Raw genomic sequence first — 112,484 nt, forward strand, 5'->3', positions numbered from 1 at the left:
ACCCGTCCCCGGGGACGCGCTGTCACCCGTCCCGGGAGTCGTGCCGTCCGCCGCGGCCGGGGAGGCGCCGTCCCGGGTACTGAGGTCGGCGCCGCCTCCTGGACCGAGCGTCGTGCTCGCGCGGGCATCGACGGCGGTGGCGGGCGCCCGCACGGAACCGGCTCCGGCGGGCTCCTTCGCGCCGCCGGGGCGCGACGGCGAACCGCCGCCGGAGACCGCCGAGGCGACGAGCATGACGATGGTGGCCAGGCCGAGCAGGGCGACGACCACCAGGACGATCATCCCGACGGGGCTGCTGCCCCTCGGCGGCGCGGTGCCCTGGAAGGAGAACAGATCGGTGCCGAGGCCGCTGGGCGGGGTCGCGACGTCCCCGTCCCCGCTCCACGCCCCGCCCGGCCCCGCCGGCGGATGGGAGCCGCCCGGCACACCGGTCCCGCCCGGACCGCCCATGAGGCCCGGACCGCCCGGACCGCCCGGACCGCCCGAACCGCCGGGACCGCCGGGACCACCCGGACCGCCCATGAGGCCCGGACCGCCCGAACCGCCGGGACCGCCGGGACCACCCGGACCGCCTGACCAGGCGGGGCCACCGAGGCCGCCCGCGCCGTCCGGTGCGCCCATGCCGGCCGAGTACGGCGCCGCCGGTTCGCCGGGTGCGTACGCTCCCGGCCCGGGACGGGCGCCCGGCGCCCGCGAGGCGGGCGGCGTCCCGGCCGGGGCGCTACCCGGCCGTCCCGGCGCGGCGCCCGGCGGCCGGCCGGGTCCCCCGGACGCGGGGCCGGGCGGCGGAGAAGCGGGTCCGTGCGGCGGGGACGCGGGGGCGTGCGTCCGGGAGGGCGCGGCGGGCGCGGGGGGAAGCGGGCTGACCACGGTCGCCTGGTCGGCCGCGGCGGCTCCCGCGGGGCCGGCGGACGGCTCGTCCGTCCCGGGAGGCCGTCCAGGGCCGCCAGGGCCGCCAGGGCCGCCAGGGGCGCCGGGGCCGCCAGGGCCTCCAGGGCCTCCAGGGATGCGCAGGCCGCCCTTGGGACGGATGACCATCATGGTCTGGTCGGTGTCCGGCTCACCCTCGGCGGACGCGGCGGCGGCCTGGGCCTTGGGGACGGTGGTCTGCGGGTCGGGGGCGGGGGCCTGGACCTTCGGGACGGTGGTCCGCGCGTCCCGCCCCTCGGCGGCGGATGCCTGACCTGTGGCGGCGGAGTCGCGCGGACCGGCGTCCCGTCCCGCGGCGGCGGAGGCCCGCCGGTCGGACTCCGGAGTGGAGGAGGCGGCGGGGCGCGGGGCGGAGGAGGTCTTGGCCACGCGGCGGAGCATGGCGACGGCCAGGTCGAAGCTGAGGCGCTTGGTGTGGTCCTTCTCCAGCAGCCCTTCCAGCGCGGGGCGCAGCGGCCCGGCCTGCGTGGGCGGGTCGGCCTGCTCGGTCATCAAGGCCGCCAAGGTCTCGCTGACCGACTTGCGCTCGTACGCGGGACGTCCCTCGACCGCGAAGTACAGCGTCGCGCCCAGCGACCACAGGTCCGACTCGGGGCCGGTGTGGTCGCCCCTGGCCCGCTCGGGCGCGGTGTAGCCGGGGGAGCCGATGACCATGCCGGTCCTGGTGATGTTGCTGTCGCCCTCGGACTTGGCGATGCCGAAGTCGGTGAGGACGACCCGGCCGGTGTCGGTGAGCAGCACGTTGCTGGGCTTGACGTCGCGGTGCAGGACGCCCTGCTTGTGGGCCGCGCCGAGCGCCCCGAGCAGGTCGAGCCCGATCTCGGCGACGAGCCGTGGCGGCAGCGGGCCCTCCTCGTCGACCACCTGCTCCAGCGACCGGGCCTCGACGAGCTCCATGACGATCCACGGGCTGCCGTCCACCAGGATGGCGTCGTGGACGGTCGCCACCGAGGGATGCACGATCTTGGCGGCGTTGCGCCCCTCGCGGATCATGCGCTCGCGCAGCTCTTCGCGCTGTTCCTTGGTGAGACCCGAGTCGTGCCGGATCTCCTTGACGGCGACGTCACGGCCGAGGAGGCGGTCGTGCGCCCGCCAGACCGTGCCCATCGTCCCCCGCCCGAGGGCGGCGATCAACTCATACCGGTCGGCGAGCAGCCGCATCTGCTGTTCGGGCATGACTAAGAAGATAGCGATAGTGCCTTGAGCCTTGCTTTCCCCTTACTTACGCATATTTCTCGGCCAAAACCGACGGGGAAGCACCATCCGCACGATATCGGACAGCTGGCGGATCATCTGGCCCACTTCGGGGTTGGCCGGAGCGCGCCGGCGACCGGCCGCCGGGTCCACCGGTTTGCGGTGCACGCCCTCGGCGGGCCTGCGCGGCCCACGCGGCGCCGGCACGGGGGCCGGGCTCTCGGAGGGCCTGTCGGAAGGCGCGGCGAACGCCCGTTCGGGCCGGGCGTCCGCGCGGTGCTGGCCCCGGTGCGCCGTGCGGCGCGGCGAGGTCGACACCCGGCCGCCGCCGTCCCGAGACCCGTCGCCGTCGCCGGGACCGCCGTTCGGGGAGTCGTGCGGCCCGCCCCGGCGCCCGCCCCGCACGGTGTCGCGCGCGCCCATCGCGGCGTGCGGCGCCTGCGGGCCGCCGGACGACGTCACCGGCGTGCGGCCCGTGCGCTGGGCGGGACCGCCGAGCGGCTCCTCCGCCGAGCCTCCGGCGGCGACGCGCGCCAGCATGAGCGAGGCGCGCATGCCGTCGAGCCGCGCGTCCGGGTCGATCTGCAGCAGGCCGCTCAGGATGGGGGCGAGCGGCCCGGCGCGTTCCATGGGGATCGGCTCGCCGCTGGTGAGCGCGGCCAGCGCGGCGGCGGCCGTGCGGCGTCCGTGCAGGCCCCGGCCTTCCACGGCTGTGTAGAGGGTGGCGCCGAGCGACCACAGGTCGCCCGCGGGGCTGGCCCGGTCGCCGAGGACCCGCTCGGGCGCGATGTAGCCGGCCGAGCCGAGCACGATGCCGGCCTGGGTGATGGACGCGTCGCCTTCGAGGGCGGCCAGGCCGAAGTCCGTCAGTACGGCGCGGTCCTCGGTGACCAGGACGTTGCTGGGCTTGACGTCGCGGTGCAGGATGCCCTTGGCGTGCACGGCGCGCAGCGCCCCGAGCACCTGGCGGCCGATCTCGGCCACGCGGCGCGGCGGCAGCGGCCCCTGCTCCTTGACCATCTCCTCCAGAGACTGCGCTCGCAGCAGCTCCATGACGATCCAGGGCCGGTCGTCGTCGGTCACGACGTCGAAGACGGTGATCACCGACGGGTGGGCGACCATGGCGGTCGCCCTGCCCTCGCGTTCGGTGCGGGCGCACAGCTCGGCCCGCAGCTCCTCGTCCAGCACGAGCGGGAGGCGGACCTCCTTGACAGCCACGTCACGGTCCAGAAGGACATCGTGGGCGCGCCAGACCGTGCCCATGCCGCCACGTCCCACCGGCTCCACAAGCCGGTATCGCGAGGCTAGCTCGTATCCGACTGGCGCGCGCATGGGTGGCAGCTTACCGATTTGTTCATCGCCGCCTGTAGAGGCCATGCCGATTCGCTGTTGAGATCTTCGGTCAGATTTGGTCAGGTTCGGCGACCGATCGTGAGCACGGGACCACTGGTGTCCTGGAAGAAGTCGTCACCCTTGTCGTCCACCACGATGAAGGCGGGGAAGTCCTCCACCTCGATCTTCCAGACGGCCTCCATGCCGAGCTCCGGATACTCGATGACCTCGACCTTCTTGATGCAGTCCTGCGCGAGGCGGGCCGCCGGGCCGCCGATGGAGCCGAGGTAGAAGCCGCCGTGCGCCCGGCACGCCTCGGTGACCTGCTTGGAACGGTTCCCCTTGGCCAGCATGACCAGCGAGCCGCCCGCCGCCTGGAAGCGCTCCACGTAGGAGTCCATGCGGCCGGCCGTCGTCGGGCCGAAGGAGCCCGAGGCGTAGCCCTCGGGCGTCTTGGCCGGTCCGGCGTAGTAGACCGCGTGGTCCTTGAGGTACTGCGGCATCTCCTCACCCGCGTCCAGCCGTTCGGCGATCTTGGCGTGCGCGATGTCGCGAGCCACGACCAGCGGGCCGGTCAGGGACAGCCGGGTCTTGACCGGGTACCGCGACAGCTCGGCGAGGATCTCGGCCATCGGCCGGTTGAGGTCGACCGGCACCACGTCGTCCGACAGGTGCTCGTCGGTGGTGTCGGGCAGGAAGCGGGCGGGGTCGGTCTCCAGCTTCTCCAGGAAGACCCCCTCCGGCGTGATCTTGGCCAGGGCCTGCCGGTCGGCGCTGCACGAGACCGCGATGGCCACCGGGCAGGAGGCGCCGTGCCGGGGCAGGCGGATCACCCGCACGTCGTGGCAGAAGTACTTGCCGCCGAACTGGGCGCCGATGCCGAGCCTCTGCGTCAGCTCGAAGACCTTCTTCTCCATCTCAAGGTCGCGGAAGCCGTGGCCGGAGGTCGAGCCCTCGGTGGGGATCGCGTCCAGGTAGCGGGCCGAGGCGTACTTGGCGGTCTTCAGCGCGTACTCGGCGCTCGTGCCGCCCACGACCACGGCCAGGTGGTACGGCGGGCAGGCGGCGGTGCCGAGGGAGCGGATCTTCTCCTCCAGGAACTCCAGCATCCGCTTCTCGTTGAGGACGGCCTTGGTCTCCTGGTACAGGAACGACTTGTTGGCGCTGCCGCCGCCCTTGGCCATGAACAGCAGCTTGTACTCGTCGGGGTGGCCGTGCGGGTCCTCGGCGTACAGCTCGATCTGGGCCGGCAGGTTGCTGCCGGTGTTCTTCTCGTCCCACATGGTCAGCGGGGCCATCTGCGAGTAGCGCAGGTTCAGCTCGGTGTAGGCGTCGTACACGCCGTGCGCGATGTGCTCGGCGTCGGCGCCGTCGGTCAGCACGTGGCGGCCGCGCTTGCCCATCACGATGGCGGTGCCGGTGTCCTGGCACATGGGCAGCACGCCGCCGGCCGAGATGCTCGCGTTCTTCAGCAGGTCGAGGGCCACGAAGCGGTCGTTGCCGCTGGACTCCGGATCATCGATGATCTTGCGGAGCTGGGCGAGGTGGGACGAGCGCAGATAGTGGGAGATGTCGTGGATCGCGGTCGCGGTCAGCAGCCGGAGCGCCTCCGGGGCCACCTCCAGGAACGTGCGGCCCGCCGCCTCGACCTTGCGCACCCCCTCCGCCGTGATCAGACGGTACTCCGTCTCATCCGGACCCAGCGGGAGAAGGTCGGTGTAGTCGAACTCGGGCATCGCTCGTGCTCCTCCGTAGTGTGGCGTGCTCGCCGCCGTCCTGTTGCAGGGTAAGGCTCTCCGTGGCCGCCCGCCGACCCGGGGCCGCGCCGTGCCGGGGCCCCGGGCGGGGAATCTGTGGTGGCCGGGCCGTGTCACCTGGGGCATTCGTGGGAAGGAGATGACGTCCGCCGGTAGGGCACCCTCCGAAGGTCGATAAGTGCGCGTTCGATAATGGACGTAGGCACGTGTCCGAGATCGGGGGGAAATCATGGACCCGGGCTACATCGTGGTGGTCATCTTCGGCGTGTCGGTGGTCGCGGCCGTCCTGGGCGTCGCGCTCGTCACCATCGTGCTCCGCGGCATCAGGGGCGAGCCGGTCCAGTGGCCGGTGGCCCCCGACGGCCGGGCCCGGCGGCGCGAGATCGAGGCGCGGCGGCGCGAGGGCATCGAGAGCGGTCAGGGCGCGGGCCCCCGCGAGGGCGGCGAGCACCCGGAATGGACCGGCAGGGACCTGGCCGGCGACGACCTGCGCCCGGCCGGCGCCCGTGACGAGAAGCACGCCCTGCCGGGGCGGGCGCGGTGGTGGTGAGCCGCGCCACGCCTCCCCTGCGACGGGCCCGGAACTCCTCCATGGGGCTGCCGGGCCCGTCGGCCGTCCGCCCCGCTGGCCTCCCCTCCGGGTGGCCGGCCGCCATGAGGATAGATCGTCCGAATGTCAGGACAAAGTCTTGACTCGCGGCATTCTGATCCTTAGAACTGGGGACGAACCGTCATGAGGTGATCGGAGCGCCGGAGGCAGCATGCGTGTGGGTTTGTTGGGTCTTGGCCGTATCGGCGCGTTCCACGCGATGACGCTCGCCGCTCACCCGGAGGTGGACGAGCTGATCGTGTCCGACGCGGACGAAGTCAGGGCGAAGGAGGTGGCCGGCCGGGTCGGGGCGCTCGTGGGGGACGCCTTCCAGACCGACGCCGTGGTCGTCGCCACCCCGACCTCCACCCACGCCGAGCTGATCCTGCGGGCCTGCGAGGCCGGCGTCCCCGTCTTCTGCGAGAAGCCCGTCGCCCCCACCATCGAGGAGACCGCGCGCGTCCTGCGCGCCGCCGACCGCAGCGGCGTGCTCGTGCACATCGGCTTCCAGCGGCGCTTCGACGCCGGGTACGCCGAGGCCCGCCGTGCGCTGGCCGGCGGCGAGCTCGGCGACCTGCACCGCGTGCACATGCTCACCGCCGACCCGCGCCCCCCGGCCGCCGAGTACATCCCGCTGTCGGGCGGCATCTACCGCGACTGCCACATCCACGACTTCGACATCCTGCGCTGGGTGACCGGCCGCGAGGTCGAGTCGGTCTACGCGACGGGCGCCAACCGCGGCGCCGCGTTCTTCGCCGAGGCGGGCGACGTGGACACCAGCGCCGCCCTGCTCACCCTGGATGACGGCACGCTCGTCACGCTCCAGGGCTCCCGCTACAACGGCGCGGGGTACGACGTCCGCATGGAGCTGGCCGGCACCCGGCGCACCCTCTCGGTCGGCCTGGACGAGCGGCTGCCCCTCGCCTCGGCGGAGCCCGGGGTCGCCTTCCCCGGCGGCGAGCCGTGGCCCGACTTCGGGGCGCGCTTCGAGCCGGCGTACGTGGCCGAGATCGGCGCGTTCCTGGCGAGCGTGCGCGACGGCGGGCCCAGCCTGTGCGGCGTCCGCGACGCGCTCGCGGCGCTGCGCGTCGCCGAGGCGGCCGAGCTGTCGCGCCGCGAGGGGCGTCCCGTCCGCGTCGCCGAGATCGTCCAGGTGACGGCATGAACGACCCGACCGGAGAGGTGAACGTGAGCGGCACGACGGAGACCGGCCAGGGCGGGGCCCTGCGCATCGCGGGAGCGCCGATCAGCTGGGGCGTGTGCGAGGTGCCCGACTGGGGTCACCAGCTCGACCGCGAGCGCGTCCTCGGCGAGATGCGCGCGCTCGGCTTCACGGCCACCGAACTCGGGCCCGACGGCTTCCTGCCGCCGTCCCCCGGGCACCGCCGCTCGCTGCTGGACTCCTACGGCCTGCGGGCCATCGGCGGTTTCGTCCCGGTCGTGCTGCACGACCCGGCCTATGACCCGGTGCCCGAGGCGAAGGCGATGTTCCGCTCCTTCTCCGAGGGGGACGTGGACACCGTCGTCCTGGCCGCCGCCACCGGCGCCGACGGCTACGACGAACGCCCGGCGCTGGACGCCGAAGGCTGGGCGACGCTGCTCGGCAATCTCGGGCGGCTGCTGTCGGAGGCCGAGGCGTTCGGCCGTGCCGTCACGCTCCACCCGCACGTCGGCACCATGATCGAGACGCGGGACGAGGTCGACCGGGTGCTCGACGGCTCGGCGATGCCGCTCTGCCTGGACACCGGTCACCTTCTCATCGGGGGCACCGACCCGCTCGACCTGGTGTCCAGGGCAGCAGCAAGGGTCGCACACGTGCACCTCAAAGACGTGGACGCCACGCTCGCCGAGCAGGTCCGCACCGGAAAGCTGACCTACACCGACGCCGTCCGCGCCGGCGTCTACCGCCCCCTCGGGCGCGGCGACGTGGACGTGGCCGGCATCGTCGCAGGGCTCGGCGCGGCCGGCTACCAGGGCTGGTACGTCATGGAGCAGGACGTCGTGCTGTCCGGCGAACCCCCGCGGGGAGAAGGCCCCGAGATCGCGGTCCGCGAGAGCCTCGCCTACCTCGCGGCGCTCTCATGACCGAACCCCGTCCCGGGATCGGTCACAGGGTCATGAGCGACCCCCGTCCCGGGATCGGCCAGAGCGTCATGAGCGAACCCCGTCCCGGGACCGCCCACGGCGGGGACGCCTTCGATGTGCTCACGATGGGCAGGGTCGGCGTCGACATCTACCCGCTCCAGGTCGGCGTGTCGCTGCGCGAGGTGGAGACCTTCGGCAAGTACCTCGGCGGCAGCGCCACCAACGTCGCGGTCGCCGCCGCGCGGCTCGGCCGCAGGGCCGCGGTGATCACCCGCACCGGGGCCGACCCGTTCGGGGCCTTCATCCACGACGCGCTGCGCTCCTACGACGTGGACGACCGGTACGTCACCGAGGTGCCCGGGCTGCCGACGCCGGTGACCTTCTGCGAGATCCGCCCGCCGGAGGACTTCCCGCTGTACTTCTACCGCTTCCCCAAGGCCCCTGACCTGGAGATCCGCGCCGGCGAGCTCGACCTCGCCGCCGTCAGGGACGCCGGACTGTTCTGGGCGACGGTCACCGGGCTGTCCCAGGAGCCGTCCAGGAGCGCCCACTTCGCCGCCTGGGAGGCGCGCCGCCGGGCGCCGCTCACCGTCCTGGACCTGGACTACCGCCCCATGTTCTGGGAGTCGGCGCGGGCCGCGGGAGAATGGGTGCGCAAGGCGTTGCGGCACGTCACGGTGGCCGTGGGCAACCTGGAGGAGTGCGAGGTCGCCACCGGCGCCCGCGAGCCGCGCGAGGCCGCCAGGGCGCTGCTCGGCATGGGCGTCGAGGTCGCCGTCGTCAAGCAGGGCTCCGGCGGCGTGCTCGGCATGACGGCGGAGCGCACCGTGGAGGTCCCGCCCGTGCCCGTCGAGGTCGTCAACGGGCTCGGCGCCGGCGACGCGTTCGGCGGCGCGCTCTGCGACGGCCTGCTCGCCGGGCGTGACCTGGAACAGACCCTCCGGTACGCCAACGCGGCCGGGGCCATCGTGGCCGGACGCCTCGCCTGCGCCCCGGCCATGCCCACAGTCAAGGAGGTCGAGGCCGTGCTCTCGGGGGAAGCCCATGCGTGACGAGGACCGCAGGAGCCTGGCGGAGTACCGCGCCAGGCATCCGGAGAAGATCGCGCAGGCCGCGGCCGAACGCCGCCGCCGGCCGTTGCTGCGCGACCGCGGCCAGCTGCTCATCATCGCCGCCGACCACGCCGCCCGCGGCGCGCTCAGCGTTCGGGGCCGCCCGATGGCCATTGCCAGCCGCGTCGACCTGCTCGATCGGCTGTGCGCGGCCCTGGCCCGCCCCGGGGTGGACGGCCTGCTCGCCACCCCCGACATCGTCGAGGACCTGCTGCTGCTCGGCGCGCTCCACGACAAGGTCGTCATCGGCTCGATGAACCGCGGCGGCATCCACGGCAGCGCCTTCGAGTTCGACGACCGCTTCACCGCCTACGACACCGACTCGATCGTGCGGATGCGGCTCGACGGCGGCAAGATGCTGTGCCGCGTCGGGCTGCGCTCGCCCGAGACCGCCGCCACGCTCGAATCGTGCGCGCGCGCCGTCACGAGCCTGGCCGGACAGGGCCTGATGGCGATGATCGAGCCGTTCTGGTCCCACCGGGACGAGGGCGTGGTCCACCACGACCTGTCGCCGGAGGGCATGATCCACGCCATCCACGTCGGCCAGGCGCTCGGCGCCACCTCCGCGCACACCTGGCTGAAGATCCCGGTGATCGCCGACATGGAGCGGGTCATGGACGCCACCACCCTTCCCACCCTGCTGCTCGGCGGCGATCCCACCAAGGCGCCCGACGAGGTGTACTCCTCGTGGGGCAAGGCGCTGCGCCTTCCCGGCGTCCGGGGGCTCGTGGTCGGGCGCGCCCTGCTCTACCCTCCCGACGACGACGTGGCGGCGGCCGTCGACACCGCCGCCGGGCTGCTGGAGGTGTCCTGATGTCCTACATCCCCGCCGGCTCGACCGCCGCCGCTCCCTGGGCGCTGCGCGTGACGCCCGAGCTCGCGGGATGGACCTACGCCGGGTTGCGCACGCTCAACCTGTCCGGCGAGACCGTCGAGTTCGCCACCGGCCCGGAGGAGATGCTCGTCCTGCCCCTTTCCGGGTCGTGCACGGTCGAGTGCGACGGAGAGCGCCTTTCGCTCCACGGCCGCCCGTCGGTGTTCGAGGGCGTCTCCGACTTCGCCTACGTGCCCGTGGAGGCGACCGTCCGCGTCACCGGGGAGGGCCGGTTCGCCCTGCCGTCCGCCCGTGCCACCCGGCGGCTCCCGGTGCGGTACGGGCCCGCGGGCAAGGTCCCGGTGGAGGTCCGGGGGGCCGGGCAGGCCAGCCGGCAGGTCAACAACTTCTGCGCGCCGGACGCGTTCGAGTGCGACAAGCTCGTCGCCGTCGAGGTCCTCACCCCCGAGGGCAACTGGTCGTCCTACCCTCCGCACAAACACGACACCCCCGGCGAGGGCGAGGCGGTGCTGGAGGAGATCTACTACTTCGAGGGCGGCCCCGGCTACCAGCGGGTGTACGGCTCGCCGGGCAAGCCCATCGACGTGCTCGCCGAGGTCGGCTGCGGAGACGTCGTGCTCGTCCCGCACGGCTACCACGGCCCGTCGATGGCCGCCCCCGGCTACGACCTGTACTACCTGAACGTCCTGGCCGGCCCGGCCGGCGAGCGGTCCATGGCCTTCTGCGACGACCCCCGCCACGCCTGGATCCGCGCCGGCTGGCAGGGGCAGGCCGTGGACCCCCGCGTCCCCATGACCACGGCCACCGCGAACGGCCCCGGCGGCACGAGCGAGACGGAGACCCCGGCATGACGACGATACGGCTCACCGTCGCCCAGGCGCTGGTGCGGTTCCTCGCCGAGCAGTGGAGCGAGCGCGACGGCGTCGAACAGCGGCTCATCGAGGGCTGCTTCGGCATCTTCGGCCACGGCAACGTCGCCGGCGTCGGGCAGGCCCTCGCCGAACAGGGAGGCGGGCTGCGCGACCCGCTGCCCTACTACCTGGCCAGGAACGAGCAGGCCATGGTGCACACGGCCGTGGGCTTCGCCAAGGCGCGCAACCGCCTGTCGGCCTTCGCCTGCACCTCCTCGATCGGCCCGGGGGCGACCAACATGGTCACCGGCGCCGCGCTGGCCACGATCAACCGCATCCCCGTGCTCCTGCTGCCCGGCGACATCTTCGCCACCCGCGCCGCAGGCGCCGTCCTGCAGGAGCTGGAAGACCCCCGCTCCTACGACGTCAGCGTCAACGACTGCCTGCGGCCCGTGTCGCGCTTCTTCGACCGGATCAACCGGCCCGAGCAGCTCCCCGCCGCCCTCATGGCCGCCATGCGCGTGCTCACCGACCCCGCCGAGACCGGCGCCGTCACCATCGCCCTGCCACAGGACGTCCAGGCCGAGGCCCACGACTGGCCGGTCGAGCTGTTCCGCAGGCGCGTCTGGCACGTCGCCCGGCCCCTGCCCGACTCCGCCGCCGTCGAGCGCGCCGTGGAGGCGATCAAGGCGTCGCGGCGGCCGGTCATCGTCGCGGGCGGCGGCGTCGTCTACAGCGAGGCGTGGGACGAGCTGGCGCGGTTCGCCGAGGAGCACGGCATCCCGGTCGGGGAGACCCAGGCCGGCAAGGGCGTCCTGCCCTATGACCACCCGCGCGCGCTCGGCGCCATCGGGCACACCGGCACGGCCGCCGCCAACGCCATCGCCCGCGACGCCGACCTGGTCATCGGCGTCGGCACCCGGTACACCGACTTCACCACGGCCTCGCGCACGCTGTTCGGGGACGTGCCCTTCGTCAACCTCAACGTCACCGCCTTCGACGCCGCCAAGCACTCCGCCGTCATGCTCGTCGGCGACGCCCGCGAAGGGCTGGCCGTCCTGGACCTCGCCGGCTGGAAGGCCGACCCGTCATGGACGTCCCGGGCCGCCGAGCTGGGGCGCGAATGGCAGGACGAGGTCACGAAGCTGTACGCGGGCGACGAGCTCACCCAGCCGGTCATGCTCGGCGTCGTCAACCAGGTCGCCGGCGCCGACGGGGTGGTCGTCAACGCCGCCGGCTCCATGCCCGGCGACCTGCACAAACTGTGGCGGGCCCGCGACCCGAAGGCCTACCACGTCGAGTACGGCTACTCCTGCATGGGCTACGAGATCGCCGGCGGCCTCGGCGTCAAGCTCGCCGCGCCGGAGCGCGAGGTGTTCGTCCTGGTCGGCGACGGGTCGTACCTCATGATGGCCCAGGAGATCGCCACGGCCGTGCAGGAGGGCGTCAAGCTCGTCATCGTGATCGTGGACAACCACGGCTTCGCCTCCATCGGCGGCCTGTCGGAGTCGGTGGGCGCGCGGCGACTGGGCACGGCCTACCGGGCGCGGTCGGCGGACGGCCGGCTGGAGGGCGACTTCCTGCCCGTCGACCTGGCGGCCAACGCGGCCAGCCTCGGCGCGGACGTCCTTCGCGCCTCCGACCCCGAGTCGCTGCGCGTCGCCCTCACAAAGGCCCGCGAGGCGACCGGCACTACCGTCGTCCACGTCGAGACCGTCCCCGGCCCCTCCCCGCAGACCACCGCCTGGTGGGACGTCCCCATCGCCGAGATCTCCACCACCCCCGAACTCCACAAACGCTACGAACACCAAAAACGCACCCAACGCCCCTACCTGTAACCCTCCGTCACCCTCCGAGCCCGGCGACCAGGTGGGGGAAGGCGCCGAGAGTCGGGTGATCAGGCTTCGGTGGGTTGGGGTGCCGGATGGGGGGCTTTGGGGTGGAAGCCTCGGGCGAGGGCGATGATGGCGGTGGCGAGGACCAGGGGGGCGGCGAAGGCGATCTGGTAGTCGGCGGCCTCGGCGATGCCGCCGACGAGGGCGGCTCCCACGATGAAACCGACGTAGTTGAACATGTTGACCCGGGCGATGGCGACGCCCGTGCCCGCCGGGTCGAGCCGTCCGGCGGCCGAGAAGGACTGCGGGGCCACCACCGACAGGCCGACCCCGGCGAGGCCGAAAGCCACGATGGCCAGCGGCTGGTCGGGCGCGGCGACGATCCCGGCGAAGCCGAGCGCGGCGAGCGCGCCGCCGATGCGGACGATCGCCGCGGGCCCGTACCGTCGCACGGCGAAGTCGCCGCCGACGCGCACGACGAAGGTGGCCGCCTGGTAGGCCCCGAGCGCCAGCGGCACGACGGCCGCCGTCGCATGCATGATCTTCTCCATGTAGACGGAGCCGAAGTTCGAGATCGACGCGTCGCCCACGTACAGGAAGGCCATCGCCAGGCACAACGGCAGGATCGGCCCCCACGGCACCCGCACCCCGCCCGCGGCCCGCGCGCGCCCGTTCCCCGCCACGGCGGCGGGGACGACGTCCGTGACCGGTACGGCGGGGACGGCGTTCTTGACCGGTACGGCGGCGGGGAAGGCGTCAGCGCCCGCCACGGTGACCGGCGTGGCATCGACCGCCGGACCGGTGTCGCCTGCCGCTGTGGCGACGTGTTCCTCTTCGGCCGTGAACAGGGTGCGGCCGGCGATCAGGGCGATGGCGACGCCGACGACCATGGCGACGGTGAAGATGGCCGGCAGGGTCAGCCGCATGGCGCCTCCCACCGACGCCCACCCGGCCCCGACGACCGCCGCCGCGCTCCACAGGGCGTGGAAACCGGTGAGGATGGGACGGCCGTACCTGCGCTCGGCCGTGACGGCCTGCATGTTCATGCCGGCGTCGACGGCGCCGAGACACAGGCCGAACAGCACGTTGGCCGCGACGAGCTGCGGCACGTCGGCCGCCAGGCCGGCGCACACCACGGCGAGTCCCGCCGCCGGCTGGGCGGCGCGCAGCACCCGGCGGCTGCCGTACCGCTTGGCGATCTCGCCGGCGAGCACGCTGCCGACGCCCGCGATCACGGGGACCACCAGCAGGAGGATCGACAGTTCGCCGTCGCTCAGGTGGTGTTTCTGCTGTAGCTGGGCCACCTGGGTGAGCAGAGTGGCGAAGGTCAGACCCTGGACGAAGAAGACCGCGAAGGTGGAAAGGCGCGCACGCCGGTCACGGGGGGTGGGCACTGCGGCTCCGGAAGAACATGAGGAGGGTTCAAGATTGGCCAAGGCTACGGTCGCGTCCCCCGCCGGTCAATGGTCTGTTGACGCCACTCCAGAGGTCAGGGCCACACCCGGTCGGTCACGGGGGTGTCGGGGGACGGCGAGATGCGCACCGCTCGCGTCTCCTGCACCGAGAACTCGTCCACCACGTGCCGGTTGTGGACCAGGAAGCCGACGAGCCCGGCGACGGCCTGCACACCCTGGTCGGCGCGGGCGTGGCCGGTCAGCAGGTAGATGTAGGGAGCGGAGAGCTTGTCCAGCAGGAAACGGCTGCCGTGCCGGTGGACGTCCTTCAGGGCCTTGATGGGGATGGGGCGGCGGGAGGTGAACCACACGGCGACGTCCCACATGGGGACCTCAGGCTCCTGCGTGGCCGCGTCCTCGTAGCAGGCGACGCAGCCCCGGCGGGCGTCCTGCCCGTGGGGGCACGCCCAGAAGGCGGCATCGTCCCGGTTGTTCACGGTTTTCGGCTCCTTCGTGGACGGGTCGGCGGTCATCACGGGCGGCCGCCAATGGAGCAAGGCGGCCTGAACAGGGCCGAGGTACGATTCTGACTGATCTCACGGCTCAATGTGCTTTTCCCCGGCCGTGTTCCTCCAGGTGACCTGTGGTGAGGGGTAGGTCCGGGGTCGGCTCGGGAGTTAGTGTCGAGGCGTGGAAGCCGAGCGCGGAGCGCACTACGACCGTTGGAACGGCCGCTGGCAGCAGCAGGGGGCTCCCGTGCTGCGGCAACTGCTGGCGGGTTTCATCGCCGCCGGCCGGTCCAACGCCGGCGGGCCCGCGCCCCAGGAACTCAGGGCGTCCGACGACGACCGCGAACGCGTGGTCACCGTGCTGCGCGACGCCGTCGCCGACGGCAGGCTCACCCACGACGAGCACGAGGAGCGCGTCGAGGCGGTGTTCGCCGCCCGCACGCTCGGCGAGCTGGCCGTCCTCACCGCCGACCTGCTGCCCGAGCACCTGCAGCCGCTGCGCGCCGACGGGCGTCCGGTGATGGCGCTGTTCCGCTCGGAACAGCGCGAGGGGCGCTGGGTGGTCCCCTCGCACTACTCGGTCACGGCCGTCGGCAGCGGCGTCACGCTGGACCTGCGCGAGGCGCTGCTGCAGAGCAGCCACATCACCGTGCAGGCCACCGTCGTCGGCGCCACGCTCACGCTGATCGTCCCCGAGGGCGTGCGGGTGGTCATCCCGGCCTCGGCGGTCGTCGGCGGGAAGCGGAACCAGGTGCCCGAGACGACCGCGCTGGACGCACCCGTCATCGAGGTCACCGGCGTGATCATGATGGGCAACGTCGTGGCCAAGTCGCCCAGGCCGCCGAGACGCGGCTGGGCGCGCCGCCGCAGGCCGTAGCGGCGCCGCAGGCCGTAGCGCGGCGGACGGCGGGCGGCCGGTGATCAGGTGGCGGTGTCGAAGTTGATCGCGCTGTAGGCCCGGAGCTTCCAGAGCTGGTGCTCGCTCTCGACCTTGCGCACCGTGCCCGACCTGCCGCGCATGACCAGCGAGTGGGTGACGGCGACCCCGCCGCGATAGCGGACCCCGCCCATCAGCTCGCCGTCGGTGATGCCCGAGGCGGCGAAGAACACATCGTCGGAGGTCACCAGGTCGTCGGTGGTGAGCACGCGGTTCAGGTCGTGCCCGGCCTCCAGCGCCCGGCGGCGCTCGTCGTCGTCCCGCGGCCACAGCTTGCCCTGGATCACCCCGCCCAGGCACTTCAGGGCGCAGGCCGCGATGATGCCCTCGGGGGTGCCGCCGACGCCGAGCATCAGGTCGACGCCGGTGTCCCGGCGGGCCGCCATGATCGCGCCGGCCACGTCGCCGTCGGTGATGAACTTGATGCGCGCCCCGGTGTCGCGGACCTCCTTGGCCAGCCGCTCGTGCCGGGGCCGGTCGAGGAGGACCACCGTGACGTCCGACCGCGAGCAGCCCTTGGCCCGGGCGACGGCGGCGACGTTCGCGGCCACGGGCGCGTCGATGTCCACCGCGTCGGCGGCCTCCGGGCCGGTCACCAGCTTGTCCATGTAGAACACCGCCGACGGGTCGTACATCGACCCGCGCGGGCTCACCGCGATCACCGAGATCGCGTTCGGCATTCCTAGTGCGGTCAGCCGCGTGCCGTCGATCGGGTCGACCGCCACGTCGCACTCGGCGCCGCTGCCGTCGCCCACCCTCTCGCCGTTGTAGAGCATCGGCGCGTTGTCCTTCTCGCCTTCGCCGATGACCACGGTGCCGTCCATGGAGACGGTGTTGATGAGCTGACGCATCGCGTTGACCGCCGCGCCGTCGGCGCCGTTCTTGTCCCCTCGGCCGACCCAGCGGGCCCCGGCCATCGCGGCGGCCTCGGTCACGCGGACCAGCTCAAGGGCCAGGTTGCGATCGGGCGCGCGCTCCTCGGTGGCCAGCGCGGCGGGTACGGACGTCTCTTCCGACATGGTGCGAGCCCCTCTGAGTTGGATGATGGCGATCGGGACGCCCTGTAGTGGACCTACCAGGTTCCCCGCCGTCTAATCCAGGCGTCGTGATGCGGACGCCGTCACGATCGTAGTTGTCCCCCTTCGGCGGCCGACGGAGGGATACTGTCACCGCATGAGCAGCGACACGGAACGACCGGTGACTGTGCGCACCTCCGAACGCGGCGCCGCCACGCGAGGCGCGCTCCTGGACGCCGCCAGAGAGATCTTCGTCACACGGGGCTTCGCCGACGCGGGGGTCACCGATGTCGTCTCCCGCGCGGGGGCCAGTGTCGGCAGCCTCTATCACCACTTCTCCGGCAAGGCCGATCTCTACCTGACCCTGTTCGAGGAGTTCCAGGGCCGTCAGACGCAGCGCACCAAGCAGGCCGTCCAGGCCGCCCGCGGCGACGGCGAGACCGACCCGATGCGGCTGTTCATCTCCGGCGCCCGCGCCTATCTGGAGGGCTGCTTCGACGAGCGCGAGCTGGCCGCGCTGTTCCTGCGCGGGGACGGGCCGCCCGGCTTCGAGGTGATCATGCGCGACCGCATGCGCCAATGGGCGCGCCGCAACGCCGCCCTCTTCGAGGAGGACAAGGGCCCCCTGGTCATCGTGGTGACCGGCGCCCTGGCCGCCGCGGTGTCGGAGGTCGTGCTCTCGCAGGACGTCGCCGCGGCGCGGAAGTTCTCCGAGGAGGTCCTGGCGATCATCGGGCAGATCCCGCGCCCGTAGCCCGCGCCGCGCGGGCTGAGTCGGGGGGCGCCCGCCGCGGCCGGTATTCTCCCTGGCTGTGCGCCGATTCACCCAAGGGTTCTACGGGTACGCGTTCGCCGTGCTCTTCTGCCTGGCGATCGTGGGCATCTTCCTGCTCATAGCGCCCCAGAGCCGCGAAGAGCACATCCCGCGGGTGGACTACACGATCACCGTCGCCAACCTCCGCCGCGTCGCCCCGTACGAGGTGCGGGTGCCCGACCCGGTGCCGGCCGGCTGGGTGCCCAACAGCTCCGAGGTCGACCAGAAGGGGCACGTCACCTGGCGGCTGGGGTTCGCCACCGCCAAGCGCTCGCACGCCCTGCTCGCCCAGAGCGACGAGCCCGGCGAGGCGTTCGCGAGCCGGCTGGCCAACACCGACAAGAGCACGGGAAGCCGGCAGATCGGCGGCCAGACCTGGCAGGAGCGCTACCGCCCGGACAAGAAGCAGCGCTCGCTCGTGCTCGTCCAGCCGGGCGTGACCGTCGTGGTCACCGGTCTGGCCGACTGGGACGAGCTGACACAGCTCGCGGGCTCCCTCAAGGCGCAACCCAAGATCACCGCCACCCCCACGGCGAGCTGAGCCCTCCCTCGAAAGGGGGCCGAACCTCGCCTCGGAAGGCGAGCTGATTCCTGCGCCGGAAGGGAAGCCGGACCCTGCCTCGGAAGGCGAGCTGATCCCTGCGGCGGAAGGGAAGCCGGACCCCGCCTCGGGAGGCGAGCCGAGCCCTGCCTCAGAAGGGGAGCCGAGCCCTCGCCTCAGAAGGGGGTGTTCTCCGCCTCCGCCTCCGCCTGGGACTCGGGGGCCTCGCGACGGGCCATGGCCGCGGCCAGCCTGACCCGCGCGCCCTGCAGCCACTCCTCGCAGATGGCGGCGAGCTTCTCGCCCCGTTCCCACAGCTCGATCGACTGCTCCAGGGTGAGGCCGCCGGCCTCCAGGCGCCGCACGACCTCGGTCAGCTCCTCGCGGGCCTGCTCGTACGACGGCGTCCCGTCTTTCTCCTCAGCCACGGGTCCCACCCTATGGGCATCCGGACCCGCCGGCCGGTCAGGTGGCGGGCTTGTCCACGGTGACCTCGACCCGGCCGTCGGAGAAGCGCAGGCTCAGCCCGTCTCCGGACGTCAGGCCCGCCGCCTGCCGTACGACGTCGCCGGAGGGCAGTTGCACGATGGCGTAGCCCCGTTCGAGCGTCGCGGCGGGCGACAGCGCGACGAGGCGGGCCCGCAGGTGCTCCAGGGAGTCCTCGGCCCGGTCGAGGGAGGAGGTGAGGCAGCGGCGCGCCCGGTCGCGAAGGCCCTCCACCTGCTCCGCCCGGCGCTCGACCTCGCGGACCGGGTCGGCCAGCGAGGGACGGGACCGCAGTGCCGCCACCCAGGACAGCTCGCGGTCGAGCCGGCCGCCCACCACGCGCCGCCCCCGGTCGCGAAGCTGGCGCACCAGGGTGAGCTGCTCGCCGACGTCCGGGACGACCTTCTTGGCGGCGTCGGTCGGCGTCGAGGCGCGCACGTCGGCGACCAGGTCCACCAGGGGATTGTCCTGCTCGTGGCCGATGGCGCTCACCACCGGCGTGCGGCAGGCGGAGACGGCGCGCACCAGAGACTCGTCGGAGAACGGCAGCAGGTCCTCCAGGGAGCCGCCGCCCCGCGCGATGATGATCACGTCGATCTCGCGGTCGAGGTCGAACCTGCGCAGCGCCTCGGTGACCTCGCCCACGGCGTACGGCCCCTGGACGGCGACGGCCTCGACCTTGAACCGCACGGCGGGCCAGCGGCGGCGGGCGTTCTCCAGCACGTCGCGCTCGGCCGCCGAGTCGCGCCCGCAGATCAGGCCGATGGTGCCGGGCAGGAAGGGCAGGCGGCGCTTGCGTTCGGCGTTGGCCAGGCCCTCGGCGACGATGACCTGCCGCAGCCGCTCGAGCCGGGCCAGCAGCTCGCCGATGCCCACGGGACGGATCTCCAGGGCGGTGAACGCGAAGGAGCCCCGGTTGACCCAGAAGTCCGGTTTGACGAGCACAACGACCCGCGCGCCGTCCACCGGCCGGGGGACGGTCGCCTCGTAGACGTTGCGCGGGCAGGTCACGCGCGCCGACACGTTGGCCACCGGATCGCGCAAGGTCAGGAACACCGTGCCGCCACGCGACGACAGCTCGGTGATCTGCCCCTCGGCCCACACGGTGCCGAGCTTGCCGATCCACTGGGCCACCATCTGCAGCACCGACCGGATCGGCAGTGGCTGCTCGGGTGAGGTCTTGGCCGTCATGCGGGCAGCCTACAAACCGTCCTCGGCTATTCGGCCGCTTCGAGCTTCGCCAGGCGCTTGGCGTACATCTGCACGATGTCGTCCCGCGCGGCGGTCTGCCGCTCGTACTCGATCAGCGACCGGATCTGGTCGGCGGACTTGCCGCGGAGCCGGGCGCGCAGCGAGGCCATGGTCATCTCGGAGTAGCCGGGCATCGGCTCGGCGAGCGTCGGCGTGTCGCCGGCCGGGGAAGGCGCCGTAGAGGTGACGTCGGCGGCGGTGGTGGTCACCGCGTCGGCGAGCTTGCCTTCCGCGGTCTTGGTCCTGCGCGCCCGCGGCTTGGGCGCCCGCGGCTTGGGCGCCCGCGGCTTGGGCGCGGCGGCCTCGCCGGTGGCCGTGCTCTCGGTGCTCTCGGTGCTCTCGGCGCTCTGTGCGGCCTTGGCGGCCTTGGTAGTCCTGGTGGCCCTGGGCTTGGGCTCGGCGGGGGAGGTCCCGGCCTTCGCGGCGGACGCGGCCGTGCGGGGCTTGGCGGCGGCCCGGGACGCGCGCTTCGCGGGCGCGGCGGGCGCCTCGGCCGCGGGCTCGGCCGTGACACCGGCGGGCGCGGCGGGCGCCGCGGGCTCGGGCACGACGGCGGGCTCGGCGGTGGCGGCGGCGGGTTCCGGAGCAGCGGCCGGCTCAGGGGCGACGGCGGGCTCGGCGGTGGCGGCGGCGGGTTCCGCGGGCGTGGCAGCGGGCTCGGTGACAGCGGACTCCGCGGTGGCGGGCTCCGTGGCGGGCTCCGTGGCGGGCTCCGTGGCGGGCTCGGCGGCGGCCGGTTCCGCGGCGGCCGGGGCAGGAGTCCCGGCGGCGGGCTTCGCGACGGGAGCCGGGGGCGCGGCCTCGGCGGGAGCCACGGACGCGGCCGTGGCCGGGGCCGTGGTGGCGGCGCCGTCCGAGGGCTTGGCGGCCGCGCCGTTCTGGTGGTCGGCGGACACCCTGGGCCGGGGGGCGAAGATGACCGGCTCGCGCCTGGCGGGCTTCTCCTCCCGCTCCTCGCGCTCGTCCATGACGACCTGCGGGGAGGTCACGCCGGAGGCCCGCTCGTCGGCGGCGGCCTTGTCGTCGTCGCTGATGAGCCGCTTGATGCCGGTGCGGACGCGGTCGCCCAGCATCAGGGCCTGCCCGACTCCGCTGAGCGCGGTCTGCAGCACGTTGAGCGGCAGGTCCTTGGCCTTCTCCTTGAGTTCCCGGGGGTCTGTGACGGTTTGCCGGACGTTTTTGGCTATGGTGCGGACGATGTCGGTCAGTGACATGCCGGCTCCCTCAGAGGGTCTGATATTGGACGACCAGTCTGATCGGACTGGACCGCATGAGGTCAAGGGGCGGACGGACAGGGCCGTCGCACACGCACCCAAGCATAGGAAAGCAGATATACCGTGCGTGCCGCCGGAACCCGGGCCCACGGCCACCCAGGACGGCGAGAGCACATACCATGAGCACATGATTTCGGAGACCTCTGCGAGCCGACGTGTCCTGGTGGCCAAGCCACGCGGTTACTGCGCGGGGGTCGACCGCGCCGTGCAGGCCGTCGAGAAGGCTCTGGAACGCTACGGCGCCCCCATCTACGTCCGTAAGCAGATCGTGCACAACACCCACGTCGTCAAGACGCTCGAAGAGCGCGGCGCGGTCTTCGTGGAGGAGACCGAGGAGGTCCCCGAGGGCGCCATCGTCGTCTTCTCCGCCCACGGCGTGGCCCCGGCCGTCCACGAGGAGGCCGCCCGGCGGTCGCTGAAGACGATCGACGCCACCTGCCCGCTGGTCACCAAGGTCCACAACGAGGCCAAGCGCTTCGCCGCCAAGGACTACGACATCCTGCTCATCGGCCACGAGGGCCACGAGGAGGTCGAGGGCACCGCGGGTGAGGCCCCCGAGCACATCCAGCTCGTCGACGGCCTCGACGGGGTCGGCCGGGTCCAGGTGCGCGACCCCGAGCGGCTCGTCTGGCTGTCCCAGACCACGCTGTCGGTCGACGAGACCAACGAGACGGTGACCCGTCTGCGCGAGCGCTTCCCGAACCTCATCGACCCGCCGAGCGACGACATCTGTTACGCCACGCAGAACCGCCAGGTCGCTGTCAAGGAGATCGCGCGCGAGGCGCAGCTCGTCATCGTCGTCGGCTCCACCAACTCCTCCAACTCCAAGCGCCTGGTCGAGGTCGCCAAGGACGCCGGAGCCGACGCCTCCTACCTGGTGGACAACGCCTCCTTCATCCAGGACGCCTGGCTGGAGGGCGTCACCACGGTCGGCGTCACCAGCGGCGCCTCGGTGCCCGAAGAGCTGGTCGAGGGCGTGCTGGCCCGGCTGGCCGAGCGCGGCTTCGGCGACGTCGAGGAGGTCGAGTCGGTCCCCGAGAACGTCCGCTTCGCCCTGCCCCACGAGCTGCGCCGCGACCTGCGTCCCGCCGCCTCCCGCTGACGGCCCTTTCCACCTCCCGCAGGCGGGTCAGCGGGTGCCGAGGACGGCGCCCAGCGCGTCGGGCACCAGCGAGGTGTCGATGACCAGGTCGGCGCGGTCGCGCACGCGGTCGGCGGCGAAGTAGGCCCGTTCCTGGCGGGCCCAGCGCTCCCAGTGCGGGCGGTAGGCCTCGCCGTCGCGGCTCAGCGCCCGCGTGCGGCGCACCTCGGGCGGGGCCTCCACCCAGATCAGCCGCGAGAGGTACGGCGCGGCGGCCACGGACCCCGCGCCGGCGCCCTCGACCACCAGCGGCGACGGCGAGGGCACCTCGTGCCACTCGGCGTACGCGCCCCGCGTCCAGTCGTAGCGCCGCCAACGGGCGGGACGGCCCTCGGCGCGCGGGCGCAGGATCCACCGGACGAGCCGATCGGCGCCGCCGAGCAGCCCGTCCCAGCCCGGGTACAGGTCGTCCATGTGGACGAGGGTGGCGCCCAGCTCGCCGGCGAGCGCGCCGCCCAGCGTCGTCTTGCCCGACCCCGACGGCCCGTCCACGGCGATGACCCCGGCCGGGCGCCCGCGCACGGTCAGGCCTCGGGCTCTCGTGGCGTGCCGTACACGCGGGGCTCGAAATAGCCCTCGGGCTCGGGGACGTAGCCCTGCTCGGCGCCCGGCCTCGCCCGGCGGGGAGCTCCGGCCGCGGAGGTGGAGCGGCCGGCCCGCAGCTCGGCGCGCAGCTCGCTGACGTTGTCGGGCAGCCCACGGAACCAGGCGACGGCCAGCACGAGCGCGGAGCCGCCGAACAGCCACGGCGCGGCGGCCGACAGCCCGGTGAACAGGCCGAGACCGAGCGCCTGGAGCAGCGACGGCGCGCCGAACCCGCCGAACAGGGCGCTCACCAGGGTGGCGGCGAAGAACACCAGCGGCGGGGCGACCACCAGCGCGAGCAGGTCACGCGGCTGGACGAGCAGGACGGCGGCCAGGCACGCGGCGCAGAAGACCAGCCCGATGACCAGCATCGACCCGGTCGGCCGGGAGGCGAGCGTCGCGACGAAAATGAGCGCCACGGCACCGCGGGCGGTCAGCCTGACCCCTGGTCGCGCTCGCTCCTGTGCCACCACCGCCGCCCCCTCCGGGCCCGGGCCCCACGGCCGCTCCGGCCAGCCTCATGACAAGTCTCGCGTCAACTTACCGTTCAGGCGAGGGGCCGGGAACGTGCTTGCCGTCTCTTCACCAGCGGCTGGCGGCGTCTCTGCCTCCCGTCCCTGCCCGCCGTCCCTCCGCGTCATTCCCTCACCCGCCGGCCCGCCGTCGCCGGGCATTCCGGTCTCGTCTTCCGGTTCTCCGTCGGGGGACGCGTCCGCTTCGCCGGGGAAGGGCTCCTCGCCGATGAGCTCGGGCATGGAGGGGGTGCGGGGGAGGTCCTCCACCAGGTCGGGCTGGGGGAGGGGGGCGTCGACCACGCCCAGGTCGTTCAGCCTGCGCGCCGTGACGAGCACGCGGCCCTCCAGCGAGCCGACGGTCTTGTTGTAGGCCACGACGGCCCGGCCGAGCGCCTTGCCCACCGCGTCGACGTTGCGGCCGAGCGCCCCGAGCCGCTCGTACAGCTCCTTGCCCAGGTCGAACACCGCGCGGGCGTTCTCGCTCAGCGCCTGTTGCTGCCAGGCGTACTGGGCGGTGCGCAGCATGGTGATCAGCGTCGTCGGGGTGGCGATGTGCACGCGCCTGCGCATGGCGTACTCCAGCAGCCCCGGGTCGCGCTCGAGCGCAGGGGCCAGGAACGCCTCGCCGGGGATGAACAGCACCACGAACTCGGGGGCCGGGCTGAACGCCTGCCAGTACGTCTTGGCGGCCAGCCGGTCGACGTGGTCGCGCAGATGGCGGGCGTGCGCGTCCAGCCTGACCTCCTGCGCCCCCGCCTCGGCGGCCTCCGCGGCCTCCAGATAGGCGGCCAGGGACACCTTGGAGTCGACGACGATGTTCTTGCCGCCCGCCAGGCGGACCACCATGTCCGGCCGCACGACGCCGTCGGCGGTCACGGCGGACGCCTGCTCGTCGAAGTCGCAGAACCGCGCCATGCCCGCGATCTCGGCGACCCGCCGCAGTTGCAGTTCGCCCCAGCGCCCACGCGCCTCAGGGCGGCGCAGGGCGCGCACCAGGGCGCCGGTCTGCGCCTTGAGCTGCTCGGAGCTGTGCCGTACGAACTCCATCTGCTTGCCCAGCTCGGCCTGCGCCACCCGCTGCCCCGTCTCGCTCTCGCGGAGCTGCTCCTGCACCTTGGCCAGGGTCTCGCGCAGTGGGGCGACCAGATTCTCGACGGCCTGCCTGCGCTGCTCCAGGTCGCCCGCGGCGTCGGCCCTGGAGGCGGCGAACCGGCTCTCGGCCAGCTCCAGGAAGCGCAGGTTGTTGACGTCCAGCGCCCGGTTGGACAGCGACTGGAAGCGCTGGGTCATCTGCTCCTCGACGTAGGCGACCTTCTCGTCGGCGGCCTGCGCGCGGGCCTCGGCCAGCGCGAGCCGGCTCTCGGCGCCGGCCAGCCGGGCGGCCGCCCGCGACCGGGCGAGGGCGAAGCCGATGACCAGCCCGGCGGCCAGCCCCACCGCCAGCTGGAAGGCGAGTGCCATCACGTCCATCTTCCGCATGATTCCAGGCCCATCGCCCCCACGGGTGTCAGGAACGGCGCCGGGGCACCGTAAACTCGGCGAACGTGAGCTTGAGCATCGGCATCGTCGGCCTGCCCAACGTCGGCAAGTCCACGCTTTTCAACGCGCTGACCAAGAGCGGCAACGCCCTCGCGGCGAACTACCCGTTCGCCACGATCGAGCCCAACGTGGGCATCGTCGGCGTGCCGGACTCCCGGCTGGCCGCACTGGCCGAGATCTACTCATCCGTCAAGATCATCCCGGCGAAGGTCGAGTTCGTCGACATCGCGGGCCTGGTCAAGGGCGCCTCGGTCGGGCAGGGGCGGGGCAACCAGTTCCTGGCCAACATCCGCGAGACCGACGCGATCTGCCAGGTGATCCGGGTCTTCACCGACCCCGACGTCACGCACGTCGACGGCGACATCTCCCCGAGCCGCGACATCGAGACGATCAACACCGAGCTCATCCTGGCCGACCTGCAGACCATCGAGAAGGCCCTGCCGCGGCTCACCAAGGAGTCGCGGACCAACAAAGACCGCAAGGCCGTCCTGGAGGCCGCCGAGGCCGCCTCCAAGGTCCTGGACGGCGGCACGACGCTGTACGCCTCCGGCATGGACCTCACCGACCTGCGCGAGCTGCACCTGCTGACGGCCAAGCCGTTCCTGTACGTGTTCAACCTCGACTCCGACGAACTCGCCGACGAGGGGCTGCGCGCCCGCCTGTCGCAGGTGGTGGCCCCGGCCGAGGCGGTGTTCCTGGACGCCAAGATCGAGTCCGAGCTGGTCGAGCTGCCCGACGACGAGGCACTCGAACTGCTGCAGTCGGTGGGCCAGGAGGAGTCGGGCCTCACCCAGCTCGCCCGCGTGGGCTTCGAGACGCTCGGCCTGCAGACCTACCTGACGGCCGGGCCGAAGGAGACCCGGGCCTGGACGATCCGCAAGGGCGCCACGGCCCCCGAGGCCGCCGGGGTCATCCACACCGACTTCCAGCGCGGGTTCATCAAGGCCGAGGTCATCTCCTTCGACGACCTGGTCGAGGCCGGCTCGATGCCCGCCGCCCGCTCGGCGGGCAAGGCCCGCATCGAGGGCAAGGACTACGTCATGCGCGACGGCGACGTGGTGGAGTTCCGCTTTAACGTGTAGTCATCGATATGACTCCAGGTTGTCCGCCATCCACGTCGCGGCCAGGTCGGGACGGCGGTACCCGGGCGTGCGCAGCGTGAGGTACACGACGGCCGTCATGTTGTCCTTACGGAAGAGGACCTGCGTCCGGTAGATGTGGGTGCTGACGATGACCTCGCCTCGGGTGTAGCTGAAGGCCTCGTCGCCCACGGGCGGTCCCTGGCGGACCCGCGTCCCAGGGTTTCTTCTCGGCTCTTCCGCCATGCTGGTGCGCGTGGCGGCGAAGAACGAGTGGGCGAAGTCCGATGTCGCTGAGCGGATCAGCGTCAGATTGACGAAGACCCCGATGTCCTCCCTTATCCACATGCAGGAACCGTGGGTCTGGAACTGGCGTTTCACCGGAGTGCCGAGGAGCCGCCCGGCCTGCTGGGCGGTCAGCAGCGAGCAGGCCTCCGGGTCTCCCTTGTACAGGCCCTTCTCGGCCTGGACTGGGGACGAGCGCGCCGCGGAGCTCTTTGGCACGGCGGTGTTTCCTCTCGGCGTCGTCGTCGGCGTCTTCAGCCACACGCCGCGGGTCGCGACCCCGGCCGCGCTGACCATGACCACCGCGAGTATCGATCCCAGAAGCACCGACTTGCCGCGCGGCGTCGGCCGTCGGGGTGGCACGGAGCTCGAAGAGGGTTGGGTGGTCGGGACGCCGCTGCCCTGCCCGGAAGGCATCGCCGGGCCTGCCGGGATTCCGTGAGGCGGACCGCCGGGCCTGGGGAGGTGCATGGGCGGTGGCGCGGCGCCGGCCGCGACGGGCCGTAGCTGCCGGATCGCCTGGTCGCCGGAGGCCCGCCGAGCGGGATCCTTTTCGAGCAGGCCGGCCAGAACGGGCGTGAGGGGCCCGGCTCGCCTCATCGGATGGGGTTCCTGCATGAGCACGGCGGCGAGCACGGCCGTCGGATTCTCCCGCGAGTAGGGGGCATGGCCCTCGACCGCGGTGAACAGAGTGGCGCCGAGCGACCAGAGATCGGACGCCGGCCCGTCGACCTCGCCCCTGAGCCGCTCGGGGGCGATGAACCCCGGTGAGCCGGTCAGCATGCCGCTCTGGGTGAGAGACGGGTCTCCGGACAGGGTGGCGATGCCGAAGTCGGTGAGTACGACCCGGCCCTCGTCGGTGATCAGGATGTTGGCCGGCTTGAGGTCCCGATGGAGGACGCCGGAGCTGTGGGCGGCGCCGAGGGCGTCGAGCAGGCGCAGCCCGATTTCGGCGACCCACTGCGGGGGCAGCGGTCCGTGATCGCGGATCAACTGGTGAAGCGAGCGGCCCTGGACCAGTTCCATGACGATCCAGGGCCGCTCGTCGTCGATGACGATGTCGTGCACGGTGACGATCGAAGGGTGAGCGCGCAGCCGGGCCGCCGCCCGGGCCTCGCGCAAGGTGCGCTCGCGCAGTTCGGCGCGCGTGCCCTCGTCCAGGTCGGGCGGCAGCCGCACCTCTTTGATGGCGACGTGCTGGCGCAGCAGGTCGTCGGAGGCCAGCCAGACGGTTCCCATGCCTCCCTTGCCGAGGAGGGAGATGAGCCGATAGCGCCCGACGAGGAAGCGAGGGGATGGCGTATCCACAGAGGGCAACATAGTGCGAGGCAGCGGGATCGGCCGTGCGGCCGTCACCCATCACGAAACGCGCCTGACGGTGCGTGAGCCTGTGACCTGCGGATAGTAAGGCGTGGCCGTCAGGTGATCGGCAGGGCGGCGCGCCCCGCGTACTCTCCAGTGTTTGGGTCGGTCATGCGCTCCGCCGGGGCCGCCGGCCGTGTACGTGCCGCCGCGCGCCCGACCGCGCGGGCGGCCTGGCGGAAGGGAGGCAGTGCGTGCGGGCACTTCGCGACCTCCCCATGGATCGGCGAACGCGATCCCATCATCTGCCTGAGCAGCGGTTATGCCTCCACAGCATGTCCGGTTCACGGTGGTTTCTTGTCAGGTGCGAGCTTTGTCCTTAATGCGAATCTCGTCGGGGAGATGAGTCCAGGCTCGCGGACGAACAAGGGCACTCTGTCCTGCGTGAACTCGGTAGTGGCGTTCCTGATACCGGAGGAAGACCGACTTGGTCTGCTACGGCGATGCCTGCACCATGGGCGTGGCTTTCCTGGAACAATTGGTGAGGCCGCTAAAGTGAATACTTCACCATGGATAACAGGATCGATAGTAAGACGACACCGCGCCAGCCGGGGGGATCGGCGCGAGCGGAGGCGTGATGGCTCGCAGGTCAAACGTCCAGCACGGTCCGCGGACCGCTGGCGAACCCGAGCATTCGACGTACCCTCCCTCGCCCTACGACCCGGACCTTGACCCCGTGCCGGGTCGCGGACGCAGTGCGCCACGCCGTGGCGGGTGGTCCGGTGGGGGCGGGCGCTGGCTCGTGTGGACGGGCAGAGCGGTGCTGTGGGCGTTGATCATCGTGATCGTCGTCAACGGCGTCCGCGCGCCCATCGAGCGCATCACTCAGGGTGACCAGCCCACCGGCGCGTCGGCCGCGCCCACGGGCACGGGCTTCCCGGAGGCCGACGCCGCCGCGTTCGCCAGCCAGTTCGCGCTCGCGTATTTGAATTACGACGCCGCCAAGCCCGACGACCGGGCCGAGCGATTGAAGCCTTTTCTCCCGGTAGGGGCGGACACTCAATTCGGCTGGGACGGTGTGGGGCGAATGTCCGCCGGTAATTTCCAGCTTTCTGGCATTGAAGTGAGTGACGCGCAAAATGCGGTTGTGACGCTTTTCGCCCAGTCCGGCGCGCAGCGCTGGAAGCTCTCGGTCCCGGTCTACTACTCCGAGGGCAAGTTCGTCGTCTCCGGTCAACCGGGGCTGATGCCCGCGGGCGGCCCGGCGAACCTGCCCCAGCTTCCGCAGGCCGACCACGACGACACCGCGGAAAACGAGCTGCGACCGCAACTCGAGAACTTCTTCAAGGCCTATGCGGCCGGCGATCCGACCCAGTTGCAGCGTTATGTCGTCCAAGGCGAGACGCTCGACGGTTTCGACGGAAAGGTCACACTGGCCGAGCTGAAGAGCGTCAGCGCTCCTCCGGGCGGCGCCACCCGCGAGATCACCGCCGTGGTCAAGTGGACGTTCACCCAGGGCGCGGCACCGTCTCCGGCCGCCACCTCGGGCGACCAGGCCGGAGGCACCGGCGCGCTTGACCAGGCCTACCGGCTCACGGTGGTCAAGCAAGGCGGCAACTGGTACGTCAAGGACATTCGCGGCGGGACACGGACCGTTGAATGAGACCGCGGCGGCTATGAGAGGCGGCGAGGGAGCGGCCAAGGGAGCGCGACGATCCACAGCGGGTCGGCCGACCGGCGAGCGCGACCATGAGCAGGAGGACCAGAGTTGATAGTGAAAATGATCGTGGAGAACGCGCTGGAGGTCATGACGCCGTCGGCGCCACCGACCGGCGGCGTGAACACCGCGGGGCTCGCGGACTTCCTCCGGAGGTTCTTCGCCCCGCTGTTCCTCGTCGTGGTCTCCGTCGTCGCCATTTTCTTCCTCTTCACGCGGGAGATCACCAGATTCGTCCAGTTCATCATTCTGGCGGTCGCGATCGGTGTGATCTTCTACGTGCCCAACGTCATCGAGGTGACGGCCAGGGCGATCGCGGGAGCGCTCGGCATCAGATGAGCGCGACCAGGTTGCCGTGACAGGGAGAGGAGGATCGGGTGGACCTGCCTACCTATACCAATATCTGGCGCATTGAGAAGCGGCTCTACAAGCTGTACGACCTTCGGCTGCCGATGCCGCTTCCGATCGTCTGGATCGGTGTGTTCTTGGGCGTGCTGGTCCCCTGGTCGGTGCTCCTGCGCCTTCTCCAGGTCCCCATGGAGATGCCCTGGCACGTGCTGTACCTGGTGCCTCCGGGCATCGTGACGTGGCTGTCCACCCGGCCGGTGATCGAGAGCAAGCGGCTCAACGAACTGCTCCAGTCCCAGCTCCGCTACTTCGGCGAGCCGAAGACCTGGTGCCGCCTGGCTCCGGCCGACGAGCCCGACGAGATCACCTTCACCGCCAAGGTCTGGCGGTCGGCTCCGCAGGCCGCGCTCTTGGCTTCGGCCGAGACCGCGAAGTCCGCCTCCAGGTCCCGGCGCGGCGCCCGCGCCAAGCCCAAGCACACCGCCCCCCGCAAGCGGGCCGTCCCCTCCTGGGCCCCGGCACGGCAGGTCCCCTCCATCAAGGCACGCCCGGGCGAGGTGCGCCCGGCCGTGGCCGCCGCCGCGGCGGCCGTGACCTCGCTGCCGGCCGCCGAGCCCCCCGCCCGCCAGGCCGAACGCCCCCGCGTCACCCGGGGAACAGCCGCCGCCCAGCCCGCCGCAGCCCTCCCCGCCATCGCACCCCCCGTCCACGACCCCGCGACCCGGGCGACCGGCCCCGCGACACCCACTCCGGCCACGCCCGCCATCGGTCCCGCGACGTCCGCTCCGGGGTCCGGCATCAGCCGCGCGACACCGGCCATCGGCCCCGCGGCGTCCGTTCCGGGGTCCGGGATCAGCCGCGCGACACCGGTCATCGGCCCCGCGACGTCCGCTCCCGGGCCCGCCATCGGCCCTGCCACACCGGTCATCGGCTCGGCGACGCCGGTCTCCGGCCTCACCCCGGCCGGCTCCGAGGCTCCGGCCGGTCCTTCACGGCCTCGCGTCTCCACTCCTGATCGCGTCGTCGTCCGCCGCGATCCGGCCCCTGACCGGCTCGTCGTCCCGCGCCTGCCCTCGCCGGGCCGCCCCGCTCCCGAACAGGGCCTCTCACGCGACCGGGTCACCGAGGCACAGGGCCTCTCACGCGACCGCGCCCTCGAGGCGCAGGGCCCGTCAGGTGGTGACCGCGTCGCTGAGGAACGAGGCCTGTCGCGTGACCCTGCCTCCAAGCGGCAAGGGGTCTCGCGTGACCGTGCTCCCGAGCACCAGGGCCTGTCGCGTGACCCTGCCTCGGAGCGGCAAGGGGTCTCGCGTGACCGTGCCGCCGGGACGCCGGAGCGGTCCGGCGCGAAGGCCGAGGCGACTCCCGCCTCGGGCCAGGGCATCTCGGCCACGCCGCCGCCGATAGGCACCGAGGCGCTGCGCCGCCTGCGCCGGCTCGCTGCTTCCGCGGAAAGCCGCGGCACGACCAGCATCCCCGGCAGCACCCCTGCCTCGGGTATCGGTCGCCTCGGCATCCCCGCCGGAGGCATCCCCGTCCCAGGCGCCCCTGCCCCGGATCCGGCCGCCACGGCAAGCCCGGCAGGCACGACAAATACGTCCCCCACGGCTGGTGCGACGCCCACGGCGAGTACGCCGTCCTCGGCTGGCGCGGCGCCCACGGCCGGTACGCTCCCCGCGGCAGGCACGGCGGATACGGCGCCCGCAGCGGGTACGGCGGGTACGGCGCCCGCAGCAGGTCGGGAGGCCACTGCCGCCACGGCAGGTACGGCGGGTGTTCCGGACGCTTCTCGCGTCGCAGGGCCCGCCGGCGTCGCCGGGACCGCCGGGACCGGGCGTCCTGGGGCGGAGCCGAGCCAGGGCGAGCCGGTGGCCGGTACGCGGGCCGGTGCCGGAGAGACCGACGTCCGCGAGCAGCACCGCAAGGGGCAGCCGCCTCGTGCCGCCGCCCCGCAGTACCGGCTGCCCGAGTCTCGTACGGTCTGGCCGGTCTCCCGCACCCGCCCCTCCGAGACTTCCCCCTTCGAGACTCCCGCCTCCGAGCCGCGCCCCTCCCGGGCCCTCGCTTCGGAGCGTCCGTCCCAGAGCCCTGCCTCTGAACCGCGCTACTCCGAGGCCCCGGCTTCGGCGCCGGGCGTGTCTCAGAGTCCCGCTTCCAAGCCGCGTCCGTCCAAGGCCGCGTCTCAGAGTCCCGCTTCCGAGTCGCGTGCGTCCGAGGCCGCGTCCTTCGCCCCGCGTTCCTCCGAGGCGGCCGGTTCGCGGTCGGAGCCGGCGCCGCGCCCGTCCGAGGGGGCGAGTGGTCGCGGGGCCGAGGGCGTCGGGACCCAGGGTGTCGGGGCCGAGGCTCCGAGGACCGCCGTGCCGCGGGTTCCGGCGCGGCCGGCCGCGCGCGAGCAGGCGGCGCCGCCGCTGTCCATCCGCGCCGTGCCCACGGGTCCGGGCGCGCCCGCCGACCCGGCGGCGCCGTCGGTCCCCGTGCCCGTGCCCCGCCCGGGAGACGAGCCGCGCGTCCGCCGCGTCGAGTCCGTCGTCGGGCGCGACCAGTCGGGCGGCTGGCGACGGCTGGCCCAGGTGGTGGTCGGTGGCGGCGGCCCGAACCGCAACGACGGCATCGAGATGGACGAGGCCAGGGCCCGCACGACGCTCGCGGGCAGCCGCCGCGTCGTCGTCCTCGGCTGCACGGGCGGTGCGGGACAGACCACGACCACGCTGATGCTCGGCCACACCCTGGCCCGCTACCGCGAGGACCGCGTGGTCGCGGTGGACGCCAACACCGGCGACCACACGCTGACCGGCCGCATCGCCACCGACTCGCCCGAGACGCTGACCTCGCTTCTGGCCGGGCTCGACGGTGTGAGCGGTTACCTGAGCATGCGGGCGTACACGACGCGCTGCGAGTCGGGCCTGGAGGTCGTCGGCTCCGACTCCGACGCGGCCGCGGCCCGGCGGCTCGCCGACCGCGGGTTGTTCTCCGACGAGCGTCTCGCGCACGCCATGCGCGTGCTGGACCGCCACTACAGGCTGATCATCGTCGACCCGGCCGCCTCGATGGCGGCGCGCATGCTCGCCCACGCCGACCAGCTCGTGCTGGTGGCCCCCGCCAGCGAGGACGCGCCGGACGCGGTCGCGATGACCTTCGACTGGCTCGACGGGCACGGCTCCACCGAGTTGCGCCGGCGCGCGGTCATGGTGATCAACGGCGTGAGCCGCCGGAGCATGGCCGGGGTCGAGCAGGCGGAGGCGGTGGCCCGCGGCCGCTGCCGCGCCATCGTCCGCGTCCCGTGGGAGGACGAACTGGCCCCCGGGCACGCCGGCCCGGTCCAGCTCGCGCATCTGCGGGCCTCGGGACGCAGGGCGTACGTCGCCCTCGCGGGAGTTGTGGCAAGCGGCCTGGCGGTGGCGAACCGCCCGAGCGAGGAGGAAGTGGCCCAGTGAGCAGCATGCCGGCGCGGTGCGGGGAGGTAGTGGCTCAGTGACCAGCAAGCCAGCGCGGTGCGGGGAGCGGTCCGCCTGATGGGAAGATCGTCGCGGTCGAGGAGCAGGCTGGCCGTACGCTACTTCGACGATCGGATCCTCCTCACCGACACGTCGGCATGGGCGTATTTCCGGCTTCCGACGGTCAGCTACGAGTTCGTGACCGCCGAGGAGCGGGAGGCGCTGGCCACCAACATCACCATCGCCCTGGCGGCGATCCGCATGACCGACGCCGAGGTGCATCTGCGGGTGGCCCACCGGGCCTATCCCGCCGCCGAGTGGGCGATGGCGCTGAACGCGACCTCCGACGAGGGTGAGGGCTGGCGCGACTACCTGGAGGAGATGTACCGCCACGTCTGGGCCAAGGACTTCTGGACCAAGGAGGTCTACCTCGGCGTGCGGCTCGGACCGCGGGGCGCGCAGCTCGGCACGGGCGTGCTGGCGCAGTTGCTCGGCTACTACCAGCGCGGCGAGAAGAGTCTGGGCCTGGACGACGACCACGTCCCGGACGCCGAGATCGACAAGTGGACCGTCCAGGCCGAGCGCCTGGGCCGCGCCCTCGGCTCCAGCGCCCTGTACGCGCGCCACGCCAGCTCCGGCGAGATCGCCTGGCTGTTCCGGCACGCCGCCTCCGGGTCGCTGGGCGACCCGCCGTCCTCGGCCACCCCGTCCAGGCGGTGGGGGAAGGGCGAGATCGAGTCGCTGGTCGAGGGGCAGATCCACAACGGCCGGTCGTTCCTGCGCGTCGAGCAGCCCGAGGGCGACTCCTTCGTCGCCCATCTGTCGTTCGCCAGGTTCCCCGACCTGATGCCGTTCCCGGACGGCGAGCCGTGGCTGCACTTCATCGACCAGTTACCGTTTCCGGTCGAGGTCAGCTCGCGGATGCGCCTCATCCCGCCCACCAAGGCGAGCAAGGACGTCGCCCGCAAGCTGGCGCACGCCCGCGACATGGACATCCACATCCGTGAAGCGGGGGCCGAGGCGCCGATCGCCCTGGCCGAGCAGATCGACGCGGCCCGCATGCTGGAACACGGCATCACCAAGGAGCGCCTGCCGTTCGTCTACGGGTGGCACCGGCTGATCGTGGCCGCGCCGAGCCAGGAGATCTGCCTGCAGCGGGTCGAGGCGGTCGTGGAGCACTACCGCGACATGGGCATCGACATCGTCAACTCGACCGGCGACCAGTTCTCGCTGTTCTGCGAGGCGCTGCCGGGCGAGCGGGTGCGGGTCAACGCCTACGCCCAGCGGCAGCCGCTGCGCACCATCGCGGGCGGCATGGCGACGGCCACCGTCGACCTCGGCGACCGCATCGACGAGACCGGCGCCGGGTGGGCCGGCCCGTACATCGGCGAGACGCTCGGCCGGGCGCGGTCGATCGTCCACTTCGACCCGCTCGTGGCCGCGACGCGCAACCGGCCGACGGCCATCGCCATCACCGGCGAGCCGGGCGGCGGCAAAACGACCCTGGCGCTGCTGCTCATCTACCAGATGGCGGTGCGCGGGGTCACCGTCGCGGTCATCGACCCCAAGGGCGACGCCGAGTCGCTGGTCCAGCTCCTGCAGAAGCGCGGGCGCAAGGCCCGCATCATCCCGCTGGGCTCGGCGGCGCCGGGCCTGCTGGACCCCTTCTCGTTCGGGGACGACATCGCGGCCAAGAAGACCATGGCCACCGAGACGCTGCGGCTGCTGCTGCCGCGCATGTCGGAGGAACGCGAGTCGGCGATGATCCAGGCCGTCGCGACGGTGTCCAACGGCGCCGACCCGTCGCTGGGCAAGGTCGTCGACCACCTGGAGCAGGCCGAGGACGCCGCCTCGCGCAACCTCGGCGCGGTGCTGCGGTCCATGGCCGAGATGCACCTGGCCCGGCTCTGCTTCGACCCCTCCGGTGGCGACCAGATCGACTCCGAGGGGTGGACCACGGTGTTCACCCTCGGCGGGCTGACCCTTCCCGACGTCGCCACGGCCCGGGACGACTACTCCTACGAGCAGCGCCTGTCGGTCGCCCTGCTCTACCTGGTGTCGCAGTTCGCCCGGCGCCTGATGAACGGCCTGGACCGCCGCGCGCCCAAGGCGATCTTCCTGGACGAGGCGTGGGCGATCACCTCTACACCGGAGGGCGCCAAGCTGGTGCCCGAGGTGTCGCGCATGGGCCGTTCCAGGAACACCGCGCTGGTGCTGGTCTCGCAGAACGCGGGCGACCTGCTGAACGAGCAGGTCACCAACTGTCTGTCCTCGGTGTTCGCCTTCCGCTCGACCGAGCGCGTCGAGGTGGACCACGTGATGGCGCTGCTGGGTGTGGAGCCCTCCGAGGAGCACAAGGCCGCGTTGCGGGCGCTGGGCAACGGCGAGTGCGTCTTCCGCGATCTGGACGGCCGCGCGGGCCGCATCGGGGTGGATCTCATCTCCGAGGACCTGCTGCGCTGGCTGGACACCAATCCGACCCACGACAGGCCCGGCGAGGGCGCGCATGATCCTCGCGGGCGGACCAACAGGCCGGGAGCTGCGCAGGAGGTGCGGTCATGAGTCACCTTGGAAGCGGCGGCAGGACGTCCGTGTGGCGTGCGGGCATGGCGAGGGCGTCGGTGTTGCGTGCGGGCATGGCGAGAGCGGCCGTGTGGCGTGCGGGCATGGCGGGAGCGTCGGTGTTGCGTGCGGGCGCGGGGAGGGCGGCGGTGCGGCGTGCGGGCGCGGCGAGGGCGTCCGGGCGTCGCGGAGGCGCGGCGGGCGAGGGTGGACGCGGCAGGCGGCTGCGCCGCAGGGTCGTGCTGATCCTGGCCGTTCTCGTCGGCATCGTCGTGCTGCCCATCGCGTTCTCGCCGACCGTGGCGGGTGCGGCCGGCCCGTGTGACCTCTCGCCGGACCTGTCACCCGAGATCGTGGGCGGCGGCATGGACGGCCTGGTCAAGCCGCCCCCGCCCGACTCCGCCTCCGGCGGCGCCGGCGCGACCGGGACGTCCCCGGCCGCGCAGAACGCGGTCCCCGGCGTCTCCCCGGCGCCGCAGGGCGGCACGTCCGCGACGGTCGGCAAGGCGGCGGTCCCCGAGCCGCTCACCAACTACGACCGGTACGGCATGGCCGGCCAGTTCTGGCACACCTACGGTCTGGGGTGCAACGACGTCGCGGCGGTGCTCGGCAACGCCTGGGCCAACTCGGTGTTCTCCTGGGCCAAGGACATCGACCGCATGACGATCACCACCTACCAGGCGGCGGCCACCGAGGGACCGCTCCAGTCCATCAAGGACGTGGTGGACGACATCGTCACCAACCTGGCCGACGCCATGTACTGGCCGTACCTGCGGGTGATCGTCCTGCTCGGGGCGGTCTGGCTCGCCTGGTACGGGCTGATCCGCAAACGCGCCAGCACCACGGCCGAGGGCGTCATCTGGATGATCCTCGCCGTCACGGTCGCCGTGTGGTTCTTCAGCCGCCCCGGCGACTTCACCGGCCTGGGCAAGACCGTGACCGACAAGACGGCCGAGGTCGTCAACTCGGCGTTCAGCGGGCTGCCGGGCGCGGGCGGAGCGTCCTGCCTGCCGACCAAGGGCCAGGCCAACCCCAAGGCCGGACCCGGCGGCTACGGCCAGAACGGCACGCCGGGCGTGGACCAGAACGCCGACGCACTGTGGTCGACACTGGTCTGCAAGCCGTGGCTGATGGGCGAGTTCGGCACGGCCGACGCCAAGGCGCCGGTGGTGGCGGTGATGGGGCCGAAGCTGCTCGACATCCAGGCCACCGACCTGCAGGAACAGGTCTCCGGGCAGAAGCAGGCCTCCGGCGCGCACCAGACGAGGTACGAGGAGGAGGTCGCCAAGCCGCTCGAGAGCACCTCCATGTTCTTCCTCTTCCAGGGCAAGGACTGGACCACCCGGCTCAGCATCGCCATCGGGGCGCTCATGGCCGCCATGGTCGCGGGCGTGCTGATCTTCCTGGTCGCGGTGTCGCTCATTGCACTGAAAATCGGGTTCCTGCTGCTGCTCATCCTGGGCCCGGTGTTCCTGCTGCTCGGCGTGCACCCGGGCTCCGGGCGGATCATCGCGATGCGCTGGGTCGAGATGCTCGTCGGCACGCTGCTGAGACAGGCGGTGCTGGCCTTGGTGCTCGGCGTGCTCGTGTACGGGTACGCGCTGATCATCTCCACGAACCTGCCGTGGGGCATGCAGATCATGTTCATCGCGCTGCTCACGATCGCCGTGTTCTTCTACCGGCGTCCCTTTCAGCACCTGTTCGCGTCCATGGACGGGCACACGCTCGCCACCCGCATGCTCGGCGAGGCGGCCTCCGCGCCGACCCTGTCGCGCGCCGCGAACGCCCTGCCGCCGGTCGCGGCGGCCCGCATGGGCCGCTGGGGCCTGCGCAAGGCCGAGCCGGTCATCAACGCGGCGGCCATGGCGGGCGGGGGAGCCGCCGCGGCGGCGGCCGCGTCCGGGGTCGCCCAGGGCCGGGTCAGGGGCGAGGAGGCCGCCGCGGGCGGCCCGCAGCAGCAGGGCACCCGCGTGCCGGTGGGCGCCCAGCCCGCCCCGCTGGACGCCGACGGGCAGGCGGGCGCGCGGCGCAGGGCCGCCGGGCGCGGCACCGCCATCCCGCGTCCCGGAGCGGCGCCGCCGCTCAACCTGTCGGGACGCGCGGGCAGGGCGGGCGGCGGCCAGACGAGCCCCCGGCCGCCGACGCGCACCGGCGCGGGCGGCGGATCGCCCGCTTCGGCGGGCTCGAGCGGTGGCGGTGGCGGCGGCGGTTCGGTGGGCGGCTGGTTCGGCGGCCGGTCGGGCGGCTGGGCGTCCCGGTCCTCGGCGGCGGGCGGCTCCTCCGGCGGGTCGTCGGGCGGGTCCTCGGGTGGCGGGTCGTCCCGCCGGTCCGAGGCGCCGCGCGCGGCGCGTTCCACGGCCGGCGGCCCCCGCGGCCTGTCCGGCGGCGGCTCCTCCGGTGGTTCGGGTGGTTCGTCCGGTGGTTCGGGTGGCCTGTTCGGCGGAGGCGGCTCATCGGGCCGTTCCTCCGGCGGCCTGTTCGGCGGCGGCTCGTCCGGCCGCTCGTCGGGCGGCTCCTCCGGCAGGTCGTCCGGCGGCTCCTCGCGTTCGTCCGGAGGGTCGTCGCGTTCGTCCGGCGGGTCGTCGGGCGGGCTGTTCGGCGGCGGCTCGGGCGGCCGGTCCTCCAACGGGTCCTCGCGGGGCGGGCGCTCGGACGGCGGCCGCTCGGAGGCTCCGCCCCTGTGGCTGCCACCGCGCTCGGGCGGCGGGCGCGGTGAGGACGAGTCCGCGCCGTTCTGGCTGCGTCCGGGCGACGGAGACAAGGACTGACGATGGCGCAGGTGAACGACCGGCGGGGTCTCGTCTTCGCCGGGGTGGTCGTCGCCCTGGCGGCCGTGGGCATCTATCTGTCGATGCGCCCGGCCTCCGGGGGCGACGGCGAGCTGCCGCCCGGCGTGGTCACCACCACGACCGCGGCGCCGCCGCCGTCCTCAGCGGCCTCGCCGGCGCCGGCGATCACCCCCGGCACGTTCGACATCTACGGCTACCTGCCGCTCTCGCGCGAGCAGATCGCCCAGGCGGCCGACACCGCCCAGCGGTTCGCGGCCTCGTACGCCACCTACCGCTACGACGAGGACCCCGCCTCCTACGCCGAGCGGCTGAAGGCGTTCACCACCGGCGAGTTCGGCGCCGTCCTGGCCCGTGACGTGACCACGCCGGCCACCGTGGAGCAGAACCGCGCCGACGAGGTCGTCTCGCAGGGCACGGGCCGGCTGAAGTCCATCCGCGACATCTCGGCGGGGTCGATCGTCCTGGTGGTGACCGCGGCCCAGCGCATCACGGCCAAGAGCGGGCCGCAGAACCGCAGCGCCGACTACGCGGTCACCCTCACCCAGGTCGGCACCGACTGGCGGGTCTTCGACCTGCAGCCCGCCGACGCCGGCCAGGACGGAGACCCCGGAGGGGCCGACACGGGGGAGAACGGGGACACCGGCGAGGGGACCACGCAGTGACCTCACGGGTGCGCGTCGCGCTCCTCCTGGGGCTGGCCGGAGTCGTGCTGATCACGCTCGTCATCTCGCCCATGCTCATGAGCACCTTCCCCTCCTTCCTCGGCGGTGGAAGCGGCGTGACGACCGACTGCGCGAACGGCGACAGCGGGGTCGTCAACGTGACCAACGTGTCCGACACCGCCCGCTCCGACATCCCCGCCGACTACCTCCAGCTCTACAAGAAGCACGGCAAGAAGATCGGCGTCCAGTGGACGGTGCTCGCGGCCGTGGGCAAGCGTGAGACCGACCACGGCCGGTCCACCCTCGCGGGCGTGAAGAGCGGGACGAACTACGCGGGCGCCGCGGGTCCCATGCAGTTCCTGATCAGCACGTGGGGCGGCAAGGCGAAGATCAAGATCCCGTCGAAGTTCAGCGGGTACGCCTCCGACGGGGACGGCGACGGCTGGGGCGACGTCTACAACCCGGCCGACGCCATCCTTGGCGCCGCCAAGATGCTCAAGCGCAACGGCGCCCCCGGTGACCTCAAACGCGCGCTGTTCGTCTACAACCACGCCATGTGGTACGTCGAGCAGGTGCTGGAGATCGCCCGACGCTACGCGACCAGCGGCACGCTCGACCTGCCGCCCGAGGCCGACCCCGACTGCGACCCCCCGATCGTGGAGGCCGCTCCGGACCAGGTCGTCCGCGAGATCCTCGCCTACGCGCTGGCCCAGCGCGGCAAGCCCTACATCTGGGGCGGCACGGGACCGGCGGGGTTCGACTGCTCGGGGATCATCTACATGGCCTACCGGTCGGCCGGGCTGTCCATCCCGCGCACCACCTTCGGCCAGTGGCCGTTCGGCGTGAAGATCAAGAAGGGCGAGGAGCAGGCCGGCGACCTGGTCTTCTTCAACGCCGGCCCGGGGACGTCGTCCGACAATCCCGGGCACGTCGGCATGGTCGTCTCTCCGGGCAAGATGATCGAGGCCCGGTGCACCCTCTGCGGCCCGATCAAGGTCACCACCTACCGCGAGCGTCCCAACATCGTCGGCTACACCCGCCCCCTGCGCAACGAGGACGTCCTGGCCCAGCTCAAACGCCTCCGCACCTGACCCGCGTGCTCGGCGCCTCCCTCCTGGCCGAACCACGTCGACGAGGCGTGCGGCGCCTCCAGGAGGGCTCCGGCGACCACGACGGCCATGAGCGGCGCCAGAACGGCGAGGACGGCCCCCGCGGCGCCCCGCCGGCCGTCAAGGAGGACTGGTTCACCGCCCTGGCCGCGGCCCCGCTACTGATCGTCCACGGCGAGACCGGCGCCTACCGCTTCCCGGAAGTGGCTCCGGCCCGCAGGTCCGGGGAGGCGGCAGCGGACCATCAAGCCGCCGCCCGGATTCGGTCGGGCCATCACGGTCATCGCGTGGGCTCTCGCGATCGAAGCGACGATGGAAAGGCCCAGGCCAGAGCCGTCGGCGCTTCGCGTACGGTCGGGCGCCATACGGCGGAAGGGCTCGAACAGCTCGGGAATGCGATCCGCCGGGACCTCTGGACCGGTATTGGACACGACCAGCCCGTCATCCGGTGTCAGCCGTACTTCCACGCTTCCGTCGGGCACATTGTGCCGGACCCCGTTCTCCACCAGGTTGGTCACCAACTGGGTGAGCAGTACGGGGTCCCCCATCACGGTGGTGGGCCGGGACCGCAGCGTGACCCTGGGGAAGCCGGCCACAACTTCGGCGGCGACCCGGTCGAACCGCACGGCCTCGACCTCGTCGAGGCCGTGGTCGCTGCGTGCCAGCACGAGTAGTCCGTCGATCAGGCGCTCCGTCCGCCGATTGGCCTCCAGCAACTCCGCTCTGAAGCGCTCGATCCGTTCAGGTGTCGGGTCGGCCAGGCCGATCTGGATGGCCGCCCGCTGAATGGCGAGCGGCGTCCGCAGTTCATGCGAGGCGTTCGCGACGAACCTGCTCTGTGCGGTCACCGCGCGCTCGAGGCGGTCGAGCATGGCGTCGAAGGTGTCGGCCAGCTCTTTCAACTCATCCTTCGGCCCTTTGAGCGCGATCCGTTCGTCCAGATTCGTCAGCGACAACCGCCGGGCGGTCGCCGTGATCCGCCCCAACGGCCGCAGTGTGCGCCCGGACAGCCACCACCCGGCCCAGATCGAGACACCGATCAGCACGACCCCCACGACCAGCGTGATGATCGAGATGACGGGGCCGGTGGTGACGGCGTGCCGCTCGATGATGGGCGTGCCGTCGGGGCCGAAATCGACGACGGCCGACTTGGTCGTCGACTGGTACACGACGCCGTAGGCGAACAGGACGTTGACGGCCACCAGTACGGCCATGGACGTGGCGACGAACAGGACACTGTAGAGCGCGGCGAGCCGGAACCTGAGCGTCATGACAGGTGGTATCCGCTGCCGGCGACCGTCCCGATGACCGGAGGGTCGCCGAGCTTGGCGCGCAGCTTGCTCATGGTGACCCGGACGACCCCGCTGAAGGGGTCGGTGTGCTCGTCCCAGGCCCGCTCCAGCAGTTCCTCCGCGCTCACGATCGCGCCGTCCGCCCGCATGAGCACCTCCAGCAGGGCGAACTCCTTGCGCGACAGCGCCAGATAGCGGCCGTTCCGGAACGCCTGCATGCGTGGTGTGTCCAAAACGATGTCCCCGTGGGTCAGCAGTGGCGGGACGGGCGCCCGGCTGCGGCGTCCGAGGGCCTGGACACGTGCCACGAGTTCCTCGTAGTCGAACGGCTTGGGCAAGTAGTCGTCGGCGCCGAGGCCGAGCCCGGCGACCCGGTCGCGCACGGACGCCGCCGCCGTCAGCATCAGGATCCGCGTACGGGCACCCACTTGCGCGAGGTCCCGGCAGATGGCGTCGCCAGGCGTCCCCGGTAGGTCGCGGTCCAGAATGAGCACGTCGTAGTCGTGGACGCTCAGCCGTTCGGCCGCCGCCGTGCCGTCGTAGGCGACGTCGACCGCCATCGCGTACCTGCGCAGCCCCTCGGCGACCAGGTCCGCGAGAACCTTCTCGTCTTCGGCCACAAGCACACGCATGACCCAAGTCATACCCGCTCAGGGGTTACCTGGGCGTTAACGAGCGCGGAGACGACCGTGAAACGTCCCCTCCGCGATCGTCTGCCGCATGAGAAGACTCGTTATCGTCCTGGCGTTCCTGGTCGCGGGATGCGGCGCCATCCCGGGCCTCGGTACCGACGCCAAGAAACACGACCAGCTCGTCAAGTACGCCCAGTGCCTGCGAAAGCAGGGAGTCAACGCGTCCGACCCGCCGGCCGGTGAGGACGGCTTCAACCTCGACGCCCGTGGTGTGCCCAAGGACAAGCTCGAAGCCGCGCTGAAGACCTGCAAGAAGTACGCCCCGCAGGAGGAACCTCCGAGCGCGGATGACATCGACAGAATGCGCAAGACGGCCGCCTGCCTGCGCAAGAACGGCGTCGACGCGTCCGACCCGACGGCCGCCGAGCCGGGGATCAGAGTCGGCTCGCCGCCGCCCGGCAAGGACCTCGACGCCATCATGGCCGCCTGTCAGAAGGAGGTGGGGGAGTGAGACGGCTGGTCGCCCTGGCGCTCGTGCTGACCGCCTGCGCTCCGACGCAGGCGGCCACCCCGTCGTTCCCCACGACACCCGTCGTCCGTACGGACCTGGTGAGCAGGACCAACGTGGACGGCACGCTCTCCTACGCCGGCCGCACGACCGTGGCCGGCGGTGCCGGGATCGTGACGTGGCTGCCCGTTGACGGCCGGATCATCAGGCGCGGCCGGCCGGTCTACGCGGCCGACGGGCACGCCGTTCCGCTCATCTACGGGCGGACCCCACTGTGGCGAACGCTGTCGGTCGGGCTGCGGGGCCGGGATGTGCGGGTGGTCGAGCGGAATCTCGCCGCCTTGGGCTACTCGCTGGTCGTGGACGACCGGTTCACCTGGGCGACGGCGCAGGCCGTCAAGGCGTGGCAGCGCCACCTCGGCCGGCCCCAGACCGGCACGATCACCCCGTCGGACACCGTTGTGGAACCAGGCCCGATCAGGGTCGCCTCCCGTACCGCACGACTCGGCGGGCCCGCTTCGGGCCCGCTGCTCACCGTCACCGGCCTGAGACGTCAGGTCGTCGTCGACGTTCCCGTCGACCGGCAGCAACTCGCGGTCAAAGGCGGCAAGGTGGCCATCACGCTCCCCGGCGGAAAGACCACGACGGGGCACGTCACCACCATCGGCACCGTCGCCAAGGCGGCGACCACCGGCCAGACCGGGCAGGGCACCGAGACGGCCACCATCGCCGTCACGATCGGCCTGGACCACCCGAGGGCCGCGGGACGTCTCGTCGCGGCACCTGTCACCGCCGGGTTCGCCGGCGCCGTTCACAAGGGCGTGTTCGCCGTCCCCGTCGAGGCCCTGCTCGGGCAGGCGGACGGCACGTTCGCGGTCAACGTCGCGGGAAGGCTTGTCCCGGTCGAGATCGGGCTGTTCGCCGGGGGGCTCGTCGAGGTCACCGGAGTGGCCGAGGGCACGCAGGTCCAGGTGCCCAGACCATGAGCGTGATCGAGCTGGAGCACGCGTCCAAGACCTACCCCGGCGGGGTGTGCGCCTTGCGGGACGCGACGCTGACGATCGGTCCAGGGGAACTGGTGGCCGTCTGCGGGCCGTCCGGGTCGGGCAAGTCCACCATGCTGCACCTCATGGGGACGCTGGACCGGCCGAGCGAGGGCCGCGTCAGGCTGCTCGGCCACGACATGGCCACTCTGTCCGACCGGCGGCTGTCGGCGGTGAGAGCGAACTGGATCGGGTTCGTCTTCCAGCAGTTCTTCCTCACCGCCCACCTGACGGCCGCGGAGAACGTGGCCACCAGACTGCTCTACCTGGGCGTCCCCGCCCGCCGCCGCATCATGGCCGCGCACGAGGCGCTCGAACGCGTCGGGCTCGGCGATCGGCTCACCCATCGCCCCCACGAACTGTCGGGCGGCGAACGCCAGCGGGTGGCCATCGCCCGCGCCCTGGTCGCCCGGCCGGTGGTGCTGTTCGCCGACGAACCCACCGGCAACCTGGACACGGCCTCCGGCGCGGGCATCGTCGACATCCTGTGGAAACTGCACGAGGAAGGCACCACAGTCGTGGTCATCACCCACAACACCGACCTGGCCGAGGCGCTCCCACGTCGCGTGGACGTCTTGGACGGGAGGCTTCAGTGATTCCCGAACCGGCCCGGCTGAGCCCGTGGGACCTGGTCGCCGTCGGGCTGGCCGGGCTGCGGGCACGCCGGGGAAGGGCCGTGCTGTCGGCCCTCGGAGTGGCCATCGGGATCGCGTCGATGGTCGCCGTGATGGGCATCAGCGCGGTCAGCGGCGCCGGTCTCCAGGAGCAACTCGCCCGTGTCGGGACGAACGTGCTGACCGTGGCGCCGGGTCATTCGATCAGCGGGAAACAGGCGTCACTGCCGCTCGAATCGGTCGCCCGCGTCTCCCACATCCCCGGCGTGGTGGGGGCCACCGCCATCGCGTACGTGGAAGGGGCGACCGCGCGCCGTACCAGGCTGATCGACCCGGCGGTCACCAACGGAGTGGGAGTCGCCGCCGTGCGGCTGGACCTCCTTGCGACGCTGAAGGGGACGGTCAGGTCCGGCACGTTTCTCAACCCGGCCACCGCCCGCTACCCGGCCGTCGTCCTGGGCACGTACGCCGCAGACCGGTTCGGGATCGACCGGCCCGGACGGCAGATCTACATCGCGGGCCGGTGGATGACGGTCATCGGCATACTCGACTCGCTCCCCCTCGCCCCCGGCCTCGACAACGCCGCGCTCGTCGGCTGGCCGTACGCGGAGAAGGAACTCGGCTTCGACGGCCACCCCACCATCGTGTACGAACGGTCGGCCGACGACCGCGTCACCACGATCGCGAAGGCGCTCGCCGCGACCGCAGACCCCGAACATCCCGACCAAGTCCAGGTCAGCCGCCCGTCCGACGCTCTCACCGCGGAATTGGCCGCGCGTGCGGCGTTCAACGGCCTTTTCCTCGGACTCGGCGCGGTCGCCCTCCTCGTCGGAGGCATAGGCATAGCCAACGTCATGGTCATCTCGGTGCTGGAACGCCGTCAGGAGATCGGCCTGCGCCGCTCCCTCGGGGCCACGCGAGGGCAGATCCGTCTGCAATTCGTGGTCGAAGCGGTGGCCCTGTCCCTGTGCGGGGGCGTCACGGGGACCATCATCGGCCTGGCCGCGAGTCTGTTCTTCGCCTTCGCCCAAGGCTGGCCTTTGGTCCTCCCCACCCAGGTGATCACCCTCGGTGTCACCGCGGCCGTGCTGGTCGGAGTCGTCTCCGGCCTCTACCCGGCCCGCCGCGCCGCCGCCCTCACTCCGACCGAGGCCCTGGCGACGGGATGAACGCACCCTTCTCAGGCCGGGTAGCGGCCGGCATCGCCGGAGGCGAACGGCCTTGCTGTAGCGTGGCCGACCGGCACTTTGAAGGGACGACCGGGGAGGCCGCGTGGCGCAGTGGTCGGGGGATCCGAACGAGCCGGGGGACCGGCGTCCACACGGCCGACCGCCTCAGGGACATCCGCTTCCGGGACACCCACCGCAGGGTCCGCCGCCTCAGCCGGCCTGGTACCCGCCGCCCCAGCCGCCGTACGAGCCGGAGCAGGGCTATCCGCAGCCGGGAAGTCCCGCTCAGCCGGGTTCTTCCCAGCCTGGCCATGCACAGCCCACGGGCTTCCCCCAGCAAGGGTTTCCCCAGCCCGGGAGTCCGTACGGGGCTTCTCATCCGCCCCCGCCCCGGCCGAAGAAGAAGGGACGGGCGGTCCTGGCCGTGGTGGTGTCCTTGGTCGTGGTGTGCGGGGTGGCGACGGGCGGCTGGCTGGTCTGGCGCAACCTGGGCGGCGGCGGCGCCGGGCCGGACGCCGGCCGGTCCGGGCTCGAGGCGCTCAAAAAGGGCACGCTGACCGCGCAGGACGTCGCGAAGATCGACCCGGCCGCGCTCTTCTTCGCGAGCTTCAGGGCGACCGCCATGCAACCGGTCATGCGCATCACCGAGGAGTCGTACACCGATCACGGCAGGTTCCAGGCCGCCAAGCCCGACTACGTCTGGGAGAGCGGCTTCGACTACCGCACCAAGCAGTGGCGCCTGGCCTGGGGAGCGGCCGACCAGGGGGCTCCGATGTCGGTCTGCGTCGACGGCCACGCCTACCTGTACAGCTACCGCTTCAAGAACTGGACCGACCGCGGCACCGGCGACCCCATGTGCCAGACGAAGTCGGCCTACCGCTACATCACCGACAACCTCTCCTCCGGCGGCATGACCGCCGCCCAGGCGGACGCGTGGATCGCGCACCTGCGGGAGGAGTACAAGGGCCTGGTCAACCCGGCCGCGCCCCGGCTCGCCGAGGTCAAGGGCAGGCAGTACCTCCGGCAGGTCGTGGACATGACGCCGGTCAAGCGGGCCGACGGACTGTACTACGGCGGGCAGGCGCTGATGTGGTCGTTCAAGGCGTCGGGCCTCGACCCGCAGGCGCACCCCTACAGCTACCGCGGCGCGATGAACAGCGGCTACCACGCGGTCTACTACATCGACCCCCGTTCGCTGCTGCCCGCCTACTCCGAGATCGAGCAGACCCCGGGTCGCGGTTCGGACGGCGGCCCCGTGGCCGGGGGCGGCTGGTACAAGTGGCGGGTCCGGTACCACCTGCCCGGCGGCCTGCCCGAGATCACCCCCGGCGGCCCGCCGCCGCGGCCGAAGGTCGACTGGGGGATCGATGGGGGTCACCCTTGATCTGAGCGCCGGTTGGCGGCCTCCGGCGGCGCGATCCGGGCAGACTCCCTAGTCTTTACCCGCATGGAGAAGATTGTTGTGGCGGCGGCCATCGTCGAAGGGGGCAGACTGCTGGCCGCCCAGCGCGCGGGACCGCCGGCGATGGCCGGCGGGTGGGAGTTCCCCGGCGGCAAGGTCGATCCGGGAGAGAGCGACCAGGAGGCGCTGATCCGCGAGTGCCACGAGGAACTCGGCGTCGGCATCGCGGTGGGCGACCGTGTCGGCGGCGACTGGCCACTGAGTCCCGGGTACGTCATGCGCGTCTGGCTGGCCCGGCTCACCTCCGGCGTGCCGCACCCCCTTGAGCACTTGGCGCTCCGGTGGCTCACTCCTGACGAGCTCTACGACATCGCCTGGTTGCCCGCCGACCTACCGGTCGTCCGGGTCGTGGAAGATCTGATCCCCCAGGGTTGAACGCCGCCGAGGTGTGAGATAACAGTCACGTACAGTGATGTGTTTGTCGCGCATCGTATCGGGGGAACGGGGTTCTGCGGTGGCCGGTTGGTGGCAACGTGCTCGGGTGATGTCCGTCGTCGGAGTCGGCGCCGGCGCGCTGGTGCTGGGAAGCGGCACCTCGCCGCTCCTCGCGCGCGCGGCGGAACGCGGGTCGATGGACCCGCCAGAGTCCGTCGATGCCGCCAAGCTCACCGTCCGCCTGATGCTCGCCGGGCGGCCTGCGGAAAAGGCGGGGCCGGTCCGGGCGGGGGACGTCCTGCACTTCCGCGTCCGCCTCGACGCGCAGACCGGGCGGGCCAGGGTGGCGGTGTCCGCCAGCCCCGAGGGGGCGCTGTCCTCGGTCGGCTGTGAAGACCTCGCCCGCACGCCGGTGCGGCCCGACGCGCGCCTGCGCGTGTGCGACTTCAAGGAGGTCGCCGGCACCAAGGACGTCGACGTCGCGGTGCGGGTGCCGCACGAGGCGGAGCAGGTCGGCGTCACCGCCATCGCCCACCTGCGCGACCCCGCCGGCGTCCAGTGGATCCGGCGCACGGCCGAGGCCAAGCTGCTCATCGACGACAAGGGGTTCGGGGACCTCAAGGCCACCGACGGCCTGCTCCCCGGTCCGGCCGCCAGCCAGTCCCCGGGCGAGGTTCCGCCGGGCGGCGTCGCGGCGGGCGAAAGCGGACCGGCGGGCGGCGAGGCACGCGGTGACGGCACCGCCCTTCTGGCCGATCACGCGGCGTGGGGCGTGAAGCCCGGCGGCAGGCGCTCCACGGCCGGCGGCGACGATGACGACCCGGAGAGCATCGGCGCGACGACCGGCACGGGCGACACCACGGGCGACATCACGGGCGGCGACACCCGCGACCTCGGCGACACGGATGACGCCGATATCTCGGCCGACAAGCCGGGCACGTCCGGCAAGCAGGTTCCCGCGGCTCCGGCGTCACCGCCCCAGCGCCCCGACGCTCGCCCCCGCACCCCGTCAGTAGGCCCCACCGGCCCCGAACCGGCACAGGGCTTCGGGTCCGAGCGGGCCGGAGCCGACCACAAGGCCAAGCCCGAAAGCCCGGCCGCCAAGCCGGGCTCCGTGCCCGAACTCGCCGGAGGCCGTCCCGCCGAAAGCGTCGCACCTCCCTTGCTCGCGAGCCCTGAGGCCGTGGTCCCCTCGGTCGATGATCGTGCCGTCGTGGGCGCGGAGCCGGGTGGCCGTGAGGCCGAGGGGGCGGCGGTCGGCGGCCGTGAGGTCGAGGGATCGGCGGCCGGTGACGGTGAGGTCGCGGGGTCGGCCGCCGGCGGTCGTGAGGCCGGAGATTCGGCGGCCGGCGAGGGGAAGTCCCACGGCAAGACGGGCAAGACGGGCAAGACGGGCAAGCGGCATCGGGCGATCAGGCCCGAGGCGTCACGGGCCATGGCCGGGACGGACTCCGGCGACGCGCGTCCGGACGCGGTCGTCGCCGGACCGATGCCGTCTCTCCCGCACCCGGCCCCGGGTGTCCCGGCGCAACCCGATCAGCGGCTTCGTCCCCGTTCTGCGTATTTCGCCGGCCCGGCGCACCTTCCCGGCCCCATGCCCCTTGTGGCGCCGGCGTGGGCGCCCCAGGCGATGCCGCCGATGGGCGCCGGCGTACGGCTGCCCCTGGCGATGCCGCCCGCGCCGGTGCCGAGTCCCGCGCAGGTCCGGGGCCCGGTCATCGCTCCGGGCGCGGGCAGGGCCCCGAGCGCGAAGGCGGCGCCGCACGTCCAGCCCTACGGCGGGGTCCCCGGGCAGGCCGGGGCGCGGGGCCCGATTGCCGGGCAGGCCGGGACGGTCATCGCGGGCCGCGTTCCCGGCCGGGCGCCGGGCGCCGTCCCTGGGCAGGGCCGTGCTGAGGCGGGCGTCCCGGGCAAGGGCCATTCGGGGACGGGCGTGCCGGGGCGGACCAAGGTGCAGGGGCGGGGGGCCGCCGCCGGCCAGAGCGGTGCGGGACGGATGCTTCCCGGACAGGTGGGGACGGTTCCGCTGGCGGCGGGAGCGCGGCCGGGCGCCGTCCGGCCCCGGCCGGGGCAGGCCATGGGCGTCCCGGGTGGCGTAGCTCCGGGGGGTGTGCCGGGCGGCGTCGTTCCGGGCGGCGGCGCCCCGGGCGGTGTTCCGGGTGGTGTTCCGGGCCTCGTCGGTCCGGGGGGCGTGCCGGGAGCGGCTGTTCCCGGGGCGGTCGTTCCAGGGGGCGCTCCGGGCATCGTTCCCGGGGGCGTCCCCGGGGGTGTTCCGGGCGGTGCTTCTGGGGCCGGCGTTCCCGGCGCTCCCGGTGCTCCGGGGGCCGGTCCGCGGGGCGCGGCCGGGTCCGCCGTCCCGGGGGGCGGTACCGGGGCCGGCGCGGGGGTCGCTCCTGGGGCGGTCCTGCCGGGCGCCGTGCCCGGAGGAGGGCCACAGGGGTCCTCGGCGGGGGCTCCGCTGCCGCAGGATCCTCGCCCCGCCAGGCAGGGGTTGATGGCCGATGCGGGGGACGACGATCTCGAAATGGTCCGCGGCCTGCCCGCCGCCGGGGCGGCGGTGGTGATCCTGGTCGGCGCGCTGTGGTTGCAGCTGAGGCTTCGGCGCAGGTTCGCGGCGCGGAAAACCGGGGAGTCGAAGGAGCTCTGAGGCTCAAACACCCTTTACTGTTACTTTGGCCGGTCTAGACTTTCGTAGTGATCGGCAGGGTGGCACCTCGGAAGGCGGCATCGGTGAGCGGACGCGTGCATGTGACGGCCGTGTCCGCGGTGTTGGGGGCGCTCGGCCTGACCGGCGTCGTCCTGCTCGCCACGGCGCCGATGACCGCGCCCCGGGCGAACGCGGCCCAGGTCGTGATGGCCGACCCCACTGACCAGGTGGAGCCGACCGACCCGACCATCACCGACGACCCCGGGGCCGGCCCGCTGGACACTCCGGAGCCCGATCCCACCGTGACGGTGACGATCACGACGAGCCCTGACCCGACGGTCACCCGCACCAGGACCGTCACCCCGCGGCCGACCAAGACGGCGACGAAGCCTCCCAAGCCCAAGCCGACCGCGACGGCGACCAAGACGGCTCCGCTCGCGCCGCCGCCCACTCTTGAGAGCACGCCGTTCAACACCGCGCCGGCGATCCCGTCCAGCGCGCCGCTCATCACCCCCTCCACCCAGCCCGTGGAGACGCCGGCGCCCGACCCGATGGTGTCGCTGGCCCTGGCGAGCCCGACGCCGACGCCGAGCCCCTCGGAGTCCCTGGACGCGGCCGCGTCGTTCGACGACCCGACGCCCGACTCGGTGCCGATCGAGATCCGCAACGCCTCTCCCGAGTACGACCAGCTCACGCTGAGCAGGAAGCTCGCCATCCCCGGCGTGCTGCTGGCCGTCCTGGTGATGCTCGGCGTGCTGATCTTCGAGGGACGGGTGCGGCGGCTGGCGCACGCGGCGGCGGTACGCAAGGCGGGCCCGCGCTCGCCGGGCAGGCACCGCGGCGACGAGCTCCCCGCCGGCCTGCCGATGCCGGGCTACCCGATCTACCACGGCGGCACGGCGTACGCGCCGATCATCAGTTTCGTCCCGGTGCAGGGCTATCCGAACGTGCCCGGCGCGCCCCAGGGGTACGGCGCCCAGGACCCGCAGGGGTACGGCCTGCCGTACGACCCTCAGGGGTACGGCGACGCGTACGGCGTGGTGTACGAGCAGGGGCACCCCGGGTACGGGCACCCGGGCGACGGCGGCCCGATCGCGCTGCCGGCCGGGATGACCGGCGCCGCCGAGCCGTGGCCCCGTGCGGACGCACAGGGACCCGCCGGCCCCGGCGCGGGTTCCGGCCTCGCCATGCCCGGCACAGGGCCGCAGAACGGCGATCAGCTCGCTCCAGGGCCATGGACGCCGGACGCCGGCGCGCGCGACACGACCCTGCAGGCGCCGCTCCCCGGCGCCGTCCCGGCCGACAAGCCGAGCCCCGGCCTCCTCGGCCTCTTCGGTCGCCTCCGCCGCAAGGGCTGACCCACGGCGGCCCATCTCCGCGGCCGGAGCCGATCCGGCGCGGCGAAGATCCCTCCACTGCCGCAGGAAACCGACCGGCTTGATACAAGGCCGCCGGAAACCGGAACGGCCTGAGACGAGGCCGTCGGAAACGGACCAGCCCGAGACCGGCGGTCTCGGGCTGGGGGGTGGGCTGCGGTCAGCCGGTCTTGCCGGTGGTGGAACCGGACGCGCCGGAGCGCTTGAAGATCTTGTTGCCGAGCCAGACCAGCGGGTCGTACTTGCGGTCGACGACGCGCTCCTTCATCGGGATCAGCGCGTTGTCAGTGATCTTGATGTGCTCGGGGCAGACCTCGGTGCAGCACTTGGTGATGTTGCAGTAGCCGAGGCCGTGCTCCTCCTGCGCCGACTGCTTGCGGTCGGCCACGTCGTAGGGGTGCATGTCCAGCTCGGCGATGCGCATGAGGAACCGCGGGCCCGCGAAGGCCGCCTTGTTCTCCTCGTGGTCGCGGATCACGTGGCAGACGTTGTTGCACATGAAGCACTCGATGCACTTGCGGAACTCCTGGGACCGCTCGACATCGATCTGCTGCATGCGGTACTCGCCGGGCTCGACGCCCTGCGGCGGGGTGAACGACGGGATCTCCCGCGCCTTCTGGTAGTTGAACGACACGTCCGTGACCAGGTCCTTGATGACGGGGAAGGTCCGCATCGGGGTCACGGTGATCGTCTCGTCCTCCTCGAAGGTGGACATCCGCGTCATGCATCCCAGCCGGAGCCTGCCGTTGATCTCCATCGAGCAGGAGCCGCACTTGCCGGCCTTGCAGTTCCAGCGCACCGCCAGGTCGGGGGTCTGCGTGGCCTGGAGCCTGTGGATGACGTCGAGGACCACCTCGCCCTCGTTGACCTCGACGACGAAGTCCTCGAGCTTGCCCTCGCCGCCTTCGCCGCGCCAGATGCGGAACTTGGCCTTGTAACCCATCAGGACTCCTTAACGAGCGCGTCGTAGTCCGCCAGCTCCTCGGCGGTGACGTACTTACTGAGCTCCGCCCGGTCGAACAGTTGGATCAGGTCGTCGCGCATGGAGGGCTGATCGACCTCCTCGACGGTGACCTCGCCGTCGGGGGTGACCGCGCACCGCAGCAGCCGGCGGCGCCACTCGGCCGACATGGCGGGGAAGTCGTCGCGGGTGTGCCCGCCCCGGCTCTCCTCGCGGATCAGCGCCGCGCGCGCCACGCACTCCGACACCAGCAGCATGTTGCGCAGGTCGATGGCCAGGTGCCAGCCGGGGTTGTAGATGCGCCCGCCCGGCGCACCGGTGTTGGCCGCGCGCTCCTTGAGCTTCTCGACGACCTCCAGGGCCTCCTTGACCTCCTCGGCCTTGCGGATGATGCCGACGAGCTCGTTCATGGTGCGCTGAAGCTCGTGGTGCACCTCGTAGGGGTTCTCCCCGCCGGTCCGCGAGAGGGGGGCCACGGCCTCGATCTCGGCGCTCTTCATCGTCTCGGCCGGGGTGACCGGCCGGGCGGCGAGGCCGTCGATGTACTCGGCGGCGCCGGCGCCGGCGCGGCGTCCGAACACCAGCAGGTCCGACAGCGAGTTGCCGCCGAGCCGGTTGGAGCCGTGCATGCCGCCGGAGACCTCGCCGGCCGCGAACAGGCCGGGCACCGAGGAGGCGCCGGTGTCGGCGTCGACCTCCACGCCGCCCATGATGTAGTGGCAGGTCGGGCCCACTTCCATCGGCTCGGCGGTGATGTCGACGTCGGCGAGCTCCTTGAACTGGTGGTGCATCGAGGGCAGCCGCTTGATGATCTCGGCGGCGGGCAGGCGGCTCGACACGTCCAGGAACACCCCGCCGTGCGGGGAGTTGCGTCCCGCCTTGACCTCGGAGTTGATCGCGCGGGCGACCTCGTCACGGGGCAGCAGCTCCGGAGGGCGGCGGTTGTTCGCCTGGTCGTCGTACCAGCGGTCGGCCTCCTCCTCGGTGGTGGCGTACTTGTCCTTGAACACCTCGGGGATGTAGTCGAACATGAACCGCTTGCCCTCGGAGTTGCGCAGCACCCCGCCGTCGCCGCGCACGGACTCGGTGACGAGGATGCCGCGCACCGACGGCGGCCACACCATGCCGGTCGGGTGGAACTGGATGAACTCCATGTTGATCAGCTTGGCCCCGGCGAGCAGCGCGAGCGCGTGCCCGTCGCCGGTGTACTCCCAGGAGTTGGAGGTCACCACGTAGGACTTGCCGATGCCGCCGGTGGCCAGGACCACCGCGGGGGCGTCGAAGCAGATCAGCCGGCCGGTCTCGCGCCAGTAGCCGAAGGCGCCGCTGATGGCGGCCTCAGGACCGGGGCCGTCCTTCAGCAACTGGGTGATCGTGCACTCGGCGAAGACCTTGATGTAGGCCTCGGGGTCGCCGTGCAGCTTCTCGTCCTCCTGCTGGAGGGCGACGACGCGCTGCTGGAGGGTGCGGATCAGCTCCAGGCCGGTGCGGTCGCCGACGTGGGCCAGGCGCGGGTACTCGTGGCCGCCGAAGTTGCGCTGGCTGATCTTGCCGTCCTTGGTGCGGTCGAACAGCGCGCCCCAGGCCTCCAGCTCCCAGACCCGGTCGGGGGCCTCCTTGGCGTGCAGTTCGGCCATGCGCCAGTTGTTGAGGAACTTCCCGCCGCGCATGGTGTCACGGAAGTGCACCATCCAGTTGTCGGCCGGATTGACGTTTCCCATGGCCGCCGCGGCCCCGCCCTCGGCCATGACCGTGTGGGCCTTGCCGAACAGGGACTTGCAGACGATGGCCGTTCGCTTGCCCTGCTGCCGGGCCTCGATCGCCGCCCGCAGGCCCGCGCCGCCCGCTCCGATGACGACGACGTCGTATTCGTGACGCTCGATATCCACTGGTGTTCCTTACGCGAACGGGAAGTTGACGATGCCCTTGGCGACGAGCCGCACGTAGAGGTCGGCGATCATGACCGAGTACATGGAGAGCCAGGCCAGAAGCATGTGCCGCCGGTTCAGCTTGGAGACGAAGGTCCACATCTTGTAGCGCACCGGGTGCTTGGAGAAGTGGTTGAGTCGCCCGGCCGTGATGTGCCGGCAGGAGTGGCAGCTCAAGGTGTACGACCAGATCAGCACCACGTTGACCCACAGGATGACCGTGCCGAGGCCCACATGGCCCCAGTTGCCGTTCTCGTCCCGCAGGGCCAGCACCGCGTCCCAGGTGAGCACCAGGGCGATGAGGATCGCGCCGTAGAAGAAGTACCGGTGGATGTTCTGCAGGATCAGCGGAAGGCGGGTCTCACCGGTGTACTTCTTGTGCGGCTCGGCCACCGAGCAGGCGGGCGGCGAGAGCCAGAACGCGCGGTAGTAACCCTTGCGGTAGTAGTAACAGGTGAGACGGAAACCGGCCGGCAGGCCGAGGATCAGAATGCCGGGCGGCAGCGTCCACCAGTCGCCGAACGGCGCGAGCCCGAGGAACCGCGCGCCCTCAGGGCAGGAGGTCGCGAGGCAGGGCGACGAGAAAGGGGCGATGTAGGGCTCGATGAAGTAACTTTTATCGAAGATCGCCCAAAAGCCGTAGACGAGGAATGACGCGAGCGCCGCGAAGGTGATGGCCGGTGCGAGCCACCATCGGTCCGTGCGCAGGGTGCGGGCCGTGATCTGGGCCCGCTGCTTCCTCTGCCCCGGTTCGTTGATCGGCCGGCCGGCCGTTGTCTGGGTCATCGGAGAACTCTCCACCTCCCGCGGACCCCTCTGGTGTCAAAGGTGAGGGTCCGAGGCTTTCACGTAGGGCTGGATGCCGCGCGCGTCGTGGTTCGCGCCGGTCGCACAGCCGCGCGCGGGCCGGTGGGGCTCTACGTTACGACCCTGGGTACCCCGCGTGTGAGAAGGGTCACTCACTTTTTCGGCCGACCTCGTGTGATTCCTGTCACGTCCCTGTCACCCCCGTGTCAGGGCCTACAGACGTTGACCGTTCTTTGGCAGTTTCACGACCGACACGAAGAAATCGTCGATCTGACGGACCACTTTGATGAACTGGTCGAAGTCGACCGGCTTGGCCACGTAGGCGTTGGCGTGCAGGTGGTAACTGCGCAGGATGTCCTCCTCGGCCTCGGAGGTCGTGAGCACCACCACGGGGATGCTCCGCAGGGCGGCGTCGGCCTTGATGTCCTCCAGCACCTCTCTGCCGTCCTTGCGGGGCAGGTTGAGGTCGAGGAGGATCAGGTCGGGCCGCGGCGCGTCGAAGTAGGGGTCCTCCTGGCGCAGGAAGGCCATGGCCTGCTCGCCGTCGCTGACGACGTGCAGCTTGTTCTGCACCTTGTTGTGCTCGAACGCCTCCTTGGTCAGCAGGACGTCTCCAGGGTCGTCCTCGACGAGCAGGACGTCGATGAAGCGGTAGTCATCCATGCTGATCTCCAGTGATCGCGGGCAGGGTCCAGCGGAACGTGGTGCCGGGGTTGCCGGGGTCTGGCTCGTCCAGCCAGATCTTGCCGCCGTGGTACTCGACGATCTTCCTGCACAGTGCCAGGCCGATGCCGGTTCCGGGATACACGTCCCGTGGGTGCAAGCGCTGAAATATCAGGAAGATCCGATCAGCGTACTTGCTGTCGATGCCTATGCCGTTGTCCGCGCAGGCGAACTCCCACATGTCACCCTCCTGCCGGGCGGAGATGTGGATGTGCGGCGTCCGTTCCGAACGGAACTTCAAGGCATTGCCAATGAGGTTCTGCAGGAGCTGGGTGAGCAGCACGCGATCCCCGAACACCGTGGGCATCGGGTCGTGCGTGACGACGGCGTCGGTGTCCTCGATCTTCGCCGAGACGTTGCCCACGGCGGTGTCCAGCACCTTCTCCATGTCCGTCGGGGCCTTCTCGCCGCCCACCCGGCCCACACGGGAAAGGTTCAGCAGATCGTTGATGAGGAGTTGCATACGCTTGGCGCCGTCGACGGCGAAGGTGACGTACTGCTTGGCCCGCTCGTCGAGCTGGTGGCCGTACCGCTGCTCCAGCATCTGGGTGAAGCTCGCCACCTTGCGCAGCGGCTCCTGAAGGTCGTGGCTGGCCACGTAGGCGAACTGCTCCAGCTCGGCGTTGGAGCGGCGCAGCTCGGCCGCCTGGTCCGACAGCAGCCGCTGGGCCTCGGCGGCGCGGCGCCACTCGCGCAGCATGCGCCCGCGCATGGCGTCCACGCGGCCCGACAGCTCGGCCAGCTCGGCCGGCCGGCGCACCTGGAGCTGGTGCTCGAAGTCGCCCTGCGCCACCGCCCGCACCTGGTGGGTGAGCTGGGAGATCGGCCGCAGCACGATGTACCGGACGATGAGCGTGAAGGCCACCGCCGCGCCGACGAAGACCAGGCCTATCACGAGGAGCACGAGGTAGAAGGTCTTCCAGCCCGCCTCGATGCGCGCGCTGCCGACGTCGTGCAGGTCGCCGAGACGGTCCTGCTGCGCCGACAGGGCCGCGCGCACGGCGCCGAAGCGCAGGGTGTTGACGGCGGCGTAGGTGGTCGCGGTGCCGGTCTTCAGCGTGGGCACCTTGGCGATGACGACGTCGGCGTAGTCGCGCCGCCACGCGGCCGAGGCGACGGTGAGCCGGTCGAAGCCGGCGCGGACACCCGGGTCGGCCATGCGGGTCACCAGGGCGGCGAGCCGGGCGGTGGCGGCCGCCTCGGCCTGCAGACCCTGCCGGTAGTCGCGCAGGTACTGCTCTTCGTTGGTGCGCCCGAAGGCGCGGATGGAGCTCTCCTGCGTCGACAGGGCCGTGGAGATCTCCAGGGTGTGCAGGACGGCCGGGTCGATCACGTCGACGACCGACACGCGGGCGACCCGCAGGCGCTCGACGGTCATGACCGTGACGGCGGACCCGAGGGCGAAGGCCAGCGCCACGAGCATCCCGGTTATGGCGAACCACCGCCCGAGGGGCAGGCGCCCGACCCCGCTCGGCGGTGCGGGGGCGGGGAGGGGCGCCAGGTCGGTCATGGCGGGGGCCTGCGGCCGACCAGCACGGCCGCCAGATCGTCGCTGAGCGCGTCCCTGTGCATCTCCTGGACCGAGGTGATGATGCGGTCGAGGTCGATCTCGCCCTGCTCGCGGATGAGGCGGATGAGCCCCTCGGTGCCGAGCAGGTCGGGCCCGCCGCCCACCGTCGCCTCGATCAGGCCGTCGGTGTAGAGCAGCATCGACCAGTCGTCGCCGAGGTCGAGGTCGATCGTGGCCCAGTCGACGTCGGTGAAGATGCCGAGCGGAGGACCGGAGGGTGTGTCGGGCACGACGTCGAGGACGCCGCCGTCGACCCCGCCGCGCACCCACACGGGGGGCGGGTGTCCGACGACGTGGAGCTTGGCGGTGCGCAGGCCGGGGTCGATGGTGACCGTGCACATGGTGGTGAAGATCTCAGGGGACTTGCGTTCGTTGCGCAGGACGGCTTCCAGGGTCGTCAGCAACTCGGTGCCCGTGTGGCCGGCCAGCACGAGCGTGCGCCAGGCGATGCGCAGCGCGACGCCGAGCGCCGCCTCGTCCGGACCGTGGCCGCACACGTCTCCGATGACCACGTGCACCGCCCCGTCGGGGGTCTGGACGGTGTCCCAGAAGTCGCCCGCCAGCAGGGCCTGGCGGCGTCCGGGCAGGTAGCGGGCCTGGTGTTGCAGCCCGTCACGCGCCAGCTCGGGCTTGAGCATGGGGACGGGCAGCAGGCCGTGCTCCAGGCGGGCGTTCTCGCGGCTGAGGTGCTGGGCGTCGGCGAGCTTGCGCTGTGCGAGGTCGGCGCGCTTGCGCTCGATGGCGTAGCTGATGGCGCGGGCCAGCAGGCGCTCGTCGACGTCCTGCTTGACCAGGTAGTCCTGCGCGCCCACGGCGACGGCCTCGACGCCGACGTGGGCGTCGTTGAGCCCGGTGAGCACCAGCACGGCGGTGTCCGGTGCCATCGTGATCACCTGGCGGAGGGCCTCGAGGCCGGTGGCGTCGGGCAGCGACAGGTCGACCACCACGCACTGGACCTCGTCGGTGAGCCGGTCGCGGCTCTCGGCGAGGCTGCGCGCCCAAATGATCTTAGGAGGCGTCGCCGCACCGGCGAGCAGCTCCTCGACGAGGAACGCGTCTCCCGCGTCGTCCTCGATGAGGAGGATCGTCTGCATCTCGTGGGGCGCCGCCGGCGTGCCGGGCGAGAGCGCGGTCACTGCTTCCTCTTGTGACGTGATGACTGACCTTGCCTGTTGCCCTGCACCATATAGCGAAAGACGTTCTGACGCATGGAAGTGAAAAACCCTGACTTGGGGGTCCGAATAGGAAATGAAACGCCGTGCACGTACCGATCTGTAACCCCCACGCGTTACACGGCCGGCAGCTCGGCGAGCACCACGCCCTGCGGCAGCGACCCCTCCTCCGCGGCTTGCGACAGATAAGAGAGCAGCGTAGCGCGGAAGGCCTGAGCCGCCCGGGTCGGTTCGACGTCTTTGCGGTGAGCGAGCGCTATCGTGCGGCCGAGCCCCGGCGGCGCGAGCGGGGTGCCGGTCAGGCCCGGACGCCCGTCCAGCACCATCGAAGGCACCACGGCGACGCCCAGCCCGGCCTCCACGAAGCGCAGCACGGCGTCCATCTCGCCGCCCTCGACGGCGAACCGCGGCTCGAACCCCGCCTGGCGGCAGGCGTTCAGGGTCGCCTCTCGAAGGTCGTAGCCGCGCCGGAACATCACCAGCGGACGGCCGCGCAGCTCCTCGATGCGGACGTAGGCCCTGCGGCCCGTGGAGCCGGACGGAGAGGCGACGACGAGGTTCTCCTTGAGGATCTCCTGCGTCACCAGGGACGGGTCGCTGCTCTGCAGCGGCAGGATGATCAGCGCGAGGTCGAGCTGGCCCCGGGCGAGGTCGCGGACCAGGTCGCGCGAGCCGCCCTCCTCCACCAGCAGGTCGATGCCGGGATAGTCGCCGTGGAAGCGGGCCAGCGCGTCGGCCAGCAGCCCGGCGCACAGGGACGGGGTCGCCCCCAGGCGCACCCGGCCGCGGCGCAGCCCGGCCAGTTCGGCGACCTCGCGGCGGGCGGTGTCGGCGTCGGCCAGCATGCGGCGGGCCAGGGGCAGCAGCGCCTCGCCGGCCGGGGTCAGCGTCACGTTGCCCCGGGCGCGGCTGAACAGGGCGGCCCCGAGGTCGGCCTCCAGGGACTTGATCTGCTTGCTGAGGGAGGGCTGGGCGAGGCGCATGCGCTCCGCCGCGTGCGTGAAGTGCGAGGTCTCGGCCACAGCCACGAAGGACGCGAGTTGCTGTAGCTGCACGTCTCACAGCGTACGGGGACGGCTCCGACATCTCCCAGGTCGGCCCGCCCGCTGTGAGATTGCTCGCATCGGCGCCGCGCGCCCGGACCCACCGTGCCCGGCGAGCCATGGGGGATAGCGCCTGGCTATGGAGACCAGGCGTTTCATGACTTGGACGCCTGGAGGCCCCATCTCTACCGTCGGAAGACGTGACATCGACGATAGACCGAGGCGCCGCCACCGCTGTGGTGACGCCGCGCACCTCGCCCCCCAGGTCCTCCAAGCGCCCCGGCGCGCGCCATGGGCGGCGGCAGGGCTTCCTGCGCTCGTCCAACGGCAAGAAGGCCGTCATGGCCGTCAGCGGCGCCGTGCTGGTGCTCTTCCTCATCGGTCACATGATCGGCAACGCCAAGCTGTTCCTCGGCAGGGACACCTTCAACTCCTACGCCGAGTGGCTGCGCACCGTCGGCGAGCCGGCCCTGCCGGCCCGCACCGTGCTGACCCTCACCGAGATCGTGCTCGCCGCCGCCGTCGTGCTGCACATGTGGGCGGCGGTCTCGCTGGCCCGCCGCGCGGCCAAGGCGCGGCCGGTCAAGTACGCGGCGAAGCGGAAGTCGCAGGCCGGCGGCTACGTCGTGCGCACCATGCGCTACGGCGGCGTCATCATCGTGCTGTTCGTCGTCTGGCACCTGCTCGACCTGACCTTCGGCGTGGTCAACCCCAAGGGCTTCGCCGCCACCCCGTACGACCGCGTGATCGCGGGCTTCGACCCCTCGCGCTGGTGGGTGACCGCCTTCTACGTCGTCGCCCTGATCATGATCGGACTGCACCTGCGCCACGGCCTGTGGAGCGCCTTCCAGACCCTGGGCCTGGCCGGCGGACGCAGCCGGCACCCGCTCAACGCCGGCGCGGCCGTGCTCGCCGCCGTGCTGGTCCTCGGCTTCCTCGCCGTCCCCATCGCCGTGACGATCGGAGCAGTCAAGTGAACTACACGATCGGCGACCCGATCCGTGACACCAAGGCCCCAGAAGGCCCCATCGAGGACCGCTGGGACAAGCGGCGCTTCTCCGCCAAACTGGTCAACCCGGCCAACAAGCGCAAGCTCACGGTAATCGTCGTCGGCACCGGCCTTGCGGGCGGATCCGCCGCCGCGACGCTCGGCGAGCTGGGGTACAAGGTCAAGTCGTTCTGCTACCAGGACTCGCCCCGCCGCGCCCACTCGATCGCCGCCCAGGGCGGGATCAACGCGGCCAAGAACTACCGCGGCGACGGCGACTCGATCTACCGGCTGTTCTACGACACCGTCAAGGGCGGCGACTTCCGCGCCCGCGAGTCCAACGTCTACCGGCTCGCCCAGGTCAGCGTGAACATCATCGACCAGGCGGTCGCCCAGGGCGTGCCGTTCGCCCGCGAGTACGGCGGCCTGCTCGACACCCGCTCCTTCGGCGGCGCGCAGGTGTCGCGCACCTTCTACGCGCGGGGCCAGACGGGCCAGCAGCTCCTGCTCGGCGCCTACCAGGCGCTGGAGCGGCAGATCGCCGCCGGGACCGTCGAGATGCACACCCGCCACGAGATGCTCGACCTGGTCGTCAGCGACGGCCGGGCCCGCGGCGTCATCGTCCGCGACCTGGTCACCGGCGAGATCGAGACCCACCTCGCCGACGCCGTCGTGCTGGCCACCGGCGGGTACGGCAACGTGTTCTTCCTGTCCACCAACGCCAAGGGCTGCAACACCACGGCGATCTGGCGGGCCCACCGGCGCGGCGCCTACTTCGGCAACCCGTGCTACACCCAGATCCACCCCACCTGCATCCCGGTCAGCGGCGACTACCAGTCCAAGCTGACGCTCATGTCGGAGTCGCTGCGCAACGACGGCCGGGTGTGGGTGCCGGTGCGCAAGGGCGACGACCGGGCGCCGGGGGACATCCCGGAAGACGAGCGCGACTACTACCTGGAGCGGATCTATCCCGCTTTCGGCAACCTGGTGCCGCGCGACATCGCCTCCCGCGCCGCCAAGAACGTCTGTGACGAGGGCCGCGGCGTCGGACCGGGCGGGCTCGGCGTGTACCTCGACTTCGCCGACGCGATCGGCCGGCTGGGCCGCGAGGCCGTCGAGAAGAAGTACGGCAACCTCTTCGAGATGTACGAGCGCATCACCGGCGAGGACCCCTACACCCGGCCCATGCGCATCTACCCGGCCGTCCACTACACCATGGGCGGCCTGTGGGTGGACTACGACCTGCAGTCCACCGTCCCCGGCCTGTTCGTGATCGGCGAGGCCAACTTCTCCGACCACGGCGCCAACCGGCTCGGCGCCTCCGCGCTGATGCAGGGGCTCGCCGACGGCTACTTCGTCCTGCCGACCACGCTCGGCGACTACCTGGCAGGCGGCCCCTTCGGCGAGGTGGCCAAGGCCGACGTCGACGAGGCGATCGGCCAGGTCACCGGCAAGATCGGCCGTCTGCTGTCGGTCGACGGCACCCGCACCGCCGACTCCTACCACCGCGAGCTGGGCAAGCTCATGTGGGACTACTGCGGCATGGAGCGCACCGAGGAGAGCCTGCGCAAGGCCCTTGAGCGCATTCCTGAGCTGCGCGAGGAGTTCTGGAACAACGTCAAGGTCCCCGGCGAGGGGGAGGGCCTCAACCAGGCGCTGGAACGGGCCGGGCGGGTCGCCGACTTCTTCGACCTGGCCGAGCTGATGTGCCTGGACGCCCTGCACCGCACCGAGTCCTGCGGCGGCCACTTCCGCGCCGAGTCGCAGACCGAGGACGGCGAGGCGCTGCGCGACGACGAGGGCTTCGCGTACGTGGCGGCGTGGGAGTACGGCGCCGGCGGCACGCCGGTGCTGCACAAGGAAGAGCTCGACTACGAGTACGTCAAGATGACCCAGCGGAGCTACAAGTGAGCGCGGTCACGCGTCCTGAGCCCCGCCCTGCGACCGAGGAACGGTAAGCGGAACCATGAACCTCACCCTGAAGGTCTGGCGGCAGAACGGCCCCGCCGACAGCGGACGGATGGTGACTTATCAGGTCACAGACGTGTCGCCGGACATGTCCTTCCTGGAGATGCTGGACGTCCTCAACGAGCGGCTCATCCTCGAAGGCGACGACCCCGTCGCGTTCGACCACGACTGCCGCGAAGGCATCTGCGGCATGTGCGGCATGGTCATCAACGGCGTCGCCCACGGCGAGCAGCGCGCCACGACCACCTGCCAGCTCCACATGCGCCACTTCGAGGACGGCGCCACCGTCACAATCGAGCCGTGGCGCGCCGCGCCGTTCCCCGTGGTCAAGGACCTGGTCGTCGACCGGAGCTCCTTCGACCGCATCATCCAGGCCGGCGGCTTCATCTCCGTGCCCGCGGGCTCGGCGCCGGACGCGCACAGCGTCCCGGTGAAGAAGGACGACGCCGACTCGGCCTTCGACGCCGCCACCTGCATCGGCTGCGGCGCCTGCGTGGCCGCCTGCCCCAACGGCTCGGCCTCGCTGTTCACCGCGGCCAAGATCACCCACCTCGGCCTGCTCCCGCAGGGGCAGCCAGAACGCGACTCCCGCGTCGTGGCGATGGTCGACCAGATGGACCTCGAAGGCTTCGGCGGCTGCACCAACACCGGCGAATGCACCGCGGTCTGCCCCAAGGGCATCAGCCTCGACGCCATCGCCCAAATGAACCGCGACTACCTCAAAGCCGCCAAGTAACCACCCTCCACCCCCCGGGCAAAGGCCCTCACCTCCGCGCCCGGGGGGCGCTCCGGCTCGGGCCGTGTCTCCCAGGCGGCTCCGCCGCCATCGAGAGGCTCCGCCCCTCGAGCTCCCTACCGAAGGCGCCGTGGTACGCCTCTACCGCTCGCGCTGGGGATGGCCGCGCCGGAAATCGTGTGCGGACACCGTGCGGTCGATGGCGGGGGCGAGGTAGTCGAGGGTCAGGGTGGCACGGCGGGTGCGCCATTCCGGGGAGGCCGGGGCGGGCGCGGGCGTCTCGTAGCGACGTCGCCTGATGTCGTCGACGACCTCGGCCGGGGCGCCGAGCCGGGTGAGCACGTCCAAGGCCTCCCACTTGGTGATCAGGCGCCCCTCGCGCAGGGTCACCGTCGCTCTGGCCAGGGTCAGCAGGCTGAGATCGACCCAGATGTCCTCCTGGTACTCCTCGGGGAACTCCAGGGACGGACGCCAGTAGCCCGCCAGGTCGCCGGCGATGAAGCCCTTCAGCTCCTCGTCGGTCACCGGCGGCAGGACCGACGCCGGGGTGGGACCGTGGATGACCAGCCCGAACTCGTGCAGCTCGCGCCTGGTCACCGGCGTGACGGGGCGGTGAAACAGCTCCTGGTGAGCCCAGGTGAGATGGTCCTGCCCCGGATCGGCCGCCTCAGGGACGGCGACATAGCTGCAGTGCAGCTTCGCGGCGAGGGGCAGGTCTCTCTCCAGGCGCTCATGCGCCTCCTTGACAGCCCTTTCCTCCTCCGCCGTGCACGGCCGGGCGACGACGGCGATCAAGTCCAGGTCGCTGCGTCCGGGCTGGTAGTCACCGCCCCCCAGCGACCCGTGCGCCCATAACGCGACCAACGGCAGAGACGGCCGTACGGCGCTGAGGAACCGATCGAGAAGGACACGGGTGGCGTCATCTGTCATAAGGCACAGTCTGCGTCCGTCCGATGCGCCGTGACCTTCCTGCCGTGGGGCGGGTCGTCAGAGAAAGGCGGCGGGGCCGTAGAGGTCGGCGAGGGTGACGTTCGCGGTCGGGCGGTCTCAGGGCTGGGATCTCAGCACGTCTACCTCGCAGCCTGGGGAGAATGGGTCGAAGCCGTGTTCGGTCAGCCAGCGGATCGCCAGCAGGCTTCGCAGCGACCACCACGCGCGGATCACGTCGAGGTCGACGTCGGTGCCGTAGCCGGCAAGGACGTCGCCAAGGTGCTCGTGGTGTCCGAGCGTCAGGATGGCGAGGTCGAACAGGGCGTCACCCCGGCTCGCCTCGGACCAGTCGATCACGCCGGTGATCTCGTCGCCGTCGGCGAACACATGGCTGACCTGCAGGTCGCCGTGTGTGAACACCGGTGCCCACGGCCGGAGCGCGGCCTCGGCGATCCGGCGGTTGCGCGTCACCAGGCCGGTGGGAAGGACGTCGTTCGCGACCAGCCACTCGCATTCGCCGTCGAGGCGTGACGCGATCTCGGCAAGGCTCCGGCCGGGCCATGGCGGCAGTGGCGCGTCGTGCAGCTTCCGCGCGGCGGCACCCGCCGCGGCCCACGCCGCCGGCGACGCGGTCGACGGCTCGCCGAGGTGGCCGAGCGCCTTCCCGGGGAGGGCGGCGAGCGCGAGCACGGGCGGCTTGCGCCACAGGACCTCCGGAGTCGGGATCGGCGCCATGGCCATCGCCTCGACCTCGACGTCGGTGCGCGTCTGATCGGCGTCGATCTTCAGGAACACGCCGCCGACGCGCAGGGTCGCGCGCTCGTCATGGGCGACGACGACCTCGACCTCATCCACGTCGGCCATTATCGCGGAACGCCGCAGCACAATCCTGGTAATGATGTACCCGACCGGGTGGTGGTGCATTGCCCCAGGTCGCGACGGGGGTGAGGCCGGGCGGGGCGGTGTCTTCGCGTGGTCTGGCCGTCGGGCATGGGGAAGCACGAGCGGAGGGTGGCAGGAAGCGGTCAGGGGCGTGCAGCTTGCTGCCGTCGAATTGTCTGTTCTGAGGGCTTGCCGTGCCGGAGAGTTGTTTGTGCAAGGACACGAACAAAAGCCCTCCAGAAAAGAGACACGAAATGACCGCCACCGCTTTCTCCGCCGCCACCGTCACCCGTTCCGCCGGCACCACCTGGGACTCGTACTCGCGCACCGCGGGCACCACCTGGGACGGTTACTCCCGCGCCGCCGGCACCACCTGGGACTAGGCTGAGAAAATCCTCACGGCGGATTCCATCCCATTGTTTCGCGACCGGAAGCCGATACTTCCTGGAGATCCGTCTCCGGAACCGGCGCAAGTGAAAAGAGATAACAGACCGACCCGCCCGTGAGGGCCCCGTCCCCGATCACCGATTCCATTGGATCGGCGGGACGACGAAGACGATTCGCGCCGCACATTCCCCGATCTCCGGGACGAGCTCCGATGACAGGCCGACGCCTCGCGCGTCCACCGGCCCGCCGGACGGACCGCCGCACCGCGGCCCGGCGACACACCCGGCTCCTCCCGCCTCTCCTCGTCTCTCTCCGTTCTTCCGCGTCTTTCCACGTCTTCCGTCAGGCATCTTCTTCTCCTGTGCCCGAGGCACACCTGCCTGGACGCCGTGTGGTCACGGCCGCGCAGGCCGAGGGTGGCGAGCGTGCCATGGAGGTCTTCGGCGGCGTGCCGCCGGTGTCCTGGGCGGTGAGCACGCGAGGTCGGCACGACGTGCTCGCGGTGGCAGGAAGCGGTCAGGGGCGTGCAGCTTGCTGCCGTCGGATTGTCTGTTCCGGGGGCTTGCGATGGCGGAGAGTTGTTCGTGTAAGGACGAACACGAAAGCCCTCCAGAAAAGAGAAACGAAATGACCTCCACCGCTTTCTCCGCCGCCACCGCCGCCCGTTCCGCCGGCACCACCTGGGACTCGTACTCGCGCACCGCGGGCACCACCTGGGACGGTTACTCCCGCGCCGCCGGCACCACCTGGGACTGAGAAACCTTGTTCGAGATAAGAATCACAGACCACCGAGTAACGTCCGATCAAGACGGCGGAACGCCCCGCTGAGAGATGAACAGCACGACCGGCCGACCAGAATCGTCACCCTCCGCCTAGCGGGCCTGACGGAGTCGCCGGAGGAAATGTCGAAAGCGCAGCACATTTCCCGCGATCTCCGGCCTTTCATCCTGATATTTCCCAGGTTCTTTTCCGGGATCCGCTCCAGGACGGCTGACCCGCTCGCCGGGCCACACGCCACCCTCCGCTCTCCGGGGCCTCCAGGGCTTCCCGCGCCTCACCGAGTGCGGTGACCGCGGACGTGTACCGGGCCGCCCGCCGTACAACGGCGCCGGATTCACCGTCCCCCTCTCGCCGATCCGGCGCCGGAAAAGACCGCCGAGAGCGGGCGAAGAATCCCCTCCGGCGAAGGCAGGGGTCAGCGCCCCGGCATCCGGTGAAGGGCGCCTTGGTGTGCTGTGCCTGTCCGGGGTGATTCGGTAGCATTGCACCGCTTCATCCCCCCTGGTGGCCTCGATTCATCCGCCGATGGCACCAACCGCGTCCGCGACCTGCGCGGTCGTCCGGGGCTGTCCGCGCCGAGTGCTGTCATCTGGGGGATTCGTGGCCATGCCTCGCGGCACGCGCCGAGCGTCGGTCGTGCTGGCGTACGTCGCCTTCGTGTACGTCGGCGTCAGCGCCGGCGTCGGGGGCGTACTGCTGCCATCGCAGATCGCCGACTACCGCGTGGACAACGCCACGATCGGGATCACGTTCTTCACCTTCTCCGCCGGCTTCATGCTCGCCGGGACCACGGCCGGCGCGCTGATCCAGCGTCTCGGCATCCGCATGACCCTCGCCGTGGGCTGCGGCGCGTCCGTGCTGGCCGCGCTGTACACGGCGACCCTCCCGCCGTTCGTGGCGCTCGTGGCGGTGCAGGTGGTCGCCGGATACGGCATCGGCATCCTGGAGGCGGCGCTCAACACCTACCTCACCAGGCTGCCCAGGGCCACGACGCTGCTGAACCGCCTGCACGCCTTCTTCGGCGTCGGAGCGCTGCTCGGGCCGCTGCTGGCCGCGTGGATCCTCACCCTTGCGCCGTGGACGGCCGTGTGGCTGGCGCTGGCCCTGCTCGCCCTGCCGCTGCTGGCCGGCTTCCTCGCGATCTACCCCAGGGACGACGTCCCGGCCCGCGGCGGCCGGAGTGCTCGTGACGAGACTCCACGTGATGAGACACACGGTGATCTGAGCCCCCACGTCGCGGATGCCGGCTCGGCGGTCGCCCACGGCTTCCAGGCCGTGGATTCCGGCTCGGCCGCCGGCGGCGGCGTCCAGGCCCCGGGTACCGGCTCGGCCGCTTCCCAAGGGGCGGAGCCGGGCGGGCGCGGGCTGCTGGTCAGTGCCCTGCGATCGCCCGCGGTGCTGCTGGCGTCCGCGCTCCTGGCCGTCTACGTCGGCCTGGAGCTCGGTGTCGGCAACTGGGGGTTCACCTACCTCGTCGAGGAGCAGGCGCAGCCGAGCCTGATGGCCGGGTACACCATCAGCGGGTACTGGCTGGGCCTCACGCTGGGCCGGTTCCTCATCAGCCCCGCCGCCGCCCGCGTCGGGCTCGGGCCCGCCGGCATGCTCTACGCGTGCCTGACCGGCGTCACGGCGTCCGCCGTGCTGACCTGGCTGGCGCCGGTGCCCGCCGTGGCCGCCGCCGGGTTCGTCCTGCTCGGCTTCTTCCTCGGGCCGATCTTCCCCACGATCATGGCGATGGTGCCGAGGCTGACCGCCGCGCGCCTGGTGCCCACGGTCATCGGGGTCACGAACGGCGTGTCGCTCATGGGCGGAGCCGTGTTCCCCTGGCTGGCGGGCACGGTCGCCCAGCAGGTCGGAATGTGGACCCTGATGCTCTTCGCCGTGGTCCTCGGCGTGCTGCAACTCGTCATGTGGCGCTCGGTCGTCAGGCGAATGTCCGCGGAGCCCGTTCCCGACGTGGCACACATTTAAGGCGCCAATGAGATTTGGTGTTCGGTCCCGTTTCCCTGCTATGGCGTGGCATTCGTATTCGTGCTTCGAGGAAAGCCGCGGGGGCGGTCACGCCCGCGCGGCCGGCGTCTTCCGGGGGCTGAGAACGCCCCGCTGATCCGCGGCCGGCCGCCGGGCCGGCTCCGTGGTGGACGGACGGGTCCGCCCTATCGAGCGGACCGCCGCCGCCTCCGCGGCACGCCCGTCGGAAAGCCACCCGCACGGCCGCCGCCCGGCACTCCTCACACCATCGCTGACCTGGGAATATGTCGCGCATAGCCGTCGCGTGCGAACCGTGGCAGGAAGTGGTCAGGGGCGTGCAGCTTGCTGTCGCCGTTTCGTCTGTTCCGAGGGCGCGGAATGCCGGAGAGTTGTTCTCACAAGGACAGAACAGAACAACTCAGAGAAAAGAGATTCGAAATGACCGCCACCGTTTTCTCCGCCACCGCCACCCGTTCCGCCGGCACCACCTGGGACTCGTACTCGCGCACCGCGGGCACCACCTGGGACGGTTACTCCCGCGCCGCCGGCACCACCTGGGACTGAAAATCAGAAAGCCCGATCCGACGACATCGAATTGAACCCGACCGCACGAACCATCGACGAAAGACCGATCTGAAGAGCACCATCCGGCCGACAGAGAACGTCGGGCGCGCGATCGCCGCCCTCGACGCCATCGGCCGAGCAGGACACCAACGAAGCCTGCGGGTGTCAGCGCCACCGCCGCGGCAATCCCACCGGTCCGGCCGGCGTACCCCATGAGATCCCCCTCGCCTCCCTCGGCGTTCGAGCACGCCCAAAAGGCATCAGCCGACGCACGAGGTGAACCGTGGCGCCATGTGCGGCATGGGACCGGTCACCGCCGGGTCAGGGCCGTGGGGGAGAGAGCAGCAAGCCGTCGGCCAGGGCGCGCAGGGACTCGGCCAGGCGCGCGGCCTCGCCCCTCTCCAGCAGTTGCAGCACCGGATCGCTGTGCAGGCCGGCGAGTAGCAGGTGCGCCAGGAGCTCGGCGTCCAGATCGGGCCGCTCCGCGGCGATCAGCGCGCTGACGTGTCCGTGCCAGAACCGGTAGACCGGGTGGTCCTCTCGCCGCTGCGCCTCCTCCGGCTTCGGCGTCGCGCTGACCGCGTGCCCGAGCGCGGCCAGCAGCCCCTTGTTGCGTCCGGCGACTTCGACGACGGCGTCCATGAAGGCGAGCAGCCGCTCGCGCGGCGGCGCCCCCGGCCCCAGGGGCGGCGGGTCGTTCTGCACCGCCTCACGCAAGGCCAGGGCGCGTTCCTGCATCAGCGCCACCATCAAGCCCATGCGGTTGCCGAACCGGTGGAACACCGTCCCCTTGCCGACGCCGGCCGCGGCGGCCACCTGCTCGATGGTGATCTGCTCGGGCCGGCGGCGCGTCAGCAGTTCCTCGGTCGCCCGCAGAATCGCGCGCCGGTTGCGCGCGGCGTCGGCGCGCTCATGACGGCCGTCGGTCATCGGCTCCTCTTCCGTTCAGGCTCCAGCCCCTCGTCCGGACGTGCCGGCGGCTTCGCCCGGATCCCGATCGTCGCATCCCGGCTTCTTCCGCCGGACATCCTGGCGGCTCGCGCCCGCGAGGGTCCCGCTCGGCGCCCTTCCTTCGCTGAACGGACAACTGGACCAGCGGTCCACTTCGGTGTTAACTTGACCGGCAGTCCAGTTCATCGCGACTCCCAGGAGTGCTTCATGCGCCGAATCCGCTACTACGAGCACGGCGGCCCCGAGGTCCTGACCATGGAGGAGGTGGAGGTCCCGGTTCCCGGCGGCGAGCAGGTGCTCATCCGGGCCGAGGCCGTCGGGGCGAACTTCGTGGACACCGTGTTCCGCCGCGGCCCGGCCGCCGGGTCCCCTTTCCAGCGTCCCCTGCCCGGCCTGCTCACCGGGGATGTCGTGGGCACCGTCGAGGCCGTCGGCCCCGGCGTCGACCCCGGACTCGTGGGACGCCGCGTCGCCGCACTGGTGGCCGAGGACGCGTTCGCCGACCACGTCGTGACGGACGCCCGGTGGCTCGCCGAGGTGCCTCCGGGGCTCGATGACGGCGCGGCGAGCGTGCTGCCCATGGCCGCCCCGGTGGCGCTGCGCGTCCTGCGTGCCGGCCGGCTCGCGCCCGGCGAGACCGTGCTGGTGCACGCCGCCGCGGGCGGCATCGGGCATCTGGCCGTCCAACTCGCCAGGCTGCTCGGCGCGGGACGGGTCATCGGCACCGCGGGCTCGCCGGACAAGCTGGAGTTCGTCCGCGAGCAGGGCGCCGACGTCGCCATCGACTACACCGACGACACCTGGCCCGACCAGGTGCGGAAGGCGGCGCCCGACGGCGTGGACGTCGTGCTCGACTCCGTCGGCGGCGGTGTCCTGCGCAGCGGCCTGGACCTGCTGGCGCCCTTCGGCCGGCTCGTCGTCTACGGGGCCGCGAGCCGTGAGCTGTCGGAGATCCCGGTCGCCGGTCTGTTCGCGCTGCGATCCGTCACGGGATTCTCCCTGCTGGCCTGGCGGGCGGCCGACCCGGTGCGGGCGCGCGAGGAGATGGAGGAACTCGCCGGTCACTTCACGGCCGGGCGGTTGCGCGCCGTCGTCCACGCCCGGCTGCCGCTGACCGAGGCGTCCGCGGCGCACCGGCTGCTGGAGGAACGGGCGCACCGCGGCCGCGTCCTGCTGCTGCCCTGAGCCCGCCCGCGTTTCGCCGTCCCACGCCCGGGTAGTCGGAGGGGCCATCTCGCCGTCGTGCGGGCGCTCGCCGCGCCTGTACGGCCGGTGGGCCGGCGTCTCTACTCGCGCGGCATGGGTGTGGAGAGGTGATATGGCGCGGAGCGTGGCAGGAAGTGGTCGCGGGCGCGCAGCTTGCTGCCGCCGGATCGTCTGTATCGAGGGCTTGGAATGCCGGAGAGTTGTTCGTGCAAGGACGAACGACAAGCCCTCCAGAAAAGAGACAGAGAAATGACCGGCACCGCTTTCTCGGCCCGTTCCGCCGGCACCACCTGGGACGCGTTCTCGCGCACCGCGGGCACCACCTGGGACGGTCACTCCCGCGCCGCCGGCACCACCTGGGACTGACCGGCGGAGCCAAGGATAATCCACAGAGGAACCGAAAGCCAGAACAAGCCCGGAACGACGACGCGGGCGCACGGAAAGACAATGGAACCGCCCTCCGCCCGGCGGAACGAAAGCGGAGAACCCCGATAAGCATCGCACGCGCGGTCAGCGCCGCCGCGCCGGCGGCATCCGATTTCCCGGCCCGCGGGAAAATACCGGGCCTCGGATATTCGAGCGCAGCACATTCGACGCCACCTCGAGGGCGACGCCACTTCCAGGGCGGCGCCGCGCCTGCCTCCGCTCCACAGATCTCTCACCCCGCCCACCGGCGCAGCGCACGCGCATGGCCTCTACGGCGCCGGGTGCGCGCCCTGTTCGCCCTCCGGGACATCTCGCCGTACGCGCGGGCGGAAGCCGTCGAACAGGACCGCGAGGGCCCGGGGGGCCACGTGGGCCTGCCACTGGCCGCGTTCCACGGCCGTGCACGCGGCGGCCAGGAGGGCGAGGAGCTCGGGCATGCGCAGGTCGTCGCGGACGGCGCCCTCCCGCTGGGCGCGGGTCAGCATGGTCTCGATGAGGGCGCGCATGTCGCGGGCGATGTCGGACGTGCCGTCCTTGACGTCGACGCCCGCGCCGGTGAGCGCGTCCGACAGCGTCCGCTTCTCCGCCGACACCTCGACGATGCGGGTCAGGAACCCGAAGAACGCCCGCGCGATGTCGCCGGCGGCGAGCAGGGTCTCCCCTTCGGTGACGAGCTTGCGCAGCCGGTCGGCGATGATCGCCTGGTAGAGGGCTTCCTGGGTCGGGAAGTGCCGGTAGATGGTGCCGAGCCCCACTCCGGCCTCCTCGGCGACGGCTCGCATGGAGGCGGACAGCCCGTCGCGGGCCAGCACCGTCTCGGCGGCCTCCAGCACGCGCGCGCGGTTGCGCCGCGCGTCCGTGCGCAGGGGCCTGCCGGCCGCGTCCTCGGTCATCTCCGCTCCACCGCCATCTCGTTGACATCCGGAACAGGCGTTCCGTATGGTGTCCGACCATAAGCGGAACAACTGTTCCGATCCTAGCCTCGCGGGGAAGTCGGAGAGCACGGATGACGACGTACACGACGATGGGCCGTTCGGGCCTGAAGGTCTCCCGGGCCTGCCTGGGGACCATGAACTTCGGCGACACAGGGGTGGCGAGCTGCGACGAGAGGGAGGCGGCCCGCATCGTCGACGCCTTCGTGGACGCCGGCGGCACCTTCATCGACACGGCAGGCAACTACTCGGGCGGACAGTCCGAGGAGATCGTCGGCCGGGCCGTCAAGGGCAGGCGCGACTCGGTCGTCATCGCCACCAAGGCGTTCTTCCCGCAGGGACCCGGCCCCAACGACCGGGGGCTGTCACGCGTCCACCTCACCAGGGCGCTGGAGGCCAGCTTGCGCCGGCTCGGCACCGACTACGTCGACCTCTACCAGTGCCACGCCTGGGACGCCGACACGCCGATCGAGGAGACCATGGCGACGCTGGACGGCTTCGTCCGCTCGGGCAAGGTCAGGTACATCGGGTGCTCCAACTTCACGGCCGGCCAGATCGTGGAGGCGCAGTGGGCGGCCCAGCGGGTCGGGGGCACGCCGCTGGTCAGTCTCCAGCCCCAGTACTCGCTGATCAGGCGGGTCATCGAGGCCGAGATCCTGCCCGCCTGCGAACGGCACGGACTGGGCGCCCTGGTGTGGTCGCCGCTCGGCGGCGGCGTCCTGACCGGCCGGTACGCCGGCGGGACCGCGCCCGACCGCGACAGCCGGATCGGCCGGTTGCTCGCCTTCCCCGGCGCCGCGGGGCGTGCCTGGGCCGACGACCTGCTGAACCCGCGGACGCTCGCCGTCGCCGCCGAGGTGGGGAAGGTGGCGGACGAGCTCGGCGCCACGTCGGCCGCCGTCGCGCTCGCCTGGGTGCGGGCGCGCGCCGGGGTGACATCGGTGATCATCGGTCCGCGTACCGTCGCCCACCTGGAGGGCAGCATGGCCGGGTTCGCCCTCGACCTGCCGGAGGAGGCGGCGGCCCGGCTGGACGAGGTCTCGTGGACCGGCGACCTCACCCCTGTCACGGGCATGCTCGCCGCCGGCTGATCCCGGGCAGGTCATCCGCCCGCGGCGTCCTCGGCCTCCCAGCGCAGCAGGTCGCCCGGCTGGCACTCGAGCACCTCGCAGAGGGCGGCGAGCGTGGTGAAGCGCACCGCCTTGGCGCGGCCGTTCTTCAGTACCGCCAGGTTGGCGGGGGTGATCCCGACGCGGTCGGCGAGTTCGCCCACCGACATCTTCCGCTTGGCCAGCATCACGTCGATGTCGACGGCGATCGGCATCAGATCACCTCGTCCAGCTCGGCCTGCATCCGCGCCGCTTCGACGTCGCGCGCGACGGCCTGGGCGAGCAGCATCCGCAGCACGAGCACGATGAGCGCGACCCCCAAAATGGCCAGGCCGACCCCGCCCATGATGACGGTGACGCCCGGGTCGTCCCGCTGGCCCGGCGCGTTGAGGGCCGTGACCGCGAACCACAGGAGGGCGGCCGCCACGATCGCGCCGATCACGGCGTCCACGTACCGGAAGGCGGCGTGGGAGAACACGGTTCCGCGTCGCACCATCGCCAGCAGCCGCCATACGCAGACCAGGGCGACCTGGACCGACACCATGCCCAGGATCGCGATCAGGCGCAGCGGGGTCAGCGGGAGGGACCCCTCCTCCGGATCCGTGGCCAAGGCCCACACCATCCCTGCCTGTACCAACACGGTGCCTGCGAGCAACACCGCGAGCACGGCGCGAAGCGCGCGCACCGCCAGCTTTCCCATGACCCGTCCTCCCATCGAGTTACGATGGGAATCTATCGAATATCGATAGATGAGGCAAGGGTGGGGCTGGAGGCCGGCGGCGGCCTCCGCGTCGTGGCGGGACGCCGCCGCCCTCAAAGCCCTGGGCCGCCCCGCGGGGTGGCAGGAAGTGGTCAACGCGGTGCAGTTTGCTGCCGCTGAATCGTCTGTTCCGGGGGCTCACGATGCCGGAGAGTTGTTCTCACAAGGACAGAACAGAACAACTCAGAGAAAAGAGATTCGAAATGACCGCCACCGTTTTCTCCGCCGCCACCGCCGCCCGTTCCGCCGGCACCACCTGGGACTCTTTCTCGCGCACCGCGGGCACCACCTGGGACGGTTACTCCCGCGCCGCCGGAACCACCTGGGACTGAGAGACCGTCTGAACCGCAGATGACCTAGAGCGACCCTTCGATAAAAACGAAAATCGATTCACCGCGGCGATGGCGACCGCGAACCGGACCTCTTTCCTCAAGCCTCCGACGAACCAGCGCATCGCGCGATTCCCGGGACATCTGACATCCGGACGAAGTTTCCGGCTCCCGGACGACGGCGACGGCAGGCGTCGAAGCCACGAATGACGAGAACGCCGAATCACGTGACGGCGAGAATCGTGGCCATCACCTTCTTGTCCCGCCCCCTCGCTTCCCTCAGGCCGCCCGCCGGCCGAACCCCCCAGGCCCTCGAGGCCGTCCGGCCGCCGTCGCGTCGAGCCGGCGAGGTGCGACGAGGGGCAGGCGGCGGTGGCGTTCACAGGCGGCGGTGTGTTCAGTTCAGTTCGGCGCGGATCTCCTGGCGCAGGGCGGTGAAGTCGATGCCGGCGTCGGCTATGACGCGGGTGACCAGGCCGTCGCCCTCGCGGAGCAGGCCGAGCAGGATGTGGCCGTCGCCGATGTAGTTGTGGCCCAGGTGGATGGCCTCGCGCAGCGACAGTTCGAGCACCTTCTTGGCGCGCGGGCCGAAGGGGATGTGCCCGCCCAGGCTCCGTGAGGAGCGCCGAGGGTCGCGGTCCAGGGCTCCGGGACCGAAGGCGGCCTCGACCTTCTGGCGTATCGCGTCGAGGTCGATGCCGATCGACTCCAGTGCGTCGGCGTCGATGTCGTCCGTGCTGTCGCCTGTGTTCGCCCCCAGGACGCGGGCCACCGCGTCGCCCGCCGTGTCGTGGTCGAGGCCGTGGCGGGCCAGGACCCGCGCGGTGACCGAGTCGGTCTGGGCGAGCAGTCCGAGCAGGACGTGCTCGGGGCGGATCGTGTCGTGGCGCAGGACGGTGGCCTCATGCTGGGCGTGGGCCACGGCCTTCCGGGCGTCGGCGTGGAACCGTTCGAACATCTCATTTCTCCCGTCTTAGCAGTCCGCGGCCGCCCGCGTACTTCTTGTGGACCGCCTGCCTGGTGACGCCGAGCAAGACCGCGATCTCCTGCCAGGTCCAGCCCTGTTCGCGGGCGTTGTCGACCTGGAGTGCCTCGAGCCGCTCGACCAGAATCCGCAGCGCCCGCACGGCACGCAGGCCGACGGACGGATCGCGGCTGCCGGCGTCGGAGGCCAGCTGTGCCGTATCGCTCATAGCCGTCAATATAGGTTGACACGGCGTGGCGTGTCAACAGTGGTTGACGACCTGCCGAAAAGTGGAAGATCTATTGCGCACATCGGGGACGGTGCAGGGTTTTGGCAGGTGGCCCCGCAAGACGGCCGGAAAATCGATTGCCGGGCGGGGTCCCCGGCTGGAAGCCTGGAAAGGCCATGCGCTCCCTTCCCGTCGCCGATCCCGGCGTTCCCGATGCCCGCAGTCCGATCCGGTACCTGTGGTGGGTGGCGCGTGGGCAGGCGGGCCCCGTGTGCGTCGGCGTGGGCTACGCGATTCTGTGGTGGCTCAGCCAGGCCCTGGTCCCGCTGACGCTGGGCAAGGCCATCGACAGCCTCACCGCCGACGACACCGGCGGCCTGGTCCGCTGGTCGGCCACACTGCTCGGCCTCGGCGTCCTCACCGCCTTCGGCGGAGTGATGCGCCACCGCATGGCCGTCTACAACTGGCTGGCCGCCGCCTACCGCACGGTGCAGGTCACCGTCCGCCAGGCCACCCGGCTCGGCCCCACCCTGCCGAAGCTGCTGTCCACCGGCGAGGTGATCAGCGTCGGCAACTCCGACATCGCCCACATCGGCAACACCGTGGACATCCTGCTGCGCGGCGTCGGCGCCGTCGTCGCGATCGGCGCGGTGACGATCATCCTCCTGGTCACCTCCCCCCAGCTCGGCCTCATCGTCCTGGTCGGCGTGCCGCTGATGGCCGTGGCGCTCGCCCCACTGCTCCGGCCGCTGCACCGCAGGCAGCACCGCCAGCGCGACCTGCAGGGCGACCTGGCGACCCGGGCCTCCGACATCGTCGCCGGCCTGCGCGTGCTGCGCGGCATCGGCGGCGAGGCCGTGTTCGCCGGCCGCTACCGCGAGGAGTCCCAAGGGGTGCGCGAGGCCGGGGTGCGCGTGGCCTCGGTCGACTCCGCCATGGACGGCGCCCAGGTTCTGCTGCCCGGCATGCTCATCGCCTTCGTCACCTGGCGCGGCGCCCACTACGCCCTCGACGGCACGATCACGGTGGGCCAGCTCGTCGCCTTCTACGGCTACGCGCTGTTCCTGGTAGGCCCGCTGCGCACGCTCACCGAGGCCGCCGACAAGATGACCAAGGGGCACGTCGCCGCCCGTAGGGTCGTCCGCATCCTGTCACTTGAGCCCGAGGTCGCGGGCGCCGGCACGGCCACCGCCGAGGGGGGCGACCTGGTGGACGCCGCCTCGGGCGTGGTGCTGCGCGCCGGCCGGTTCACCGCCCTGGCCGGCGCGGTCCCCGAGGAGGTCATCGCCGTGGCGGAGCGGCTCGGGCACTACGTCGCGGCCGACGTCACCTTCGGTGGCGTGCCCCTGGGCGACCTGGCCACCGAGGAGGTCCGCCGCCGCATCCTGGTGGCCGACAACGCGGCGCGGCTGTTCAGCGGGCGCCTGCGCGACCAGCTCGACGTCGCCGGCCGCGGCTCGCGGGACGAGATGCGCGAAGCCCTGCACGTCGCCTGCGCCGAGGACATCGTCGACGCCCTGCCCGACGGTCTGGACTCGCACGTCGCCGAGGCCGGGCGCGAGTTCTCCGGCGGCCAGCAGCAGCGGCTGCGCCTGGCCCGCGCCCTGCTCGCCGACCCCGAGGTGCTCATCCTGGTCGACCCGACCAGCGCCGTGGACGCCCACACCGAGGCCCGCGTCGCCGAGCGTCTCGGCAAGGCCCGCCTGGGCCGCACGACGCTGGTCTGCACCACCAGCCCGCTCGTGCTCGACCGGGCGGACACCGTGATCTTCCTGGAGGACGGCCGCGTGCGCGCCGAGGGTTCCCACCGCTCCCTGCTGGCCTCCGACCCCGAGTACACCGCGACCGTGACCCGCGGGGAGAGCTGACGTGAGCGCCCAGAGACAGATCCTGCCCGTCGCCGACCAGGCCCAGGTGCGGGCCTACGCGCGGCGGCTGACGCTGAAGTATCCCGGCCGGCTGGCGCTGGCCCTGGGCCTGCACGGCCTGGCCGCCGTCGCCGGGCTCGCCGGGCCGCGGTTCCTCGGTGAGCTGGTCGAGGACGTGCGTGCGGGCACGGGCGCCGACATCGACGCCATCGCGCTGGCCATCGCCGGTTTCGTCGTCCTGCAGGCCGTGCTCATCCGTTACGCCGTCTACGCCTCGGCCAAGCTGGGTGAGAAGGTCCTGGCCGAGCTGCGTGAGGAGTTCGTCGACCGCGTCCTGGCCCTGCCGCTGTCCACGGTCGAGCGCGCCGGCTCCGGCGACCTGATCACCCGCACGTCGCGCGACGTCGACGCGCTGTCGCGCACCGTGCGCCACGCCGTCCCCGAGACGCTGATCGCCGTGGTCGCCGGGGCGTTCGTGATCGGCGCGCTCGCGCTGGTCGGGCCGCTGCTGGTGCTGCCGTCGCTGGTCGCCGTCCCCCTGCTGTGGTACTCCACCCGGTGGTACCTCAAGCGGGCCAGGGACGGCTACCTGCGCGAGAACGCCGCGTACGCCGAGATCACCGAGGGCCTGACCGAGACCGTCGAGGGCGCGAGGACCGTCGAGGCGTTCGGCCTGCAGGGCCGCCGCCACGAGCGCACCGACCGCGACATCGCGCGGTCGTGGGCCGCCGAACGGTACACACTGGGCCTGCGCACGGTGTGGTTCCCCACCGTCGAGTTCGGCTACGTGCTGCCCATCGTGGCGACGCTGCTGGCCGGCGGCCTGTTCTACCTGCGCGGATGGGTCGACCTGGCCCAGGTGACCGCGGCCACCCTGTACGTCCAGCAGCTCATCGACCCGCTCGACCGGCTGCTGTCCTGGGTGGACGAGCTCCAGGTCGGCGGGGCGTCCATGGCGAGGCTGCTCGGCGTGGCCAACGTCCCCGACGACCGCAGCGCCGGCGCCGCGCGTCCCGAGGGTGAGCGGCTGGCCGCCGAGGACGTCCGGTACGCCTACCGCGAGGGCCACGACGTGCTGCACGGCGTCTCTCTGCAGGTGGCCCCCGGGGAGCGGCTGGCGATGGTGGGCCCCTCCGGCGCGGGCAAGTCCACGCTGGGCCGCCTGCTGGCCGGCATCCACGGCCCGCGCACCGGCTCGGTGCGGGTCGGCGGCGTCCCACTGGTCGAGCTTCCGCTGGACGAGCTGCGCGGGCACGTCGCCCTGGTCACCCAGGAGCACCACGTGTTCCGCGGCACGCTGCGCGACAACGTGCTCATCGGGCGTCCGGACGCCGGCGACGAGGCGGTCGAAGAGGCGCTTTCAGCGGTGGACGCCCTCGAATGGGTGCGGGCGCTGCCGGACGGCCTGGACACCGCCGTGGGCTCCGGCGGCGTCACGGTGTCGCCGGCGCAGGCACAGCAGGTCGCGCTCGCCCGGCTGGTGCTCGCCGACCCGCACACGCTGGTGCTGGACGAGGCCACCTCGCTGATCGACCCGCGCGCCGCCCGCCACCTGGAACGGTCGCTCGCCGCCGTCCTCGCGGGCCGCACCGTGATCGCCATCGCCCACCGGCTGTACACGGCGCACGACGCCGACCGCGTCGCCGTCGTCGAGGACGGCCGCGTCAGCGAGCTGGGCTCCCACGATGAGCTCGTCGCCGCGCAGGGCGCCTACGCCGCCCTCTGGGAGAGCTGGCACGGCGCCTCCCGCCAGCCCGCCGAGCCGGGCGGGGCCCGGTGACCGGGGGCGGTCCGGTCACCGGGTGATCTCCTGCCCGGCGCGGCGATGCCCGCCGCCCCGCCGGGAGCCGTCCGCGGGTTCTCCGGTCAGCCGACGGGGTTCCAGCCGTCGGATCCGGCGAGATACCGCTGCGGGGTGTAGTTGGCCGCCTGGGAGTCGGCGAGCTGGGGACGGTTGGAGTTCGTCCCGGCCCCCGCGCCGGTGTTCCGGTATTCGAGGAACCGCGCGTTCTTCCATGAGTTGCCGGACATGTCGGTCCAGGGCTGCGAGGTCTTGATGGTCGCGCTGAGCGAGGACTCCCGGTAGAGCACCTGGGCGTCGGGACCCCAGGGCCGTCCCAGGTTGGTGGTGTTGCCGGTGGCGCCGGTGATCCGGGACTTGTAGATCAGCAGGCCGTAGGTCTTGGAGGCCGCGGTGCGGGCCGCGGTGAGCGGACCGCCGGTGCTGCGCTTCTCGTAGATGTCGCAGTTGTCGAACACGGCGGTGCCGCCGCCGAAGATGAAGTCGACCGTGCCCTCGACGTAGGAGCCTCTGACGTACGCGCGGGCGGAGTCGTTGACCAGCAGGGTGTCCTGGTCGCCGAGCAGCCGGACGTTCGTCAGGGTCGTGCGGTCGGAGTCCAGGCGCAACGCGACGGCCTGCTGGTCGACCGTGGTGCCGTTCTCGGTGTAGTCGTTGGACACGGTCAGGTTGGTCGCGGTGAAGTCGCGGGCGGACACGATGGCGGTGTAGCTGCTGAACGTGCCGCCGCTGCTGGCCGCCGACCGGTTGTTCACGATCACGGTGTTCGCGGGCGAGGAGCCCAGGCCCTGCAGGGTGACGTACGGCTTGTTCACCGTGACGATCTCACGGTAGGTGCCGGGCTTGATGGTGATGGTGACCCTGCTGGTGTTGTTCGACGGGACGGCGTTGATGGCCGCCTGCACGGTCCGGTACTTCCCGGTGCCGTCCGACGCCACGGTCGGCTGACCGGCCGGCGTGGGTGTGGGCGTCGGGGTGGGTGTCGGTGTCGGCGTCGGCGTCGGCGTCGGTGTGGGGCTGGGCGTGGGTGTCGGCGTGGGGGTGGGCGTCGGGGTCGGGGTCGGGGTGGTGGGCGAGCCGGTGCAGGCGGTGCCGTTGAGGGTGAAGGCCGCGGGGATGGGGTTGGAACCGGTCGAGGTTCCGTTGAAGCCGAAGGCGGTGGAGGCCCCGGTGGCCAGTGACCCGTTGTAGGAGACGTTGGAGGCGGTCACGTCGCTGCCGCTCTGGGTGATGGAGGCGTTCCATCCCTGGGTGACGGTCTGGCCGGCGTCGAAGGACCACTTCAGCTGCCAGCCGGAGATGGGATCGCCCAGGTTGGTGATCGTGACGTCCGCGCTGAACCCGTAGCCCCACTGCGCGGTGATGGCGTAGGACACCCGGCATCCCGCCGCGGCCGACGCGTGCGGCGGCAGCAGGACCGAGGCCGAACATACGGCGGCCAGCGCTCCGCCGGCCGACAGCAACCGCTTCAGCATCATGTGGCCTGTACCCCTTTCCCTGCGAAGTCGGAGGCGCGGGGGGAGCTAAGCCGATTAAATTGGGTTAGTCAACAAAGTAAGGGCACGTCACTCCGCGGGAGGGATCCATCTCCCGGCGTGCTAGCTGCGGTTTTGAGTACGGACGCGCGCCCGGTCACCGTCCACGGCGGGCGAAACGTTCATCGCCGGAGTCGTCGTGACGCCGGTGCGTCAATCCCTCCGGAGACCGGAGGGATTCCGCCGGGCAGGCCCCCTTTCCGGGGGAGGGCCTGCCCGGCGGCCACGGGGTCAGGCGCCCAGGGACTTCTTGAGGAAGTCGACCTGGAGGTGCAGGAGGTTCTCCGCGACGACCTCCTGCGGGGTCATGTGCGTGACGCCCGACAGCGGCAGCACGACGTGCGGACGCCCCGCGGCCAGCAGCGCCGACGACAGGCGCAGCGTGTGGGCCGCCACCACGTTGTCGTCGGCCAGGCCGTGGATGAGCAGCAGCGGCCGGGACAGCTTCTCGGCGTCGGGCATCAGCGAGGTCTGCTCGTACACCTCCGGCCGCTCGGCGGGGTGGCCGAGGTACCGCTCGGTGTAGGCGGTGTCGTACAGGCTCCAGTCGGTGACCGGGGCGCCGGCGATGGCCGCGTGGAACACATCAGGGCGGCGCAGCACGGCCAGCGCCGCCAGGTAGCCGCCGAAGGACCAGCCCTTGATGGCGACCCGGTTCAGGTCCAGGTCGTCGGGGTAGAGCCGGGCGGCGCCGTGCAGCGCGTCCACCTGGTCTTCGAGCACCGGGCCCGGCACGTTGTGCAGGATCTCGCGCTCGAACGCCGGCCCGCGGCCCGGCGTGCCGCGGCCGTCGGCCACGATCACCGCGAAGCCCTGGTCGGCGAACCACTGCGGCTCCAGGAAGATGCGGCCGTTGGCCATGACGCGCTGCGCGTGCGGCCCGCCGTAGGGGTCCATGAGGACGGGCAGCCGCCGCGAGCCGGGCACGTGCCCGCTGGGCAACAGGACGGCGGTGGCCAGGTCGCGCTCACCCGTGCGCACCAGCGAGACGCGCGGCTCCAGCCGGGGACGCTCGGCCAGCGAGGCGATGTGCAGGCGCTGCTCGCCGCGCCGGACCTGGACCGTGGTGCCCGGACCGTCCAGGGTCTGGGAAGCGATGAGCAGGGTGCCCGCGGTGAGCCGGCCGTTGTGCACGCCGGGCTCGGCGGTGAGCGGGGTGATCGCGCCGGCCGACCACGTCCACAGGTGGATCTCGGTCGGGTCGCCGCTCGCGCGGAACAGCACGGTGTCGCCGTCGACGCCGAGCACGTCCCGCACCTGCAGGGTCGGCGGGGTCACCGGGGCGTCGCCGACGATCAGGCGCCGTCCGCCGTCGGCGTCGGCCACCCACACCAGCGTGCCGTCCCCCAGCCGCGCGGGAACCCCGCCGACGACGTCCACCCACGCCTCGTCGGTGTCCTCGCGCACGAGCGTGGCCGCTCCGGTGGCCGGGTCGACCGACCAGAGCCTGATCGCCTTCTGGTCGCGGGGCATGGTGACGATCGACGGCCCGTAGCGGTCCCAGGAGGCGTTCACCAGGTACTCGTCCTCGAACGGGACGGGCACGCGCGAGCCGTCCAGCCCGAGGATCACCAGCTCCACCGTCGCGTTGGCCGTGCCGGCGGCGGGATAGGCGACGGCGGTGGGAGTGCGGCCGGGATTGGCCGGATCGGCGATGTGCCACACCTGGACGGGCGACTCGTCGGCGCGTTCGGCCAGCAGCGCCGTGCCGTCAGGCGACCACCAGTGGCCGCGCATGCGGTCGAGCTCCTCGGCGGCGATGAACTCGGCCAGGCCGTAGGTGACGTTCTCGGCCTCGGGCGCGGCCAGCGCGCGGTCGGCGCCGGTGGCGACCTCCTGCACGCGCAGCGCGCCGCCGGTCACGTACGCGACCGTGGAGCCGTCGGGGGACAGGCGCGGGTCGATCACCGGCCCGGGCGTTTCGAGCCGGCGCACCGTGCCCGACGACAGGTCGGCGAGGTAGAGCCCGCCGGACAGCGCGAACGCCGCCGACGTCACGGCGGCGTCGGTGGCGTAGGCGACGACGCCGCCCGCCTGCTCCCTGGCCCGCTCGCGCCGGGCCCGCTCCTCGGCCGGCAGGTCCTCGTCGGCGGCGCCGAGGTCGGCGGGGTCCACCACCAGGCGCTCGGCGCGGGAGGTGAGGTCGAGCTCCCACAGGCACGTCACGGGGTCGGTGCCCGACCGGCTGCGCAGGAAGGCGACACGGCCGCCGTCAGGGGAGATCGTGAACCCACGGGGCGCTCCCAGCGTGAAACGGCGGGTCCTTGCGTAAAGACGGGGAAAGCTCTCACTCATGCCCTCATCCTGCCAGGTGGGCTCATGGCATCGCCGTTCTGTCGGTCGGGTTGGCTAGCCTTCGGGCATGACAGATCGTCGATTGCTGCTCGTGCACGCCCACCCCGATGACGAGACCAGCGGCACGGGCGCCACGATGGCGAAGTACGCCGCCGAGGGCGCCCATGTCACCTTGGTCACCTGCACCCTCGGCGAAGAGGGCGAGATCGTCGTGCCCGATCTGGCCCATCTCGCCGCCGGCAAGGAAGACCGGCTCGGCGAGCACCGCATCGGCGAGCTCGAGGCCGCCTGCAAGGCGCTGGGCGTCGAAGACCACCGTTTCCTCGGCGGCGCCGGCCGCTGGCGCGACTCCGGCATGATGGGCGAGCCCACCAACGACAACCCCTCCTGTTTCTGGCGTGCCGATCTCGACGAGGCGGCCGGCGAGCTGGTGAAGACCATCCGCGAGGTCCGGCCGCAGGTGCTGGTGACCTACGACGAGAACGGCTTCTACGGCCATCCTGACCACATCCAGGCTCACCGCGTCGCCTGGCGGGCCTTCGAGCTGGCCGCCGACGCCTCCTTCGGCGAGGGCGAGCCCTGGCAGGTCGCGAAGTTCTACATCACGGCCATGTCCAAGTCGTCCCTGCGCAAGGTCGGCGAGGCGATGCGCGAGGCCGGCGTCGAGTTCTTCGCCGACGATGTGGAGGACATCCCCTTCGGGTCCGCGGACTCCGAGATCACCACGGTGATCGACGCCCGCGCGTACGGCTCGGCCAAGCTGGAGGCCATGCGGGCCCATCGCTCCCAGATCGACCTCACCGCGCCGTGGTTCGTGGTGTCCCAGAAGGCCGGCGAGGGAGCGCTCGGCGTCGAGCACTACATCCTCAAGGCCGGCGTCAGCGGCCCGGCGGGGCGGGCGCTGCCGGAGGAGGAGGGCGGGCTCGGCGAGCCGGGCGACCGCGAAGACGATCTCTTCGCGGGCATCGGCTAGCCTTCGGAACATGGACGAAGAGCAGGACAAGGCCGACCCATCGCGCCAGGCCAGGGCCGATGCCCGCCGCCCCGGCGACCGGGCCGAGGCCGACGTCCTGCGTCCCGGCGACCGGGCCGAGGCCGACGTCCTGCGTCCCGGCGACCGGGCCGAGCCCGACGTGCCGCGCCTCGGCGACCGGGCCGAGGCCGACGTCCTGCGGTCCGGTGATCAGGCTGAGGCCGACGTGGCGTGTGCGGGCGACCACCCAGGGGGCGACACTCCCCACCCTGTCCCCGACGGCCCCGACGGCCCCGACGGCCCCAGCGCCCCCGGCGCCCCCGGCGTTCCGGGCGGCGGTCCGGGAGATGCCCACGTCCCCACGGGTGGGCCCGAGGGAGCGTGGGTTCCTCCTGGCGGGCAAGGGCCCGTCGGTGGGGTCGCGGCGCAGGGGGAGTGGCCGCAGGCGGCTGAGTCCTGGACCGAGAGGTGGCGGGAGGGGTACCCGCCGGAGGCCGAGCCCAGTGCCGTGGTCACCGGTGCCGCCTACGGCATGCTGTTCGTGCTCGGTGCCGTCTACGGCGTGGTGTCCGGCCTGCAGCACTCGTGGGGCATCGGCGATCTCGTGCCGCCTGTCCCGATCGTCCTGTCGCTGATCCTGTTCGGTCTGCTGTACGGGGCGGGCCGGCTGATGGGCACCAAGCTGAGCGCTTTCGTCACCGGCATGGGGTGGATGCTCATCGCGCTGGTCTTCGCGATCAAGCAGCCCGAGGGCGATCTCATCGTGGCGGCCACGCCGGCCGGCTACTGGTATCTCGGCGGCGGGGCCATCGCCCTGGTGGTCGCGGTCCTGATGATCCCCTCGCCGGGCTCCTGGCTGCTGCGCCCGGGGCCGTTCGGCGGTGGCAACGCGCGCCCCATGAACATCTCGGATGGTATGTCCGCATAAGCTGGCCAGCGTGCATCAGGGACCCGCGGAGAACCGTCTCGATCAAGAGGTCTTCCGCAAGGTCACCGGCCGCTTCGCCACCGGCGTCGCCATCGCCACCACGCTGTCCGGCGGCGTCGACCACGCCATGACGGTCAACTCCTTCTCTTCGGTCTCCCTGGAACCCCTGCTGGTGCTGATCTGCGTCGAGAAGATCGCCAGATTCCACGCCGCCGTGCTGGATGCGGGGGTTTTCGGCATCTCGATTCTCGGCCAGGACGGGGAGGACGCCTCGCGGGCCTTCGCCACCCGCGGCCTCACGCTCGAACGGCAGCTCCACCGCTGGTCCCACCGGCGCGGCTCGCTCGGACTGGCCCTGTTCGACAGCGCCATCGCGACGCTGGAGTGCCGGACGACGGCCGTGCACGAGGCGGGCGACCATTCCATCGTGGTCGGCGGCGTCGTCTCTGCGGACCTGCCCCGGGACGTCGCGCCGCTGCTGTTCCACGAGGGCCGCTACCACCGTCCGGGCGGCTGAGCGACAATCGAGGCATGCGCGGTCGGCACCGGGCAAGGCAGGTCGTCAACTACGTCAACCTGTCGACGCCGCTCGGGTTGCTCATCGCCGTGGCCGGGCGGGCCCGGGTGCGGCGTGGCGAGCACGGCCTGTTGTACGCGCACGGGTACCGCATCCGCTTCCCGGTCGCGGGGGCCTTCACCGTGGGCAATGTCGTGGTGACGGCCCAGGAGGAGGGCTATCTGACCGGCGCCCTGCTCCGGCACGAGGCGCGGCACGCCACCCAGTACGCCTTCTGCGTCGGCCTGCCCATGCTGCTGCTGTACGTGCTGGCGGCCGGGTTCTCCCTGGTCGTCTGCGGCCACTACGCCTCGTGGAATCCGTTCGAGCGGCTCGCCGATCTGGACGAGGGCGGATACCCGAGGCACCCGGCCCGATGGCGAAGGCGCACCCTGGAGTGAGAGGAATCCCGCTTCGGCGGGAATGTCAGTAGATGACATATCGGGGAGGAAGCCCGCGCAGGCGGGAACGTTACTGGACGACACACCTGCGGTGAGCAGCAGATTTTCGACCACCATGTCGGCATCAGGGAGGACATGACGGATACCTCCGTCGGCTGAGGCATGTTTTCCGCCCACGGGGGATCATGACAGCAGAGTGGTGATCCCCAACTGGAAACAACCCGCCTCCACTCGGTGACGAACAGGAGGGTCGAATGTCGCAAACCGTCAGTCCTGAGGTCTCCCCGGTCGTTCAGCCGAGTGAGCCCGGCACGCCGCTCCCGCTCGCCACGCCGTCGCCCGGACGTGCCCCTTCGTCCCCGGAGCCGGCCGCCTCCGCGACGCTCTCCGGGCGCGCGCCCTCGTCCCCGGGCCCGGGGACGCGCCCGCCCGTCACCCCGTCCTACGAGCCCGCGACGCGCCCGGGCCCGGCCCCGTCCTACGAGCCCGCGACGCCGCCCGGCGGGCCGGCCGCGCCGCGGCGGTTCCCGGCCGACTTCAAGGACCGGCTGACCTGTCCGCTGCCCGACTTCCGGGAGATCGTCAGCGTCACCTGGCACGGCGGGCTGCGGCCGGACATCGGCGACGTCGACCAGATCCCGGTCCTGCGGGCCGGCCTGCCGCCTGTCGCCGCGCAGGACGCGGCCGTCACCTGGGTCGGCCACGCGACCTACGTGCTGCGCATCGGCGGGCTGACCGTGCTGACCGACCCCGTGTGGTCGCGCAAGATCCCCGGCGTGCGCCAGCGGCTCACCCCGCCCGGGCTCGCCTGGAGCGACCTGCCGCCGGTGGACGCCGTCGTGATCAGCCACAACCACTACGACCACCTCGACGCTCCGACGATGCGCCGCCTGCCCCGCCACACACCGGTGTTCGTCCCCGCCAACCTCGCGAGCTGGTTCACCAAGCGAGGGTTCACCAACGTCACCGAGCTGGACTGGTGGGAGAGCGCCCAGATCGGCGAGGTGAGCTTCGACTTCGTGCCGGCGCACCACTGGAGCCGCAGGACGCTGTTCGACACCTGCAAGTCGCTGTGGGGCGGCTGGGTGCTGACCTCGCCGCGGCAGCGGATCTACTTCGCCGGCGACACCGCCTACGGGGACCGCTTCAAGCAGATCGGCGAGCGCTACCCCGGCATCGACCTGGCCCTCATGCCGGTCGGCGCGTACGAGCCGCGCTGGTTCATGCACGTCACCCACGTCGACCCGGCCGAGGCCGTCCAGGCGTGCCAGGACGTCGGCGCGCGGCGGATGGCGACCATGCACTGGGGGACCTTCGTCCTGTCCGGCGAGCCGCTGATGGCCCCGGTCCAGGAGACCCGCGCCGCGTGGATCGCCGCCGGACGCGACCGCGCCGACCTGTGGGACCTGGCCGTCGGCGAGACCCGGACCCTGACCGCCGGCTGACGCGGCTCGGGACGGGGGCGGGCGGCGGTGACGAAGGCGAGTCAGAGGACCGTCTCGCGGCGGCGTTCCCCGTCCACCGGCGGCATCTCGGCGAAGGTGAGCAGTGGGCGTCAGCGTGGGCGTCGGAGCGCCGGCGAGGCCTCGCCGGGCGAGGCCCCGGCGGGCCGCCGCCGATAATAAGGCGTCCCCGGCCGGTGATCAACGTCTTTTCGCCCTGTCCAGAAGCGGACAGCGAATGGTATGCGCCTTTTGCTGGAATTGCGGAAGCGTGTAGGTGTATGTCCGCAGGTGGGGCTTCGCTGCTCCGCTATCGCCTCCAATAAGTGCGAAGCCGGAATACCGGCATGCGGCTGTCCGACGCGCCGCTTTTACCAGCCTTGGAAACCGGGGTCAAGGCATTGATTAGCCCCTTAATGCATGGAATACCGGATGCATCCGCGTAAGCAAGCCACGGAGGAGCATTCAGGTGGAAAACCCCCCGAGCACCACAAGAACCCCACGATCCCCCCGTCGTCTGGCAGTGGCGCTTGGCACCGCCCTTCTTCTTGTCGGGATGGCGGCCGGGCAGGCCGCCGCGGCCCCCGCCCCCGCTCCCGTCAAGGACACCACCAGCCGCCCGATCGAGCCGGCCGGCGCGGTCCCGGGCGGTTTCGCCTCCTGGAAGGACCTGCTGGCCACCCAGGAGAAGCTCGTCAAGGCCGCCGACCGCATCACCGCCGCGGTCAAGGCGCAGGGCGGCGCCGGGTTCGCCGGCATCGTGGCCGCGCCGGAGAACCACGAACTGCGGGTCTACTGGAAGGGAGACACGCCCAGGCGCATCGGCGACCTGGTCGGCCAGGTGCGCCGGGAGGTGCCCGTCAGCGTCCTGCCCGCGGTCTACTCGGCCCGCGAGCTGGAGCGGGAGATGAACCGCCTGGTCCGCAGGTCTCCCGACGCGATCACCGCGATCGCGCCGAACGTCGACGGCTCGGGCCTCACCGTCTCGGGCGTCGACTCCGGCCTGACCCGCTCGAAGGTCGCAGACTCGGCCGTGCCGGTCACCGTGGAGGCGGGCGTCAAGCCGACGCTTGCCACCCGCTGGGACGACTCCCCGCCGTGGTGGGGCGGCGGCGCCTGGCGCAACGCCAACACCGGTGGCGGCTGCTCGACGGGCTTCGCGGTCACCTACGGCGGCACGAGCAGGATGCTGTCGGCGGGCCACTGCGGCGACGCCGGTCAGACGGCCACCGACCCGACCGGTCAGGTGATCGGCTCGATCTCGCCCGACAACAACGGCCTCGACGTGCTGCTGATCAACGGCACCTCCGCGGGCCGGGTGTTCAACAACAACGTCGGCTCCACCTCGCCGGAGTTCAGCAACCCGGTCATCGGCACCACCAGCTCCTACGTCGGGCTGTGGGTCTGCACCTCCGGCGCGTACTCGGGCACCAACTGCAGCATCCAGGTGCAGCAGGTCGGCGTCACGATCAACGTGGGCTACCTGATCACCGGCACGGTGCGGGCCGAGCAGTCGGCGCACACCAACGCGGTCGGCCAGGGCGACAGCGGCGGCTCGGTGGAGGTCGTCAACCCGTCCAACACCCTCCAGGTGTACGCGGCGGGCGTCAACACCGCGATCGACGGCAGCACCGCCGTGGCCTGCACCGGCTACGTCACCAGCGGCCGCACCTGCGCCTGGCGGATGTACTACTCCCCGTGGAGCAACGCGACCGCCGCCTTCCCCGGCATCGCCATCGTCCTCGGATGATCCACAAGATCTAGCCCGAGCGACCGGGGGCCGGCGCACACCCGCCGGCCCCTTCTCGCCGCCCGCACGCGGCCGGGCAGGCCCCCCGCCGACGTGGACGAAACACACACCGTCGGCCGTCGCTCGCGCGAGACGCCGAGGTCGTCGCCCAGGAGGATCGCACAGGTGAACATCCGCCCGAGTTCCCGCAGGTCACCCCGATTACGCCGCCTCGCCCTGGCGGTCGGACTCATGCTCGCCGCCGCGGGGATGGGCACCGCCCAGGCCGCGAGCGCCCCCGATCCCGTCAAGCCCCGGACCACCGGATCCGTCGAGCACACCGGACCGGTGCCGGGCGGCTACGCCTCGTGGAAGGACCTGCTGCTCGACCAGCAGAAGATGGTCAGGGCCGCCGACCGGATCACCGCCGCGCTGCCCGGCGACGGCGGCGGCTACGCCGGCCTCGTCGCGGCGCCGGAGAGCCGCGAGCTGCGCGTGTACTGGAAGGGCAGGCCGCCCAAGGCGATCGACGACCTCGTGGGCCGGCTGCGGCGCGAGGTGGCGATCAGCGTTCTGCCCGCGCGGTACTCGGCGCGTGAGCTGGAGGGGGAGGCGAACCGCCTCATCCGGGCGAACCGCGATCTGATCACCTCCATCGAGCCCCTTCAGGACGGTTCCGGCCTGAACGCCACCACGGCCTCGGCCGGCGCGACCCGCACGGCGATCTCCGGCGCGGCGGTGCCGGTCAGCGTGGAGCCCGGCGTGCGGCCCAAGGTGGCCAGCCGCTGGGACGACAGCCCGCCGTGGTGGGGCGGTTCGGTATGGGGGACGCCCTCGCCCGCCTGCACGACCGGGTTCGCGGTGACCTACCAGGGCGTCAGCAAGATGCTGAGCTCGGCGCACTGCGCGTCGGTCGGCCAGACCGCCGCCGACCCCACCGGCCAGGTCATCGGCACCGTCACGCACGGCAACGCCTCCCGTGACGTGCTCCTCATCGGCACCAGCGCCGGGAGTCAGGTCTTCAACAACCCGGTCAACAGCGTCGCCACGGAGTTCAACAACGCCGTGATCGGCACCACGAGTTCGGTCGTCGGGCAGTACGTCTGCACCTCCGGCGGCTTCTCCGGCACCAACTGCACCATCAGGATCACCGCGGTCAACGTCACGATCAACGTGGGCTGGCTGATCCAGGGCACCGTCCGCGCCGAGCAGCAGTCGTTCCTCAACGCGGCCGGCGGCGGGGACAGCGGCGGCCCGGTCGAGGTCACCAACCCGAGCAACACCAACCAGGTCTACGCGGCCGGCATCATCACCGCCACCGACTTCGCAACCCAGGTCCCCTGCACCGGTTACCGGCCCACGGGCCGCGTCTGCACCTGGCGCATCTTCTACTCCCCATGGAGCAACGCGACCACGGCGTTCCCGGGAATCACGCTTCCCTGACCAGGCGATCGACGGAAAGGGGCCGGCGCTCGATCGCCGGCCCCTTTCCTTGGCATTCACGCGATTCACCGGTGATCGTGGTGAACAATCGATTGAACCGCACGCGCCGAATAAAAAAACCATCGGAAACGGGCGGATGGCCGCGATGGCCGGCGCGCCGGGAAATACGGTGAACCGCCACGCGGTGGAATTTCGTCTTATGTTCGTCAGGTGCGTGACAACCGGGTAGGCCAGGAGGCGTCACCATGAACCAGACCCGTCGCATGGGCACGGCCATCGTGCTCCTCGGCTGCACCGTCACCGCCGTCCTCGCCTGCACCGCCCCCACCCCCTCCGACGGAGACACCCCGCCCCCCTCCACGTCCCCGCCCACCCCAGGGCAGGGCGCCTCACCGTCGACGAACGACCCGCCCGCGGGTCAGGACACCACGGACCGGGCGAACGGTCCCGTCCTGAACCAGGGCACCTCACGCCCCCCGGGCGGTCCGGCGCCGGGGCCGGGTGGTCAGGAGCGCCTGGCCGCCCTCGCCGCCCAGGTCGAGGACTTCCTGCGGCGCCGCTTTCCGGGCGAGTTCGCGGGCGTGGTCCTCGACGTGCCCGGTCACGCGGTCATCGTGTACCGGCGGCCGTCCGCGAAGCTGGACGCGGCCCTGCGCGACCGCTTCCCCGGGCAGCCGATCAGGCCGCGCGACGCGGCCCACTCGGCCCACGAGCTCGGCGCGGTCGCCCGGCGCGTCACGCAGGACGTCCACTACTGGAAGGCGCGCGGCGTCACCATCACCACGATCGCCGTCACCCCGGACGGCTCGGCCGTGGAGATCGGCACGAGCGACGTCGCCAGAGCCGCCCGCGAACTGCCGAAACGCTACGGCGATGCTCCTCTGAGGTTCATCACGTCCACCCCGACGCTGATCACGCCTCCCACCGCGCCGGGATGACCCGGCCCCGGACCGCCACCGCGGCGAGTCCCTCTCACGCCCGTCGAGCCCGACCGAGCCCGGATCCGGCCGGGCCAGGTCCTCTCACGCCCGCCGAGCCGGACCGGGCCCGGCGGTTCGGCCGGGGCCATGCCCGTCAGGCCGGGCCCGGCTCCTTGCGGGCCAGCAGGAACCCCTGTGGATTGGTCTCGGAGTCGCGGGGCTCGCGCACCAGGCGGGCCGTCATCTCGAACCCCGCCTTGCGCAGCAGGTCGGCGGTACCGTCCACGGGCAGCCGGTGGAACACCAGCGAGACCGGGTGGCCGAACGCCTCGGTGTAGACGCGCGGCTCGTCGCCGACCTGGAAGGCGAGCAGCAGGTGCCCGCCCGGCGCCAGCACCCGATGGAACTCGGCCAGCACGTCCGGCCGGTGCTCCGGTGGGATGTGGATGAGCGAGTACCACGAGACGAGCCCGGCGAGGCCGCCGTCCGGCAGGTCGAGCGCCGTCATCGAGCCTTCATCGAACCGCAGGCCGGGGTACGCCTCGCGGGCCAGCGCGAGCATCTCGGGCGACAGGTCGATGCCGAAGATGTCCACCCCCAGTTCGCGCAGGTGAGCGGTGATGCGCCCCGTCCCGCACCCCACCTCGGCGACCGGCCCGCCACCCCCGGCGACCTCCGCGAACGCGCCGAGCATCGCCCGCTCGAGCGGGCTGCGAGCCAGATCTCCCCGCACCATCTCGACATAGTCGGCCGCGATGGCGTCATACCCGGCCCGCGTGTCATCCAGAAAAGACATGTCCGTCATGCCGGAGCACTGTAGCCGTACCGGCGGCCGGTCATCGGTCGTTCCTGAGCCCAGCGAGGTCAGGACCAGGTCTGGCCTTCGGGGGTGTCGGTCACTTTGACGCCGAGGCCGGCGAGCTCGTCGCGGAGGCGGTCGGAGGTGGACCAGTCTCTGGCCTCGCGGGCCTTGGCGCGGGCGTCGAGGAGCTCGGCGGCGCCCGGAGGCAGGACCGGGACGGCGGGAGGCTTGCCGATGTCGGCCGGCAGGTCCAGGCCGAGGACGTGGTCCAGGTGCAGGAACGTCTCGAACTTCGACCCGGGGTCCACCGACTCGTCGCGTTCGAGCTCGCGGAGGGCGCGCAGCGCGGTGGAGGTGTCCAGGTCGTCGTCGAAGGCGTCCTGGGCGCGGCGGGCGTACTCGGCGGCGATCGGGCGGCTCGGGGACTCGGCCCATTCGGCGACGCGCTGTCGCCAGCGGCGGAGCGTGCGGTCGGCGGCGTGCAGCGTGTCCCAGGTGAGGTTCATCTGCTGGCGGTAACGATGCTCGAGGAAGGCCAGCCGCACCGCGAGGGGATCGAGGCCGGCGTTCTCGACGTCCGCGAGCAGGACGACGTTGCCGGTGGACTTGGCCATCTTGCGGCCGTCGAACAGCAGGTGCTCGCCGTGCACCCAGTGTTTGACGACGTCGTGCCCCACGGAGGCGTTGGACTGGGCGCGCTCGTCCTCGTGGTGGGGGAAGCGCAGGTCTTTTCCACCGGTGTGGATGTCGATGTGCTCGCCGAGGAAGCGCAGGGACATGGCCGAGCACTCGATGTGCCAGCCGGGGAAGCCGGTGCCCCACGGGGTCTGCCAGGTCATCTCGCGGTCGGCGCCCTTCCACAGCGCCCAGTCGGCGTGGAAGCGCTTGCGCGGGTCGACCCCCTCGACCCGGTGGCCGGGCTTGAGCGCGTCCAGCCGGTTGCCCGATATCTCGCCGTAGGAGGGGAAGCTCTTGGCGTCGAAGAACACCGAGCCGTCGTCCACGGCGTACGCGTGGCCCATGTCGATGAGCTTGGCGATGAGCTCGATCATCAGGTCGATGCTCTCGGAGGCGCGCGGGGTGTGCTCGGGGGAGCGCATGTTGAGCGCGGCGGTGTCGCGGCGGAAGGCGTCCTCGTAGAAGCGGGCGATCTCCAGCGCCGAACGGCCCTCGCGGCGGGCCTGGGCGAGGACCTTGTCCTCGCCGGTGGGGTCGATCGCGTCGTCGTCGACGAGGTGGCCGACGTCGGTGATGTTCTGGCACACCACCGACCGGATGTGGTGCCGTTCGAGCACCCGGCGGATCAGGTCGGGCAGCAGGTACGACCGGAGGTTGCCCACGTGGGCGAACCGGTAGACGGTCGGCCCGCAGGTGTAGACCCGCACGACCCGCCCGTTGTCGGGGACGATCGGCTCAAGCCGCCTGGACCGGGTGTCATACAGCCGCAACATGCCTCGAGCTTAGGCGATGGATCACCCTGTGTCCGGGGTCCGACCACTCCCGGCCACCCACGTCGCCTGCGTCGTCACGGCGCCTCGGGGTCGAGGAAGGCGAGGATGTCGCGGTCGCCGCGCTCGCGGAGCCGGGTGAGGACCTCCTCGCGGGAGGCGCCCTCGGGCAGGCCGATGCGGGCTCCGATGAGGCGCAGCGCCTCGGCCTCGGAGGCGACCGGCGCGGTGTACCCGATGAGGTGCAGCGCCATGTTGATCGGCGGCAGCCCCTGGGCGGCCTGCGGCAGGTAGCGGGTGAGCAGCTCGCCGCCGTCGGACACGGTCAGGAAGATCGAGTCGCCCTCGCCGGCGTTGTAGTCGGCCAGCACCGCCCTGATGGACCCCATCGTCGGCTGGTTGTGCCAGCTGATGACGACGTCGCCCGACGGGGTGGAGGTGGTGAGCTGACCGCCGGGGGCCATGCCGAGGTGGGCGGCGAAACCGGTGGGCAGCGGCGACCCGGAGCCGCGCAGGTGCTCGGCGTTGACGTCGACGCGGTGCCACCACCGCCCGTCGCGGCTGCGGAAGGAGCGGCGGGTCATCGACACGTCGCGGCGCGGCTGGTACGGCTCGGCCTGCTCGGGCGCGGCGACGCGGATCCAGCCGCGCTGGGTGCGCTCGAAGCCCGGCCCGCCCGCGTACGCGCGCACCGAGCTCTCGCTGACCTCGTAGCGGGTGGTCAGGTTGGCGACGATGCTGTTCACCGACGCCTCGCCGCCGGCCCGCTCGATCTCGCGGACGATCATCTCGCGGATGCCGATGTACTCCTCGCCGCCCCAGCGGGTCAGCCCGTACCTGTTGCGGTCGACGCGCAGGAACCGGTCGTCGGCCGTGAGCTGGTTGCGGATGCCGACCAGGCTGTAGTCCTCGCCGATGCGGCTCTGGATCTCCTCGGGGCTGAGCGGGCTCTCGGCGACGGCCAGCACGGCCTCGGCCTTCTCGTTGACGCTGCGCGGCCAGGGGACGACGTGGCCCTCCAGGATGCGCAGGTGCGGCACCGAGGACAGCCAGCGCTCGGCGACGTCCTCGCGGATGCCGAGCTGGGCGACCATCGTGACGGCCTCCGGCAACTTCACCGGGCCGTCGGTGAAGAGCTGACGCGTCTTCTCCTTCAGCTCGTCGGCGCCGCCGGCGACCAGCCAGCCCTCGACCTGGTCGTACCCGGTCAGCAGGGTGCGGATGAACCGCCAGGCGGGCACGCCGAGCGTGGTCAGCTCGGTGCGGTGCCAGGGCACCGCCGCCGCCAGGTCCTCGGCGGGCACAGCGGAGCCCAGGCGTCCCCGCAGCCAGGCCAGGTGGGCGGCGAGCGGGGTGGCCTCGGGGGTGGCGAGCCGGTTCTGCACGTGGTCGCGCAGGTCGCGCTCGATCTGCCGGATGCGCTCGCGGGTGACCGAGAACCGCTGCGCCAGCTCGTCCAGCGTCACCCGCCGCTCGGCGTAGACGCGGTCGGCGGCGATGGCCCGCTGCCGGTCGTCCAGCTCGGCGAAGATCTCGTCGATCAGCTGAGGGATCGGCCGGTCGGGCTTGGCGGGCGGGACCGGCGAGACGGCGGCGTCCCGCCCGCCGGCGAGCGGAGCGGCGCCCTCCGGCACGGCCCCGGTGTCGGAGGCCAGCAGCCGCGACAGCACGCCGCCGAACAGGGCGAGCACCTCGTCCCTGGACTGCGGGGTGCGCAGGCACTTGTCCGGGTCGGTCATGCGGAGCAGGGGGAGGATGTCGCCGAGCGGCAGATGTCCCCAGCAGGTCATGGCGAGATCGGTCAGCCGTCCCGCCACCTGTGCGGTTCCGGCGATCAGGCAGGCCCGGTCCAGGGGAAGCGCCTGCCACCACGCGTCCGGGAGACGGGTGTCGCTCGCGATCGGCTCGACCTGGCTGGGCGATGTCCAACGCAGGGGAGGCACGATGTCGCTAAGGCTCAGATTCATGGGGGTCCAACCGGCATGGGGCTTGAGTCGGGATGAGACTCGCTCTTATCCGCAGTTCAGGTTATTGGGTCATGGTGGCAGGAAGGGACTTGCACGGCCGGAATAGGACACGTACAGCCGTTCCGCCGCCCGTGTACACGCCATGTACAGCAGGCCGCGTTCTCGTTGCAGGTCATGGGCCCGCGCGGTCGGGTCGTCGTCGGCGGGCGTCAGCGTGTCCTGCGCGGGCACGACGCCGTCCGCGACGCCGACCAGGGCGACGTAGCGGAACTCCAGGCCCTTCAACCCGTGCAGGGTGCTGACCCGGACGCCGGCGGCCGAAGGGCCGAGGGCCGCCTTCACCTCGCGGACCAGCTCGGCGGTGCGTGCGGCCACGGCGATCTCGTCGGCGGGGACGCCGTCCTCCAGCCAGGCGGCGACGTGCGCGGCCAGCCCGGCCAGCTCGGCCGCCGGCGAGGTGTACTCGCGCACCTCCGGCCGCCGTCCGGGACGGGTGGCACGGAAGCCCACCAGGTCGGTGACGCCGTCCACCAGGCCGTCGACCGGCCCGCCTCCGCGCACCCGCACCGCCCAGGTGAGGATCTCCTGCGGCAGGCGGTGGGAGACCGACAGGCGGTGGCTCTCGGCCTTGATGCCGAGCGTGCTGAGCGCCACCCGGGTGTCGAAGACGCGCTGGTGGGGGTCGCCGACCACGAACAGGTCGTCCGGCCCGGGCGGCACGGCGGCCCGCAGCAGGCGCCACTGCGCCGGGTGCAGGTCCTGGGCCTCGTCCACCACGATGTGCCGGTACGGCTCGCGCCGCGGCGCGTCGTCGCCGAGCAGGTCGCCGGTGTCCTGGCCGAGCAGGGTGGAGGCCTGGGTGGCGAGCTGGAGCAGCGTGCGCCTGCCGGCGGCGCGCAGCCGCCCGGTCACGTGCTCGATGGCCTTCCAGACGGCGGTGCGCTCCTGGTCGTCCAGCTCCACGCTGCGGCCCGGGCGCCGCGCGGCCAGGTACTCCTGGACGGTGCACAGGTTCTGCGCCAGGATGACCTGCTCCCACTCGCGCAGCAGGAAGGCCGGGCTGTGCAGGTCCCCGGAGATCTCCGACGCCTCCTGCCACAGGGTGGCCAGGTCGGGGCCGCCGACCAGCAGCGGGGGACGGCCCTCGGCCTCGGCGACGATGCGGTGGGCCAGGCGCTCGACGTTGCCCACCTCGATGCGCGACCGGGCGGCGGCCTCCTGGACCAGCAGGTCCAGCTTGGCCGCGACGTCGGCCGCCACGCCCTGGGAGAAGGTGATCAGCAGGATGCGGCCGTCGGAGGCGCGGGCCAGGTGCGCGGCGCGGTGCAGGGCGACCAGCGTCTTGCCGGTGCCCGCCCCGCCGGTGACCAGCACCGAGCCCTCGAACTCGTCCTGGTGGGAGAGCCGGTACTGGGTGGGGTAGAGGAAGGTGCACCAGTGCGGGACGGCGAGGACGCGATCGAGCGCTTCGGGGTCGGCCACGAACGCCGCGCGGTCGGGGGTGCGTTCGAGCGCGACCGGCAGGTCGGTGACGTCCACGGCGGCGCCGTTCAGCGGTACGGCCGTCCGCGCCTCCAGCGCCCGCCACGCGTCGGCCACCGACCCACCCTGGCCGAGCACCCAGAGCGGGGCGAACTGGCTCTCGGGCAGCAAAGGCTCCAGCGCGTCCAGGTTGGCGTCGGTGGTGATCAGGCGCACCAGGGGGATGAGCAGGGTGTCCACGCCGAGTCCGATCAGGTCGGTGTCGCAGACGTGCGCGAACAGCCGTTCCTCGGTGGTCTCGGCCGACCGGCGCAGCGCGGGCTCGACCCGTTCGAGCGCCTCGGCGTTCCACACCTCGGCCACCCCGATCGCGGCGTTGACGGCGAAGCGGTGCCGCTGCGCGTAGGACCAGGCTTCGGCGTCCGGCAGGACGGTCAGCATCCAGTACACCTCCCGCTGGCGGACCACCACCCCGCGGTGGTGCTCGGCGAGCCGCAGCGTGGCCACCCGCGCGTCGCGGGTGTTGCGCACCCGCTCGGGGTGGGGGGCCGAGGTGGTGTTCCGCAGGAACCGGCGCATGGCGATCACCGCGTCCCGGCGCACGGGCTGGGCCAGCGCGTCCAGGTCCCGGAGGACCTCAGGGGCGATCGCGAGCCGGGGCATGCGGCTCCCGTCAGACCATCAGGGACAGCAGGTCGCGGTCCCCGCGTTCGCGCAGCCGGTTCATCAGGTCGGGCAGCCCCACCGGGCCCGTCATGCCGACGCGGGTGGCCAGCACCCGGATCGTCTCCTCCAGCGACTCGGCCTTGTCCTTGGTGGTGTATCCGGCCAGCCTCAGTGCCATGGTGTTCTTGTCCAGGTCGCCGGCCGCGGCGGGCACCAGCCGCGCCCGCAGCACCTTGTCCTCCTCGGCGACGGTCAGGAACAGGTGGGACCCGGGCTGGGCGCCCATCTCCTGCAGTAACGGCCCGAGCGACTCGATGACCGGGCGGGACTGCCAGCTCAGCGTGACGTCTCCGGCCGCGCCGGTCACCGTGTGGCCGTCCCCCGGGCTCAATCCGAGGTAGGCGGCGAACCCGCTCGGCAGCGGGCACTCGCCGCCGGCGAGCTGCTCGGGGGCGACGTCCACCCGCAGCCACCACAGCCCGTCGGGGTGCTTGAAGCACTTGCGGGTCATGGACACGTCCTTGAGCTGACCGGCCGGCGCGGCCTCCGGTGAAGGCGCGGCCTCGGCGGGCCGCTCGCCGGTCGTCGTGGCCTCGGCGACCCCAGGAGATCCGGAGTTCTCGCCGGTCTTCTTGGTGCTCTGGATGCGCAACTGCGGGACGTTCTCCAGCCACTCCTTGGCGACCTCGGGGTGGATGCCCAGCGTCGAGACCAGCTCCAGCGCGCGTGCCACCGTCGGCGGACGGTCGGCGTTGAGTATCAGCGCGCAGGTCTGCTCGCGCAGGTCGGCGATGTCGCCGGCGACCAGCCAGTCGTCCTGGACGGTGTAGCCGGGCAGAGTGGTGAGGACGAACTGCCAGGCGGGGACGTCCAGCGAACGCAGCTCCCTGGTGTGCCACTCGGCCGCGCCCATCAGGCGCGACTTGGGCGCGGCGACGCCGAGGGTGCCGGGGAGCTTCTCCAGATGCTGGGTGTACGGGGCGGCCTCGGCGCTGTCCAGCCAGGCGGCCAGCCGGGCGCGCAGCTCCTGCTCCAGGGCGACGATGTCCTCCGGCGGGACGGCGAACAGCTTGGCCAGCTCCTCGGGAGCGGCCGGGGCGTCGGTGAACACGTGGTTCTGCGCCACCGCCCACGTCTTGTCGTCCAGGTCGGCGAAGGCCGCGTCGATGAGCTCCGCGACGTCGTTGTCGGCCTGGCCGGCGTGGAACTCGTCGGTGCCGGTCGGGTTCGCGCCCGGGACGGCGCCGCCGTCGGCGGGCGTCTCGGACCCTTCTCCGGTCTCGGTGGCCGCGGCCTCCTGGTCCCGGCCGGGTTCGCCGGGCCGGCCGGCCAGGGACGGGGCGTCGGGGGCGCTCGGGGCCGTGCCGGGGCCGGCGGCGAGCGGGTCGGCCTCGGCCGGGCGTGGGCCGACGCCGAACGGGCCGGTGTCGCGGCCGGAGGCACCCGCCTCGGGGCCGGACGGGACGGCTTTGAACGGTTCAGAGCCGAGGAGGTCGGCTCTGAACGCCTCAGAGCCGAGCGGGTCGGCTTTGAACGCTTCATGCCCGAGCGGATCGGCCTTCAACGCCTCAGGGCCGGGCGGGGCCGCTCTGAACGGTTCAGGACCGAGGGGGTCGGCTTTGAACGGTTCAGGGCCGAACGGGTCGGCGTTGAACGGTTCGGCGCCGTTGGCGTTGAACGGCTCGGGCTCGGGGACGAACGGCCGCGGGCCCGGCGCGAGCCCCACGTCCGGCATGGCGGGCATGGCGGGCATGGGCCGCTCGGTGCGCGGCGGCGGGGTGAACATCGACGGGCGGGGGCCGCCCCTGCCGCCGGCCTGCTGCTGCAGGGCCGCCTCGGCCAGCCGGGCCGCGGCCAGGCCGAGCGGGTCGCCGGCGTCGATGCGGTTGCTGCGCCGTTTGGGCAGCGGAGGCGCGGGGCGGCGTACCGGGAGCGGGTCCGCCGGCGCGGGCGCGGAGGCGGCGAACGACGCGGCGGAAGCCGGTGCGGCGGCGCCGGAAGAAGCGGCGGACGCGGGCATGGAAGCGGCGAGGGGCGCGGAGGCCGCGGGGGACGGCGTCGCCGCGACGCCGTTGGCGGACCGCCCGGCGCGGGACGACGAGGCGCGGCCACCGGCGGCGTCATCGGCGCGGGAAGGGGATGCCTCGGCGGAGTGGGCGCCCTGGTCGCCCGCCGGCGCGAGCCGGGTGAACACCGCCGTGAACAGCGCGTTCAGCAACGGCTTCGCGCGGATGAAAGGCTGGTCGGCGAGCTCGCGGCCGGTCAGCGCGAGCAGGCCGGTGTAGGAGCCGACACGGTCGAGCGCGATCGACACCTGCGGCTCGTCGGCCTCCTCGGGGTCCATCACGTGCAGCGCGGGCAGGATGTCCCCGACGGCGGCGGCCGGCCAGTGCTCGGTCGCCAGCTCGGTGATCAGCTCGCCGAGCGCCTCGGGGCCGAGCACGGCGAACACCCGGCTGAGCGGCACCGATCGCCACCAGGCGTCGGGCAGGCCGGGCGCTTCCCGCAGCCGCGCGAACCCGGTCGCGTCACTCCAGCGAAGCGGAGGCACGAGATCACTCAGGCAGAAGTTCATCCCGTTCCCTCTCCGGTGATTCCAATGACCAGACCATAGTCTGGCAAACCGCGCGATCGTAGACGGCCGTTAGGCTCGCACAGCCGCGAATCGCAGCCTCACGTAGTCGGCCATCCACCCCGATTCGCGGCGTAACGCGGGGGCGGCCAGCTCGTTGACGCGGCGCAGAAGCGGCTCCACGGTGGCGGGCGGCACGGCGTCGAGCACCGAGCCGGCGAACATGCGGACCCAGTCGGCGGCGCCGCCGGGGCACTCGTCGAGCGGCGTGGGCCGATCGAAGTACTCCAGCAGGCGGACGGTGAACCCGCCCTTCTCCAGGCGCGTGGCGTACTCGGCCGGGGTGGGGAAGTACCACGGCAGCTCGGGCTCGGGCAGCCCGTACTCGCGCCAGGCGGTGAGCATGGCCGAGGTGAGCGCGGCGCAGTTGCCGGCGCCGCCCATCTCGGCGACGAACCGCCCGCCCGGGGTCAGGGCCATGCGCACGCAGCGGATCACCGCGTCGGGGTCGCGTCCCATCCAGTGGAGCGCGGCGTTGGAGAACACCGCGTCGCAGGGCGCCGGGACGCCGAAGTCGGCGGCGTCGCCGATCATGAAGTCCAGCCCGGGATGGTGGGCCCGCGCCACCTCGATCATCGTGGGGGAGCCGTCGATGCCGAGCGCGGTGGTGCCCCGGGCCGCGATGTCGGCGGTCAGCACCCCTGTGCCGCAGCCGAGGTCGAGGATGCGCTCGCCCGGCCGCGGGTCGAGCAGCTCGATCAGGGGCGCGCCCTGCGCCGAGACATAGCCGAAGGAGCTGTCATAGGCGCGCGCGTTCCACCGCATCAAGCTCGGCGTTTCGTGTCGCAAGGCGATCAGCTCGCATTCTCAGACATCGCTTCCCCGTGTCCGTAAGTACGAATACTTTAGAGCCTTGATGTCCTTGCGACACATCTGTCCGAAAGCTTGCCCCCGGGGACTCAGCCGATCGACCGGGGCCAGTTGGCCTTCAGGTAGGTCTTGCCCTCGTCGGTCTGCGGGATGGTGAGCAGGACGGGCGAGCGCGGGACGGGCGGGAGCTTGGCCGCCGCCTGCTTGTCGAGCCTGCCGGACATCTCCAGCGCCTCCATGCGCGCCGGGCGGGCGAAGCCCTTGAGGAAGAGGTTCTGGACCTCGTCGCTGTAGAGGAACTCCTCCCACAGGCGCGCGGCGGCCGGGTGGGGGGCCTTGTCGCTGATCGCCTGCACGTAGTAGGACGCGAGCGCCGCGTCGGCGGGCACCACGACCTTCCAGGCGGGCTTGTCGTCCCCGGCGGTCTGCGCGGCCTTGGCGGCGTTGACGTAGTCCCAGTCGACCAGCGCGTTGGCCTGGGAGGGCAGGCTGAGGCGGCCGGCTTTCTTCAGCTCGGCGAACAGGGCGAGGCCGCGCTCGGCCTTCGGCCGGCCGCCCTGGAGCGAGGCCGCCATGACGCCGTAGAAGGCCGCCGCCGTCTGGAGCGGGTCGCCGGCCAGGGCCACGGCGTACCCGGGCCTGGCCGCCAGGTCGGCGAACCTGGCCGGGGCGGCGACCTTGCGCGGGTCGTAGCCGATGGACATGTAGCCGCCGTAGCCCGCGTACCACTGGCCCTTGAGGTCCTTGACGGCGTCGGGGATGTCCTGCCAGGCGGTCACCTTGTACGGGGAGAAGCGCTGGGCGTTGGCGACCGCGACGTCGACCCCGAGGTCGAAGACGTCGGGCACCTTGTCGGGGACGCGCGCGGCCTTGGCCAGGTCGATTTCGCGCTGGCTGCTCGCGCCCGGCTCCAGCACGTTGATCCGCACTCCGTACTCGCCGGTGAAGCGGTCCATGATGGCGCCGTAGTTGACCCAGTCGCGGGGGATGCCGACCAGGTTCAGGGAGCCTTCCTTGCGCGCCGCCTCCACGAGGCGGTCCATCGTGCCGAACCCCTGGGCCAGGCTGGCCGCCCTGGGGTTGACCGGAGGCTGCTTGGTGTCTTTGGACGTCGTGGATGAGCACCCGGCCACGGCGGTGGCGAGGAGCGCTGCTGCGGCGACTGCGGCACGTGATGTCACGAAACGAATACTCAGCGTCATATCCTCCCGCGTCGAGGAGGCACGCGGAAGTTTGGGCCAGCATTGGCGGACCGGACGCACGCCGATGCAGCCGGGCTGAGGCGTGAAGCGCGGTGCGCGGCCGGGCGTGGCATGAAGCGCGGCGCGGCGCGGCGCGAGGGGAGGGGCGGGCGCGGGGCGGCGAGGCGACGGGAAGGGGCGGCGGGGCGGGCTGGGCGCGGGTCAGCGCTCGGGGACGACCCTTGCGGCGACGAGGGCCTCCTCGCGGACGCTCACCAGCGTGCCGTCGTGCTTGCGCACCTGGAGCAGGCCGTCCTGCCAGGACTCCAGGACGCCGACCGTGTCGCGGAAGCCGTCGGGATCGGCGCGGCGCACGGTGACGCGCCGGCCCACGTCGGCGGGTGAGACGGCGATCACGAGCCTTCCGCCAAAGTGCGGTGTCACACGCTTCGCCCCCCTCCCGTTTCGGACTCGTGGCCAGCACGGCAATACTAGGTCTAGCAACCCGCGGTCGAGTCGTGCGAAGGCGCGGAGAAGAAGGAGCCCGAGGTGACCTACGTCATCGCGCAGCCTTGCGTTGATGTGCTGGACAAGGCGTGCATCGAAGAGTGCCCCGTCGATTGCATTTACGAGGGCAACCGCATGCTGTACATCCACCCAGACGAGTGCGTGGACTGCGGCGCGTGCGAGCCTGTCTGCCCGGTCGAGGCGATCTTCTACGAGGACGACACGCCCGACCAGTGGAAGGACTTCTACAAGGCGAACGTCGAGTTCTTCGACGAGTTGGGCTCGCCCGGCGGAGCGTCCAAGGTCGGCAAGATCAACCGCGACCACCCGATCGTGGCCGTTCTCCCGCCCCAGGCGGAGGAGCACTGACCTACCGCACGTCTGGCGCCGCCGGGGTACCGTGACCTCCTGGTCGCGGTACCCGCCAGCACCGCGCGCCGACGTCTGAGATCCACCTTGGGGGTGTTTCGGTGATCGGGTTGCCCGACTTCCCGTGGGACCGGCTGGTGCCGTACAAGCAACGGGCGCTCGCCCACCCGGAGGGCATCGTCGACCTGTCGGTCGGCACTCCCGTCGACCCGGTGCCCGCCGTGGCGCGCGAGGCGCTCGCGGGCGCGGCCGACAGCCCCGGATACCCCCTCACCCACGGCACGCAGCGGCTGCGCGCCTCCGCCGCCGGCTGGCTGGCCCGCCGGCACGGCGTGAGCGTCGACCCGGCCGACGTGCTGCCGACGATCGGCTCCAAGGAGCTGGTCGCCTGGCTGCCCACCCTGCTGGGCGTGGGGGCGGGCGACCGCGTGGTCATCCCGTCCCTGGCCTACCCCACCTACGACGTCGGCGCGCGCATCGCCGGCGCCGAGCCGTACGCCGCCGACGGCCTGCTGGGGCTCGGCCCCGAGCGGGTGCCGCTGGTGTGGGTGAACTCCCCGTCGAACCCGACGGGCCGGGTGCTGCCCGCCGAGCACCTGCGCAAGGTCGTCGACTGGGCGCGTGAGCGCGGCGCGGTCGTCGCCTCGGACGAGTGCTACATCGAGCTGGGCTGGGAGGAACGGCCGGTCTCGATCCTGCATCCCGATGTCTGCGGCGGCTCCCACGAGGGCCTGCTGGCCGTGCACTCGCTGTCCAAGCGGTCCAACCTGGCCGGCTACCGTGCGGCGTTCGTCACCGGCGACCCCGCGCTGGTGAAGCGGCTGCTCGAGGTGCGCAAGCACGCCGGCATGATCATGCCGGCGCCCGTCCAGGCCGCCATGGCCGCCGCGCTGGACGACGACCGGCACGCCGACGAGCAGCGTGAGCTGTACGGCGCCCGGCGCGCCGTTCTGCGGCCGGTGCTGGAGAAGGCCGGCTGGCGCGTGGAGCACTCGACGGCGGGCCTTTATCTGTGGGCGACCGACGACCGTAATTGCTGGGATCAGGTCGCCGCACTGGCCGAAATAGGAATTCTGGTCGCGCCGGGCGACTTTTACGGGCAAGCGGGCACGTCGCATATCCGTATCGCCATGACGGCGACTGACGAACGGATCAATGCGGCGGTGCTCCGCCTCCAGTAGGATCCCGCGGCATGACCGTTGCGGTCGTGCTCGCAGTGAGCGCAGCCATTTTCGTCGTCGTGCTGGGCGCTTTCCTCGGCACGCGGCGGCCGAACAAGACGGCTCGACCGGCTCCCCGACCCCCTGAGCCGGCACCCGAGCCGACTTCGCCGCACCCGGCCCTGGCCCGCCCGGTCGTGTTGAACCCGGAGTACCTCGATCCCCGCACGATCAAGGTCGGGGACGTCATCGACCGCCAGGGCATCAGGTCGCGCGTCCTGGGCGCCCTGCACCTTTCCTGGCAGGGCGACCAGTGGACCGAATACCTGCTCGAAGAGGGCCTCGGCCACTACATGTGGCTGTCGGTCGAAGAACGGCAGGGCCCCGACGACCCGCCGCACCTCGAGGTCTACCTCTGGACGCCCGTGCCCACCCAGGGCATGGTGCCGGCCAAGAGCATGCTGATCATGGAGGGCGTCGAGTTCCACCCGATGGAACGCGGCACCGCCACCTTCCGCTCCGAGGGCACCACCGGCTACCCCGAGCGCGGCCTGGCGGACTTCGTCGACTACCTCGCGGCGGACGGGCGGCTGCTGAGCTTCAACCGGGTGCAGGGCCAGCCGTGGACCGCCGCCTACGCCCAGCCGCTGGCCCCCGGCTCGATCAACGTGGAGCGCATGCTCTAGCCGCGCGAGGCGCGGAGCGCACGCCGTGCCCGTGCGGGACGCGGAGCGCATCTGTGGCCGTGCGGGACGTGAACGCATCCTGTGGCCGTGCGGGACGCGGAGCGCGTCTGCGGCTGTTATGGGACGTGCGTGGAGGCGCTCCGGCGTACCCGTGCCGGTGGCGTCAGGCGATCTCGACGGTCTTGGCCGCCGCCTTGGCGTCGGCCACCCAGCCGTCCTGGCCGGCCGCCGAGCTCCACGCGACGCCCGCGTAGCGCACCTTGCGCAGCCCGTACTTCTGCGCGTGGGCGACCGTCCAGGAGGCGATCAGCCAGCCCCTGCGGTCGGTGGGGGCGGTAATGCGGTTGTCCGGGCTCGTCTGCTGGCCGAGGGCCCTGGCCAGCTCCTTGCGGGCCTTGGCGGCCTGCACGGGCGCCGGCTTGTCGGGGGCCGGGTACCAGCAGTGCACGGCCTTGGCCGCCCGGCCGGTGAACGCCGCGGCGAGGATCTTGGCGTCCTCCTCGTGCTGGGCGTACGCCGAGCCGTCGGCGGAACGCTGCACCGCCTGCGCCGCCTCGTGCAGGGGCAGCCGCTGGTAGCGCTTGACCTTGGTCAGCGCGGAGAAGAACTTGCGGGTCGCGTAGACCGGGTCCTGCAGCTGCTCGACGGTGCCCCAGCCCTGCGAGGGCCGCTGCTGGAACACCCCGACCGAGTCGCGGTCGCCGAAGGGGAGGTTCAGCAGCTTGGACTCCTGGATCGCGGTCACGTACGCGACCTCCACGGCGCGCTCGGGCAACCGGCGGTCGGTGGCGACCGCGGCGATCGTCGCGGCCACCTGGGCCTGCTCGATCTCCAGGTCGAGGGTGCCCAGCGCGGTCTTCACCTGGCAGTGCTCGCCGATCGCGAGGGGCTTGGCCCGGTTGAGCAGGTAGTAGACGCCGAAGAAGATGGCAGCGCCCAGCACGACGACGATGCCTGTGATCGTCAGAACCGCCCGAGAGAATCGCCGCGCCACGGACAAGAACCTACCGGCCCCGCCGGGTCGCCCGTGCGGCACTAAGCTCCCCTTGCATGAGCGAGACCTTCGAAAGCCCCTTGCCGGCCACCGTGGACGAGTTGTGGGAACGCCGCGCCGAGCTGTCGCCCGACGACGGCGAGGCCCGCGGTGTGATCGTCGGTGCCGTGGACATGCTCGACACCGGCAAGGCGCGTGTCGCCTTCGTCGACGGCGCCTCCGGCGAGGTGGTCGTGGACGAGCGCGCCAAGCGCGCCATCCTGCTCAGTTTCCGGGTGCTCGGCATGGTCAGGAGCCAGGTGGGCGACTTCCACCACAACGACCGCATCCCGCTGAAGACGTCCCTGGAAGGCGTCCGCGTGGTGCCGGGAGCCATCGCGCGCTGGGGCTCCTACCTCGCCTCGGGCGTCGTGCTGATGCCCTCCTACACCAACATCGGCGCCTACGTCGACAGCGGCACCATGGTGGACACCTGGGCGACCGTCGGCTCGTGCGCGCAGATCGGCCGCGACGTCCACCTGTCGGGCGGCGTCGGCATCGGCGGGGTGCTGGAGCCCCCGAACGCCGTCCCGGTCGTCATCGAGGACGAGGCGCTGATCGGCAGCCGCTCGATGATCGTCGAGGGCGCGCGGGTGGGCAAGGGCGCCGTCGTCGGCGCGGGCACCATCCTGTCGGCCTCCATGCCCGTCATCGACGTGCAGACCGGCGAAGAGCTCTCCCGCGGCCGCATCCCCGACTGGTGCGTCGCCGTCGGCGGCACGCGTCCCAAGGAGTTCCCCGGCGGCACCTTCGGGCTGCCGTGCGTCCTGGTGCTCAAGCGCCTGGAAGAGGGGCAGCGCCACGACAAGGCCGCGCTGAACGACGTGCTGCGCCAGCATGGCGTCAATGCCTGAGGTCCCGCCGCTCGACCTGGCCGGGGACGTGCGGGCGCTGACCGCGGCGCTCGTCGACGTCGAATCGGTCAGCGGAGGCGAGAAGGCCCTCGCGGACGCCATCGAGGCCGCGCTCGCGCCGCTGCCGCACCTCACCGTCGTCCGCGACGGCGAGGCCGTGGTGGCCCGCACCGAGCTCGGCCGCGCCGAGCGGGTGGTGATCGCCGGGCACATCGACACCGTGCCGCTCGCGGGCAACCTGCCCTCCCGGGTCGAGGGTGACCTGCTGTACGGGTGCGGCACCTCGGACATGAAGAGCGGCGTCGCCGTGGCGCTCAAGCTCGCCGCCGGGGTGCCCGCCCCGGCCAGGGACGTGACCTACGTCTTCTACGACTGCGAGGAGGTCGAGGCCGCGCGCAACGGCCTGACGCGCCTGGCCCGCACCCGTCCCGAGCTGCTGGCCGGCGACTTCGCCGTGCTCATGGAGCCCACCAGCGGCGAGATCGAGGGCGGCTGCCAGGGCACCCTGCGAGCCCAGGTGATCGTCCAGGGCCGGCGCTCCCACAGCGCCCGCTCCTGGTACGGGGTGAACGCCGTGCACGGCGCCGAGCCCATCCTGGCCCGGCTGAACGCCTACCAGGCCCGTGAGCCGGTCGTGGACGGCCTGGCCTACCACGAGGGCCTGAACGCCGTCGGCATCGCCGGGGGCGTCGCGGGCAACGTCATCCCCGACGAGTGCGTGGTGACGGTGAACTACCGCTTCGCCCCCGACCGCTCGATGGAGCAGGCCGAGGAGCACGTGCGCGAGGTCTTCGAGGGGTATGAGGTGCGCTTCACCGACGGGTCGCCCGGCGCGCGTCCCGGGCTGACCCACCCGGTGGCCGCGGCGTTCGCCGGCGCCATCGGCGGCACTCCCCGGGCCAAACTCGGCTGGACCGACGTCGCGCGCTTCTCCGAGCTCGGCGTCCCGGCGGTCAACTACGGCCCCGGCGACCCGAACCTCGCCCACCAGCAGGGGGAGTACGTCTCGCTGGAGATGATCGCCGACTGCGAGCGCAGGATGACCGCCTGGCTGGGCGACGCGGCGTCCTGAGCGTCCTGTGCGTCCTGGACGGGCGGCGCGGGCCCGGCCTGGAAGGGCGAGCGCGTGAAATGCTCGCCGGGGCGTCGCGCCGATCAACGCCGGCTGTGGGCACAAAAGAAAGTGGCTTTCCTCGCCGGCCATTTGGCGGGGAAAGCCACTTTCAGTCCCGAGCAGCACCCTCGGCTCTTAGACGTGGCCTCGCGAAGAATCGGTTCCGCTGCTCGGGACAGATTTTCCAAGATTCTTTACGGCCCCGGCGGGACGTCCCGTTCCGGTACGGCTTGCGCACTCCAGCGGGCGGTTAGCGTGATCGGCATGAGCAAAGCATCACGCGAGGAGCGCCGTCAGGGCCCCTCCCTCGTCCGGGGGAAGTTCCTGCCCGACTCCACCTACGACGAGAGGCTGCTGGACCGGCGCGGCTCGACCGAGTGGCTGCACATGGACCCCTGGCGGGTGCTGCGCATCCAGGCCGAGTTCGTCGAGGGCTTCGGGCAGCTCGGCGAGCTGCCGCCCGCCGTCACCGTGTTCGGCTCGGCGCGCACCCATGCCGACGACGCCGACTACGCCATGGGCGAGAGACTCGGCCAGGCGCTGGCGGAGGCCGGTTACGCCGTCATCACCGGCGGCGGGCCCGGCATCATGGAGGCCGCCAACAAGGGGGCGCGCCAGGCGGGCGGCATCTCGGTGGGCCTGGGCATCGAGCTGCCCTTCGAGCAGAAGCTGAACGACTACGTGGACCTCGGCATCGAGTTCCGCTACTTCTTCGTGCGCAAGACGATGTTCGTCAAGTACGCCTGCGGGTTCGTGGCGCTGCCCGGCGGGTTCGGCACGCTGGACGAGCTGTTCGAGGCGCTGACGCTGGTGCAGACCCGCAAGGTCACCTCGTTCCCGGTCATCCTGATGGGCGGCGAGTTCTGGGGCGGGCTGCTCGACTGGATCCGCGGCACCCTGGTGAAGACCGGCAAGATCTCCCCCGAGGACGTCAACCTGATCCAGGTCACCGACGACGTGGACGAGGCCGTGCGGATCATCGTCGAGTCCGACCGCGAGCGCAACGGCGCCCGCCAGGAACCCTGAGCGCATGGCGGGCTGTGATGCGAATCCCACGCCACCGAGCCCCTGACGAGGGAGGCTCGGTGGCGTGGGGGTTCGTGGGCCGGACGGCCGGTCCTCACGGTGCCCGCGGTCGATCGGCGGGCGGTGGGCCGGCGGGCCGGCCGTCTGCGGTGCGGCGGGTCGGCCGCACCGCAGACGTCCCTCATCTAGATCGGACAGAGGCCTGCGAACCGGTCGTCAGCGCCCTGTCGTCGCGGCGGGGGTCAGCTGTTCCAGGTCCACTTCTGGTTGTTGCCGCCGTGGCAGGTGTAGAGCTGGATGGTGGTGCCGTTGGCGGTGCCCTGTCCGGTGGCGTCCAGGCACAGTCCGGACTGCACGCCGGTGATGGAGCCGTCGGAGTTGACGCGCCACTGCTGGTTGGCGCCGCCGTGGCAGGAGTAGATCTGGATCTTGGCGCCGTTGCCGCTGCCGCCGGCGTCCAGGCACTTGTTGCCGTAGACCTTGATCTCGCCGGCCGAGGTGGAGGTCCAGGTCTGGTTGGTCTGGCCGTTGCAGTCCCACAGCTGGACGCCGGTGCCGTCGGTGGTGGAGGCGTTGGGCACGTCCACGCATCGCCCGGACGCGACACCCCTGATCGCGCCGTTGCCGCCGCCGCCAGGTCCGGTGGGAGTAGGCGTCGCGGTCGGCGTCACCGTGGGCGTCACCGTGGGCGTCGGGGTGGGGTTGGGAGTGGCCGAGTTGAGGGCGTTGAGGACCGAGGTGTAGGCGGCCTTCTTGTTGCCGTTGCCGTCGAACAGCAGCGCGGTGGCGCCGGAGCCGAGCCAGGAGTCGGTGTCACGGACACCCCACACGGTGATGCCGACGCAGCGGGACACCGCAAGGCAGTCGTTGGTCACCGACTGGTAGGTGCTGGCCGAGCCGCCCTGGATGTCCAGCTCGGTGATCGCCACGTCCACGCCGAGGGCGGCGAAGCTGGAGATCGTGGTGCGGTAGTTGCTGTTGTAAGGGCTGTTGCCGTTGAAGTGCGACTGCAGACCCACGCAGTCGATCGGCACGCCGCGCGACTTGAAGTCGCGGACCATGTTGTAGACGCCCTGCGTCTTGGCCCAGGACCAGTTGTCGATGTTGTAGTCGTTGTAGCAGAGCTTGGCTGCCGGGTCGGCGGCGCGCGCGGTGCGGAAGGCCACCTCGATCCAGTCGTTGCCGGTGCGCTGCAGGTTGGAGTCGCGCCGCCCGCCGGAGTTGCCGTCGGCGAAGGCCTCGTTCACCACGTCCCAGTAGGCGATCTTGCCCTTGTAGTGGCCCATCACGCCGTTGATGTGGTTGATCATCGCGTTGCGCAGGTTGCTGCCCGACATGCCCTGCATCCAGCCCGGCTGCTGGTTGTGCCAGGCCAGCGTGTGGCCGCGCACCCGCTTGCCGTTCTGCACCGCCCAGTTGTAGACCCGGTCACCGGCGCTGAAGTTGAACTGGTTCTGGTTGGGCTCGGTCGCGTCGATCTTCATCTCGTTCTCGGCCGTCACCATGTTGAACTCACGGTTCGCGATGGTCGTGTACGCCGAGTCACCGAGCTTGCCCGAGGCGATGGCCGTACCGAAGTACCGCCCGCTCTGCGCCGCCGCCGCACCCAGCGTGCTCGCCGCGGCGTCGGCCGGGCCCGGCAACGTCAGCGCCGCGACCGTGCCGAGCACGCCGAGAGCGCCGGCGAGCGCGACCCGAAGCCCTTTGAGCGGTCGCTTGGTTCCGGTGGGGGGTAGGGCGTTTGTGCCCATGCCTGAACCTCCATGAGTTACTGAATCAGGAAGAAGCGGGGAAGCCGCGCGAGCGGCATGGCCGGCGGGATCGACGCCGCGTCCCGTCGCCGGAACGCACCACCGAGGCGTCGCGGACGGCGTCCCTCGTCGCAGCACCACCGAGCTGGCAGGAGGAGGCCGCCTCGGGGAGTCAGTCTGGAAACCTGGCCGAAACAAGTCAAGGCCATCGCGAAACTTTCGGATTCCCTGAAGTTCGCATATGCGCTCTGACCTCGGTTATAGCGGTCTGAAAATTGCGGTCGCATCGGGCCGAGGAACGACATCGGGGTGTAACTTTCATCACCGCCCTCGCGAAGCCGGGTGCGGTGGCGGCCATAACGGCAGATGAGTCCCTCCGCCGCGTTCGCCGGCCGTCGCGCGCCTCGCCCTGGGGCCTTGACTGCGCGTTCCGGCTCGTATTTGCTCCGCCCAACCACCACCTCGACCGATCCGACCGAGAAGGGGGCGCGATGTAAGGTGACGCCGTGGCAATGGCGATTTGTGTGTTCTGCGCGTCCAGCCAGAAGATCGATCAGAAGTACCTCGACCTCGCGGAGGAGGTCGGCACCGAGCTGGCCCACAGGGGGCACACCCTTGTCAGCGGCGGAGCCACGGTCTCGTGCATGGGCGCGATCGCCGGCGCCGCCCGCCGGGCCGGCGGGCGCACGGTGGGCGTGATGCCCCAGGCGCTGGTGGACCTGGAGATCGCCGACACCGACTCCGACGAGCTGATCATCACGGGCGACATGCGGGAACGCAAGGGGACCATGGACGCGCGCTCGGATGCGTTCCTGGTGCTGCCCGGCGGCATCGGCACGCTGGAGGAGCTTTTCGAGATCTGGACCGCGCGCGTGCTCGGCCTGCACGACAAGCCGCTGGTCATCCTGGACCCGTGGGGCCTGTACGAGCCGCTGCGCCGCCTGGTCGACGGCATGTACGAGCAGGGCTTCACCCGCCCGAACGTCTTCGACGCCATCTCCTGGACCACGACGGTCACCGAGGCCCTGGAACACCTGGAGAAGCCCGCGCTGCCCCTCACCCCCCACCCCGACGAGATCGGCGAGTCGGCCACCGGCTGACCGGCCCCCCGTTCAGGCGAGGCCGCGGCGGGCCAGGGCCGGGGGACGCCTGCCGGCGAGCGACTCGGTCATGTCGACCGCGCGCCGCACCTGCTCCTCGTGGTCGGTGCGGAAGACGCGGGCCCCCAGCCAGGCGAACACCGCCGCCGCGGCGAGCTGGGCGGTCTCGTCGCCCGACAGGGTCACCACGACGGTGCGCCCGGCGCCGGCGAGTCGCTCGACCTCGGCGGCCGACCGGGCCACCGCCCAGGAGGGGTCGAGCGGGCGGTCGGGGCCGGTCACGAGCACGGGCGTCATGCGACCGATGCTGCCATACAGGTGCCGCCATACCGGTGCCCCATGCCGGTCGCCTCACCCGGCGGGCCACTCCGAGCAGCCCCTCCGCTGATGCGTGGCGGCGTACGGGATCAACAAGGCGCGCTCAAAGGCACCCATGTGGCACGATTCGTATGTGCTGGTCCTTCTCGCTGTCGCCGCGATCGCCGTGCTGTACTGCGTGGTCATCGTCTCGCAAGGGCGCGGCGGCGAGCTGACGGAGTTCGCCCCCGACGTCCCGCCCCTGGAACTGCCCACTCCGCGGCAGCTCACGGCCGTCGACTTCATGGCGCTTCGGCTGCCGATGAGCCTGGTCGGCTACCACACACAGACGGTGGACGAGACGCTTCAGCGGGCCGCGGTGGCCATCGGCGAGCGTGACACCCACATCGCCGTGCTGGAGCAGCGCGTCGCCGAACTGCTGGCGGGGCGCGTCCAGGCCCGTCA

At 71.9% G+C, this 112,484-nt stretch carries 99 protein-coding genes (2 of these 99 cut by a window edge); 55 read left to right on the forward strand and 44 right to left on the reverse strand.

What is annotated here, in order from left to right; all coding sequences use genetic code 11:
* The 3 genes in view from ABZT47_RS13250 to ABZT47_RS13260 are tightly spaced (at most 42 nt apart) and all read right to left on the reverse strand, a layout consistent with a single transcriptional unit that may run on beyond the window.
* On the reverse strand, positions 1-2,106 hold the 5' portion of the coding sequence (locus ABZT47_RS13250) for a protein kinase (protein ID WP_354840131.1). 558 nt of this gene lie to the left of the window's left edge; 2,106 of the gene's 2,664 nt are visible here — the first part of the coding sequence; the start codon lies at positions 2,104-2,106; the stop codon falls past the left edge of the window.
* A gap of 42 nt (positions 2,107-2,148) precedes the next feature.
* The gene (locus ABZT47_RS13255; protein WP_354840134.1) at positions 2,149-3,501 is read right to left on the reverse strand and encodes a protein kinase; all 1,353 of its coding nucleotides are present in this window, start codon (positions 3,499-3,501) and stop codon (positions 2,149-2,151) included.
* A gap of 35 nt (positions 3,502-3,536) precedes the next feature.
* Positions 3,537-5,192, reverse strand: a complete 1,656-nt coding sequence (locus tag ABZT47_RS13260; protein ID WP_354840137.1) for a fumarate hydratase — start codon at positions 5,190-5,192, stop codon at positions 3,537-3,539.
* A gap of 250 nt (positions 5,193-5,442) precedes the next feature.
* On the opposite strand from ABZT47_RS13260, the gene ABZT47_RS13265 reads away from it, so the two are divergent.
* The 7 genes from ABZT47_RS13265 (at position 5,443) to iolD (ending at position 12,523) form a co-directional block, all read left to right on the forward strand.
* Complete coding sequence (locus ABZT47_RS13265; protein ID WP_354840140.1) at positions 5,443-5,763, forward strand: hypothetical protein; 321 nt, start codon at positions 5,443-5,445, stop codon at positions 5,761-5,763.
* Positions 5,764-5,974: 211 nt separating this feature from the next.
* Positions 5,975-6,967 (forward strand): Gfo/Idh/MocA family oxidoreductase, encoded by a 993-nt coding sequence (locus tag ABZT47_RS13270; protein ID WP_354840143.1) that lies wholly within the window; start codon positions 5,975-5,977, stop codon positions 6,965-6,967.
* Positions 6,964-7,887: a TIM barrel protein gene (locus ABZT47_RS13275; RefSeq protein ID WP_354840145.1), complete on the forward strand. Its 924-nt coding sequence runs from the start codon at positions 6,964-6,966 to the stop codon at positions 7,885-7,887. Before ABZT47_RS13270 ends, ABZT47_RS13275 begins: the two co-directional genes overlap by 4 nt.
* Before the next feature lie 68 nt (positions 7,888-7,955).
* Positions 7,956-8,939 (forward strand): 5-dehydro-2-deoxygluconokinase, encoded by a 984-nt coding sequence (gene iolC, locus ABZT47_RS13280; protein WP_354840632.1) that lies wholly within the window; start codon positions 7,956-7,958, stop codon positions 8,937-8,939.
* A complete protein-coding gene (locus tag ABZT47_RS13285; RefSeq protein ID WP_354840148.1) occupies positions 8,932-9,813 on the forward strand; it encodes a deoxyribose-phosphate aldolase in 882 nt (293 codons plus the stop codon). The genes iolC and ABZT47_RS13285 overlap by 8 nt, the downstream gene beginning before the upstream one ends.
* A complete protein-coding gene (gene iolB, locus ABZT47_RS13290) occupies positions 9,813-10,685 on the forward strand; it encodes a 5-deoxy-glucuronate isomerase (RefSeq protein ID WP_354840150.1) in 873 nt (290 codons plus the stop codon). Before ABZT47_RS13285 ends, iolB begins: the two co-directional genes overlap by 1 nt.
* Positions 10,682-12,523, forward strand: coding sequence for a 3D-(3,5/4)-trihydroxycyclohexane-1,2-dione acylhydrolase (decyclizing) (gene iolD, locus ABZT47_RS13295; protein ID WP_354840153.1), 1,842 nt, complete (start codon positions 10,682-10,684; stop codon positions 12,521-12,523). The genes iolB and iolD overlap by 4 nt, the downstream gene beginning before the upstream one ends.
* A 59-nt stretch (positions 12,524-12,582) precedes the next feature.
* On the opposite strand, the gene ABZT47_RS13300 is transcribed toward iolD, so the two are convergent.
* Positions 12,583-13,914, reverse strand: a complete 1,332-nt coding sequence (locus tag ABZT47_RS13300; RefSeq protein ID WP_354840156.1) for an MFS transporter — start codon at positions 13,912-13,914, stop codon at positions 12,583-12,585.
* 95 nt (positions 13,915-14,009) lie between these two features.
* A complete protein-coding gene (locus ABZT47_RS13305; protein WP_354840159.1) occupies positions 14,010-14,411 on the reverse strand; it encodes a hypothetical protein in 402 nt (133 codons plus the stop codon).
* A 193-nt stretch (positions 14,412-14,604) separates the two neighbouring features.
* Between ABZT47_RS13305 and ABZT47_RS13310 the strand changes: the two genes are divergently transcribed.
* Positions 14,605-15,300, forward strand: a complete 696-nt coding sequence (locus ABZT47_RS13310) for a DUF1707 domain-containing protein (protein ID WP_354840162.1) — start codon at positions 14,605-14,607, stop codon at positions 15,298-15,300.
* Positions 15,301-15,344: 44 nt separating this feature from the next.
* On the opposite strand, the gene glpX is transcribed toward ABZT47_RS13310, so the two are convergent.
* Positions 15,345-16,379, reverse strand: coding sequence for a class II fructose-bisphosphatase (glpX, locus tag ABZT47_RS13315; protein WP_354840165.1), 1,035 nt, complete (start codon positions 16,377-16,379; stop codon positions 15,345-15,347).
* A gap of 154 nt (positions 16,380-16,533) precedes the next feature.
* On the opposite strand from glpX, the gene ABZT47_RS13320 reads away from it, so the two are divergent.
* Both ABZT47_RS13320 and ABZT47_RS13325 read left to right on the forward strand, forming a co-directional pair.
* Positions 16,534-17,130, forward strand: coding sequence for a TetR/AcrR family transcriptional regulator (locus ABZT47_RS13320; protein WP_354840167.1), 597 nt, complete (start codon positions 16,534-16,536; stop codon positions 17,128-17,130).
* Between the two features lie 58 nt (positions 17,131-17,188).
* On the forward strand, positions 17,189-17,731 hold the full coding sequence (locus ABZT47_RS13325; protein WP_354840170.1) for a DUF4245 domain-containing protein: 543 nt from the start codon (positions 17,189-17,191) through the stop codon (positions 17,729-17,731).
* 176 nt (positions 17,732-17,907) lie between these two features.
* Here the strand turns inward: ABZT47_RS13325 and ABZT47_RS13330 are convergent, their stop codons facing one another.
* From ABZT47_RS13330 to ABZT47_RS13340, 3 genes are read right to left on the reverse strand one after another with little or no spacing between them, the layout of a single operon-like run.
* A complete protein-coding gene (locus ABZT47_RS13330) occupies positions 17,908-18,159 on the reverse strand; it encodes an exodeoxyribonuclease VII small subunit (RefSeq protein ID WP_354840173.1) in 252 nt (83 codons plus the stop codon).
* A gap of 37 nt (positions 18,160-18,196) precedes the next feature.
* Positions 18,197-19,408: an exodeoxyribonuclease VII large subunit gene (gene xseA / locus ABZT47_RS13335; protein ID WP_354840176.1), complete on the reverse strand. Its 1,212-nt coding sequence runs from the start codon at positions 19,406-19,408 to the stop codon at positions 18,197-18,199.
* Between the two features lie 26 nt (positions 19,409-19,434).
* Positions 19,435-20,682 carry a hypothetical protein gene (locus ABZT47_RS13340; protein ID WP_354840178.1) on the reverse strand — a complete coding sequence of 416 codons (1,248 nt, stop codon included), beginning with the start codon at positions 20,680-20,682 and terminating at the stop codon, positions 19,435-19,437.
* Positions 20,683-20,869: 187 nt separating this feature from the next.
* Between ABZT47_RS13340 and ABZT47_RS13345 the strand changes: the two genes are divergently transcribed.
* The gene (locus ABZT47_RS13345; protein WP_354840181.1) at positions 20,870-21,844 is read left to right on the forward strand and encodes a 4-hydroxy-3-methylbut-2-enyl diphosphate reductase; all 975 of its coding nucleotides are present in this window, start codon (positions 20,870-20,872) and stop codon (positions 21,842-21,844) included.
* A gap of 27 nt (positions 21,845-21,871) precedes the next feature.
* Here the strand turns inward: ABZT47_RS13345 and ABZT47_RS13350 are convergent, their stop codons facing one another.
* Genes ABZT47_RS13350 through rmuC form a run of 3 tightly spaced genes read right to left on the reverse strand, consistent with a single transcriptional unit; the run spans position 21,872 to position 24,453 of the window.
* Entirely contained in the window at positions 21,872-22,405 is a 534-nt protein-coding gene (locus ABZT47_RS13350) for a hypothetical protein (RefSeq protein ID WP_354840183.1), read from the reverse strand.
* Positions 22,406-22,407: 2 nt separating this feature from the next.
* Positions 22,408-22,941: a DUF6542 domain-containing protein gene (locus ABZT47_RS13355; protein ID WP_354840186.1), complete on the reverse strand. Its 534-nt coding sequence runs from the start codon at positions 22,939-22,941 to the stop codon at positions 22,408-22,410.
* Between the two features lie 45 nt (positions 22,942-22,986).
* The gene (rmuC, locus tag ABZT47_RS13360) at positions 22,987-24,453 is read right to left on the reverse strand and encodes a DNA recombination protein RmuC (RefSeq protein WP_354840189.1); all 1,467 of its coding nucleotides are present in this window, start codon (positions 24,451-24,453) and stop codon (positions 22,987-22,989) included.
* Between the two features lie 74 nt (positions 24,454-24,527).
* Here rmuC and ychF point away from each other — a divergent pair, with 74 nt between their 5' ends.
* On the forward strand, positions 24,528-25,604 hold the full coding sequence (gene ychF, locus ABZT47_RS13365; protein WP_354840192.1) for a redox-regulated ATPase YchF: 1,077 nt from the start codon (positions 24,528-24,530) through the stop codon (positions 25,602-25,604).
* On the opposite strand, the gene ABZT47_RS13370 is transcribed toward ychF, so the two are convergent.
* A complete protein-coding gene (locus ABZT47_RS13370; protein WP_354840195.1) occupies positions 25,605-27,194 on the reverse strand; it encodes a serine/threonine-protein kinase in 1,590 nt (529 codons plus the stop codon).
* Between the two features lie 835 nt (positions 27,195-28,029).
* Between ABZT47_RS13370 and ABZT47_RS13375 the strand changes: the two genes are divergently transcribed.
* The 7 genes from ABZT47_RS13375 (at position 28,030) to ABZT47_RS13405 (ending at position 39,791) form a co-directional block, all read left to right on the forward strand.
* On the forward strand, positions 28,030-28,851 hold the full coding sequence (locus ABZT47_RS13375) for a conjugal transfer protein (protein ID WP_354840634.1): 822 nt from the start codon (positions 28,030-28,032) through the stop codon (positions 28,849-28,851).
* A gap of 144 nt (positions 28,852-28,995) precedes the next feature.
* Positions 28,996-29,244 (forward strand): hypothetical protein, encoded by a 249-nt coding sequence (locus ABZT47_RS13380; RefSeq protein ID WP_354840636.1) that lies wholly within the window; start codon positions 28,996-28,998, stop codon positions 29,242-29,244.
* Positions 29,245-29,282: 38 nt separating this feature from the next.
* The gene (locus tag ABZT47_RS13385) at positions 29,283-32,687 is read left to right on the forward strand and encodes a TcpE family conjugal transfer membrane protein (RefSeq protein WP_354840198.1); all 3,405 of its coding nucleotides are present in this window, start codon (positions 29,283-29,285) and stop codon (positions 32,685-32,687) included.
* Positions 32,688-32,765: 78 nt separating this feature from the next.
* Positions 32,766-35,249: an ATP-binding protein gene (locus ABZT47_RS13390; protein WP_354840200.1), complete on the forward strand. Its 2,484-nt coding sequence runs from the start codon at positions 32,766-32,768 to the stop codon at positions 35,247-35,249.
* On the forward strand, positions 35,246-38,017 hold the full coding sequence (locus ABZT47_RS13395; RefSeq protein WP_354840203.1) for a hypothetical protein: 2,772 nt from the start codon (positions 35,246-35,248) through the stop codon (positions 38,015-38,017). Before ABZT47_RS13390 ends, ABZT47_RS13395 begins: the two co-directional genes overlap by 4 nt.
* 2 nt (positions 38,018-38,019) lie before the next feature.
* Positions 38,020-38,700, forward strand: a complete 681-nt coding sequence (locus ABZT47_RS13400; protein ID WP_354840205.1) for a hypothetical protein — start codon at positions 38,020-38,022, stop codon at positions 38,698-38,700.
* Entirely contained in the window at positions 38,697-39,791 is a 1,095-nt protein-coding gene (locus ABZT47_RS13405; protein WP_354840208.1) for a bifunctional lytic transglycosylase/C40 family peptidase, read from the forward strand. The genes ABZT47_RS13400 and ABZT47_RS13405 overlap by 4 nt, the downstream gene beginning before the upstream one ends.
* Positions 39,792-39,967: 176 nt before the next feature.
* On the opposite strand, the gene ABZT47_RS13410 is transcribed toward ABZT47_RS13405, so the two are convergent.
* A complete protein-coding gene (locus tag ABZT47_RS13410) occupies positions 39,968-41,080 on the reverse strand; it encodes an ATP-binding protein (RefSeq protein ID WP_354840211.1) in 1,113 nt (370 codons plus the stop codon).
* Positions 41,077-41,733 carry a response regulator transcription factor gene (locus ABZT47_RS13415; protein WP_354840213.1) on the reverse strand — a complete coding sequence of 219 codons (657 nt, stop codon included), beginning with the start codon at positions 41,731-41,733 and terminating at the stop codon, positions 41,077-41,079. Before ABZT47_RS13415 ends, ABZT47_RS13410 begins: the two co-directional genes overlap by 4 nt.
* 88 nt (positions 41,734-41,821) lie before the next feature.
* Between ABZT47_RS13415 and ABZT47_RS13420 the strand changes: the two genes are divergently transcribed.
* The 8 genes from ABZT47_RS13420 to ABZT47_RS13455 all read left to right on the forward strand — a co-directional run bounded on the left by ABZT47_RS13420 (position 41,822) and on the right by ABZT47_RS13455 (position 50,909).
* A complete protein-coding gene (locus ABZT47_RS13420) occupies positions 41,822-42,244 on the forward strand; it encodes a hypothetical protein (protein WP_354840216.1) in 423 nt (140 codons plus the stop codon).
* Positions 42,241-43,227 (forward strand): peptidoglycan-binding protein, encoded by a 987-nt coding sequence (locus ABZT47_RS13425; RefSeq protein ID WP_354840219.1) that lies wholly within the window; start codon positions 42,241-42,243, stop codon positions 43,225-43,227. The genes ABZT47_RS13420 and ABZT47_RS13425 overlap by 4 nt, the downstream gene beginning before the upstream one ends.
* A complete protein-coding gene (locus ABZT47_RS13430) occupies positions 43,224-43,880 on the forward strand; it encodes an ABC transporter ATP-binding protein (protein WP_354840222.1) in 657 nt (218 codons plus the stop codon). Before ABZT47_RS13425 ends, ABZT47_RS13430 begins: the two co-directional genes overlap by 4 nt.
* The gene (locus ABZT47_RS13435; protein WP_354840225.1) at positions 43,877-45,067 is read left to right on the forward strand and encodes an ABC transporter permease; all 1,191 of its coding nucleotides are present in this window, start codon (positions 43,877-43,879) and stop codon (positions 45,065-45,067) included. Before ABZT47_RS13430 ends, ABZT47_RS13435 begins: the two co-directional genes overlap by 4 nt.
* A gap of 424 nt (positions 45,068-45,491) precedes the next feature.
* Entirely contained in the window at positions 45,492-46,451 is a 960-nt protein-coding gene (locus tag ABZT47_RS13440) for a hypothetical protein (RefSeq protein ID WP_354840228.1), read from the forward strand.
* Between the two features lie 63 nt (positions 46,452-46,514).
* On the forward strand, positions 46,515-46,904 hold the full coding sequence (locus tag ABZT47_RS13445) for a (deoxy)nucleoside triphosphate pyrophosphohydrolase (RefSeq protein WP_354840231.1): 390 nt from the start codon (positions 46,515-46,517) through the stop codon (positions 46,902-46,904).
* A 109-nt stretch (positions 46,905-47,013) separates the two neighbouring features.
* A complete protein-coding gene (locus ABZT47_RS13450; RefSeq protein WP_354840234.1) occupies positions 47,014-49,551 on the forward strand; it encodes a hypothetical protein in 2,538 nt (845 codons plus the stop codon).
* Positions 49,552-49,634: 83 nt separating this feature from the next.
* Positions 49,635-50,909: a hypothetical protein gene (locus tag ABZT47_RS13455; RefSeq protein ID WP_354840237.1), complete on the forward strand. Its 1,275-nt coding sequence runs from the start codon at positions 49,635-49,637 to the stop codon at positions 50,907-50,909.
* Between the two features lie 178 nt (positions 50,910-51,087).
* Here ABZT47_RS13455 and ABZT47_RS13460 read toward each other — a convergent pair whose 3' ends face one another.
* From ABZT47_RS13460 to ABZT47_RS13490, 7 genes are all read right to left on the reverse strand, one after another.
* Positions 51,088-51,870 (reverse strand): succinate dehydrogenase/fumarate reductase iron-sulfur subunit, encoded by a 783-nt coding sequence (locus tag ABZT47_RS13460; protein WP_354840240.1) that lies wholly within the window; start codon positions 51,868-51,870, stop codon positions 51,088-51,090.
* Positions 51,870-53,777 (reverse strand): fumarate reductase/succinate dehydrogenase flavoprotein subunit, encoded by a 1,908-nt coding sequence (locus ABZT47_RS13465; protein WP_354840242.1) that lies wholly within the window; start codon positions 53,775-53,777, stop codon positions 51,870-51,872. Before ABZT47_RS13465 ends, ABZT47_RS13460 begins: the two co-directional genes overlap by 1 nt.
* 9 nt (positions 53,778-53,786) lie before the next feature.
* On the reverse strand, positions 53,787-54,602 hold the full coding sequence (locus tag ABZT47_RS13470) for a hypothetical protein (protein ID WP_354840245.1): 816 nt from the start codon (positions 54,600-54,602) through the stop codon (positions 53,787-53,789).
* A 234-nt stretch (positions 54,603-54,836) separates the two neighbouring features.
* Positions 54,837-55,286: a response regulator gene (locus tag ABZT47_RS13475; RefSeq protein WP_354840248.1), complete on the reverse strand. Its 450-nt coding sequence runs from the start codon at positions 55,284-55,286 to the stop codon at positions 54,837-54,839.
* Positions 55,279-56,856, reverse strand: coding sequence for an ATP-binding protein (locus ABZT47_RS13480; protein ID WP_354840251.1), 1,578 nt, complete (start codon positions 56,854-56,856; stop codon positions 55,279-55,281). Before ABZT47_RS13480 ends, ABZT47_RS13475 begins: the two co-directional genes overlap by 8 nt.
* Positions 56,853-58,052, reverse strand: coding sequence for a SpoIIE family protein phosphatase (locus ABZT47_RS13485; RefSeq protein ID WP_354840253.1), 1,200 nt, complete (start codon positions 58,050-58,052; stop codon positions 56,853-56,855). Before ABZT47_RS13485 ends, ABZT47_RS13480 begins: the two co-directional genes overlap by 4 nt.
* Before the next feature lie 152 nt (positions 58,053-58,204).
* Positions 58,205-59,143, reverse strand: a complete 939-nt coding sequence (locus ABZT47_RS13490; RefSeq protein ID WP_354840256.1) for a LysR substrate-binding domain-containing protein — start codon at positions 59,141-59,143, stop codon at positions 58,205-58,207.
* 188 nt (positions 59,144-59,331) lie between these two features.
* Here ABZT47_RS13490 and ABZT47_RS13495 point away from each other — a divergent pair, with 188 nt between their 5' ends.
* The 3 genes from ABZT47_RS13495 to ABZT47_RS13505 are packed head-to-tail and all read left to right on the forward strand — an operon-like array spanning position 59,332 to position 62,823.
* Positions 59,332-60,108 carry a succinate dehydrogenase cytochrome b subunit gene (locus ABZT47_RS13495; RefSeq protein ID WP_354840259.1) on the forward strand — a complete coding sequence of 259 codons (777 nt, stop codon included), beginning with the start codon at positions 59,332-59,334 and terminating at the stop codon, positions 60,106-60,108.
* Positions 60,105-62,030 carry a fumarate reductase/succinate dehydrogenase flavoprotein subunit gene (locus ABZT47_RS13500; RefSeq protein WP_354840261.1) on the forward strand — a complete coding sequence of 642 codons (1,926 nt, stop codon included), beginning with the start codon at positions 60,105-60,107 and terminating at the stop codon, positions 62,028-62,030. Before ABZT47_RS13495 ends, ABZT47_RS13500 begins: the two co-directional genes overlap by 4 nt.
* A 55-nt stretch (positions 62,031-62,085) precedes the next feature.
* Positions 62,086-62,823, forward strand: a complete 738-nt coding sequence (locus ABZT47_RS13505; RefSeq protein ID WP_354840264.1) for a succinate dehydrogenase/fumarate reductase iron-sulfur subunit — start codon at positions 62,086-62,088, stop codon at positions 62,821-62,823.
* Positions 62,824-62,964: 141 nt separating this feature from the next.
* Here the strand turns inward: ABZT47_RS13505 and ABZT47_RS13510 are convergent, their stop codons facing one another.
* Positions 62,965-63,753, reverse strand: coding sequence for a nucleotidyltransferase (locus tag ABZT47_RS13510; RefSeq protein WP_354840267.1), 789 nt, complete (start codon positions 63,751-63,753; stop codon positions 62,965-62,967).
* A 117-nt stretch (positions 63,754-63,870) separates the two neighbouring features.
* On the reverse strand, positions 63,871-64,608 hold the full coding sequence (locus ABZT47_RS13515) for a phosphotransferase (RefSeq protein ID WP_354840270.1): 738 nt from the start codon (positions 64,606-64,608) through the stop codon (positions 63,871-63,873).
* A 281-nt stretch (positions 64,609-64,889) separates the two neighbouring features.
* Between ABZT47_RS13515 and ABZT47_RS13520 the strand changes: the two genes are divergently transcribed.
* The 4 genes from ABZT47_RS13520 to ABZT47_RS13535 all read left to right on the forward strand — a co-directional run bounded on the left by ABZT47_RS13520 (position 64,890) and on the right by ABZT47_RS13535 (position 68,337).
* Entirely contained in the window at positions 64,890-65,018 is a 129-nt protein-coding gene (locus ABZT47_RS13520) for a hypothetical protein (protein ID WP_354840273.1), read from the forward strand.
* A gap of 631 nt (positions 65,019-65,649) precedes the next feature.
* Entirely contained in the window at positions 65,650-65,778 is a 129-nt protein-coding gene (locus ABZT47_RS13525) for a hypothetical protein (RefSeq protein WP_354840275.1), read from the forward strand.
* 630 nt (positions 65,779-66,408) lie between these two features.
* Positions 66,409-67,773, forward strand: a complete 1,365-nt coding sequence (locus tag ABZT47_RS13530; protein ID WP_354840278.1) for an MFS transporter — start codon at positions 66,409-66,411, stop codon at positions 67,771-67,773.
* A gap of 438 nt (positions 67,774-68,211) precedes the next feature.
* Positions 68,212-68,337, forward strand: a complete 126-nt coding sequence (locus tag ABZT47_RS13535; RefSeq protein ID WP_354840281.1) for a hypothetical protein — start codon at positions 68,212-68,214, stop codon at positions 68,335-68,337.
* 321 nt (positions 68,338-68,658) lie between these two features.
* On the opposite strand, the gene ABZT47_RS13540 is transcribed toward ABZT47_RS13535, so the two are convergent.
* Positions 68,659-69,267, reverse strand: coding sequence for a TetR/AcrR family transcriptional regulator (locus ABZT47_RS13540; protein WP_354840284.1), 609 nt, complete (start codon positions 69,265-69,267; stop codon positions 68,659-68,661).
* 228 nt (positions 69,268-69,495) lie between these two features.
* On the opposite strand from ABZT47_RS13540, the gene ABZT47_RS13545 reads away from it, so the two are divergent.
* Positions 69,496-70,473: a zinc-binding dehydrogenase gene (locus tag ABZT47_RS13545; RefSeq protein ID WP_354840287.1), complete on the forward strand. Its 978-nt coding sequence runs from the start codon at positions 69,496-69,498 to the stop codon at positions 70,471-70,473.
* A 716-nt stretch (positions 70,474-71,189) separates the two neighbouring features.
* Here ABZT47_RS13545 and ABZT47_RS13550 read toward each other — a convergent pair.
* Positions 71,190-71,813: a helix-turn-helix domain-containing protein gene (locus ABZT47_RS13550; RefSeq protein ID WP_354840294.1), complete on the reverse strand. Its 624-nt coding sequence runs from the start codon at positions 71,811-71,813 to the stop codon at positions 71,190-71,192.
* 113 nt (positions 71,814-71,926) lie between these two features.
* On the opposite strand from ABZT47_RS13550, the gene ABZT47_RS13555 reads away from it, so the two are divergent.
* Positions 71,927-72,943 (forward strand): aldo/keto reductase, encoded by a 1,017-nt coding sequence (locus tag ABZT47_RS13555; protein WP_354840297.1) that lies wholly within the window; start codon positions 71,927-71,929, stop codon positions 72,941-72,943.
* Between the two features lie 11 nt (positions 72,944-72,954).
* On the opposite strand, the gene ABZT47_RS13560 is transcribed toward ABZT47_RS13555, so the two are convergent.
* Together ABZT47_RS13560 and ABZT47_RS13565 are read right to left on the reverse strand one after the other, a co-directional pair.
* The gene (locus ABZT47_RS13560; protein ID WP_354840300.1) at positions 72,955-73,176 is read right to left on the reverse strand and encodes a helix-turn-helix transcriptional regulator; all 222 of its coding nucleotides are present in this window, start codon (positions 73,174-73,176) and stop codon (positions 72,955-72,957) included.
* On the reverse strand, positions 73,176-73,661 hold the full coding sequence (locus ABZT47_RS13565) for a DUF2975 domain-containing protein (protein ID WP_354840303.1): 486 nt from the start codon (positions 73,659-73,661) through the stop codon (positions 73,176-73,178). The genes ABZT47_RS13560 and ABZT47_RS13565 overlap by 1 nt, the downstream gene beginning before the upstream one ends.
* A 263-nt stretch (positions 73,662-73,924) precedes the next feature.
* Between ABZT47_RS13565 and ABZT47_RS13570 the strand changes: the two genes are divergently transcribed.
* Entirely contained in the window at positions 73,925-74,053 is a 129-nt protein-coding gene (locus ABZT47_RS13570) for a hypothetical protein (protein WP_354840306.1), read from the forward strand.
* Between the two features lie 394 nt (positions 74,054-74,447).
* Here the strand turns inward: ABZT47_RS13570 and ABZT47_RS13575 are convergent, their stop codons facing one another.
* Positions 74,448-75,008 carry a Clp protease N-terminal domain-containing protein gene (locus ABZT47_RS13575; RefSeq protein ID WP_354840309.1) on the reverse strand — a complete coding sequence of 187 codons (561 nt, stop codon included), beginning with the start codon at positions 75,006-75,008 and terminating at the stop codon, positions 74,448-74,450.
* A 1-nt stretch (position 75,009) separates the two neighbouring features.
* Complete coding sequence (locus tag ABZT47_RS13580) at positions 75,010-75,243, reverse strand: RNA polymerase subunit sigma-70 (RefSeq protein ID WP_354840311.1); 234 nt, start codon at positions 75,241-75,243, stop codon at positions 75,010-75,012.
* A gap of 176 nt (positions 75,244-75,419) precedes the next feature.
* Between ABZT47_RS13580 and ABZT47_RS13585 the strand changes: the two genes are divergently transcribed.
* Complete coding sequence (locus tag ABZT47_RS13585) at positions 75,420-77,111, forward strand: ABC transporter ATP-binding protein (protein WP_354840314.1); 1,692 nt, start codon at positions 75,420-75,422, stop codon at positions 77,109-77,111.
* A 1-nt stretch (position 77,112) separates the two neighbouring features.
* The gene (locus ABZT47_RS13590) at positions 77,113-78,891 is read left to right on the forward strand and encodes an ABC transporter ATP-binding protein (protein WP_354840317.1); all 1,779 of its coding nucleotides are present in this window, start codon (positions 77,113-77,115) and stop codon (positions 78,889-78,891) included.
* An 86-nt stretch (positions 78,892-78,977) separates the two neighbouring features.
* Here ABZT47_RS13590 and ABZT47_RS13595 read toward each other — a convergent pair whose 3' ends face one another.
* Both ABZT47_RS13595 and ABZT47_RS13600 read right to left on the reverse strand, forming a co-directional pair.
* Positions 78,978-80,387 (reverse strand): pectinesterase family protein, encoded by a 1,410-nt coding sequence (locus ABZT47_RS13595; RefSeq protein ID WP_354840320.1) that lies wholly within the window; start codon positions 80,385-80,387, stop codon positions 78,978-78,980.
* A gap of 291 nt (positions 80,388-80,678) precedes the next feature.
* Positions 80,679-82,742, reverse strand: coding sequence for a prolyl oligopeptidase family serine peptidase (locus ABZT47_RS13600; RefSeq protein ID WP_354840323.1), 2,064 nt, complete (start codon positions 82,740-82,742; stop codon positions 80,679-80,681).
* A gap of 67 nt (positions 82,743-82,809) precedes the next feature.
* Here ABZT47_RS13600 and mshB point away from each other — a divergent pair, with 67 nt between their 5' ends.
* The 7 genes from mshB (at position 82,810) to ABZT47_RS13635 (ending at position 90,214) form a co-directional block, all read left to right on the forward strand.
* A complete protein-coding gene (mshB, locus tag ABZT47_RS13605; protein ID WP_354840326.1) occupies positions 82,810-83,715 on the forward strand; it encodes an N-acetyl-1-D-myo-inositol-2-amino-2-deoxy-alpha-D-glucopyranoside deacetylase in 906 nt (301 codons plus the stop codon).
* A 10-nt stretch (positions 83,716-83,725) separates the two neighbouring features.
* Complete coding sequence (locus tag ABZT47_RS13610) at positions 83,726-84,643, forward strand: DUF6113 family protein (RefSeq protein ID WP_354840329.1); 918 nt, start codon at positions 83,726-83,728, stop codon at positions 84,641-84,643.
* A gap of 10 nt (positions 84,644-84,653) precedes the next feature.
* On the forward strand, positions 84,654-85,160 hold the full coding sequence (locus ABZT47_RS13615; protein ID WP_354840332.1) for a flavin reductase family protein: 507 nt from the start codon (positions 84,654-84,656) through the stop codon (positions 85,158-85,160).
* 14 nt (positions 85,161-85,174) lie between these two features.
* On the forward strand, positions 85,175-85,600 hold the full coding sequence (locus tag ABZT47_RS13620) for a hypothetical protein (protein ID WP_354840335.1): 426 nt from the start codon (positions 85,175-85,177) through the stop codon (positions 85,598-85,600).
* Positions 85,601-85,854: 254 nt separating this feature from the next.
* A complete protein-coding gene (locus ABZT47_RS13625) occupies positions 85,855-87,045 on the forward strand; it encodes an MBL fold metallo-hydrolase (protein WP_354840337.1) in 1,191 nt (396 codons plus the stop codon).
* Between the two features lie 553 nt (positions 87,046-87,598).
* Entirely contained in the window at positions 87,599-88,792 is a 1,194-nt protein-coding gene (locus ABZT47_RS13630; RefSeq protein ID WP_354840340.1) for a hypothetical protein, read from the forward strand.
* 165 nt (positions 88,793-88,957) lie between these two features.
* A complete protein-coding gene (locus ABZT47_RS13635; RefSeq protein ID WP_354840343.1) occupies positions 88,958-90,214 on the forward strand; it encodes a hypothetical protein in 1,257 nt (418 codons plus the stop codon).
* On the opposite strand, the gene ABZT47_RS13640 is transcribed toward ABZT47_RS13635, so the two are convergent.
* Entirely contained in the window at positions 90,201-90,395 is a 195-nt protein-coding gene (locus ABZT47_RS13640) for a hypothetical protein (protein ID WP_354840345.1), read from the reverse strand. The two genes, ABZT47_RS13635 and ABZT47_RS13640, sit on opposite strands and share 14 nt — an antisense overlap.
* A gap of 64 nt (positions 90,396-90,459) precedes the next feature.
* Here ABZT47_RS13640 and ABZT47_RS13645 point away from each other — a divergent pair, with 64 nt between their 5' ends.
* Entirely contained in the window at positions 90,460-91,152 is a 693-nt protein-coding gene (locus tag ABZT47_RS13645) for a hypothetical protein (protein WP_354840347.1), read from the forward strand.
* Positions 91,153-91,288: 136 nt separating this feature from the next.
* Here ABZT47_RS13645 and ABZT47_RS13650 read toward each other — a convergent pair whose 3' ends face one another.
* The 8 genes from ABZT47_RS13650 to ABZT47_RS13685 form a co-directional block, all read right to left on the reverse strand.
* Positions 91,289-91,939 (reverse strand): class I SAM-dependent methyltransferase, encoded by a 651-nt coding sequence (locus tag ABZT47_RS13650; protein ID WP_354840350.1) that lies wholly within the window; start codon positions 91,937-91,939, stop codon positions 91,289-91,291.
* A gap of 59 nt (positions 91,940-91,998) precedes the next feature.
* Complete coding sequence (cysS, locus tag ABZT47_RS13655) at positions 91,999-93,387, reverse strand: cysteine--tRNA ligase (RefSeq protein WP_354840353.1); 1,389 nt, start codon at positions 93,385-93,387, stop codon at positions 91,999-92,001.
* A gap of 74 nt (positions 93,388-93,461) precedes the next feature.
* Positions 93,462-95,351: a sigma factor-like helix-turn-helix DNA-binding protein gene (locus ABZT47_RS13660; RefSeq protein ID WP_354840356.1), complete on the reverse strand. Its 1,890-nt coding sequence runs from the start codon at positions 95,349-95,351 to the stop codon at positions 93,462-93,464.
* Between the two features lie 69 nt (positions 95,352-95,420).
* Positions 95,421-97,496, reverse strand: a complete 2,076-nt coding sequence (locus ABZT47_RS13665; RefSeq protein WP_354840359.1) for a UvrD-helicase domain-containing protein — start codon at positions 97,494-97,496, stop codon at positions 95,421-95,423.
* A gap of 10 nt (positions 97,497-97,506) precedes the next feature.
* Positions 97,507-100,074: a hypothetical protein gene (locus ABZT47_RS13670; RefSeq protein WP_354840362.1), complete on the reverse strand. Its 2,568-nt coding sequence runs from the start codon at positions 100,072-100,074 to the stop codon at positions 97,507-97,509.
* 69 nt (positions 100,075-100,143) lie between these two features.
* Complete coding sequence (locus ABZT47_RS13675; RefSeq protein WP_354840364.1) at positions 100,144-100,896, reverse strand: methyltransferase domain-containing protein; 753 nt, start codon at positions 100,894-100,896, stop codon at positions 100,144-100,146.
* Positions 100,897-101,030: 134 nt separating this feature from the next.
* Complete coding sequence (locus ABZT47_RS13680) at positions 101,031-102,122, reverse strand: ABC transporter substrate-binding protein (RefSeq protein ID WP_354840366.1); 1,092 nt, start codon at positions 102,120-102,122, stop codon at positions 101,031-101,033.
* 222 nt (positions 102,123-102,344) lie between these two features.
* Complete coding sequence (locus ABZT47_RS13685; protein WP_354840369.1) at positions 102,345-102,539, reverse strand: hypothetical protein; 195 nt, start codon at positions 102,537-102,539, stop codon at positions 102,345-102,347.
* Between the two features lie 132 nt (positions 102,540-102,671).
* Here ABZT47_RS13685 and fdxA point away from each other — a divergent pair, with 132 nt between their 5' ends.
* The 3 genes from fdxA to ABZT47_RS13700 all read left to right on the forward strand — a co-directional run bounded on the left by fdxA (position 102,672) and on the right by ABZT47_RS13700 (position 104,844).
* Positions 102,672-102,998 (forward strand): ferredoxin, encoded by a 327-nt coding sequence (fdxA, locus tag ABZT47_RS13690; RefSeq protein ID WP_354840372.1) that lies wholly within the window; start codon positions 102,672-102,674, stop codon positions 102,996-102,998.
* 101 nt (positions 102,999-103,099) lie between these two features.
* Positions 103,100-104,179 (forward strand): succinyldiaminopimelate transaminase, encoded by a 1,080-nt coding sequence (dapC, locus tag ABZT47_RS13695; RefSeq protein WP_354840374.1) that lies wholly within the window; start codon positions 103,100-103,102, stop codon positions 104,177-104,179.
* 11 nt (positions 104,180-104,190) lie between these two features.
* Complete coding sequence (locus tag ABZT47_RS13700) at positions 104,191-104,844, forward strand: DUF4178 domain-containing protein (RefSeq protein WP_354840376.1); 654 nt, start codon at positions 104,191-104,193, stop codon at positions 104,842-104,844.
* A 163-nt stretch (positions 104,845-105,007) separates the two neighbouring features.
* On the opposite strand, the gene ABZT47_RS13705 is transcribed toward ABZT47_RS13700, so the two are convergent.
* Positions 105,008-105,838 carry a hypothetical protein gene (locus ABZT47_RS13705; RefSeq protein WP_354840379.1) on the reverse strand — a complete coding sequence of 277 codons (831 nt, stop codon included), beginning with the start codon at positions 105,836-105,838 and terminating at the stop codon, positions 105,008-105,010.
* A 56-nt stretch (positions 105,839-105,894) separates the two neighbouring features.
* Here ABZT47_RS13705 and ABZT47_RS13710 point away from each other — a divergent pair, with 56 nt between their 5' ends.
* From ABZT47_RS13710 to ABZT47_RS13720, 3 genes are all read left to right on the forward strand, one after another.
* Positions 105,895-106,731: a 2,3,4,5-tetrahydropyridine-2,6-dicarboxylate N-succinyltransferase gene (locus ABZT47_RS13710; RefSeq protein WP_354840382.1), complete on the forward strand. Its 837-nt coding sequence runs from the start codon at positions 105,895-105,897 to the stop codon at positions 106,729-106,731.
* Positions 106,724-107,803, forward strand: coding sequence for a succinyl-diaminopimelate desuccinylase (dapE, locus tag ABZT47_RS13715; protein WP_354840384.1), 1,080 nt, complete (start codon positions 106,724-106,726; stop codon positions 107,801-107,803). Before ABZT47_RS13710 ends, dapE begins: the two co-directional genes overlap by 8 nt.
* 306 nt (positions 107,804-108,109) lie before the next feature.
* The gene (locus tag ABZT47_RS13720; protein WP_354840386.1) at positions 108,110-108,871 is read left to right on the forward strand and encodes a TIGR00730 family Rossman fold protein; all 762 of its coding nucleotides are present in this window, start codon (positions 108,110-108,112) and stop codon (positions 108,869-108,871) included.
* Positions 108,872-109,113: 242 nt separating this feature from the next.
* On the opposite strand, the gene ABZT47_RS13725 is transcribed toward ABZT47_RS13720, so the two are convergent.
* On the reverse strand, positions 109,114-110,622 hold the full coding sequence (locus tag ABZT47_RS13725; protein WP_354840389.1) for an endo-1,4-beta-xylanase: 1,509 nt from the start codon (positions 110,620-110,622) through the stop codon (positions 109,114-109,116).
* A 512-nt stretch (positions 110,623-111,134) separates the two neighbouring features.
* On the opposite strand from ABZT47_RS13725, the gene ABZT47_RS13730 reads away from it, so the two are divergent.
* Positions 111,135-111,722: a TIGR00730 family Rossman fold protein gene (locus ABZT47_RS13730; RefSeq protein ID WP_354840638.1), complete on the forward strand. Its 588-nt coding sequence runs from the start codon at positions 111,135-111,137 to the stop codon at positions 111,720-111,722.
* A gap of 12 nt (positions 111,723-111,734) precedes the next feature.
* Here ABZT47_RS13730 and ABZT47_RS13735 read toward each other — a convergent pair whose 3' ends face one another.
* On the reverse strand, positions 111,735-112,019 hold the full coding sequence (locus ABZT47_RS13735; RefSeq protein WP_354840391.1) for a hypothetical protein: 285 nt from the start codon (positions 112,017-112,019) through the stop codon (positions 111,735-111,737).
* Between the two features lie 154 nt (positions 112,020-112,173).
* Between ABZT47_RS13735 and ABZT47_RS13740 the strand changes: the two genes are divergently transcribed.
* Positions 112,174-112,484, forward strand: the 5' portion of a protein-coding gene (locus ABZT47_RS13740; protein WP_354840394.1) for a hypothetical protein. 493 nt of this gene lie beyond the right edge of the window; the window shows 311 of its 804 coding nt (coding positions 1-311); it begins with the start codon at positions 112,174-112,176; its stop codon lies beyond the right edge, outside the window.

Source organism: Sphaerisporangium sp. NPDC005289 (assembly GCF_040607455.1).
Taxonomy (GTDB): Bacteria; Actinomycetota; Actinomycetes; order Streptosporangiales; family Streptosporangiaceae; genus Sphaerisporangium; species Sphaerisporangium rhizosphaerae.

What these genes read in the sequence shown, in the direction of transcription:
- ABZT47_RS13460 (WP_354840240.1), bottom strand. Translation starts at nt 51,870, where the DNA reads ATGGGTTACAAGGCCAAGTTCCGCATCTGGCGCGGCGAAGGCGGCGAG.
- ABZT47_RS13445 (WP_354840231.1), top strand. Translation starts at nt 46,515, where the DNA reads ATGGAGAAGATTGTTGTGGCGGCGGCCATCGTCGAAGGGGGCAGACTG.
- ABZT47_RS13505 (WP_354840264.1), top strand. Translation starts at nt 62,086, where the DNA reads ATGAACCTCACCCTGAAGGTCTGGCGGCAGAACGGCCCCGCCGACAGC.
- mshB (WP_354840326.1), top strand. Translation starts at nt 82,810, where the DNA reads ATGACAGATCGTCGATTGCTGCTCGTGCACGCCCACCCCGATGACGAG.
- glpX (WP_354840165.1), bottom strand. Translation starts at nt 16,379, where the DNA reads ATGTCGGAAGAGACGTCCGTACCCGCCGCGCTGGCCACCGAGGAGCGC.
- ABZT47_RS13730 (WP_354840638.1), top strand. Translation starts at nt 111,135, where the DNA reads ATGGCGATTTGTGTGTTCTGCGCGTCCAGCCAGAAGATCGATCAGAAG.
- ABZT47_RS13665 (WP_354840359.1), bottom strand. Translation starts at nt 97,496, where the DNA reads ATGCCCCGGCTCGCGATCGCCCCTGAGGTCCTCCGGGACCTGGACGCG.
- ABZT47_RS13700 (WP_354840376.1), top strand. Translation starts at nt 104,191, where the DNA reads ATGACCGTTGCGGTCGTGCTCGCAGTGAGCGCAGCCATTTTCGTCGTC.
- ABZT47_RS13415 (WP_354840213.1), bottom strand. Translation starts at nt 41,733, where the DNA reads ATGCGTGTGCTTGTGGCCGAAGACGAGAAGGTTCTCGCGGACCTGGTC.
- ABZT47_RS13255 (WP_354840134.1), bottom strand. Translation starts at nt 3,501, where the DNA reads ATGGCCTCTACAGGCGGCGATGAACAAATCGGTAAGCTGCCACCCATG.
- ABZT47_RS13620 (WP_354840335.1), top strand. Translation starts at nt 85,175, where the DNA reads ATGCGCGGTCGGCACCGGGCAAGGCAGGTCGTCAACTACGTCAACCTG.
- ABZT47_RS13630 (WP_354840340.1), top strand. Translation starts at nt 87,599, where the DNA reads ATGGCGGCCGGGCAGGCCGCCGCGGCCCCCGCCCCCGCTCCCGTCAAG.
- ABZT47_RS13530 (WP_354840278.1), top strand. Translation starts at nt 66,409, where the DNA reads ATGCCTCGCGGCACGCGCCGAGCGTCGGTCGTGCTGGCGTACGTCGCC.
- ABZT47_RS13340 (WP_354840178.1), bottom strand. Translation starts at nt 20,682, where the DNA reads ATGTCACTGACCGACATCGTCCGCACCATAGCCAAAAACGTCCGGCAA.
- ABZT47_RS13475 (WP_354840248.1), bottom strand. Translation starts at nt 55,286, where the DNA reads ATGGATGACTACCGCTTCATCGACGTCCTGCTCGTCGAGGACGACCCT.
- iolD (WP_354840153.1), top strand. Translation starts at nt 10,682, where the DNA reads ATGACGACGATACGGCTCACCGTCGCCCAGGCGCTGGTGCGGTTCCTC.
- ABZT47_RS13510 (WP_354840267.1), bottom strand. Translation starts at nt 63,753, where the DNA reads ATGACAGATGACGCCACCCGTGTCCTTCTCGATCGGTTCCTCAGCGCC.
- ABZT47_RS13380 (WP_354840636.1), top strand. Translation starts at nt 28,996, where the DNA reads ATGACGCCGTCGGCGCCACCGACCGGCGGCGTGAACACCGCGGGGCTC.
- ABZT47_RS13625 (WP_354840337.1), top strand. Translation starts at nt 85,855, where the DNA reads ATGTCGCAAACCGTCAGTCCTGAGGTCTCCCCGGTCGTTCAGCCGAGT.
- ABZT47_RS13480 (WP_354840251.1), bottom strand. Translation starts at nt 56,856, where the DNA reads ATGACCGACCTGGCGCCCCTCCCCGCCCCCGCACCGCCGAGCGGGGTC.
- rmuC (WP_354840189.1), bottom strand. Translation starts at nt 24,453, where the DNA reads ATGGACGTGATGGCACTCGCCTTCCAGCTGGCGGTGGGGCTGGCCGCC.
- ABZT47_RS13600 (WP_354840323.1), bottom strand. Translation starts at nt 82,742, where the DNA reads ATGAGTGAGAGCTTTCCCCGTCTTTACGCAAGGACCCGCCGTTTCACG.
- ABZT47_RS13345 (WP_354840181.1), top strand. Translation starts at nt 20,870, where the DNA reads ATGATTTCGGAGACCTCTGCGAGCCGACGTGTCCTGGTGGCCAAGCCA.
- ABZT47_RS13550 (WP_354840294.1), bottom strand. Translation starts at nt 71,813, where the DNA reads ATGACCGAGGACGCGGCCGGCAGGCCCCTGCGCACGGACGCGCGGCGC.
- ABZT47_RS13525 (WP_354840275.1), top strand. Translation starts at nt 65,650, where the DNA reads ATGACCTCCACCGCTTTCTCCGCCGCCACCGCCGCCCGTTCCGCCGGC.
- ABZT47_RS13540 (WP_354840284.1), bottom strand. Translation starts at nt 69,267, where the DNA reads ATGACCGACGGCCGTCATGAGCGCGCCGACGCCGCGCGCAACCGGCGC.
- ABZT47_RS13265 (WP_354840140.1), top strand. Translation starts at nt 5,443, where the DNA reads ATGGACCCGGGCTACATCGTGGTGGTCATCTTCGGCGTGTCGGTGGTC.
- ABZT47_RS13535 (WP_354840281.1), top strand. Translation starts at nt 68,212, where the DNA reads ATGACCGCCACCGTTTTCTCCGCCACCGCCACCCGTTCCGCCGGCACC.
- ABZT47_RS13390 (WP_354840200.1), top strand. Translation starts at nt 32,766, where the DNA reads ATGGGAAGATCGTCGCGGTCGAGGAGCAGGCTGGCCGTACGCTACTTC.
- xseA (WP_354840176.1), bottom strand. Translation starts at nt 19,408, where the DNA reads ATGACGGCCAAGACCTCACCCGAGCAGCCACTGCCGATCCGGTCGGTG.
- ABZT47_RS13320 (WP_354840167.1), top strand. Translation starts at nt 16,534, where the DNA reads ATGAGCAGCGACACGGAACGACCGGTGACTGTGCGCACCTCCGAACGC.
- ABZT47_RS13675 (WP_354840364.1), bottom strand. Translation starts at nt 100,896, where the DNA reads ATGCGGTGGAACGCGCGCGCCTATGACAGCTCCTTCGGCTATGTCTCG.
- ABZT47_RS13450 (WP_354840234.1), top strand. Translation starts at nt 47,014, where the DNA reads ATGTCCGTCGTCGGAGTCGGCGCCGGCGCGCTGGTGCTGGGAAGCGGC.
- ABZT47_RS13575 (WP_354840309.1), bottom strand. Translation starts at nt 75,008, where the DNA reads ATGTTCGAACGGTTCCACGCCGACGCCCGGAAGGCCGTGGCCCACGCC.
- cysS (WP_354840353.1), bottom strand. Translation starts at nt 93,387, where the DNA reads ATGTTGCGGCTGTATGACACCCGGTCCAGGCGGCTTGAGCCGATCGTC.
- ABZT47_RS13725 (WP_354840389.1), bottom strand. Translation starts at nt 110,622, where the DNA reads ATGGGCACAAACGCCCTACCCCCCACCGGAACCAAGCGACCGCTCAAA.
- ABZT47_RS13555 (WP_354840297.1), top strand. Translation starts at nt 71,927, where the DNA reads ATGACGACGTACACGACGATGGGCCGTTCGGGCCTGAAGGTCTCCCGG.
- ABZT47_RS13670 (WP_354840362.1), bottom strand. Translation starts at nt 100,074, where the DNA reads ATGAACTTCTGCCTGAGTGATCTCGTGCCTCCGCTTCGCTGGAGTGAC.
- ABZT47_RS13270 (WP_354840143.1), top strand. Translation starts at nt 5,975, where the DNA reads ATGCGTGTGGGTTTGTTGGGTCTTGGCCGTATCGGCGCGTTCCACGCG.
- ABZT47_RS13520 (WP_354840273.1), top strand. Translation starts at nt 64,890, where the DNA reads ATGACCGCCACCGCTTTCTCCGCCGCCACCGTCACCCGTTCCGCCGGC.
- ABZT47_RS13395 (WP_354840203.1), top strand. Translation starts at nt 35,246, where the DNA reads ATGAGTCACCTTGGAAGCGGCGGCAGGACGTCCGTGTGGCGTGCGGGC.
- ABZT47_RS13650 (WP_354840350.1), bottom strand. Translation starts at nt 91,939, where the DNA reads ATGACGGACATGTCTTTTCTGGATGACACGCGGGCCGGGTATGACGCC.
- ABZT47_RS13570 (WP_354840306.1), top strand. Translation starts at nt 73,925, where the DNA reads ATGACCGCCACCGTTTTCTCCGCCGCCACCGCCGCCCGTTCCGCCGGC.
- ABZT47_RS13420 (WP_354840216.1), top strand. Translation starts at nt 41,822, where the DNA reads ATGAGAAGACTCGTTATCGTCCTGGCGTTCCTGGTCGCGGGATGCGGC.
- ABZT47_RS13400 (WP_354840205.1), top strand. Translation starts at nt 38,020, where the DNA reads ATGGCGCAGGTGAACGACCGGCGGGGTCTCGTCTTCGCCGGGGTGGTC.
- ABZT47_RS13720 (WP_354840386.1), top strand. Translation starts at nt 108,110, where the DNA reads ATGAGCAAAGCATCACGCGAGGAGCGCCGTCAGGGCCCCTCCCTCGTC.
- ABZT47_RS13735 (WP_354840391.1), bottom strand. Translation starts at nt 112,019, where the DNA reads ATGACGCCCGTGCTCGTGACCGGCCCCGACCGCCCGCTCGACCCCTCC.
- ABZT47_RS13580 (WP_354840311.1), bottom strand. Translation starts at nt 75,243, where the DNA reads ATGAGCGATACGGCACAGCTGGCCTCCGACGCCGGCAGCCGCGATCCG.
- ABZT47_RS13545 (WP_354840287.1), top strand. Translation starts at nt 69,496, where the DNA reads ATGCGCCGAATCCGCTACTACGAGCACGGCGGCCCCGAGGTCCTGACC.
- ABZT47_RS13660 (WP_354840356.1), bottom strand. Translation starts at nt 95,351, where the DNA reads ATGAATCTGAGCCTTAGCGACATCGTGCCTCCCCTGCGTTGGACATCG.
- dapE (WP_354840384.1), top strand. Translation starts at nt 106,724, where the DNA reads ATGCCTGAGGTCCCGCCGCTCGACCTGGCCGGGGACGTGCGGGCGCTG.
- ABZT47_RS13275 (WP_354840145.1), top strand. Translation starts at nt 6,964, where the DNA reads ATGAACGACCCGACCGGAGAGGTGAACGTGAGCGGCACGACGGAGACC.
- ABZT47_RS13595 (WP_354840320.1), bottom strand. Translation starts at nt 80,387, where the DNA reads ATGCTGAAGCGGTTGCTGTCGGCCGGCGGAGCGCTGGCCGCCGTATGT.
- ABZT47_RS13565 (WP_354840303.1), bottom strand. Translation starts at nt 73,661, where the DNA reads ATGGGAAAGCTGGCGGTGCGCGCGCTTCGCGCCGTGCTCGCGGTGTTG.
- ABZT47_RS13585 (WP_354840314.1), top strand. Translation starts at nt 75,420, where the DNA reads ATGCGCTCCCTTCCCGTCGCCGATCCCGGCGTTCCCGATGCCCGCAGT.
- ABZT47_RS13470 (WP_354840245.1), bottom strand. Translation starts at nt 54,602, where the DNA reads ATGACCCAGACAACGGCCGGCCGGCCGATCAACGAACCGGGGCAGAGG.
- ABZT47_RS13285 (WP_354840148.1), top strand. Translation starts at nt 8,932, where the DNA reads ATGCGTGACGAGGACCGCAGGAGCCTGGCGGAGTACCGCGCCAGGCAT.
- iolC (WP_354840632.1), top strand. Translation starts at nt 7,956, where the DNA reads ATGAGCGAACCCCGTCCCGGGACCGCCCACGGCGGGGACGCCTTCGAT.
- ABZT47_RS13560 (WP_354840300.1), bottom strand. Translation starts at nt 73,176, where the DNA reads ATGCCGATCGCCGTCGACATCGACGTGATGCTGGCCAAGCGGAAGATG.
- ABZT47_RS13260 (WP_354840137.1), bottom strand. Translation starts at nt 5,192, where the DNA reads ATGCCCGAGTTCGACTACACCGACCTTCTCCCGCTGGGTCCGGATGAG.
- ABZT47_RS13610 (WP_354840329.1), top strand. Translation starts at nt 83,726, where the DNA reads ATGGACGAAGAGCAGGACAAGGCCGACCCATCGCGCCAGGCCAGGGCC.
- iolB (WP_354840150.1), top strand. Translation starts at nt 9,813, where the DNA reads ATGTCCTACATCCCCGCCGGCTCGACCGCCGCCGCTCCCTGGGCGCTG.
- ABZT47_RS13645 (WP_354840347.1), top strand. Translation starts at nt 90,460, where the DNA reads ATGAACCAGACCCGTCGCATGGGCACGGCCATCGTGCTCCTCGGCTGC.
- ABZT47_RS13710 (WP_354840382.1), top strand. Translation starts at nt 105,895, where the DNA reads ATGAGCGAGACCTTCGAAAGCCCCTTGCCGGCCACCGTGGACGAGTTG.
- ABZT47_RS13430 (WP_354840222.1), top strand. Translation starts at nt 43,224, where the DNA reads ATGAGCGTGATCGAGCTGGAGCACGCGTCCAAGACCTACCCCGGCGGG.
- ABZT47_RS13410 (WP_354840211.1), bottom strand. Translation starts at nt 41,080, where the DNA reads ATGACGCTCAGGTTCCGGCTCGCCGCGCTCTACAGTGTCCTGTTCGTC.